Annotated in this window: 77 protein-coding genes and 2 tRNA genes (1 of these 79 running past the window's edge); 60 read left to right on the plus strand and 19 right to left on the minus strand. The window is 59.7% G+C overall.

Annotation, left to right across the window (positions count from 1 at the left end; all coding sequences use genetic code 11):
- Positions 1–211: 211 nt before the first annotated feature.
- Together BTW08_RS03595 and BTW08_RS03600 are read left to right on the plus strand one after the other, a co-directional pair.
- On the plus strand, positions 212–397 hold the full coding sequence (locus BTW08_RS03595; RefSeq protein ID WP_075561163.1) for a hypothetical protein: 186 nt from the start codon (positions 212–214) through the stop codon (positions 395–397).
- Between the two features lie 893 nt (positions 398–1290).
- Positions 1291–2913, plus strand: a complete 1623-nt coding sequence (locus tag BTW08_RS03600) for an isocitrate lyase (RefSeq protein WP_075561164.1) — start codon at positions 1291–1293, stop codon at positions 2911–2913.
- Between the two features lie 135 nt (positions 2914–3048).
- Here the strand turns inward: BTW08_RS03600 and BTW08_RS03605 are convergent, their stop codons facing one another.
- Positions 3049–7605, minus strand: a complete 4557-nt coding sequence (locus BTW08_RS03605; RefSeq protein WP_075561165.1) for a hypothetical protein — start codon at positions 7603–7605, stop codon at positions 3049–3051.
- Positions 7606–7949: 344 nt separating this feature from the next.
- On the opposite strand from BTW08_RS03605, the gene BTW08_RS03610 reads away from it, so the two are divergent.
- From BTW08_RS03610 to BTW08_RS03740, 27 genes are all read left to right on the plus strand, one after another.
- Positions 7950–9359 carry a phosphotransferase gene (locus BTW08_RS03610; protein ID WP_075561166.1) on the plus strand — a complete coding sequence of 470 codons (1410 nt, stop codon included), beginning with the start codon at positions 7950–7952 and terminating at the stop codon, positions 9357–9359.
- Positions 9360–9532: 173 nt separating this feature from the next.
- On the plus strand, positions 9533–11296 hold the full coding sequence (locus BTW08_RS03615) for an SLC13 family permease (protein ID WP_075561167.1): 1764 nt from the start codon (positions 9533–9535) through the stop codon (positions 11294–11296).
- A gap of 47 nt (positions 11297–11343) precedes the next feature.
- Positions 11344–12165 carry a 3'(2'),5'-bisphosphate nucleotidase CysQ gene (cysQ, locus tag BTW08_RS03620; protein ID WP_075561168.1) on the plus strand — a complete coding sequence of 274 codons (822 nt, stop codon included), beginning with the start codon at positions 11344–11346 and terminating at the stop codon, positions 12163–12165.
- Between the two features lie 604 nt (positions 12166–12769).
- Positions 12770–13114, plus strand: coding sequence for a DVU3141 family protein (locus BTW08_RS03625; protein ID WP_246837638.1), 345 nt, complete (start codon positions 12770–12772; stop codon positions 13112–13114).
- 117 nt (positions 13115–13231) lie between these two features.
- Entirely contained in the window at positions 13232–14986 is a 1755-nt protein-coding gene (locus tag BTW08_RS03630; RefSeq protein WP_075561170.1) for a polysaccharide biosynthesis/export family protein, read from the plus strand.
- Positions 14987–15129: 143 nt separating this feature from the next.
- A complete protein-coding gene (locus BTW08_RS03635) occupies positions 15130–15942 on the plus strand; it encodes an ABC transporter permease (protein WP_075561171.1) in 813 nt (270 codons plus the stop codon).
- 15 nt (positions 15943–15957) lie between these two features.
- On the plus strand, positions 15958–16623 hold the full coding sequence (locus BTW08_RS03640) for an ABC transporter ATP-binding protein (protein ID WP_075561172.1): 666 nt from the start codon (positions 15958–15960) through the stop codon (positions 16621–16623).
- A gap of 8 nt (positions 16624–16631) precedes the next feature.
- Positions 16632–17759: a chain-length determining protein gene (locus BTW08_RS03645; protein ID WP_083627659.1), complete on the plus strand. Its 1128-nt coding sequence runs from the start codon at positions 16632–16634 to the stop codon at positions 17757–17759.
- A 14-nt stretch (positions 17760–17773) separates the two neighbouring features.
- Complete coding sequence (locus tag BTW08_RS03650) at positions 17774–20401, plus strand: glycosyltransferase (protein ID WP_083627660.1); 2628 nt, start codon at positions 17774–17776, stop codon at positions 20399–20401.
- A 7-nt stretch (positions 20402–20408) separates the two neighbouring features.
- Positions 20409–21872, plus strand: coding sequence for a glycosyltransferase family 61 protein (locus BTW08_RS03655; protein WP_075561174.1), 1464 nt, complete (start codon positions 20409–20411; stop codon positions 21870–21872).
- A gap of 104 nt (positions 21873–21976) precedes the next feature.
- A complete protein-coding gene (locus tag BTW08_RS03660) occupies positions 21977–22699 on the plus strand; it encodes a DUF6270 domain-containing protein (RefSeq protein WP_139313566.1) in 723 nt (240 codons plus the stop codon).
- Positions 22700–22787: 88 nt separating this feature from the next.
- Complete coding sequence (gene glmM, locus BTW08_RS03665; protein ID WP_075561176.1) at positions 22788–24140, plus strand: phosphoglucosamine mutase; 1353 nt, start codon at positions 22788–22790, stop codon at positions 24138–24140.
- 76 nt (positions 24141–24216) lie between these two features.
- Complete coding sequence (locus BTW08_RS03670) at positions 24217–25383, plus strand: nucleotide sugar dehydrogenase (RefSeq protein ID WP_075561177.1); 1167 nt, start codon at positions 24217–24219, stop codon at positions 25381–25383.
- A gap of 44 nt (positions 25384–25427) precedes the next feature.
- The gene (locus tag BTW08_RS03675) at positions 25428–26294 is read left to right on the plus strand and encodes a class I SAM-dependent methyltransferase (protein ID WP_075561178.1); all 867 of its coding nucleotides are present in this window, start codon (positions 25428–25430) and stop codon (positions 26292–26294) included.
- A gap of 53 nt (positions 26295–26347) precedes the next feature.
- On the plus strand, positions 26348–27484 hold the full coding sequence (gene rfbB / locus BTW08_RS03680) for a dTDP-glucose 4,6-dehydratase (protein ID WP_075561179.1): 1137 nt from the start codon (positions 26348–26350) through the stop codon (positions 27482–27484).
- Positions 27481–28368 (plus strand): dTDP-4-dehydrorhamnose reductase, encoded by an 888-nt coding sequence (gene rfbD, locus BTW08_RS03685; RefSeq protein WP_075561180.1) that lies wholly within the window; start codon positions 27481–27483, stop codon positions 28366–28368. Before rfbB (BTW08_RS03680) ends, rfbD (BTW08_RS03685) begins: the two co-directional genes overlap by 4 nt.
- A 29-nt stretch (positions 28369–28397) precedes the next feature.
- Complete coding sequence (rfbA, locus tag BTW08_RS03690) at positions 28398–29288, plus strand: glucose-1-phosphate thymidylyltransferase RfbA (protein ID WP_075561181.1); 891 nt, start codon at positions 28398–28400, stop codon at positions 29286–29288.
- A complete protein-coding gene (gene rfbC / locus BTW08_RS03695; RefSeq protein ID WP_075561182.1) occupies positions 29285–29836 on the plus strand; it encodes a dTDP-4-dehydrorhamnose 3,5-epimerase in 552 nt (183 codons plus the stop codon). The genes rfbA (BTW08_RS03690) and rfbC (BTW08_RS03695) overlap by 4 nt, the downstream gene beginning before the upstream one ends.
- Positions 29837–30023: 187 nt before the next feature.
- Entirely contained in the window at positions 30024–32621 is a 2598-nt protein-coding gene (locus BTW08_RS03700) for a glycosyltransferase (protein WP_083627661.1), read from the plus strand.
- Between the two features lie 114 nt (positions 32622–32735).
- Complete coding sequence (locus BTW08_RS03705; RefSeq protein WP_075561183.1) at positions 32736–33557, plus strand: glycosyltransferase; 822 nt, start codon at positions 32736–32738, stop codon at positions 33555–33557.
- A 44-nt stretch (positions 33558–33601) separates the two neighbouring features.
- The gene (locus BTW08_RS19095; RefSeq protein WP_168170631.1) at positions 33602–35350 is read left to right on the plus strand and encodes a hypothetical protein; all 1749 of its coding nucleotides are present in this window, start codon (positions 33602–33604) and stop codon (positions 35348–35350) included.
- Between the two features lie 8 nt (positions 35351–35358).
- Entirely contained in the window at positions 35359–38430 is a 3072-nt protein-coding gene (locus tag BTW08_RS03715) for a glycosyltransferase (protein ID WP_075561185.1), read from the plus strand.
- A 12-nt stretch (positions 38431–38442) separates the two neighbouring features.
- On the plus strand, positions 38443–40764 hold the full coding sequence (locus BTW08_RS19100) for a glycosyltransferase family 2 protein (protein WP_075561186.1): 2322 nt from the start codon (positions 38443–38445) through the stop codon (positions 40762–40764).
- Positions 40761–43064 carry a glycosyltransferase family 2 protein gene (locus BTW08_RS03725; RefSeq protein WP_083627665.1) on the plus strand — a complete coding sequence of 768 codons (2304 nt, stop codon included), beginning with the start codon at positions 40761–40763 and terminating at the stop codon, positions 43062–43064. The genes BTW08_RS19100 and BTW08_RS03725 overlap by 4 nt, the downstream gene beginning before the upstream one ends.
- Positions 43065–43100: 36 nt before the next feature.
- The gene (locus BTW08_RS03730; protein WP_075561187.1) at positions 43101–44138 is read left to right on the plus strand and encodes a glycosyltransferase family 1 protein; all 1038 of its coding nucleotides are present in this window, start codon (positions 43101–43103) and stop codon (positions 44136–44138) included.
- A gap of 39 nt (positions 44139–44177) precedes the next feature.
- Complete coding sequence (locus BTW08_RS03735) at positions 44178–45194, plus strand: phytanoyl-CoA dioxygenase family protein (protein ID WP_075561188.1); 1017 nt, start codon at positions 44178–44180, stop codon at positions 45192–45194.
- Between the two features lie 336 nt (positions 45195–45530).
- The gene (locus BTW08_RS03740; protein WP_075561189.1) at positions 45531–46796 is read left to right on the plus strand and encodes a glycosyltransferase family 2 protein; all 1266 of its coding nucleotides are present in this window, start codon (positions 45531–45533) and stop codon (positions 46794–46796) included.
- Positions 46797–46941: 145 nt separating this feature from the next.
- On the opposite strand, the gene BTW08_RS03745 is transcribed toward BTW08_RS03740, so the two are convergent.
- The 6 genes from BTW08_RS03745 to BTW08_RS03770 are packed head-to-tail and all read right to left on the minus strand — an operon-like array spanning position 46942 to position 61651.
- Positions 46942–48264 (minus strand): aminotransferase class I/II-fold pyridoxal phosphate-dependent enzyme, encoded by a 1323-nt coding sequence (locus tag BTW08_RS03745; protein ID WP_075561190.1) that lies wholly within the window; start codon positions 48262–48264, stop codon positions 46942–46944.
- Positions 48261–55904, minus strand: a complete 7644-nt coding sequence (locus BTW08_RS19325) for a type I polyketide synthase (RefSeq protein ID WP_075561191.1) — start codon at positions 55902–55904, stop codon at positions 48261–48263. The genes BTW08_RS03745 and BTW08_RS19325 overlap by 4 nt, the downstream gene beginning before the upstream one ends.
- 39 nt (positions 55905–55943) lie before the next feature.
- Positions 55944–57539 carry an LTA synthase family protein gene (locus BTW08_RS03755; RefSeq protein ID WP_075561192.1) on the minus strand — a complete coding sequence of 532 codons (1596 nt, stop codon included), beginning with the start codon at positions 57537–57539 and terminating at the stop codon, positions 55944–55946.
- Positions 57536–58330: an SDR family NAD(P)-dependent oxidoreductase gene (locus tag BTW08_RS03760; RefSeq protein WP_075561193.1), complete on the minus strand. Its 795-nt coding sequence runs from the start codon at positions 58328–58330 to the stop codon at positions 57536–57538. The genes BTW08_RS03755 and BTW08_RS03760 overlap by 4 nt, the downstream gene beginning before the upstream one ends.
- Positions 58327–59589 (minus strand): capsular biosynthesis protein, encoded by a 1263-nt coding sequence (locus BTW08_RS03765; protein ID WP_246837633.1) that lies wholly within the window; start codon positions 59587–59589, stop codon positions 58327–58329. Before BTW08_RS03765 ends, BTW08_RS03760 begins: the two co-directional genes overlap by 4 nt.
- Before the next feature lies 1 nt (position 59590).
- Positions 59591–61651, minus strand: coding sequence for a capsular polysaccharide biosynthesis protein (locus BTW08_RS03770; protein ID WP_075561195.1), 2061 nt, complete (start codon positions 61649–61651; stop codon positions 59591–59593).
- A gap of 737 nt (positions 61652–62388) precedes the next feature.
- On the opposite strand from BTW08_RS03770, the gene cysD reads away from it, so the two are divergent.
- From cysD to BTW08_RS03865, 19 genes are all read left to right on the plus strand, one after another.
- The gene (gene cysD, locus BTW08_RS03775; RefSeq protein WP_083627667.1) at positions 62389–63306 is read left to right on the plus strand and encodes a sulfate adenylyltransferase subunit CysD; all 918 of its coding nucleotides are present in this window, start codon (positions 62389–62391) and stop codon (positions 63304–63306) included.
- Positions 63306–65219 (plus strand): sulfate adenylyltransferase subunit CysN, encoded by a 1914-nt coding sequence (gene cysN, locus BTW08_RS03780; RefSeq protein ID WP_075561197.1) that lies wholly within the window; start codon positions 63306–63308, stop codon positions 65217–65219. The genes cysD and cysN overlap by 1 nt, the downstream gene beginning before the upstream one ends.
- Before the next feature lie 180 nt (positions 65220–65399).
- The gene (locus tag BTW08_RS03785; protein ID WP_139313567.1) at positions 65400–65804 is read left to right on the plus strand and encodes a DVU3141 family protein; all 405 of its coding nucleotides are present in this window, start codon (positions 65400–65402) and stop codon (positions 65802–65804) included.
- A 180-nt stretch (positions 65805–65984) separates the two neighbouring features.
- Positions 65985–67736: a polysaccharide biosynthesis/export family protein gene (locus BTW08_RS03790; RefSeq protein WP_245392154.1), complete on the plus strand. Its 1752-nt coding sequence runs from the start codon at positions 65985–65987 to the stop codon at positions 67734–67736.
- Positions 67737–67947: 211 nt separating this feature from the next.
- Positions 67948–68685: an ABC transporter permease gene (locus tag BTW08_RS03795; protein ID WP_075561200.1), complete on the plus strand. Its 738-nt coding sequence runs from the start codon at positions 67948–67950 to the stop codon at positions 68683–68685.
- A gap of 13 nt (positions 68686–68698) precedes the next feature.
- Positions 68699–69685, plus strand: a complete 987-nt coding sequence (locus BTW08_RS03800; protein WP_083627668.1) for an ATP-binding cassette domain-containing protein — start codon at positions 68699–68701, stop codon at positions 69683–69685.
- Complete coding sequence (locus tag BTW08_RS03805; RefSeq protein WP_075561201.1) at positions 69682–70797, plus strand: chain-length determining protein; 1116 nt, start codon at positions 69682–69684, stop codon at positions 70795–70797. Before BTW08_RS03800 ends, BTW08_RS03805 begins: the two co-directional genes overlap by 4 nt.
- A gap of 96 nt (positions 70798–70893) precedes the next feature.
- Positions 70894–71967 (plus strand): dTDP-glucose 4,6-dehydratase, encoded by a 1074-nt coding sequence (gene rfbB, locus BTW08_RS03810; protein ID WP_210403190.1) that lies wholly within the window; start codon positions 70894–70896, stop codon positions 71965–71967.
- Positions 71964–72851 (plus strand): dTDP-4-dehydrorhamnose reductase, encoded by an 888-nt coding sequence (rfbD, locus tag BTW08_RS03815; protein ID WP_075561202.1) that lies wholly within the window; start codon positions 71964–71966, stop codon positions 72849–72851. Before rfbB (BTW08_RS03810) ends, rfbD (BTW08_RS03815) begins: the two co-directional genes overlap by 4 nt.
- Before the next feature lie 81 nt (positions 72852–72932).
- Positions 72933–73853 (plus strand): glucose-1-phosphate thymidylyltransferase RfbA, encoded by a 921-nt coding sequence (rfbA, locus tag BTW08_RS03820; protein ID WP_075561203.1) that lies wholly within the window; start codon positions 72933–72935, stop codon positions 73851–73853.
- A gap of 37 nt (positions 73854–73890) precedes the next feature.
- On the plus strand, positions 73891–74436 hold the full coding sequence (rfbC, locus tag BTW08_RS03825) for a dTDP-4-dehydrorhamnose 3,5-epimerase (RefSeq protein ID WP_075561204.1): 546 nt from the start codon (positions 73891–73893) through the stop codon (positions 74434–74436).
- A gap of 165 nt (positions 74437–74601) precedes the next feature.
- Complete coding sequence (locus BTW08_RS03830; RefSeq protein WP_075561205.1) at positions 74602–75957, plus strand: UDP-glucose/GDP-mannose dehydrogenase family protein; 1356 nt, start codon at positions 74602–74604, stop codon at positions 75955–75957.
- 727 nt (positions 75958–76684) lie between these two features.
- Positions 76685–77731, plus strand: a complete 1047-nt coding sequence (locus BTW08_RS03835; RefSeq protein ID WP_075561206.1) for an HAD family hydrolase — start codon at positions 76685–76687, stop codon at positions 77729–77731.
- 41 nt (positions 77732–77772) lie between these two features.
- Positions 77773–80133 (plus strand): rhamnan synthesis F family protein, encoded by a 2361-nt coding sequence (locus BTW08_RS03840; RefSeq protein ID WP_210403185.1) that lies wholly within the window; start codon positions 77773–77775, stop codon positions 80131–80133.
- A gap of 195 nt (positions 80134–80328) precedes the next feature.
- On the plus strand, positions 80329–81321 hold the full coding sequence (locus BTW08_RS03845) for a hypothetical protein (protein ID WP_139313568.1): 993 nt from the start codon (positions 80329–80331) through the stop codon (positions 81319–81321).
- A gap of 33 nt (positions 81322–81354) precedes the next feature.
- Complete coding sequence (locus tag BTW08_RS03850) at positions 81355–83199, plus strand: glycosyltransferase family 2 protein (RefSeq protein ID WP_075561208.1); 1845 nt, start codon at positions 81355–81357, stop codon at positions 83197–83199.
- Positions 83200–83210: 11 nt separating this feature from the next.
- Entirely contained in the window at positions 83211–85523 is a 2313-nt protein-coding gene (locus BTW08_RS03855; RefSeq protein WP_168170632.1) for a glycosyltransferase, read from the plus strand.
- Between the two features lie 45 nt (positions 85524–85568).
- Positions 85569–86597, plus strand: a complete 1029-nt coding sequence (locus tag BTW08_RS03860; protein ID WP_075561209.1) for a glycosyltransferase — start codon at positions 85569–85571, stop codon at positions 86595–86597.
- A gap of 218 nt (positions 86598–86815) precedes the next feature.
- The gene (locus tag BTW08_RS03865; protein ID WP_075561210.1) at positions 86816–87766 is read left to right on the plus strand and encodes a glycosyltransferase family 2 protein; all 951 of its coding nucleotides are present in this window, start codon (positions 86816–86818) and stop codon (positions 87764–87766) included.
- 150 nt (positions 87767–87916) lie between these two features.
- Here the strand turns inward: BTW08_RS03865 and BTW08_RS03870 are convergent, their stop codons facing one another.
- From BTW08_RS03870 to BTW08_RS03880, 3 genes are all read right to left on the minus strand, one after another.
- Positions 87917–89155 (minus strand): hypothetical protein, encoded by a 1239-nt coding sequence (locus BTW08_RS03870; RefSeq protein WP_075561211.1) that lies wholly within the window; start codon positions 89153–89155, stop codon positions 87917–87919.
- A gap of 351 nt (positions 89156–89506) precedes the next feature.
- On the minus strand, positions 89507–91285 hold the full coding sequence (gene ligB, locus BTW08_RS03875) for an NAD-dependent DNA ligase LigB (RefSeq protein WP_210403186.1): 1779 nt from the start codon (positions 91283–91285) through the stop codon (positions 89507–89509).
- A 253-nt stretch (positions 91286–91538) separates the two neighbouring features.
- Complete coding sequence (locus BTW08_RS03880) at positions 91539–93677, minus strand: carboxy terminal-processing peptidase (protein ID WP_075561212.1); 2139 nt, start codon at positions 93675–93677, stop codon at positions 91539–91541.
- 133 nt (positions 93678–93810) lie between these two features.
- Here BTW08_RS03880 and BTW08_RS03885 point away from each other — a divergent pair, with 133 nt between their 5' ends.
- The 11 genes from BTW08_RS03885 (at position 93811) to BTW08_RS03935 (ending at position 106282) form a co-directional block, all read left to right on the plus strand.
- The gene (locus tag BTW08_RS03885; protein WP_075561213.1) at positions 93811–95127 is read left to right on the plus strand and encodes a M18 family aminopeptidase; all 1317 of its coding nucleotides are present in this window, start codon (positions 93811–93813) and stop codon (positions 95125–95127) included.
- Between the two features lie 93 nt (positions 95128–95220).
- Entirely contained in the window at positions 95221–96135 is a 915-nt protein-coding gene (locus BTW08_RS03890) for a LysR substrate-binding domain-containing protein (RefSeq protein WP_075561214.1), read from the plus strand.
- A gap of 102 nt (positions 96136–96237) precedes the next feature.
- Positions 96238–97158, plus strand: a complete 921-nt coding sequence (locus BTW08_RS03895; RefSeq protein WP_075561215.1) for an N-carbamoyl-D-amino-acid hydrolase — start codon at positions 96238–96240, stop codon at positions 97156–97158.
- Between the two features lie 67 nt (positions 97159–97225).
- Positions 97226–98632: an amidohydrolase family protein gene (locus tag BTW08_RS03900; protein WP_075561216.1), complete on the plus strand. Its 1407-nt coding sequence runs from the start codon at positions 97226–97228 to the stop codon at positions 98630–98632.
- Between the two features lie 37 nt (positions 98633–98669).
- Complete coding sequence (locus BTW08_RS03905; RefSeq protein WP_075561217.1) at positions 98670–100109, plus strand: D-aminoacylase; 1440 nt, start codon at positions 98670–98672, stop codon at positions 100107–100109.
- Between the two features lie 90 nt (positions 100110–100199).
- Positions 100200–101345: a TRAP transporter substrate-binding protein DctP gene (gene dctP, locus BTW08_RS03910; RefSeq protein WP_075561218.1), complete on the plus strand. Its 1146-nt coding sequence runs from the start codon at positions 100200–100202 to the stop codon at positions 101343–101345.
- A gap of 92 nt (positions 101346–101437) precedes the next feature.
- Positions 101438–101902 carry a TRAP transporter small permease gene (locus BTW08_RS03915; protein WP_168170633.1) on the plus strand — a complete coding sequence of 155 codons (465 nt, stop codon included), beginning with the start codon at positions 101438–101440 and terminating at the stop codon, positions 101900–101902.
- 57 nt (positions 101903–101959) lie between these two features.
- Complete coding sequence (locus tag BTW08_RS03920) at positions 101960–103276, plus strand: TRAP transporter large permease (protein WP_075561220.1); 1317 nt, start codon at positions 101960–101962, stop codon at positions 103274–103276.
- A gap of 80 nt (positions 103277–103356) precedes the next feature.
- A complete protein-coding gene (gene dgcN / locus BTW08_RS03925) occupies positions 103357–104358 on the plus strand; it encodes an N-acetyltransferase DgcN (RefSeq protein WP_075561221.1) in 1002 nt (333 codons plus the stop codon).
- On the plus strand, positions 104352–105332 hold the full coding sequence (dgcA, locus tag BTW08_RS03930) for an N-acetyl-D-Glu racemase DgcA (protein ID WP_139313570.1): 981 nt from the start codon (positions 104352–104354) through the stop codon (positions 105330–105332). The genes dgcN and dgcA overlap by 7 nt, the downstream gene beginning before the upstream one ends.
- A gap of 86 nt (positions 105333–105418) precedes the next feature.
- Positions 105419–106282, plus strand: a complete 864-nt coding sequence (locus tag BTW08_RS03935) for a D-amino-acid transaminase (RefSeq protein ID WP_075561222.1) — start codon at positions 105419–105421, stop codon at positions 106280–106282.
- Positions 106283–106398: 116 nt separating this feature from the next.
- Here BTW08_RS03935 and BTW08_RS03940 read toward each other — a convergent pair.
- The 9 genes from BTW08_RS03940 to BTW08_RS03980 all read right to left on the minus strand — a co-directional run bounded on the left by BTW08_RS03940 (position 106399) and on the right by BTW08_RS03980 (position 114265).
- A tRNA-Met gene (locus tag BTW08_RS03940) sits at positions 106399–106475 on the minus strand.
- Between the two features lie 159 nt (positions 106476–106634).
- The gene (gene ychF, locus BTW08_RS03945) at positions 106635–107726 is read right to left on the minus strand and encodes a redox-regulated ATPase YchF (protein ID WP_075561223.1); all 1092 of its coding nucleotides are present in this window, start codon (positions 107724–107726) and stop codon (positions 106635–106637) included.
- A 241-nt stretch (positions 107727–107967) separates the two neighbouring features.
- The gene (gene pth / locus BTW08_RS03950; RefSeq protein WP_075561224.1) at positions 107968–108552 is read right to left on the minus strand and encodes an aminoacyl-tRNA hydrolase; all 585 of its coding nucleotides are present in this window, start codon (positions 108550–108552) and stop codon (positions 107968–107970) included.
- Positions 108553–108586: 34 nt separating this feature from the next.
- Positions 108587–109237, minus strand: coding sequence for a 50S ribosomal protein L25/general stress protein Ctc (locus tag BTW08_RS03955; RefSeq protein ID WP_075561225.1), 651 nt, complete (start codon positions 109235–109237; stop codon positions 108587–108589).
- A gap of 203 nt (positions 109238–109440) precedes the next feature.
- Positions 109441–110370: a ribose-phosphate pyrophosphokinase gene (locus BTW08_RS03960; RefSeq protein WP_075561226.1), complete on the minus strand. Its 930-nt coding sequence runs from the start codon at positions 110368–110370 to the stop codon at positions 109441–109443.
- A gap of 275 nt (positions 110371–110645) precedes the next feature.
- Positions 110646–110720: transfer RNA gene (locus tag BTW08_RS03965), tRNA-Gln, on the minus strand.
- Between the two features lie 149 nt (positions 110721–110869).
- Positions 110870–111754, minus strand: coding sequence for a 4-(cytidine 5'-diphospho)-2-C-methyl-D-erythritol kinase (ispE, locus tag BTW08_RS03970; RefSeq protein WP_075561227.1), 885 nt, complete (start codon positions 111752–111754; stop codon positions 110870–110872).
- Positions 111751–112464 carry a lipoprotein insertase outer membrane protein LolB gene (gene lolB / locus BTW08_RS03975; RefSeq protein ID WP_075561228.1) on the minus strand — a complete coding sequence of 238 codons (714 nt, stop codon included), beginning with the start codon at positions 112462–112464 and terminating at the stop codon, positions 111751–111753. Before lolB ends, ispE begins: the two co-directional genes overlap by 4 nt.
- Positions 112465–112552: 88 nt before the next feature.
- Positions 112553–114265: a tetratricopeptide repeat protein gene (locus tag BTW08_RS03980; RefSeq protein WP_075561321.1), complete on the minus strand. Its 1713-nt coding sequence runs from the start codon at positions 114263–114265 to the stop codon at positions 112553–112555.
- Positions 114266–114536: 271 nt separating this feature from the next.
- Here BTW08_RS03980 and hemA point away from each other — a divergent pair, with 271 nt between their 5' ends.
- Positions 114537–115343, plus strand: the 5' portion of a protein-coding gene (gene hemA, locus BTW08_RS03985; protein WP_075561229.1) for a glutamyl-tRNA reductase. 468 nt of this gene lie beyond the right edge of the window; only the first 807 of its 1275 coding nucleotides appear in the window; it begins with the start codon at positions 114537–114539; the stop codon falls past the right edge of the window.

Raw genomic sequence — 115343 nt, forward strand, 5'->3', positions numbered from 1 at the left:
GTTTGTATGACCCTCTGCTCTCGGTAAGGCCCGGATCGACGATTCCTGCATGCTGGCGCTTGCCTGACTTTCTGTCGTGTTCAGGACCCCGGCACGCTCGTCTGAACCGAAATGTTCATCTCGTTATCACGAACCTGTCACGCCGCTGACATAAAGCCCTCGTACACTGACCTCATTCCTGAATAACGGGAACCGACACCAGGAGCGAGTCATGGCTGAAATGATCGAGCAGCAGGAACTCAAGCGCTACAGCATCGAGCTGACCGAGCGTCCGGACGGTTCCTTTGGCGTTGTTGTCGCCAATGAGGAATCCGACGACAACCTGGAACTGCTGGCCGGAGCGCTATGCCAGATTGCGCTGGACCTGTACCAACAGTCCAAGTCAAAGACCCACTGAATCAATATCACTCGTCCTGTCTTGGGGCGAGTGAAATACCTGCCGCCTCGCCTGTCTGAGGCAGCCCATCGAGACAGCCCATCGAGACAGCCCGTCAAAGCAGCCTGTCGAGTACAGTTCGTCGTGACAGCCTATCGCGACAGCCCGCAAGCCATCGCTACGAAGCGCGATCGTTGGCGCCATATCCATCTCGCTCTTTGTTAACCGCTTTTTTATCTAAGTTAACCGATCGTCGTGACACTATTCTGTCAATCTTGGAATTTACCAATTGACTAATAGCATGGCGATATCTTCAGTTCCCTCCCGGAACGCGATTCTGCGCCACGACTGGCAGCGCGACGACGTCCAGGCTCTGCTGGATGCCGCCCTATGTGATCTCGCTGGGGCAGCTCGCCATTGGGCGGAGGTCACCCAATCGGGATGAACTGGCTACCGCAGGTTAATAATTTGAAAACCGGCTAACTTCCTCTCGACGAAAGTCGCAGATAAAGCGGTTGCGCGCAAAGCTCTCGGCAAGGGCGCCGTTATCAGAATAATGTCGGCCAAATTATCCCAAACTGATGAAACTGCAGCAGTTTTGTAAGCCTGCCGAAAATTCGCCGAGCACCGTTGGTTTTCTGGCAAATAATATTCCTGCTTCGGAGCGATCGGCATCATACGTCATACATGACTACAGGATTCATCCATAACCGCCATTTTGGGTAGAAGACCTACCCTGACGGCGGCTAAGTACGAATTGTTGCCATGACACTATCTCTCACATAGTGGGGTCGTCGATGGGTTCATTTATTTCTTGTTGGCAGATTTAAAACGGTCGTTTTTGGCCGTCTGAATCACGACAGGATGAATCTGGATTCTGCGAATATCATCAATCCCTGCAGGTGGAGGTAGTCATGTCGATCTATCAGCGCGATATCGAATCGTTGAGCCGATTGTGTCTGGATCAGGACGGTAAATGGGGCAATATAAATCCCGAGCACGTGGCGCGAATGCGAGCGCAGAATCGATTTCGTACCGGACTCGACATTGCTCGCTACACAGCAGCCATTATGCGTCGGGACATGCGAGCGTACGACCAGGACGCCTCGCGATATACCCAGTCGCTGGGCTGCTGGCACGGCTTCATTGGTCAGCAGAAGATGATTGCGATCAAGAAACACCATGGGACGACACAGGGGCGATATCTCTACCTTTCCGGTTGGATGATCGCCGCCATGCGCTCCGAGTTCGGGCCGCTCCCCGATCAATCGATGCATGAGAAGACCTCGGTTCCCGCGCTGATCGAAGAGCTTTACACCTTTCTGCGTCAGGCCGATGCCAGGGAGCTGACGCCACTGTTTCGCGAACTGGACAGCGCCAGGAAGAGCGGTAACGAAGTGATGGTCAGAGGGGTTCTGGAACGGATCGAAGACTTCGAGACGCACATCGTGCCGATCATCGCTGACATCGACGCCGGGTTCGGCAACGAGGAGGCGACCTACCTGTTGGCGAAAAAGATGATCGAAGCGGGCGCCTGCTGTATCCAGCTGGAAAACCAGGTTTCCGACGCCAAGCAGTGCGGTCATCAGGATGGCAAGGTCACCGTTCCCCACGAGGATTTCGTGGCCAAGATCAATGCCGTCCGCCACGCGTTTCTGGAACTCGGGGTGGAAGAGGGCGTGATCGTCGCCCGGACTGATTCGCTGGGTGCCGGACTGACGCAAAAATTGCCGGTCAGCAAGGAGCCAGGGGATCTCGCCCACCAGTACAACAGCTTTCTGTGTACCGTGCCGATCTGCTCCGCGGATGACGTCAACGAAGGCGATACGATCATCAAACTCGACGGCGATCTGCGCAAACCCCTGCGCCTGGCCAACGGGCTTTATCGGTTTCGCTCCGATACCGGCGAGGACCGCGTCGTACTGGACTGCATCCACGCCCTGCAGAACGGCGCGGACCTGTTGTGGATCGAGACCGAGAAGCCCCACGTCGGCCAGATCGCCGGCATGGTCGATCGCATCCGTGAAGTCGTACCCAACGCCAAGCTGGTCTACAACAACTCGCCATCATTCAACTGGACGCTAAACTTCCGCCAGCAGGTCTTCGACGACTGGGAGCGAGAAGGGCAGACAGAAGGGCAACGAGAACGGCGCTCGCTCTCCGGCATCGAGCGCAGCCAGCTGATGAGCGTGGATTACGATGATTCCGAGCTTGCCCAGGAGGCGGATCGCCGGATCCAGGCATTCCAGCGCGATGCGGCCCGCGAAGCCGGCGTCTTCCACCACCTGATCACCTTGCCGACCTACCACACGGCGGCGCTATCCACCGATGAGCTGGCCGAGGGCTATTTCGGGGAAGCGGGTATGCTGGCCTATGTCGCTGGCGTCCAGCGTCGCGAGATCCGCCGCGGTCTGGCATCGGTCAAGCATCAGGACATGGCCGGATCCAATCTCGGCGACGACCATAAGGAGTACTTCTCCGGCGCAGCCGCACTCAAGGCCGGCGGAGGTCTCAATACCATGAGCCAGTTTGGGTGAGCGTCGTTAGTTAGCCCAATCCGAAACGGCAGCGGGCCATGTCTCGAGGGAAGACATGGCCCGCGTTTTATCGCCCCGGGCTCGTAGCCCTCAGTTTCAGCCCGTAGCCCGCAGCTCGGGGTCGTAGCTCGTGGCCTACAGCTTATAAGATGCCGGGTTGTCCCAGATACTGTCTTCTTCGGCGAAGGCCGGGTTGTCGTCGGTGATCGCACGCTCGCCGATCAACTGCATCCAGGAGTCGATGTCGGCACTGCTGATCTTGCCGTCCGAGCCGTCCTGCTTGTGTAGCGTGTCCAGCAAGGCGAAGAAGTCCTCATTATTGAGCAGGAACTCGGCGGCCGCCTGTTCCTCCTTCGAGTGGCCGTTTTCCGGATCGGCGATCTTTTTCAGATCCTTCTTGCTGACGATATCGTCGCCGCCCGTCCAGTCGTTGCCGCCGTCGCCTTCGTCCCAGTTGAAGAGAATGGTATCGATGGTCTCCTTGTGCTCCTGGTAGAACTCCTGGCCGTGAACGTTGAGCTGCATCTGGTCCTGGTCGAAATCGAAGAAGAAGTCGTCGACGTTGCCATTCTCCTCGATCTCCTGAGTGAACTTGTCGTACTGCTCTGGCTGCGCCTCCCACGCCGCCATGTCTTCGGGGAACCACTCCTTGAACAGGGGGTCGGGTTCCTTGTCGTCGTCTCCGGCGTGCATCATCTCCTTGAAGCCGTAGCTCGAGTTGATCAGGTAGTTGAACTTCTCGCCCCAATCGTCCTCGGTCACGCCATCCTCGGCGAACTGCTCGAACTGATCGCGTATCTTGCCCTCGGTCTCGGCGCCTTTCTTCTGGGCCATCACGGCATTGAGAATCAGGCTGGCGAAGCCGACGCCCAGCCCGATCAGGTTGCCGATAGGGCCGGCGGCACGAAGACCCGCGCCCAGCCCGGTAAGCACGCGCGAAGCCGTCTGCAGTGACGCCCCGATCTCGGCAGCGCCGCCGATGGTGAAGAACGAGCCGGAGACCACGCCCGTCGAACTGGCGGCGAACTCCATCGGGGTGCCGCCGTTCTTGATCAACTGATCCAGCCCGATGCCCGCGACGACGGTATCGAGAATGCCGCCGGCGAAGTCGGTCATGTAGGCCAGGCCCTTGAGCGCAGGGCCGAAGATATTGGTCTTCTTGTTGCTGCTGGTATCACCGCTGGTACCCCCGGGGCCATCGGGTGACGTGCCACCCTGGGTACGTTCTCCGTTGGTCATCACGTCGGCTTCGTCATCCAGCGCCTGGTTAAAGGGCTGCATGGCGACTTTCGACGATTCGCCGTTGGCGGGATCGAAGCGCTGGTGGAGATCGCCGCTGAGACTGTCGAGGTCGTCCAGCGCGTCACCGGCGCCGCTGGGCAGGGCGCCGCCGTCCGTCGGGCGGACGTCGTCCAGGCGGTTGGCGATCTCGTCCAGCCGATCGAGCTGCTGTGCGCGATCGCTGTCGGAGAGCGTCGGGTCGGATTCGATAGAGGAGCGGATGGCACGATGCTTCTCCATGATGTCGTCGAACAGTGCCGGCGCCTGTTCCGGCATCTTGCCTTTGCCCTTGCCATCGGCATCCATTAACTGCCGGTAATCTGCCACGGCCCGATCGAAGTCGTCGATCTGGGCAAAGCGCTGCTCCGATGGCGTCGCCGAGGAGGCGAAAGGCTGGATCTCCTCGAACAGATCGTCGACCAGCCCCCTGAGGTCGTCCGCATTCTGGGGCGCCAGGCCCTCCTTCTTCATTTCGACCTTGTCGAGCCGATCCTCGATCGTGTCCAGGCGCTGCTGGATCTCTTTCTTCCCGTCGTCGCTGAGCGAGTCGGACTCCTTGACGACGCGGTCGACCTCGTCGAGTTGGCCCTGGATATCGTCGACCAGGCCCTGGGCCTTCTGCTCGAAGTCGGGGGCATCCGGGCGGTCGAGGAGAGTATCGAACGATTCGAGCTTGCCGCGAACGTCGTCCAATTTGCCCCGCGCCTGCTCGCCCGGATTGAGAGAGGGCGCTTTATCGCCGTTGAACTTGTCGGGGAAGCGCTCGCGCAGGACGTCGCCCATCTCCTTGTCGAGACCGAGCGCATGGGTGATGTTGGTGGTGCCGAACAATTTGGCCAGCCGGCCGCCCTCGTCGAGTTTGGGGCCCACCGCATCGGTGATGCCCTTGAGCGCGAAAGGCGTGGTGCCGATGAACACCAGCATGCCGCGCGCGACGGTCATGCGCTCTTGCCAGGTGTCGCCGAAATCGTCACCCGAGCGGCGATAGATGGCGTTGGCCAGCGCTGCGGTGCCGCCGATCGCGAACATCGTGTTCGAGTTCATCAGGCTGCGGAACTGGGATTTCAGCGAGCTCTGCACGTTGGTGCGCTGGCTGTCGCTGAGCTCGACGATGGGCGGCTGGCCGTCGCGGCTGGTGGTCATGTTGCGGAACTGCTCGTTCACCTTCTTCATGACATCGCGCATGAGAGACGAATCCTTCAGCGCCGTCTCGACGTTGCTCCCGCTCAACGCCGCCGTCTTGATCACCTCCTTGAGGCCGGCGGCGATCGCCATGATCTTGGTGAACTGCAGTTTCTCGTCTGCCGACAGGTTGGGCGGTACCGTGCCCTTGGGGTCGGTCTTGTCGGCGGAGAGCGCATCCTTCACCGCGTTCCAGACGCCATCGGTGGTCTGGATGCCGAAGGTGCTGTAGGTAATGCCGGTGAGGACGGTCGGCACCATGTCGGCAGCGACCTGCTCCGCGGCTTCCTCACTCTCCGGCGATATGTCGTCGCCGTTCTGAGAAGCATCGTATTCGGCGTCGATGTCGCTGAGCTCTTCCTCGAGACCTCTGGCGGTACTGGCCGCCGTGATGCTGCCTCTCGCCTCGGCCGCGCGGTCGGGGTCGAGCGCTTGCAGCGTGTTCAGATCATTGTTCAAACGCGTGGCGGCTTCGTCACCGAAACCCTTGTCACGGAGGTCCTCGATGGCATCGATGTATTCCGCCCCCTTGTCGCCGGTCAACGAGTCGTAGATCTTATCGGCGAGCCCGTCGCGATCCTTGATCTTGCTCTGGGCCTCCGTCATCGCCTCGTCGGTGAACTTGGCGATTTCCTCGTCCCCGAGCAGTTTCGAGAGCTCCTCGCCGAGCTTCTCTTCATGGATCAGGCCGCGCAGGTCGGCGGGATCCATGCCCTGGGTATCGCTGGCATAGTAGGTCCAGTCGCCGCCGTGATCGACCGTCATGTAGGGCAGGTACTGGAAGCTTCCATCGTCCAGTTGGGACTTGAGTTCGAGCAGGCGGGCATACTTCTTGAAGTTCTCGTTGTCCGAGTTTTCCGCCTTCTCCTCCAGCTTCTCCATGTAGAGTTCGGTGACCGTCTTCGCCTCGCCGTCATCGTTTTCGACGGTGGTCTCCTGACCCATCAGGTTGGTCTCTTCCGACTCGGGCAGATCGTGATCGGAAAAGACATCGTCGATGGCATCCTTGCTCGATGTCTGCTGGAAGCTGGAGGCGGCCTCGAAATGCTCCGGTGTCACCCCCTTCGAGACCACGAACTTCTCGCCATCGACCTCGACCAGTTTGAGCCCTTCGATGACGTCACCGTGCTCGTCGGTTGCGCTCTTTACGCTGTCGCCCTTGCCCAGGACCGGGATGTCCTCGTCCGCGGAGCGTAGCTTGTAACCATCGTCCTCGAGCTCGTGGATCCGGTCCCAGGTTTTCTGTGCGTTTGAAACCGTTTCGAACAACGCTGGCGTCAGGGCCTTCGATACCACCACATTCCTGCCATCGTGGGTGGTGAAGCGAATGACGTCGTCACGCGCGTCGTTCTGCCAACTGAAATTCTTGAAATCGTTGAACTCGGGCGCTTTGGTATCGGCGCCGGCGATGGTGGCGCCATCCTCGACCGCGCCATCGATGGCATCCTGATGCTCGGCGTTACCGCCCAAGGTCGCGTACTGCTCGTTCAAGTAGTCATAAAGCTCCGGGTTGTCGCTGCGCGCGACAACGAACTTCTCGCCGTCATGCTCGTAGCGAATCACCTCCGGCCCCATTTCACCGGGCGCGCCGACCTCGGTGTTGTAGTAGGGCGGCGGGGTGGCGTCGCCACCGATGCGCTTGTAGCCGTCCGATTCGCTTTCATTGATGCCGATCAGGCTTTCGTAATCCTTCTTGATGGCGGCGTAGAGCTCGGGTGCGGCGCGTTCCGCAACCACGACCCGCGTACCATCCTGCATTTCGTAGCGGATGATACCCTTGGCGACTTCGTCGGGCGGGGCGATGAACCGATAGTCGCTCAGCTTGCCGGGCGGCTCGGCATCCAGCGGCAAGACGCCATAGCCGTCCTCCCCGCTCTCGTTGAGTGCGGTCATCTGGGCGGCATCCTGCTTGACCGTTTCGAACAACGTCGGCGTGGAATGTCGGTCGACCTCTACGCTCTTGCCGCCCTTGGTCTCGTAGCGAATGAGATCATCGCCGATCGTCACGATCTGTTTGTAATCGTTGAGATTCCGGGGCGATTTAGTCCCGCCATTTGCCCGTTTCCACGTTCTGGATTCATCGTCATCGGATTCGACGGCCTTCTTGCTCAGATTCAGGGTGTTGGACAATGTCGATACCCAACGCTCAGCGCTTTGCTCGCGAGCGGCCGGATCGCTGGTTTCAGGCACGTTGTTTGAAGCATTCTTCAGCGTGAGTTCCTGGGGCATGACAATGATCTCCCTGTTGTTTATTTAATACTCGTTCAATATCCGCCCGGATTCAGTGCTGATTGGATAAATGCCGTGTTTTTCTGTGGCGAAATCGTCAATGATTGTGGAGGTTGCGTAAGCTGTTGGGCGCCAGTCCGTGTCTACGCCTTTTACTTTTAATCGCCTCCCGCCAATCGACGGCGTTCGACCGTTTCCGAATGTATTAATGAACTTATGTTGCCCAGGCGTTTTCTCGCCGCAGTAAGACGTTACGAACCCGCTCGAACGGCTGACGTACTATTCACCGTGCGCTGAATAACAACAAACTGACGTTAAGGTCGCGACGCGGCCGGGGAGCGTTCATGCCGGGGTTCGTCGACGAAGTCACTCCGCAGTTCGTTAGAGGCTGGTACGTGGCCGATAACCGAGAGCCCGCCGAGCGGGGCGTGATCATTTCGGTTAACGGTGACGTGCGCTACTGCGCGCTGTGTCAGGAGGCGCGGCCCGATGTTGTCGAAGCGGGTATCACGACCCGCCTCGATGTCGGCTTTCGGGCGCCGCTCGCGTTGCAGATCGGCGATCTCGTCCGCGTGCGGGCGTTGGACAGCGGCCGGCTGCTGGGCGGCGGGCTGGCGGTCGTGATGCCCGAAACCGGGCCAAAATCCGCGCCAGACGGCTGGCTTTCGGCGATGTCTTACGGTGATCTTCCAGCGTTCCGCCCGTTTTTGCAGCCGCTGGCGGCCAGTCTCGACGTTCAAGCGTTTAGGCCGTTGTTCGGGCATCGAGGCAATTTGTCGGCGGTGGGTGTTCGAACGCCGAAGACCTGTTATGTCATCCATCGCGCTCGCCCGCGCCACCATGTCGCGTGGCTGGAACGGCTCCATCGTTGCGTGCTCGAGCCCCATGCCGTCGGTGCGCCGTTATTGGAAGCGGTTATCCGACGAGGAGAGTCCGCCAGTCTGATGGTCGAGCACATCGAGGGCCAGCCGCTGGGCCCGTTTGTCGCCTCACCTGTCGCTACGTCCAGCGATGGGGTGGATGACCCAGGCAATCGGGCTGATGTCGCATCGACGACGGGCAACGAGCAGGCGTATCGCGACACCATCGCCTCGGTCATAGCGTTATCGCGCGTCCGTTGGCCCGATGAGATGCGCAGAAGTAGAAGTAATAGCGACGATATGACCAGCGCAGACACGACCAGCCCTGGGAGTGTCGGCGCTGGCCGAAAGGCAGACCGCCGAGGGCGCCATGCCCTGAGAAGAATGGTCAGAGACGTCTGTCTTTCCGCGTTGAACCAAGGGCATTGGCGCGAGTTGGCGCTGCTACTGCGAATGGCAAGAATTCTTTACCGCTTACCCCGCGTCGTCTCCCATGGCGATCTTCATCCTCAGAACGTGCTGATCGAAACGCATACCGGCCGGCCGGTGTTCATCGACTGGGATCACGCCGGCATGTTGCCTCCGGGCCTCGATCTTGCTCGATTGCTGCTGAGTGTGCCGCCCGCGCTGGCGGAGCGCTGGATCGGTGATGATCGGGAACGCCGACTGGGATGGCTGATCATGACCTATGTCGCGCAATCGCAGCGACAGCCTGACTTCCATGCGACCGAAGCCGGCGTCTATCTGCGTCGGCGCTTTCGCGAACTGTCGAAGGACAGATATAAGCAGGTGCGGCTCTTGCCGATTCGATCGGTTTTCTTGCCGTTAATCGCGCTTTACGCCTATGACAACGGCATCGAACCCGCACTGATTTTGACGGGGCTCTCCGGCTAAGTACAAACCAAAACCCATTCCGCTATTTTCTCCTAGAAAAGCCGTGCTGGTACCCGTCGAGGCGGCCAGCGTAAAATGCGCCCTCGTGGCATTCGGCCTGAATGCCGCCGGGTGCTCTCTAACCCGTTGATTCAGCGGTAATTACTGGAACCCAGGCGTGGAGTAGCGGAAGTATGGGTATCGATGCCTGGTTGAGCATCACCACGGTCGTGGCCGTACTCGCCACGCTCGTGTTCACGCGCATCGCGCCGGACGCCATCCTGGTCGGGGCGATGGCGTTTCTGATCTTCGCCGATGTGTTGACGCCGGAAGAAGCACTGGCCGGATTCGCTAACACTGGCGTCATGACCATCGCGGCGCTTTACGTCGTTGCCGCTGCGCTCAAGGAGACCGGCGCGATTAAGTGGATCGCGGCGATGCTGCTGGGCCAGCCCTCGACCCTGCGCCGGGCCCAGTGGCGCGTCATGCTCCCGGCCTCGGTCCTCAGTGCGTTCATGAACAACACCACCGTGGTGGCGATGTTCATTCCCGCCATCCAGGACTGGTCGAACCGCCTGCGTCTGTCGCCTTCCAAGCTGCTGTTGCCGCTCAGCTACATTTCGATTCTCGGCGGGACCTGCACGCTGATCGGCACCAGCACCAACCTGGTCGTCGATGGTCTGTTGCAGAGCCGCCAGGGCGTCTCGCTGGGGATGTTCGAGCTGACCTGGATCGGGCTGCCGATTCTGCTCGTCGGCGGGGGCTTTATCCTGATTTTCGGAAAATGGCTGCTGCCCCAACGTGACGGCACCAGCGCCCAGTTGGACCAGATCCGAGAATACAGCGTCGAAGTGATTGTCGACCCCAAGGGGCCGCTGACGGGCAAATCGATCGCCGACGCCGGCCTGCGCAACCTGCAGTTCGGCTACCTGACCGATATCGAGCGCGACGACCATCTGCTGACGGCGGTACCGCCGGAGACGAAGCTGCTGGGCGGCGATACCCTGGTTTTCATCGGCACGCCGGAGTGCGCCCGGGAGCTGCGCGAAATTCGTGGCCTGAGCCCCGCAACCGGCAACGTTCAGAAGTTGCAGGTGGCGCGGCATCGGCGCTGTCTGGTGGAAGCCGTCGTCAGCCCGGATTTCGTAGGCATCGGCCAGACGGTGCGGGAGTCGCGATTTCGCTCGCACTTCCAGGCCGTAATCCTGTCGATTTCCCGCCACGGGAAGCGGCTGGATGGCAAGGTCGGGGACGTCGAATTTCAGGTCGGCGACACGTTGCTGCTGGAAACCGGGCCGGCGTTCGTCGAGCAGTATCGCTACCGGAAGGATTTCCTGCTGGTCAGCCAGCTCAACGACTCGACGCCGCCTAACTTTCAGAAAGCGCCGCTCTCGCTGGGCATTCTCGGCGTGATGGTCGTGCTTAGCGCCACCAATCTACTGTCAATCCTCGAAGCCGCGTTTCTCGCTGCCGGGGCGTTGTTGATGACCGGCTGTCTGAGCATGGGCAAGGCACGGCGCTACATCGATCTTTCGGTGCTGATCGTGATCGCCGCGTCGTTTTCTCTCGGCACCGCGATGACGCAATCGGGCGCGGCGCAAACCATCGCCGAGCGGGTCGTCGCGCATATCGATTCCCCGTGGCTGGCGCTGGCGTTCGTCTATTTGATGACGGTACTGTTTACCGAGATGATCACCAACAATGCCGCGGCAGTGCTGATGTTCCCGATCGCGATAGCGGTTTCGCAACAGCTGGGCGTGGATTTCATGCCGTTCGTGATCGCTATCACCATCGCGGCCTCGGCCAGCTTCATGACCGCGCTGGGCTACCAGACCAATCTGATGGTGATGGGGCCGGGCGGTTACCGCATGCACGACTATCTCAAGCTGGGCTTCCCCGTGAGCGCTCTGGTCGGCGCCACCGCGATAGGGCTCATCCCGCTGATATGGCCGTTCTAGCGCTCTGCGCAGAAGGGGCGAGCCACATCCACTCCAGGAGATCGCGCATGACAATCGATGAACCGCTCAGGCGAGAACTGATCCGCGGCGTGCTCGACGCTGGCCAACGCGTGCTGCAGATCTACGCTCAGGATTTCAGCGTCGAGACCAAGGCTGACGATAGTCCGCTGACCCAGGCGGACATGGCCTCTCACCACGCGCTGAGCAATCTTCTCCAGCGCCTGACGCCCGAGGTTCCGATTCTCTCGGAAGAGAGCGACCCCATCGCCTACGAGACCCGCCGGCAGTGGTCGTGCTACTGGCTGATCGACCCGCTGGACGGCACCAAGGAATTCGTCAGGAGAAACGGCGAGTTCACGCTCAACGTCGCGCTGATCGACAACGGCGTTCCCGTGTTCGGTATCGTCCACGCCCCGGTTCTCGACGTGACCTGGTGGGGCGATGCCGAGCAGGGCGCCTTCAAGATATCGGCCGAAGGCGAACGGGCGATCCATGTTCGTGAGCTACCGGCAGCCGATGAGCGGCCCTGGCGAATCGTCGGCAGCCGTCTGCATGGCGTCGGCGCGTTCGATATCTTCTGCGACCAGCTACCCAGCCACGAGCGCGTCTCCATGGGCAGCTCGCTCAAACTCTGTCTGGTGGCGGAAGGCGCCGCCGACCTTTATCCGCGGCTCGCGCCAACGTGCGAGTGGGATACCGCCGCCGCCCAGGCCGTGGTCACCGCCGCCGGCGGCTACGTGCTCGACGCCGAAACCCTCCAGCCCCTTCGCTGCAACCAGCAGGACAGCACCCTCAACCCATTTTTCATCGTCTGCGGGCAGAGTAGCGCGCGATGGGAAAAGGCGTTGAACGTCGCGCTGTCGGTTTGAGCGGCGGATCGAGCTTCAGCGAAGACATCACGGCATGTCTCGAGCTTGGTTCCCGCACCCGTAATACATACTCTTCATTCGCCAATCCCGACATTCGCTACCCACGGCGTCGCACTGACAGGCGTACGTGGAGACGCTGGTAAATATCCGTTACCTCCCTTCAGCCAGGATCTTGATGCTTGATTTGTAAGCGATTTGCCATGGATGAATGAATTACCTCATGTTTAAATGGTTACGCAAAGTAACGTTGTCTATACGCCCCTTCCTAGAGATCCACACTTTTGGTTGTAGGCAAGCCTGTGCTGGCACCATACAATCGTAGGGTTATCAGGCGACGGGTTGAGCCTAATTCAAGTTCGCTTCATGAACGCATGGCGGAGGCAGGCGAGATTCCTCGGGTCACTCCGACAAATAGCGTGTCGTGCGGTGATAGATCGATTCCCCGGCAAGGGTTTTTGGGAGAGAGGCTCTTCCAGGATGCCCACGTTGCCGGTTTTCCAGTTTTCGTCCATCAGGTTGAACAGACAACATGCCAAACGTTTTCAACGGGGTGTCCGCCGGTTGCGGTCGGCTAGGACGGTGGTTAGCGGTGGGGGCCTTGGCCGTGACCTTCGCGGGCTGCGCTTCCCAGAGCCACTACGGTGGCGACAATGTCGGCACCATGCAGGGCGGCGCCGCTCTCGGCCCCGAAATATCCAGCTTTCTAGACAACGCCACCCCCGGCAGCATCACGACTTTCCCCAAGAGCCCGTGGGGCTCGAACGTTTCCGTCATCGTTCAGGAACGCTACTTCGCCGCCAGTGGCCGGCTCTGTACGCACCTGGATGTCGCAAGAGACGGTGCGCCTGCGAGCGCCAACCGCGCCCAGGTGGCATGTCTCGTGAAAGACAGTGGCTGGTACGCCCAGCGCTTGGTCACTCAGATGTTGGTCAATCCCAGCACTCCGTAACAAAAATCCCCTGCTTGGGCGCCTGCGCTCGCGTGTATCGTTTTCGAACAGCCAGATCGTTTGTCGAACCGCTGGAAAGCAGGCCTTGAGCCGCGCGAATACAACAGGAAGTTTCGCATGAAACATGCAGCGTCGTTTTTCCGGGCCGGGTGCCTGGTGGCGGTAGCGTGCCTGAACGTCAGTTTGGCCAACGCGCAAACCTTCGGTGCCGACAGCATCGTCCCGCAGGACCAACAGGCCCAGTCGATGACCTCTCAGGTTCAGGGGAGCGACGGGCAGCAGTCCCAACAGCAGCAAGGGCAGAGCGTCGACGATCAGCCGCGAGCGAACTGGAACAGCTCGAATTACGGTCCGGTCGATCCCAACTCAAGCCAGGTCGATCCCAACACCTTGCCGCCGTTCGGTGCCAACCTGTTCACCGGTGGCTTCCGCGGCGTCATGGCTGACGGTCTCAACCCCGGCTACACCATCAAGCCCGGCGACCAGATCAATCTGCGCGTCTGGGGCGGCACCGAAATGCAGAGCGTGCTGACGGTGGATTCCCAAGGCAACATTTTCCTGCCGGGCATCGGGCCGCTCAACGTCCAGGGCACCACCAATAGCGGGCTCAACTCCCGTGTCACCTCGGCTATCAAGTCGGTCTATCCGGAAAACGTTGAGGTCTACACCAATCTACAGGGCGTGCAGCCGGTAGGCGTGTTCGTCACCGGTTACGTCAAGAATCCCGGCCGTTACTCCGGTACGCCCAGCGATTCGATGCTCTACTTCCTCGATCAGGCCGGCGGCATCGACCAGGCGTTGGGCAGCTATCGTCAGATCGTGGTCAAGCGGGGCGGCCGCACGGTCGACACCATCGACCTCTACGACTTTCTGATCAACGGCGAGATGCCGCATCCGCAGTTCCGTGACGGCGATACCATCGTGGTCGAAGAGCGCGGACCGGCCGTGGCGGTAGTCGGCGATGTCGAGCGCCCGTTCCGTTACGAACTGGCGGGTGAAACGTTGACCGGCGGCGACGTGACCAACCTGGCCCGGCTGCGCGCTGGGGTGTCTCACGTCCTGTTGCGTGGCGACCGTCCGGGAGGCCCGGTGGCACGCTATCTGACGCTCAACGAGTTCCGCACCGCCACCATCGAACGCGGCGATGAAGTGCTGTTCAGCGCCGACAAGCGCAGCGAGAGCATCGTTGTGCAGGTCGAAGGCAGCTACTATGGCCCGTCACGTTACGTGCTACCGCGTGACGCGCATCTGGGCGAGTTCCTCAACGCGATCAGCGTGCCCAAGAACATGACCAGCTATCAGGACGTCTCGATCCGTCGCGAGAGTGTCGCCGAGCAGCAGAAGGAATCGCTCAACGAAAGCCTGGACCGGCTCGAGCAGACCTACCTGGGTTACCCGTCGCGCACCGCGAAAGAGGGCGAGATTCAGGTTCGTCAGGCCGAGCTGATCCAGAAGTTCGTGCAGAAGGCCCGCCAGACCGAACCCACCGGCCGTCTTGTCGTCGCTCGCGGCGACAACATCGCCGATATCCGCCTGCAGGACGGCGACGTCGTCACTATTCCGGAAAGCTCGGATTCCGTGCTGCTGAGCGGCGAAGTCACCATCCCGCAGGCGATGGTCTACACGCCCGGCATGAACGCGGAAGACTATATCCGCCAAGCCGGCGGCATGACCCCGCGTGCGGATGACGATCAGGTGCTGGTCGTACATCGCAACGGTGCCGTCATCCACGCCGAGCAGACGGACGTTCGCGCCGGCGACGAAATCCTGGTGCTGCCGGCAGCGCCGACCAGCAATATCGAGCTTGCCACCAGCCTCACGCAGATCCTTTACCAAATCGCTGTGTCAACGAAAATTGCGCTAGATCTATAAACAGCGCGGTTGTCAATCAGCCCCGCTCTAAGCGGGGCTTTCTTTTGGGTTTCTTGCGATGAGAAGTACTTCTCGATTCGATTATCATCGATCGGACTCTTTCTCTGTCTGGTCAAGATTTGTGTCTAAAGTGGGAGGCCCCGATGAATAATGTGGCGCAGCCCATGCCCCATGAACCGCGGAGCGCGATTCGTGTCACCTGGGATGTATGGTCGGCGATGACGCTGCGCGAATTCATCGCCCGCACCACGGCGGATCGTATGGCCTGGTTCTGGATGATCTTCGAGCCGCTGGCCACCATCGGTATCATGATTTTCATCCGTACTTATATTCGCAGCTCCCGTCATATTTCCGGGGCGGAGTTTATCCCTTGGCTAATTGTCGGATTAATGGGTTTTTATCTATTTCGTGCCTGTATGACTCAGCCAATAGGTGCAATTGACGCTAACAAAGGGCTTTTTACCTATCGACAAATATCACCTGTCGATCCGGTGCTGGTACGTTGTTGGGTAGAGGGAGCTCTTCGCAGCTTTATTTTCTTACTTTTCATTTTGATTGCGGCCTTATTCAAAGTCGATATGAGCGCTTATCACGCCGTGGGAGTGCTTATGGACTGGCTTTCACTCTGGGCTTTAGGATCTGGTCTGGGCGTTCTCTTTTCCGTCGTCGCGGGATTGGTGCCGGAAGTAGGGCGAATCATCAAAATGATCTCATTTCCGCTGTTAATTCTCTCCGGTGTTATCTTTCCGGTCACCTACTTCCCTCATCAAGCGCAGGAATACATGCTTTACAACCCCATCCTGCATGGGCTGGAAAGCATGCGAATGAACTATTTCCAGTACTATCATTCGATCCAGGGAATTGATATGACCTATCTCTGGTATTGGGCACTTAGCAGCATGACACTTGGCCTGATGATGCACATTCACTTCGCGCCTCGTCTCAAGATGCGCTGACGGAGCTTAGTGCACATGATCGAAATTCGTAATCTGTATAAACGCTACCACGGGCCGTTTGGCGGTAACTGGGTACTCAAGGATATCAACCTGACGTTCCCGACCAATGTGAGTGTCGGGTTAATTGGTCGTAACGGCGCGGGCAAATCGACCTTGCTGCGCCTGATCGGCGGTATGGACTTCCCCGACAAGGGTGTAATCGACCGCAAGGCACGCGTTTCCTGGCCTATCGGCCTGGCGGGCGGCTTCAAGGGCAGCATGACCGGTCGCCAGAACGTCAAGTTCGTCGCTCGTATTCACGGCGTTAGGAAAGACATTCATCAGTTAATTCAGCGGGTGCAGGATTTCGCTGAGATCGGTAAATCTTTTGATGAGCCAGTCAGTACCTATTCTTCCGGCATGCGCTCGAGGTTGGCATTTGGTCTCTCGCTCGCTTTCGATTTCGATGTCTATCTTTCGGATGAAGCCACCGCTGTGGGGGATAGAGCCTTTAAGCAGAAAGCCAAAGACGCGTTCAACGAACGCGTTAACTCCGCCAGCTTGATTATGGTTTCTCACAGTGAAGGCATTTTGAAGGATCTATGCCAGGCCGGCGTGCTGCTTGAGAAGGGGCATGCGGTCTGGTTCGACGATATCAACGATGCTATCGAGCATTACCACAACACCTCGGGTAAGAAGTAAGCCTTCCTATGACGCAAACAGCTACCACGGCCAGCGCGCCGCATCGATGGTTGGATTTCGCCAAGCGCCAGATCCACTGGACTCTCTGTATCATCCTGATTTTACTCGTCAGCTTTTATTGGGCGATCTGGGCATCTGATCGCTACGTTTCTCATGCCCACGTGATTCTGGAAAGCCCGCAGATATCCACGCCGGAACTCAGCTTCAGCTCGATCCTCTCTGGCGGTGGCGGTAAGAACTCGGCGGATATGCTGTTGCTACGAGACTACATGCTCTCTACCGATATGCTGCACTTCCTAGAGAAGAACGCGGACTTCCGTGAGCACTATGCCAACAATGGCGATTTCTTCAGCCGCCTGGGTGACGAGAACGCGCCGACGGAGAAATTGCTGGATTATTACAAGAGCATGGTTTCCATCGAACTGGACGAGTACGCCGGCGTACTGAGAGTCGACGTGAATGCTTTTACTCCGGAAGAAGCCAACAAGATCGCCAAGCTGATCCTTCAGCAAGGCGAGCGCCATATGAACGAGATGGGCCAGCGCCTCGCCCAGGAGCAGGTCAAATTCCTGGAAGAGCAGGTGGGTGTGCTCGAGAAGCGCTTCGAAGAAACCCGACAGGATCTGCTCGAGTTCGAAAACGAGAATGGCCTGGCGTCGCCAACTTCGACGGTTCAGAGCCTGGGCACCGTCGTCGCCAAGCTGGAAGGCGAGCTAGCCAGCCTGAAAGCGCAGCGCGCTGCGATGGGCAGTTACCAGAGTCAGACTTCTCCCCAAATGACAAACTTGAAAAGCCAGATCAGTGCGCTTCAGAAACAAATCGACGAGCAGAAAGAGCGCCTGGCGGCACAGTCGGGCGGCGCACTCAACGCCGTGTCGTCCAAATACCAGACGCTGCAGCTCCGCGCCCAGTTCGCACAAGAAGCCTACTCGGGTACATTAGCTGCGCTGGAAAATACTCGTGTGGAGGCCGCACGTCAGCTCAAACAGCTTTCTGTACTGCAATCCCCAACGATGCCGGAATACCCGGAAAAGCCTGAACGATTTTATATGATAGCAGTGTTTTCAGTTATTGCTATATTCGTTACGCTGATTATCAACATGTTAATTTTAATTGTCAGAGATCATAGAGACTAAGTGAGTTGAATAAAATGTTTAGTCATGTTGAATTCCTTAAAAAGACTAGTCTGTTTGACTCAAGTTGGTATGCTTCACATTATCGTGATGTTTCGATTCTACGGGCTAATCCGGAGGAGCATTTTCATAAATATGGTGAGAAGTTAAATAGAGTCGGGGCTGAAGATTTCCTGTATAAAGATTCAGCCAGCTATTTCTCTTATTTATACTCACATGCAAAAGAATATAAAGAGGCTTCAAAGCTTGGTATTGAATCTAAAGAATTGGCTGTAAAGTTGCGTTCAGGATATGAAAATCTATCTCTTTTGCTTTTAATGGACATGGTGGAAAATAAGTCGGAGGAAAAAACGGAGCGAGGAAACGCTGCTTGGGAGCTTGCGCGTGTGCTTGCTAGCCAAAAAGATTGGTCTAAAGCGCGATATTACCTTAATAAAGCTCGATATTTTAATCCTTCATTTATGCGCCGGAAAAAGCCTCGGCTTTTAGAAATAGAGGCACTGATTAATGTTGGAGAACTTGACCGTGCCGCGGATAAAATAGAGTATCCTTTAAAAAAAGGCATCGATAGTGATTTTTTATGCTCAAAAACTAATTTGCATATAGCCAAAGGTGAAAGCGACGAAGCTATAATTAGTATCATTAGTGAAATATACACGTCAAATTTTTTGAGCCCGTTAGAGTTCAAAAAAAATAAGTTGGCTGCAAGATTCGATAATATATGTTCACGGCCTGTTTCGCAGATAAATCTAGATGTAAAAGTTAGTGTTCTTATGCCTGTTTATAACGCAGAAGAACATTTGCGCGTGTCTCTTGAAAGCTTGCTAAATCAAACTTATTCAAATCTGGAAGTTGTAGCTGTAGATGATTGCAGCAGCGATGGTTCTTGGGAGATGTTAAAAAGCTATGCTGCAACAGATAGCAGATTAAAAATATACAAAAACGAAAAGAATTTAAGCGCTTATCCAACTCGAAATAGGGCGCTGTCATTGGCGACAGGAGAAGTGATTACTGTCCATGACAGTGACGATTGGTCGCATCCTCAAATGATAGAATGTCAACTTGAAAAGCTTTTGGCAACTAATGAGACCAAGCTTACTTTTAGTTTTATGGCGAGAGTCAGTCCTGAACTCTATTTTTCGCTACGTCCTGAACGTAATAATATGGAGTATGTCCATAGAAGTTACCCCTCTTTAATGATTCGCCGTGGGGACTTAGAGGCATTGGGGGAGTGGGATGGGATCGTTGCAAATGCGGATGACGAGTTTTTGCAACGAGCTAGGAAGTTATTTGGTACAGATGCGATTATAGATGTTTTTCCGAACGTACCAATGTCTTTATTTTTGAAGCACGAAGCATCTTTAACATCTAGCGCAAAGACAAGTCTCAAGTCATTGGATTATGGCGTAAGGAAAGAATACGGGAAACAAGCCGAGTTTTGGAGAAACCGCTGCAAGAATAGGGCTGACTTGAAAATGGAGCGTACGGGGGAAAAATTCCCCTTCCCTATACCAAACGGTCTTTCTCCTCAAAAAAGAGGCGTTGATAACCGCTACGATATTATACTAATTTCCGACCTGAGTTTATTGGGAGGGACCCGCAGGTGCAACGAGGCATATATAGAATCGGCCGTTGATTTAGGCCTAAAAATTGGTATGTTTCATTGGCCTAGATTTGATTTAAGATTCGCTAAAGATATCGCTGCGGAGTATCGTCTGCTGTCTTTCAATCCGGGGGTAGATATTTTAACGTGGGAAGACGAAGTTTCTTGTGAGGCTCTGCTTATACATCATCCACCTATTTTAAAGTATCAGCCGGATTTACTTCCGACTATAAAAACTGACAAGGTTTTTATCTTGGTTAACCAGTCGCCAATGCAGCTTCGCAGTCAGGAGCCTCATTACTATTTTAAAAATGATGTAGAAGAAACCTGTAAACGAAATTTTGGACGGCTACCCGTCTGGATAGCGATTTCCCCATCTGCAAAAGAAGTTCTGCAAAAATGCGGTTATGAATATATACATGACGAGATCTGGTACCCGCCTTTATCCGAAAAAATTATAGAGTCACAAAAAAACAGAACGAGTTTAAAAAGTAATAGAAATGTGCCTGTCGTGGGGAGGCATGCTAGAGACCATTGGACTAAATGGCCTTCTAACCCGCAAGATATAGAGTTGGCTTATATGGCCGACTCGGAAGTTGAAGTAAGATTGATGGGTGGGGTGAGATATCCAAAAAAATTACTAGAAAAAATACCTCAAAACTGGGTTCTGTATGACTTTGACTCTGTTTCAGTTGTCGAGTTTTTGGATGACTTAGATTTTTTCGTTCACTTCGTTCACTGTGACTATATAGAAGAGTTTGGCCGTAACATTGCAGAAGCAATGGCTCGTGGTGTAGTGGTTATTTTACCTTGGCAATTTGAAGCGATTTTTAAAGACGCTGCGTGCTATACAGAGCCAAGCGGTGTCTATGATTTAATCCAAGAGCTCTGGAGCAACCCTGGTAAGTATCTTCAATATAGGCAAAATGGTCTCAAATTCGTCGAAAAAAACGTACATCCTGCTGTTACCAAAATGAGAGTTGAAAGCCTTGTTGATACGAGTAATTTGTTAGTCCAAAAACAATTGAAGGTTATAGGATAAAGTTGCTATGAATTCAAAAGACTGGGCTTATTTTGGCAAATTTTTAGAAGAAAGTAGTGACAGTGAGCTGAAGTTAAAGTTGTTGGATTTATTGGGTGGTTTGGCCGGTGATTATCCTGAAGTAGCGTATTTGAAAAGCCGAAAGATTTTAGTCGAATCAGAAACATTCAGTGATGATCAATTTGTTGATCGTCATTTTTCTATAGATAAAAATGAATGTTTGGCTAATGGTTTTGCGGCCATGGGAATAGTTCGGAGCTTACTTTTTTTTAAAAAAATAAATTTTGCCAAAAGAGTCATGCAGAATTTACTTTTGCGACATCTTGTAGACTCGAATGATATGAGAGTCAAAATCATAGAAGGTTATATCGAAAAAATTGAAGAGATAGATAGTGTGATCGAGAAGACTCTTGAAAGAGAGGTGGGTTTTAAAAGGGTCAGTCTGAACGAGATAGTGGTTGGTGACGACAAGGCTATAGAAAAAAGTCATCTTCAACTAAATGATCAAACGAGTCCTGGTGTCTATAAAATATCTCATGAGAATAAGTTTCAAAACGATTTTAATGTTTATTTTAAATGGGCAAGTGATGAGACTTTAAAAAAACTCAAGCAGAAGAAATTTGACGCTAGAGTTGGTAAAAGGTACGTGGATAGAGTTTTTGTTCTTGAGGGGGCACAGGTAAGCACCGCTTTATATGGTCTCCAAACGGTGTTTGATAAAAATGGAAGGTATCACGAGTCTTTTTCCAGCAGGTTAAGTAAAATATATAGAGAGAATGTTTATACGCCAGCATGCAAGGAGTGGAAGGAAGCATATGTGCTTCCGTTTCCTCATAGTTCTGGTAACTATTATCATGTTTTAGCTGAAATGGTTTACGGCCTTAGATATGTATCTTTATGTAACCTTTCCGTCCCTATTATTTACGACTCTGACAAGTTCAATTTGTTGCCATATGTTTCTGAGTGTCTTGGTTTAGATTTTAACAGATTTTTTAAAGCTTCTTCATGTCAAGACGTTTTAATAGCTAAGGCGTATGTTGTTTCTTCGCCGCAATTTCATTGGAATCAGGAAGTCCACGAATTTTTTAAAGGGTTTTTTGTAAAGCCAGCAAACGAGCCTGGTAAAAAAATATATATTTCTCGTAAAAAAAGCTCTCGATGTTTTGAGAACGAAGATGAGGTTTGCCAATTTTTGTCACAAGCTGGTTTCGAAATTATTTGTGCTGAAGATTTTTCATTTAAAGAGCAGGTGACTATATTTGGCTCTGCAGAGACTGTAATTTCACCTCATGGTGCTGGCTTAGCAAATTTGGCGTTTTGTCCCAGCGGCTTGAACCTTATTGAGCTATTTCATGATAGTTTTATTGAGCCAGCTTTTTATTTTCGTTCTTTGCCAATCCTGTCATCGTATAAATGCCTGTTTGTTGAGAATAACGTTTTAAGCATAGCTGACTTGCAAAAACTGCTTTAGTATTGCCATGATTGATTTTGTGTTTTTTTGATGTGGCTGTATAACAATATCATAAGCGAAGATTTGTTTTTAGAGCAAAAGATTAAATTCACGTGGGGTGAAAAATGAAGGTTTTTATTTTTGGCAGTTGTGTGTCGAGAGATGCTTTTAACTTTGATTTTCCTCGGCTTGAATTAGTGGGATATTTTTCTAGGAGCTCTTTTGCAAGCGCGTTTGGCTCAAGTCCGCAAAAAGACAATTATAGTCAAGAGTTGAATTCAAATTTTCAAAAAAGAATGGTGAAAGCCGATTTTGAAAAAGAAGCGTTACAAAAAATAGTATCCACTGAGTTTGATATTTTGCTCATTGATTTTGTGGATGAGCGGTTTAAACTCTTCAAGTCTACGACCGGCAGTATTGTTACGCTTTCGAACGAATTGTCAAAAACCCCCTTCCTCAGACAAGCAGAAGGCGTAGCTGTTTCCCCCTTTTCAGACGAGCATTTTCAATTGTGGGAGCGGGGATGGAAAAAATTCGTTTCTTCATTGTCGAGCCATAACTTATTGTCAAAGGTTGTTGTAAATTGTGGCTTGTGGGCAAAAACGGATGAACAAGGTAATGCTATTCCGAATGTGGATTTAAATCTAATTGAAAAAGCAAACTCGCACTTGAGAAGACTGTACGATCGCGTTTTTTTGGATATCCCTGCTTCCCAAGCGTTCATGCCCAGCGATAAGATGGTTGTCGGTAAGCTTGAGCATAAATGGGGGGCGGCACCTTTTCATTACGTCGATAATTACTATTATAACTTGGTTGATTTTTTAGTGGCTTTTGATGATAGTCGTTAGATATGTTTTCAACTTCTTGGTTTGTGTGATGACAACATGTGATATCGTGTTGTGCCCATTCTGTAAAATGACAGTTTTGGAGCAATAGTTGAACCGTCAATTATTTGGTACCGATGGCATAAGAGGGCGTGTTGGTAAATTTCCTATGACGCCTGATTTTGCAATGAAATTGGGGTGGGCTGCCGGTCAGGTACTGGGTGCGGAAGGTGTACGCGAGGTGCTGATCGGTAAGGATACCCGCGCTAGTGGCTATCTACTGGAATCTGCACTCGAAGCCGGGTTTTCATCCGCCGGTGTCAATGTCGCGCTAGTGGGCCCGTTACCCACGCCCGCGGTGGCGTATCTGACGTCTACGTTTCGTGCGGACGCAGGCGTCGTTATCAGTGCTTCTCATAACCCGTTCTATGACAACGGCATCAAGATCTTCGCCAAAGGTGGCTTCAAGCTCAATGACGTTCAGGAGCAGGAGATCGAGCGTTACCTGCAAATCGCTCTCGATGGCGGTATGACCTGTGTTGATTCGGAACGGCTGGGGAAGGCTAGACGAGTCGACGACGCTACGGGGCGCTACACCGAATACTGCAAGGCGGCGCTTCCGGGCAATTTGAGCCTCGATAGTTTCAAGATCGTAGTGGATTGCGCCAATGGCGCCGCCTACAAGGTAGCACCGGCTGTCTACCGTGAGCTGGGGGCGAAAGTCATTGCCATTCATGCCACGCCAGATGGTTTCAACATCAACGAGCAGTGTGGCGCCACCTCGATGCAGAGCCTTTGCGAGGCAGTCGTTTCTCATGGAGCGGATCTAGGCATTGCGCTGGATGGCGACGCGGATCGCTTAATGATGGTCGACCACACCGGAACCATCGTCGATGGTGATGAGCTACTGTATCTGCTGACTCGCCAAGCCAAGGCAAACGGCTACGCAGGCGGTGTGGTTGGTACGCAAATGAGCAATCTCGGCCTGGAGCAGGCGCTAGATGCCCTGGGCGTGCCGTTTCTGCGGGCCAAAGTCGGTGACCGCTATGTGATGGAGCAGTTAGAAGCCAATGGCTGGCGCATCGGCGGAGAAACCTCCGGGCATTTGATCAACCTCGACCACGCCTCCACAGGGGACGCCATCGTCGCCTCCATGCAGGTGCTGGCGTGTTTGATCGCGCAGGGCCTGAGTTTGTCCGATGCCAAGCAGGGTATCGAAAAGTTGCCGCAGACGCTGGTCAACGTTAGTTATCAGGCGGGGCAAGGGATTGATCCTCTAATTCAGCCGGCGGTAAAAGAAATGGTCGGTGCGGTGAAGAACGAGCTGGGGCCTGATGGTCGCGTTTTGCTGCGTAAGTCCGGCACCGAGCCTCTCATCCGCGTTATGGTCGAAGCTACCGACGCCGAGACTGCCGAAACCGCAGCCTTGAAAATTGCAGAGCAGATTCGCCACTCAGTAGGCTAGGCGATTATTCGACGCCATTGCTACGGGTGAATGAGCTAGCTGACATATCGTGATTAGTATCAATAAGGATATTGAGATGAAAGTCGCCGTCGCAGGCACAGGCTACGTAGGCCTATCCAACGCTGTACTACTTGCCCAACATCAGGAAGTCGTGGCGGTCGATGTCGTCGCCGAGAAGGTCGAGCAGATCAATGCGCGCCAGTCGCCCATCGAAGACGCTGAGATCGAATCGTTTTTTCGAGACAAGACGCTCAATCTCACCGCGACGCTGAATGGTCAGGAGGCGTATCAGAACGCCGATTTCGTGATCATTGCCACACCGACGAACTATGACCCGGTCAATAACTACTTCGATACCTCCAGTGTTGAGTCGGTCATTCAGAGCGTGATGGCAGTCAACCCCGAGGCGGTGATGGTGATCAAGTCTACCGTGCCGGTGGGTTACACCAAGGAAGCCTGCGAGCGCTTTGGCACCAACAACCTGATCTTCTCGCCGGAATTCCTACGGGAAGGTAAGGCGCTTTATGACAACCTGCACCCGTCACGCATCGTCGTGGGGGAACGTTCCGAACGTGCCGAGCGCTTCGCGAGCCTGCTGAAGCAGGGGGCGGTCAAGCAGGACATCCCCACGCTGTTCGTGGATAGCACCGAGGCCGAGGCGATCAAGCTGTTCGCCAATACGTATCTCGCTATGCGCGTTGCCTATTTCAATGAGCTGGATACCTACGCCGAAACCCATGGTCTGAACACCAAGCAGATCATCGAAGGGGTGGGGCTGGACCCGCGCATCGGCACGCATTACCACAACCCGAGTTTCGGTTACGGGGGTTATTGCCTGCCCAAGGATACCAAGCAGCTGCTCGCCAACTACGAAGACGTGCCCAACAACCTGATCGGCGCCATCGTCGAAGCGAACCGTACCCGAAAGGATTTCATCGCCCAGGCGGTGTTGAAGCGCAACCCCCAGGTCGTGGGTGTCTATCGCCTGATTATGAAGTCCGGCTCTGACAACTTCCGCGCCAGCGCCATGCAGGGCGTGATGAAACGCATCAAGGCCAAGGGCGTGGAAGTGGTCGTGTACGAGCCGGTACTGGAAGAAGATGAGTTCTACGGTTCGAAGGTGATGAGAGATCTCGAGGCGTTCAAGCAGCGCTGTGACGTTATCATCGCCAACCGCCTGATGGATGACATCGCTGACGTGCGAGATAAAGTCTATACGCGCGACCTGTTCGGTAACGACTGACTCGACTAGCATCGAGACTCTTCAACGGTTACTGGGTATGCAGCATGAGCCAGGATAAAGCCAAAGAGACTCGGGCTGCGGAACTCTCTCCGGCCGAAGCGCTGGAAGCGTCGCGTCTCGAGGCGTTCGATAAGGTCTTGGATGCCCGCCTGCACAAGCTGCAATCCGCCATGCTGGCCAAGCAGCAGGAGATGGATCGGCATCTCTACCGGCAGTTCGAGGCGTTTCACTGGCTCACTCAACGGCTCAAGATTCAGGGCCGCTTGCCGCCGCTGCGTGGCTGGCCGCTGTCGCCGGATGTGCTGCTGGAACTCCACGAATGGGTCATGGCGACACGGCCATCGCTCATCGTGGAGTTCGGTAGCGGTTCTTCCACGCTGGTGATTGCGGATGCTTTGTCCCAGGTCGGTGCCGGTCGGTTGGTTTCGATCGAACATTCCGCGCATTACGGCCGGCAGACGCAGGCCAATCTCGAACGAGAAGGGCTGAGTGAATGGGTCGACTTGCGCATCGGCGAGCTGGAACCGTGGCAGGGTGAGCATCTCAACAACCGAAAAGACCAGACCGTCAGCTGGTATCCGGTGGCGCTGCTCGAGGATCTGCAAGACATCGATTTCGTGCTCATCGATGGCCCGCCGGCCAAGACGTGCGAGTTCGCCCGCTACCCAGCGGTGCCGGCGTTGATCGATAAGCTTTCCCCCAACGCGGCGGTCTGGCTGGACGACGCCGCGCGTGGTGAGGAAAAGCGGATCTGTGAGGGTTGGAATGAAGCTTTTGGTGGCACCTTCGAGATGGTGCCGATGGAGAAGGGGCTTGGCGTGTTTACTTTCGAGCGTAAGCCTTCTGTCGATACCGATACCGATACCGATACCGATACCCGCACCGAAACGCCTGGCGATGCCGAGCGATGAACTTTCCTTCCTTGTGAACCCTGGCCGATCCGGCCAGGGCAGATGATTCCTCTATGAGTCTTACTTTTCTGGTGACCGGTGGCGCGGGCTTCATCGGTTCCGCCGTCGTTCGCGAGCTGATCGGCAATACCGAGCATCGTGTCGTCAACGTCGACAAGCTCACTTACGCGGGCAACCTGGAATCGCTGCCCGCGTTCGTGACCGATAGCGCGCGTTATCGTTTTCATCGGGCCGATATCGGCGACCGAGAGGCGATGGCGCGCATCCTCGAAGAGGCGCAGCCAGATGTAATCATGCATCTAGCGGCGGAAAGCCATGTCGATCGCTCCATCGACGGCCCGGCGGCCTTCATCGAAACCAATGTGGTCGGTACCTACCAGCTGCTCGAGTCGGTGCGCGGTTATTGGCAGGCGCTGAACGAACAGGACGCTGCACGCGGGCGCCGCTTTCGTTTTCACCATATCTCGACGGACGAGGTCTACGGCGATCTCACGCCCGAAGATGTGCCCTTTGCGGAAACCCACGCTTACGCGCCGAGTTCTCCTTACGCGGCCAGCAAGGCCAGTTCGGATCATCTGGTTCGTGCCTGGCGGCGCACTTATGGTTTGCCGACGCTCGTTACCAACTGCTCCAACAACTACGGCCCGTATCACTTCCCGGAGAAGCTGATTCCGCTGATGATTCTCAACGCGATCGCCGGCAAACCGTTACCGGTCTATGGGGATGGTCTCCAGGTACGGGACTGGCTCTACGTCGAAGATCATGCGCGGGCGCTCGTCCACGTCGCGACCCAGGGCGAAGTCGGGGAGACGTACAACATCGGTGGCTGCAACGAGGTACGCAATATCGATGTCGTTCGAACCGTCTGCCAGTTGCTGGAAACGTTGAAGCCCGAAAAGCCGGCTGGGGTGGCGCGTTACGCGGACCTGATCACCCACGTGACCGATCGCCCGGGTCACGATACCCGCTACGCCATCGATGCCAGCAAGCTGGAACGCGAGCTGGGTTGGCGGCCGCGGGAGTCGTTCGAAAGCGGCCTGCGCAAGACCGTGGCATGGTATCTGGAAAACCCGCAGTGGTGGCAGCGAATTCAGGATCAGCACTACCAGGGCGAGCGTCTGGGGCTGGCTGCTCCCGGGGATGACTCCGCCGAGACGCCAAGCGGGTACGACGGGGCGAATGACGCATGAAGATTCTGATTACGGGCGGCACCGGCCAGGTCGGGTTCGAACTGTGCCGAACGCTTGCTCCCTTGGGGCTGATTCTGGCTCCGAACCGTCAGGCGCTGAATCTGGATCGCACTGACGACGTTGCGGCTTATCTCGAGCGTCATCGGCCTGAATTGATCGTCAACGCTGCCGCCTTCACCGCGGTGGACGCAGCGGAAAGCCAACGGGAAGCCGCCGGGCGGCTCAATGCCGGTTTGCCCTTGCAGCTGGCGGCCTACGCCCGTGAGCAGGGTATCCCGCTGGTTCATTACTCTTCCGACTACGTCTATCCCGGTAACGGCGACATGGCCTGGAAAGAAGGCGACGCTACCGGGCCGTTGTCTCATTACGGGGCAACCAAGCTGCAGGGTGACGAGGCGATCCAGCGCAGCGGCGCGGCGCATCTCATTCTGCGCACGAGCTGGGTCTATAGCGCGCGCGGCAAGAACTTTCTCGATACCATGCTGCGCCTGGGCCGGGAGCGCGAACGTCTGTCTATCGTCGATGACCAGATCGGGGCGCCTACACCGGCTCGGCTGATCGCCACGGTGACGCTGCTGGCGTTGCGCGAATGGCAGCGCGGTGCGATGGAAGGCGGTCTCTATCACCTGGTGTCGCGAGGGGAAGCCAGCTGGCATGAGTTCGCGTGCGAGATATTCCGCCAGGCCATCGCGGCGGGGGAGGCGCTGGCGATCTCGCCTGAGGCGGTCTCCGCGATCCCGACCCGCGATTACCCGACGCCGGCGGCGCGCCCGCTCAATTCGCGCCTGGCGGTCGACAAGCTGGAAACCGCGTTGGGGATCACCCTGCCGGATTGGCAAACGCAATTGGCCTTGACGCTGGCCGAACGGCTGACGCCGCGCTAGAACGTGCGCTCGATGAATAAGGATTCAACATGACACGCAAAGGAATCGTGCTGGCCGGGGGCACCGGCTCGCGTCTCTTTCCGATGACGCTAGGCACGTCCAAGCAGTTGCTACCGGTTTACGACAAACCGATGATCTACTATCCGATCTCGGTGCTTATGCTGGCGGGTATTCGCGAGATTTTGATTATTTCTTCACCGGATGCACTGCCGCAGTATCGCCAGTTGCTGGGCAGCGGTGAGCAGTTCGGCGTGAGCTTCGAGTATGCCGAGCAACCGGCGCCGGAAGGGCTTGCCCAGGCATTTCTGATCGGGGAGTCGTTCATCGGCCAGGATTCGGTGTGCCTGGTGCTGGGCGATAACGTCTTCCATGGCCAGCACTTCTCCGAGCAGCTCCGCATTGCCGCGCAAAAGCCGCATGGCGCGACGATCTTCGGCCAGTGGGTGAAGGACCCGGAGCGCTTCGGTGTGGTGTCGTTCGATCACTCAGGCCAGGTTAAAAACATCGAGGAGAAGCCCGCGCAGCCGCAATCTCCCTATGCCGTTACCGGGCTCTATTTCTACGACAACGACGTGGTCGAAATCGCTCGCGGCGTGACGCCCTCGGCGCGGGGCGAGCTGGAAATCACCTCGGTCAACAATGCCTATCTCGAACGGGGCGATCTGTACGTCGAACGCCTGGGCCGGGGCTTCGCCTGGCTGGATACCGGGACGCCGGAAAGTCTGATGGAAGCCAGCCAGTACGTACAGAGCGTGGAGCACTGCCAGGGATTGAAAGTCGCCTGCCTCGAGGAGATCGCCTGGAACAGCGGCTGGCTGGATGACGAGGCACTGCTGGCACGCGCCGCGATGTTCGAGAAGACCGGCTACGGCGAGTATCTGGCACGTCTGATTTCTCAGCAGAAGGCGGGTTTCGCATGAACTATGAACCGCAAGCGATACTTGAAGTTGTCCTGCTGAAGCCGCGCCGTTTCGAAGACGAGCGCGGCTTCTTCATGGAAACGTTTCGTCAAAGTACCTTTCAGGAACACTGTGGCGAGCACACCTTCGTGCAGGACAACCACTCCCGCTCCGCTCGCGGCGTGCTGCGAGGGTTGCACTATCAGATTCGCCAGCCCCAAGGAAAGCTGGTTCGCGCCGTAGTGGGTGAGATCCTGGACGTCGCGGTCGACCTGCGAGGACAGTCCAAGACCTGCGGCCAGTGGGTCAGCGCGCGCTTGAGCGCCAGCACCGGCCAGCAATTGTGGGTGCCGCCGGGCTTCGGTCACGGGTTTCTGGTGCTCAGCGAGGTGGCTGAGGTCGTTTACAAAGCCACTGACTACTATGCGCCTGAGTGCGAACGGTCGGTGCGCTGGGACGATCCCGATCTGGCGATCGACTGGCAGCGAGAGGCGTGGTCCTGGGGCGGCGAGCCGGAACTCTCGGCCAAGGATCTGGCGGCTCCTGCCTTTCGCGATGAGCGCCGCTAGGCTTTCAAAGGCCGTTGGCGAGTCGTAACGATCATCGTGCCGATAAGTGTTTTATCGGTCGTGGTGCGACTCATGGATTCACGACATCGGGCAACAGGGAAAAGCCTTCGTGTATTTAAAAACGATCGAATTCGTCAGAAGCTCAGGTTTTTTCGACGAGAATTGGTACACGAAACAGTACCCGGATGTGAAGAAGTCCGGCCTCGAGCCGGCTCTGCATTATCTGAAGTATGGGGAAAAATGGGGGCGGCGGCCGTCGCGGTTCTTCGATCCCGTCTTCTATCTCCAGACCTACCCGGACGTTCAGGCTTCGGATACGGGGCCGCTGCTGCACTACCTGATGCATGGCATGCGCGAGAGCCGCCGCCCGGCGCGCAAAGTCTCCGCACGCTCTGTCGAGGCCGCGAGACAGCAGAGCCGGCGCTCGAAGAAGAAACAGGCCCAGCGCATCAAGGATATCGTCGCTCGGATCTACGACCTCGAATTCTCGAACGTGGCGGTGCCGGAACTCGAAGCCATCGTTCGAGACGAAATTGGATCTTCGCGCCAGCTCGCGCTGTGGGAACTCGGGCTGTGGTACTCCGCGCAATCGACCTCGGCCAGCTTGAGCAAGGCCGCCGCCTTCCTAGAGGCCTTCATCGATTCCACCAGGGATGAAGCCTCGCAGGCGCTGGCCAGGAAGCTGCTTTCGCAGGTTCATGCCAAGTCCGATCGACCTGTGCAAGCGCTCGCCGTATTGGCGGAAGTGCCGGCAAGCCTGAGAGACGACGATTGGCGCCTTTGCCATATCAATGCCGAGCCGGATTTGCCGGCACGGCTGGCCGTCGTCAACGAGCTGTATCAAAGCCATGGGCTCGAGCCGATTCATCTGTCGGAAAATGAAACGATGGGTTTCTACGAGCGTGTTCAGGCCCAAGCCACTACTGCCAGTCCATCGAACTCGCTGGTAAGTGTCATCATTCCCGCTTACAACGCGGCCCAGACGCTGCCGACGGCGATCGAATCACTGCTGGCGCAATCTCATCGCGAGTTGGAGATCATCGTCAGCGATGATGCCAGCACCGACGACACGGTACAGGTCGCCGAACGTTACGCGGCGAAGGACGCTCGCGTCCGCGTACTGCAAAGCGAGATCAACCAGGGGCCTTACGCCGCGCGTAACCACGCTCTGGATCACTGCGCCGGCGATTACGTCACCACGCACGATGCCGACGATTGGTCACACCCACGCAAGCTCGAAATTCAGGTGGCACATCTGGATGCCAACCCGCAGATCGTCGCCAACTGCTCGCGCCAGATTCGCCTGGAAGAAGATGGCCGTATCTATCTCCGGCCCAAGTCACGCACGTTTGTGCTGATGAACCTCTCGTCGCTCATGTTCCGCCGGCAGCCGGTGGTCGAACGGCTCGGCTACTGGGATAAGGTGCGTTTCGCGGCGGACTCGGAATTCCTGGCGCGCATGCGCGAAGCCTTTGGGCGGGAAGCGGTGGAAACGCTCGACGGCGCGCCACTGTGCTTTCAGCGTCAGGCCGAGGGTTCGCTCACGGCAGACAGCGCGTTCGGCTATCTCGGCTTCAAGACCGGGGCCAGGAAGGAGTACGACGAATCGGCCGCTTATGCGCGCAAGCAGAGCCACTCGCTTCGTTATGGCGCGGAAGGGGCGGCGAAGCACTTCGCCAGACCCAGCCCGATGTTGCCGGACAAGGGCATCAGCCGAACGCACTACGATGTCATCATCGCGTCCGATTTTCGTCTGCCAGGTGGCACGAGTCACTCCAATATCGAAGAGATCAAGGCGCAGCGCTATTTCGGCTTGAAGACCGGGCTGCTCAACCTGCCGCGCTACGATCTCAATCCGGGCCGCAAGATCAACGAGAGCATTCGCTATCTCGTCGACGGCGAATCTGTGTCGTTCGTCGTGCAGGGGGAATCGGTCACCTGTGATCATCTGGTGATTCGTCATCCGCCGGTCGTGCAGCACCTGCAGGATCGCATTCCGCAGGTCTCGGCCAAGCGCGTTTCGGTCATCGTCAATCAGCCGCCGAAGCGGGAATATAGCGAAACCGGTGCGACGCTCTACGATATTCCCACGTGCCATCGCAATATCGTCAAAGCCTTCGGTGTTGAAGCAAGCTGGCACCCGATCGGCCCGCTCGTTCGGGCATCGCTGTTCGACCATCACGCGGATGAATTGGCCAACATCACCCTGGGTGACGAGGACTGGGTCAATATCATCAACGTTGCCGAGTGGCAGCGGGCGCCTCATACACCGGGCGACGGCCCGATCCGCATCGGTCGGCATTCTCGCGATCAGTACGTCAAATGGCCGGAATCCGCCGAGGTACTACGCGAGCTATACCCGGCTGACGAGCGTTTCAGCATTCACGTACTCGGTGGCGCAAAAGCCCCGGCAGAAGTGCTGGGGCATCTTCCGGGCAACTGGGTCGTGCATGAATTCGGCTCGGTTCATCCCGCCGAATTCCTCAAGGATCTGGACTTCTACGTCTACTACACCCACTCGGACTGGATCGAAGCCTTTGGCCGCGTGATGTTCGAAGCCATGGCGGTTGGCGTGCCGGTGATCATCGATCCCAAGTACAAGCCTCTGTTCAAGGAAGCCGCTATTTATGCGCAGGCCGATGAGGTAAAGGCAATTACCGAGCGATTGCATAATGATCCGGACGCTTACACAGAACAGGTTAGAATAGCGCGCGAGTTCGTGACCGCGACATTCGGTTATACGGCACATCAAAAAAGGGTCAAACGATTTGAAATCGGCCAGTGAGCTAAACAGTCAAGTGAGGACCATCGTCCATTCCGCTTACGCTGTGTCACTAGTGGCAGGCAACGATGTAGCCGTGACCACGTCCGACCGGGTCGACATGCGAGGTAAGACAGCGTGAAGACGCATATTTATTTCATCATTCGATACAGCGCTTACACGCGAACTAAAGGGCTTTGGCAGATAGGGAAAGGCGTTTCGAGTGAGGACTACAAAGCCAAGCTCTTTTCAGAAGATCGACTCCAATTGCACGAAAAGCTTTTTTTTGCCGTTACGCTGCCCTCGCTCGCGGCCATTAGCGAAAGCGTCGAGATGACAGCTTTGGTCTTTATTTCGGACGAACTTCCCGAGCCATATAAAAAGTCATTAAGACAAGCAGAAGACAGTTACGAGTGGTTGGAAGTCGCTCGTGCCAAAAGCCATAAGGCGCTAAACCAGCAGGTCGAGCAAAGGGTTCAGAAGAAGTTGGATCGAGTGAGCGAGGAAACATGCTTTGCCACGGTGCGCCTTGACGACGACGATGCATTGGCTCCGGATTTCGGCGTGAAATTGGCTCGATACCTCCAGCCGGCATTCGTGGGAATGGGGCTGACCTTTCCGAAGGGTGTTTTGGGTGTTTTCAATGGTGAGCGCTATACCGATTTTTATCATCATACCAAGTCCAACAACGCCCAGGGTCTGGCATTCATCGGCTCGACGAATTCGAGTTTGAACCAGGGGTTGCCCGTGACAGTCCTTTCAGCAGGCAGTCATGTGTCGTTGGATGAGCGATATCCTACCGTGAATGACTCCCGCGATATCATGTTTATTCGGACTGAACATGAAGGTAGTGATCTTATTGCGACGGGGCGTGTTCGTGAAAAGGATAAGATGAAAGCGCTGTCTGAAGATGAACTTTCAGCTCTAAAAACACGGTTCAGTAGCATACGATGTTTTTAAATTAAAGTCTCATTTATTCTAATGGGTTGTTAAGGGTTTTAAGCATGAAATTGAGCAAGCAAAGTAACAACGCCCCGACTGCCGCACCTCTTCAGTCATTGGCGCAAGGCTCGATGTTTTGGCGCCCTGAACATATCGAGCAGTCCGCTTGGCTTGACCATCTGCCCTGGATTTTTTGGTTAATGGAAGCCGTGCATCCTCAGCGTTGCGTAACGCTTGGGGCGAGGCGCGGTAGTCCTCATCTTGCGTTATGCCAGGGCGTAAGTCGTTTGGGTCTGGATTCCGAGTGTTTGCTAGTTGCCGAAGATAACGATACGGCTGCCGAAATTCATGCCCTTGCCGACCGCCGCTATGGCCCGCTGGCCGGCAGGCTCAACGTTTCACCACGGCGCAGTGTCAAGAAGCTTGACGTGGGCGGCATCGATATTCTGGCACTGGATCTTGCCCCCGATGATGAAGATATGGAGGACGTGCTCGAGCGATGGCTCTCACAAATGTCCGACCGCGGTGTTGTCTTGATTCCCGGAATCAATCGGCGCGAACCGGGCTGTGTTACGCATGAGCATTTTGCAGCGCTACAGGTCATCTATCGTTCGATCACTTTCCATCAGGGGGATGGTCTCGGTGTCGTGATGGTCGGCGAGCGGCCTCCGGAATTGCTGGAGACGTTGATCTCCCGCTGGAATGCGCCGACGGCGGCGCGAACCGTGCGTGAAGTGTTCGCCCGTTTGGGGCGCGCCTGTGTGGATCAGGCCTTGGCCGATGCGCAGACGGCGCGCCTGCATAGTGTGAAAGAGAGGTTGGAAACCGTCGAGCAGGAACGTGCCGAGCGCATCGCCTCTTTGGAGCAGCTCCAGAACCAGCTCAAGGAGCGCGACAAGGACCTGGCCGGGCTGGAAGCGGACAAGCTCCATCTCGCGGAAGAAAACGCCGATGCGCAGCGTTTGGTTCAGTCGCTTCAGACTGAGCTGGCTCAAGTAAGAGCGCAACTGACGGATACTGAAGCCTCACTGAGAGAGGCTGAGCAACGTAGCCAGTCATTGGAAGCCGTCGTCGCCGAGAAAGAGGCCAATATCCAGACTCGATTCCGCGAACTGGCCACAATGACGAATATTGCGGAAGAGGCGGATCAACAGAAAGACTATTTCAAACAGAGAGCCGAAACATACAACCAGCGGAATGAAGAAAAGAAGGCGGAATTGAAGCAGTTCCGCAAAGCCTTTGGCGTCGTGCAGCAACAGCTCAATGCTCGTTCCGAGGAAGTCACGACGTTGAAAGCGGGCATGGAAAAACTCGAGCGAGAACTCGAAAAGCGAGACCGATCTCTGGCCGACCGCTTCGATGAACTGGGCTCGCTGACGGCAGCACTCGAAGAAAAGGAACGAGAACTGGTGAATCTACGAGGCGACGGGGCTTCTCACTCACTCACTAAAGGCGCCGGACTTCTCAGCGCAAAGTCGCATGGATTGGGAATCAAATCGTCCAATCGAAAAGATCAGGAACGCAAGCGCCGTAAACAGCAGGAGGCGCTCGCGGAACTCGAAGCCAGCGAATGGTTCGATTCTCAGTGGTATCTCAAGCAGTATCCGGATATCGCCAGCGACTCCCGCTACAGCGCGACTCCGGCCCTGCACTATTTGAAGTTCGGCGGTTTCGAAGGCCGCGATCCTTCGCCGCATTTCGACAGCGCGGGTTATCTGGAAGCCTATCCGGATGTGGCGTTCACCGAAATCAATCCGCTGCTGCATTTCATCCGAGACGGCATTGGAGAGGGGCGCTCCCCGCGACCGTGACCCATCCCATGATCGGACATCTCAAACGATGGTTCGGCACCGGCAGTCAGCGACCCGACCCTGACGCCACGCTCGTGGCGAACTCCGGCTGGTTCGATGCCGATTGGTACTGCCTGCAGGCCCAGTCGGCGGGCATGACGGTCCGCGCCGACGATGCCGTACGTCATTACCTGCGCGAGGGCGGCAACCATAGGTTGGCGCCATGCTCGCTGTTCGATGGCGCGTGGTATCTGAGCGCGTACCCGGACGTCGCAAACGCCGGGCTCAATCCGTTGGTTCATTTCCTGAAGTTCGGTCAGCTGGAGGGGCGGTTGCCGCGACGTAACCGCGCGCTCGCCCGTGATTTTCATCTCTGGCGTGGCGCCGGCCCGGTCATGGTCGAGCGGCTTCAGCGGCTGAGCGAAGCCGACGATGCCCCGGAAGAGGAGCGCCACCACGCACGTTGGGCGCTGGCGCGCTGGTGGGCGTGGCAGGGCGAGCCAGGCAAGGCGATCGATTATCTTCTTCGTGACGGGGAATTGATTGCCTGGCCCAGAAATCCGGCGCCGGCGTTGCTCGCGCTGGAGTGTCTGGCTCACGTGGGTGCGGATGCCGAGCGGATGGCCGTGCCCCTGGCCGTCCTCGATCGAGATTGGCCGCAAAGCGCAAACACGGCGCTGGCGCATGCCAACGTCTCGGCGGTGTCAGGAGAGGCGCTGGAAAAACGTCTCGAGTGGATCAATGCGCCCTGGCGGCTTCGGGCGTTGCCGACGGTCGGCATTTCGCCCGGAGATGAGGTGCTGATCGATCGGCTTGTCAGCGATACGTCGATGTTCGAGCCGATCCGCACCGAACGCGGGCCGTTGGTCAGCGTGATCTTGCCGATCTTCAATGCGTCCAGAACGATCTCCACGGCGGTCCGCAGTTTATTCGCCCAGCGCTGGCAGCGGTTGGAGATCATCGCGGTCAACGATGCGAGCACGGATGACACCTCGGAGGTGCTCGCGCGCTTACAACAGGCGTGCCCGCCGGGCATGTCGTTCCGGATCGTCGATCAACCGGAAAATCGCGGTGCCTATGCTGCGCGCAACGCGGGCCTGGCGGTGGCGCAAGGTGAGCTGATCACGACCCACGACAGTGATGATTGGTCTCATCCCGATAAGCTGGCACTTCAGGTGGCCGCGCTCGTTCGGGGCGCTGCCCCGGCGAACATCAGTTTCTGGTCGCGGGCGACGCCTGCGTTGATGTTCCATCGTTGGCGTCTCGAGGACGAAGGCTGGGTGCACCGCAACCTTTCGTCACTGATGTTTCGCCGCGAGGTGTTCGAACGGCTGGGGTTCTGGGACGAGGTTCGCGTCAACGCGGATTCCGAATACCTGGCCAGGATCGAGGCGGCCTATGGAGCGGATTCAGTCGCAGAGGTGGAGCCGGATCTGGCGGTGGCATTCGGCCGTGCTTGCGAGCTTTCGTTGAGTCAGAGTGGCGACACTCATCTCAGTACGCAGTTCGAGGGCGTGCGGGCGCAATATATGGCCGCCGCCCGGCGCTGGCATGAACGCGCCAGGACGAGCGGTGATTTCTATCTGGTGGCGGGCGCCGAGTCGCGGCCGTTCCCGGCCCCACTGGCGTTTTTGCGTGGCGAACCGAGTATGGCAAGCGATGACGATCGGGATCTCATCGAGGCCTCCGGTTATTTCGATGCCGGCTGGTATCTGCGGCGCTATCCGCAGCTGCAGGACACCCGCATCGAGGCGTTCGATAATTACTGGCGGGAGGGGCGGTTTACCGGTCACGATCCGGGGCCTGATTTCAGCCAGTCCGGCTATGCCAGCCAGCTGAGCGGAGCGATTGCCCTCGAAGATGCGCTGGTGCATTTCCTGCGCAACGAGCGCTCGGCAGGGTTGAATCCGCTGCCGGTGATCGAAGGTCAACAGACTCGCCCTGGCGATGCCACAGATGCCACGACCGTGCTGCTGTGCGGGCATCAGGCTGGAACCGAGCTCTATGGCGCCGAGCGGAGCCTGATCGACGTTGCCAGCGGTCTCGATGAGTTGGGGTATCGCGTTCTCGTCGTGCTGCCCACGGCCGTCAATGCGTCCTACATCGAGACCCTGCGCCAAAGCTGCAGCGCGATTGCGATACTGCCGTTCGGCTGGTGGCAAAAGGGGCGCCCGCCGGAGCCTGCCACGGTCGGGCATTTCGAGCGTTTGATCGAGCACTTCGCGGTTGACCTGGTAGCCATCAACAGTCTGGTTCTGGACGAGCCGCTGGTGGCGGCCCGGCGCCGTAGCCTGCCGGTTGCCGTTCATCTGCGGGAACTGCCGCGGCAGGACCTGGCGCTCTGCGACACGCTTAATGGCGATGCGCAATGGATCATCGAGACCGTGCGACAACGCGCGGATCTGTTGATCGCCAACTCTCGGTTCACGGCGTCCCAGTTCGTGCCGGAGGGCGAGCCGGCAATTCGGATCGCGACCGTCCCCAATACGATCGAAATGGCGCCATTGCTGGCGCTGCCGTCTCCCGACATGACCGAGGCGGGTGAGCTGGTGGTCGGCATTCTTTCCAGCGGCCACGCCAACAAGGGGCTTGCCGATCTCGAGGCACTAATGGCAGCGCTCGACGAAAGAGAGTTGGCGGTACGAATCATCGTGTTCGGACCCGTCACGCCGGCGCTGGAGGCGCTCTGCCAGCGCCGCGGAGACGAGGCTTGTGCGAAGGTCGAACTGGCCGGTTACGTGACGTCTCCGGCGGCAGCATTAGCTCGCGTCCAATTAGTATTGAGCCTCGCACGTTTTCAGGAATCTTTTGGTCGGACGGCACTGGAAGCAATGGCGGCCGGACGGCCGTTCATCGGGTATCATCGTGGCGCGCTGCCCGAGGTGGTGGGAGAGAACGCCGGCGTACTGGTGCCGTTTGGCGACATCCCGGCCCTCGCCGATGCGCTCGCCGGTTTTATCGAATCGCCTGCTCGGCTCGTGTCGATGGGGCAACAAGGCCGGGAGCGCGCCGTGGCACAGTTTGGATGGAAATCGTTCGTGGCTTCATTGGAAGAAGCCTATTCAGCAGTCTCCCGCAAGCCGGGAGCGCGACAGATGTGATTGGAGTCATTGGTGAAGCTGGCTATCGCTGCAATTGTCAAAGATGAGATCGATTCGCTGGCCGAATGGATTGCTTTTCACCGGGTCATCGGTGCCGACTATTTTTTGATCGCCGACAATGGCAGTACGGACGGTACCAGGGAGTATCTCGAATCGCTGAGCGGCGGCGACTGGTTGCAGACCATCAGTGTGGCGACGCCGCCGGATCGGGCACCACAGCTCGTCGCCTACCGCGAACTCACGGCGCTTTGCCCGGAAGACGTGGACCTCATCGCCTTCATCGATGCCGACGAATATATCCTGCCGGTACCGGCAGCGGGTGAAGAGACTTTTGACCCGCGTGCCAGGATGCATCGTTGGCTCGAGGCGCGGTTCGGTGACGGCGAGGTCGGCGCCATCGCGCTCAACTGGTGCTGTTTCGGCTCGTCCGGGCATCGATTCCGCAAGGAAGGGCTGGTAATCGAACGTTTCCAGCAGCGCGCCAGACAGGGCTTCGGCCCCAACCATCACTACAAATCCATCGTGCGGCGCACGGCGCTCGACAGGATGCAGAACCCGCACCACCCCGGATTGACCGCCGGCACGATGCTCAATGCCAAGGGCAAGCCGTTCGAGTACCGTCTTTCGCGCGAAGGCGTGCTACGCCGGGGCCTGTCGGAAGAGATCGTGTGGGACGAAGTTCGCCTCAACCATTATCTGGTGAAGTCGGTCGAGGAGTTCGTGCTCAAGAAGGCGCGTCGGGGCAGCGCGGCGACCGTCGGCTACACCAAGACGGCGGTCTATTTCGAACGTCACGACAAGAACGACGAGCCGTGCGGGATGGCCGCCGCCCTGGCGCCGCGGGTTCACGACGAATTACGGCGGTTGGAAACGATCGTCGAGCTCGATCGTCGTCTGGCGGGTGTCGAAGCGCCCGCCGAACCCAGGAAGGATCGCCCGTTCTTTCAGCGCAAGCGTGCCGAACCGTCGTCGCCGGTTCGGCGTCTCGTCGTGGATTATCCGCAGGAGGACGGGTTGGCTCGGATCGAAGGCGGCCAGACGCTGGTGCAGGGCTGGCTGTTTCTGACCGATGAGTTCGCTGATTTCAACCCGGATGCGCGTCTGATCGCGCGCTGGTCGCCGGAATTCGAATTGCGGCAATCGCTATCCAAAAAGCGTGCCGATGTGGTCGCGCACTTTGGCTACGAGAACCCGGAGGATCACCCGCAACTGCAGTGCGGTTTTCAATTCTTTCTGCCGTTGGGTATCAACCACTGTGAACTCGAGCTAGAGCTCGGGCACCAGCGATGGCCGTTGCAGACGCTGAAAATCCGAACGGAAGCGCAGGCGCCGCAGGAATCCGAAAAGGTGCTGATCGGCAAGAACGACTGGCTGTTTCTGCGGGCGGATACCAACCTCAGCCTGGAGCAGCACCGCGGCAACCTGCTGTTGACGCCAGCCGGCCTGCAGAGCTGGAGAGCCTATTTCCATGCGCTGGAGGCGATTGCCAGGACCCACGAGGCGGAGTGTCGGGTTCTGGTCACGCCTTCCAAGGAGACGGTGCTGGAAGAGGCCTACGGGACGCCCCGGGCAAGCCGTACCGCGATCGACCAGATCCTGCAGCTAGCGTCTGGCACGACGCTGTATCCGGTCGACGTCTTGAAAGCGCTCGGCGATGAAAGCTTCTATCGAACCGATACCCATTGGACTCACAAGGCGGCGATGAAGACATCGGTCGAGCTGGCGGTATCGTTGGGTATCGATCGCAAGGCGCTCGAAAAGCGGTTCGAAAAAGACCGCTACCGCGAGGTCTCGCACAAGGGGGATCTCGGCGGCAAGCTCGAGCCGCCCGTTCTACAGCCGGTGGAGATTCTCAAGTCGTTCTCGAATCAGCGCCTCAAAGTCTACGATAACGCCATACCCAATTTTGGCCGTCTCGCCATTTTCGACAACGACGACCCGCTCGACGACGGCGTTTTGCTGCTTTGCGGGGCGTCTTCCAGTGCCGGGCTGTTCAATTATCTTTCGCGAATCTTTGCCCGAGTGATCTTCGTACACACCGCCGGCAATCTGGATGTAACGCTGATCGAAGAGTTCAAGCCGGACTTCCTCATCATGCAGACGACGGCCAGGTTCGCGATTCGTCCGCCGACCACCGACTTCTCGTTCGAAACGTCGTTGAGACAGAAAATCGCGTCACTGGATTCTGAAGCACTGCAAAAGATCGAAAAGAAACGCGTCGTCGCCGATGCTGCGACGGCCAATCCGCCTTGGGAACGCTGGGAAAATCTCTATCAACGCTATGCCACCGAGCGACATGCTCAGCAACATCGGCACGGAGGTGATGCCCCATGAAACCCGATCGTCGTATGGCTATCCGATCGCGCCAGTTCAGACTGCGCTATCCCCGTTTCAGGACCCGCCCCGGGCTGATGCCTATGGGGCAGATGCGTCCGGTCGTCGATAAAGATAATCCCGAAAATGCCGACTACGATTGGCGCGTCGGCGAAGGCGAGGGCAATTTCATTCTGCTTGGGGATCGGCCGACTGCAGGCTGGAACATGATCGAGCTGGGGATCACTCATGATCAGAGATCGGCCGCGGCTTGCATCACATTTGACCTGGGGCGCGGTTTCGAACGGCGCCACAGTATTTTTCTGGTCATTCGGCGCGGCAAGGTCTCCAAGCGTGTCTGCTTCGTGCCTTACGGGACGAAGCGCATTCGGCTCGAACCACTCGTCGGCCAGCAGGGCCAGTTCCGAATCGATCATTTCAACTTCGTCTGGCTGACGCCGCGGTTCGCCTATGGCCGCATGATCAATCGGTTGGCGTACGCCGATAAGCGTTTCCAGGAAGTCGACGAGAAAGCGATCGTCCGCTCGCTCAAACAGGAAGGCAAGGAAGAGGGCATCAGCTGGAAAAAGCTGATGGGCGCCTACTACGAAGCGACTTTCATCCATTGCGCGCCGGAAACCAGCTACGAGTACTGGCAGGAACATATTGAAATCCTGCGGGAGCCTTCGGCGAACAAGGTCGCCCGGCAACAGGCGCAGTTTCAGAACCCGATCGAGCTTGCCGTCGTCCTGATACCCAGCGGTAAAGAAGCCCAGGCGGCGGGGGACCATCATCAGTTGCTCGAGTCGGTTCGCGCGATAACCGAGCAGCGTTATCCCCACTGGCATCTTTACCTCGCGGAGTCTCTACTCGAGGCGCACGATGGTCAGACATGGGCAGACCGCGTGGTGGCTCGAGACGGCAGAATCCGCCGAGTCACCGGTGGTGTGGGCGAGGCAGTCAAGATGGCCTGCGATCCGAACGGCGAGTCCTGTCACTACGTCATGTTCGTGCGCGTTGGCGATCGATTGGGGCTGAACTCGCTTTTCCATATTGCCAACCACTGCCAGATAACACCGGATGCGGCGCTCATCTACGGCGATGAAGATATCATCGACGCCAGCGGTCAACGGACGGCGCCCAACTTCAAACCGCACTGGAATCTCGATTTTCTGCTGGCCACGAATTACATCGGCCATGCCGCCGCCTTTGCGAAGGATCAGCTCGAATCACGCTTGCAGGTATTCTCGCGCGAAGGCGGTCTCGAGCTGCATCGACTGCTGCTGGAGCTGATCGTTGGCGTGGACGAGACCAGAATTCATCACGTGCCGTTCGTGATCTACCACAACGCCGAAGCCAACCGGGTTTCGCCGGAGCGGCGCATCGACGAGAGCCGTGAAGCCATTTCGGCCTACGTGGAAAGCGTCGATCCCCAGGCGGTGGTCAGCCCGGCCGGGGACAAGGGCTGTCGAATCGCCTGGTCGGTCCCTGAACCCGCGCCGCTGGTTAGCCTGCTGGTGCCGACGCGAGACCGTGTCGAGATTCTCAAGCCGTGCGTGGATACGCTGCTGGCCCTGACGAGTTATCCCCACTACGAGGTAATTATTCTCGATAACGGCTCCACCTGCGTGGAAACGCTGGCCTACATGGAGGCCATCGAGAACGACCCGCGTGTTCGCGTATTACGCTACGACAAGCCGTTCAATTACTCCGCCATCAACAACTTCGGCGTTCGGCATGCCAAGGGATCGATCATCGGGCTGGTCAACAACGACATCGAACCCATCAACCCCGACTGGCTGACCGAGATGGTCGGCCATGTCTGCCGACCGGATATCGGCTGCGTGGGTGCCAAGCTCTATTACCCCAACGACAGCGTGCAGCATGGCGGCGTGATCCTCGGTTTGGGGGGTATCGCCGGCCACGCTCATCGGTTTTTCCCGAGAGCGCATCCTGGCTATCAGAACCGGTTGAGCCTGGTCCAGAACCTGTCGGCGGTGACGGCGGCCTGTCTACTGGTGCGGCGGGAGGTCTACGACGAGGTCGATGGACTCAACGAACGCGATCTCACGGTCGCCTACAATGATGTCGATTTCTGTTTGAAAGTCCGAGAGAAGGGCTATCGCAATCTGTGGACGCCGTTCGCCGAGCTTTATCATCACGAATCGATCTCTCGCGGGGCCGACGACAATCCGGTCAAGCAGGCGCGCGCCAAGCGCGAGGTGGATTACATGCGCCGCCATTGGCGCGAGGCACTTCAGCAGGACCCGGCTTATAATCCCAATCTCACGATGAGCTATGAAGATTTCTCGCTGCGCTGATCTCGATCAGGCCGTTGCGTCGCGCGAGGGCCTGGTTTGAAGCCGTATTTACCGTGTCGGTGGTTGGTGTTGAGCGATGGCGCGCATCCGACGGAAGACATCTACTTCAGCGATGTTGCGAAGTGGTTGTCGTCTCGTGGATATCGAAGCGCCTACGTCGATACTCGTGAAATCTCGCCGTGGCGCTACTGGCCCTGGCAAGGATATGCCTGGCACCGTGCGAACGTGCTGGTCACGCGCTCGCTCAAGGAGCCGTGGCTGGGCTGGCTGGAGCGGCATCGCGAGTGGTTTGGCGAGATCTATTATCTGCTCGATGACGATCTGCTAGCCGCGGCTCGGGATCTTTCCGTACCCGAAGAGTACCGCCTACGCATGCGCGATCTGGTCTGTAATATTCAGCCCAGGCTCTTTGCGCTGGCGGACGAGGTGGTCGTCTGTAGCGAGGCGTTGGCAACCGTGACGCGACACCACCATTCCCGCGTATCGGTGCTGACGCCGTCGTTGATTTCCGAGTTGCCGGACCACGACCATCACAGGCGCATTCGCCGCGATATCGGGTTTCATGGCACGCGTGCGCATATCGGCGATCTGGAGGCGATCACATCCGCGATCCAGGCCGTCCATGAACACTATCCACAGAGCGATTTCGAGATCATGCTGGGCGACAATACGCCCGATTCGCTCAAGGCGTTGGAGCGAGTCGAGTGCCCGACGGCGCTGAAATGGCGCGAGTTCCTCGACTATCAGCGAGGGCGGCGATTGCATATCGGCCTCGCGCCTTTGTGGCCCTCGGCTTTCAATCGGGGCAAGTCCTGGATCAAGGTGTTGGATATCGCGGTCATGGGTGGGGTAGGTATCTACAGTGCCCGTTCCCCATACTCCGACGTCGTGACTGATGGGCAAGATGGCCTGCTGGTCGAAGATGACCCGCTGGCCTGGCAGTCGGCGCTGGAGCGCCTGTTGGACTACCCGAGCGATACCGAGCGTATGGCGAAAGCCGCAGGCAAGACGGCCGCCGATATCGGCAATGCGGTGCAGGCGCAGGAATTCTGGTGGCAACGGACCAAAGGGTAGCTTGGCGATCCTGGCTTCAACAGTGAGAGGCTACATGGCATGAAATTCTGGACTCGATATCCGCTCTGGCTCGGTGAACTTTTCACCGGGGCAAAATCGTTCAAGGCCAACCCCATCATCGGTAGTGAGCGGTTGAACCGCTACGGTCTGCACGCCGGTCGGGTATGGTCGGCGTATTGGCTTTCCCGCCTTCGTATGGCGTGGTTCGCACCTGGCGTACCCAAAGCCGATCGCGCGCATTTCCGGCAATACGGCTACGTGCTCAAGGAAAACTATCTGCCCGAGCAGCAGTTTCAGGCTCTGATCCAGGAAATTGGCGCTTTCGAGGGCGAAATTCGCGAGTGCTGCCAGGGCGATACCAACACGCATCGGATTCTGCTGGCGCCAGAAGTGGTCGATCAACTACCGACGGTCAAGGCAGTACTGGAAGATTCCAAATTGAAGCGGCTGTTCCGCTACTGTGCCGGACATGCGCGGCTACCGATCTGCCACATCGAGAACGTGCACAACGGCAGCCGGGATAGTGTGACGGAGCGCGATCCGCAGAAGAATCTGCACGTCGACACCTTTCAGCCGACGATGAAGTTCTGGCTCTATCTCGAAGATGTCACGGACGAGAATGGTCCGTTCGTTTTCGTGCCTGGCTCCAATCACCCGCATCGTGAGCGGTTGAAGTGGGAATACCAGATGAGCCTGCGGGCCAAGGAACACGCGGACCGTTATACGGCGCGCGGCTCATTCCGGGTGAGCCAGGAGGAAGCCGAACGGCTGGGGGTTTCCGGGCCGCAGCCGTTCCGGGTCAAAGCCAATACTCTGTTGATCGCCAACACCTTCGGTGTTCACGCCAGAGGCAATGCCGAGCCAGGAAGCTCGAGACTGGCGCTTTGGGGCATGAGCCGGACCAATCCGTTCCTGCCGTTGCCGGGACTAGGGTTCGGTTATTTCAATCGCCTGCAGTATCGCGTGCTTCAGCGTATGCGTCGTCAGGAAGACGCCAGGGCTGCCGCCAAGGGGGGGCAGTCCTCCTGGCACGTGATCGAGCAAAGACGGATTTAGATTTCGCACAAATTTCATTCGTTTTAAAACAAAGCCACCTTCGGGTGGCTTTTTTGTTTCCGGGCCAGGTGTTGGGGCAAGCGCAGGTCGGGAAACAGTCGAGCTGATTCAGGCGCGAAAAATATTACAAGACGATTAATCAACGAGCTTATTTTGAGCCGGAGAATAAGTGCTAGAGAAACCATCTTGCTGGTTATTTGATGTTCCGCGATGCTGCTTTGCGCTTTTCCCGAATCTAAAGCTGTTTCGGCCCCCCGATTCCGGCTCATGTTAATCGTTGATATTCGGCATCGTTTTAATAACAGCCAAGCGCCGTGGCGCTTGAGGGATCCATTCATGAAACCGCTTTTCAAAGTCTGCGCCGTTGCCAAGGATGAAGGCCCATATCTGGCGGAATGGGTCTTCCATCACCTCCATTTCGGGTTCGATTTTATCCATATCTATATCAATCGAACTTCGGATGCTTCGGCCGCGGTACTTGAAAAAATCAATCAGTCACATCCTCAGGTGACGTTCGAGTTCATCGATTGGGTCGATCTCTGCGATCCCGCCGTCAGTAGCAAATTGCAGACCATTGCCTACGCCAGGGAGCTCGACCGGTCCCGGCAGCAGGGTATGGATTGGCTGCTGTTTCTGGATATCGATGAATTCTGGACGCCCGACGACTTCGCCACGCCCGTTGATCGCTTTGTGGCTCGAACGTCTCGTGATCAGAAGCCGGCGCCTATCTGCCACCTGTGGCACTGTGAACTGGGACAGCACGCGCCGTTTACGCCCCTTCAACGAGGCGCAGGCTACGAGTTGTCTTCGCATTTGAAGACGCTGATTCCGCTCGACGGTGTCGAGATAAAGCACGTGCGGGTTCATCATCCGATTTTTGGAAAATCGGTGGTACCGGTTGGCGCGGATGGCGAGCCGATGGTTTTCGACGAAAAGCAGCCTGAGCTGGCAAATCGCGCCGCCATTCGCCCCATGAGTGCCTATGTCATTCATCGAATGTATCGTTCAGAAGACGAATACATGGCGATGATGCTGCGTGGCAGACCCTCCCAGAGAAAGCAGTTGAAGCTGAATCGACCGGGTTACCGATCGCACCGGAACGTGACCGTGCGCCACCGTTTCTTCTGGCCCGAACATCCATTTCAGGATTACGATCTGGCCCGTCGTAGCTTCCTGGAAGCGAACGATATCGACAGTATCATCCGCGAGGATCGGCGCGCGATTCTCAACAGGGCGAAACTCGCCGTATCGATGATCAAGGAGCTGCTGGAAACGCCGGATCGCGACCGCGCCGTCGCCTTCCTGAGAGGCACCCGCCATGCTATCGCAGCTAACGACGAAGCGCCGGGTCCCGCACCGGCGGTGATTCAGCCTCTCGCCTTCGAAGGGCAACTCCCGCCCCCGTCAGTCCAGGCCGCGCCGGATCATCCCGGATCGATTCAGCCAGAGCCAGTTCAGCTAGATTTGACGCAATCAAAGCCGACGCTTTCCGAGTCGATTCGTCCAGAGCCTATTCAGGCCGAGCGCGAGGCCGAGATGTTACCCGTCGGTGAAACGAGGAGACGGCGTTCCTGGTTTGCAGCGCTGGTAGGGAGGTCTTAAATGAGCGGATATCAAGCAGAACGATTGCAGGACAAGCGGTAGCTGGCGCGTCGAGTTTTCAGGCGCGACTTCAGCAACAAAACGGCCTTGTCATCCATTCGGATGACAAGGCCGTTTTCGTTCTCGCTCTGCCGGTAGCTTGGCGTCAGCCAGTTCGCGCTTTCCACTCAGTCTCCAGCACGTCGAGCGTCTGGTCGATCTGCTCGCGAGTGTGGTCGCAGTTGAGGAAGAAGCGCAGGCGCGCGCTTTTCTCGGGTACGGCGGGGTGAAGGATCGGCTGGACGTTGATGTCGTGCTTGAGCAGGGCGTCCGACAGCCCGGCGGCGAGCACGGAGCTACCGACGATCACCGGCACCACCGCGACACCAATACTCTCGCCGATGTCGAACCCTTTGACCTTGGCCTGCTGCAGGAAGTAGCGCGAGATATCGTGCAGCCGCCTCAGGCGCTCGGGTTCATCCTTCATGACCTGCAGGGCGGCGAGCGACGGTCCGGCGACCTGGGCGGGCATGCCCACGCTGTAGAGGAAGCCCGGGGCGAAGTAGCGCAGCATTTCCACGAGTTCCCGGCAGCCGGCAATGTAGCCGCCGCAGCCGGAAAGTGTCTTCGAGAGCGTACCCATCCAGATATCGACGTCCGTCGATGGCACGCCGCAGTATTCCCGGAGTCCCAGGCCCTGATCGCCCATCACGGCAAAGGAGTGGGCTTCATCCACCATCAGCCACGCCTGGTGGCGCTGCTTGATCTCAACGAAGCGCTTCAGGTCAGGGGCGTCGCCGTCCATGCTGTAGAGCCCCTCGATCACCACCAGCACGCGCTCGAACTGGCGGCGATGGCGCGCCAGCAGGTTCTCGAGCGCGGCCGGGTCGTTGTGCGCGAAGCTCATGCGGCGGGCGCCGGATAGCTGCGCGCCGACCACGGTGCTGTTGTGGATGTATTCGTCGTGAAGCAACAGGTCCTTGGGACCGAGCAGGTAACCCAGCGTCGACACGTTGGTGGCGTGGCCGCTAACGAAGACCACCGACGCCTCGACCTCGTAGGTCTCGGCGATGGCCTGTTCCAGCTCGTGGTGGATCGGGCGCTCACCGGACACCGGCCTGCTAGCGGATACCGAACTGCCGTAGCGCTGCAGGGCATCGATGCCGGCCTGGATCACCGCCGGGTGGTGGGCCAGGCCGAGATAGTTGTAGCTGGCGAAATTGATGCATTCGCGTCCGCCGATCACCGTGGTCGCACCGGCGGTACTTTCGTGGACCTTGAAGAACGGGTCGGGAATGCCGAGCCGCTGGCCGCCTTCGCGCATCATCTTGAGCTGCTGATAGCCCGGATGCCGATCGAAGCGAGTGAAGCGCTCGTCAACGCCAGCGGTCGCCGATTTGGGGGCGGTGTCGCCTTCGGGGCGCTGCTGGCGGCGCTGGCGCGCCTCCTGCAGCAGGCGCTGTTTCAGCGCGTCGCGGGACTGGCTCACGATTTTGCCCCGCCGTCTTCCTGTGATCCATTGCCGTTCTGAAGCACTTCGACGCCGTGCTGAGCGGCCAGACCGCTGAGCGCATCCTCGTCGCTGTCGGATTCCGTATCATCGCCGCGCAGCTTGCCCATCAGGTAATCGCACAGCTTGGCCAGCGTACCGGCTTCACTGAGCACCATCACCGGAACCTGGATGCCCAGGCGGGCTTCCAGTGCGGTGACGAGTTCGACCCCCATCAGCGAGTCGAAGCCCATGTCATAGACGGATTTGTGGATATCGATCTTCTCCTCGTCGATCAGCAGAATCTTGGCGAGTTCCTTGCTGAGCACATCGATCAGGGTGGCGTAGAGCGCTTCCGGCGCCAGACTGGCCAGCAGCTGCTGCAGGTCGTCGTCGCCTTCCTGACTGCCATCGTCCTTGGCCGTGCGGGCGATCTCGCGATAGCGCGGTGCTTCCGCCGTGGGCAGGAAGCGCGCCAGGGCGTGCCAGTCGAGCTCGAGAACACCGAGAGAGGCCACGTCGGCCACCAGCATACGCTCGAGAACGCCCAGCGCGTCGGCGGAGGTCAGCGCCTGACCGCCAAGACGCTCTTGCAGGCTGTCGCGGGTCTGGGTATTGCGGGCCAGGAAGCCGACGTCCTCGATCGCGCCCCAGCGGACCACCGTTGCCGGTCGGCCTCGGGCGCGACGATTGGCGGTGAACGCTTCCAGCCAGTGGTTGGCGGCCACGTAGCTCGCCTGGCCAGGATTGCCGAACAGGGTAGTGGCGGAGGAGTAGACGACGAAGAATTCGAGCGCATCGCTTGCCGTCAGCGTATCCAGATGACGCGCGCCTTCGAGCTTGGGTGCCATGGCGTGACGAATGCGCGATTCGTCGAGATTGCGGATCAGGCCGTCGTCGATGACGGTCGCCGCATGCACGATGCCACGAATCGGCCCAAGGGACTGACGCGCTTCTTCCAGCACATGCTCGAGCGCCTGGGCATCGGTCACGTCGCAGGCGCGGGCCGCGACCGTGACGCCGAGCGCTTCGAGCCGCGCTACGCCGCTTTCGGCTTCCTCGGTGGTCGCACCACGGCGGCTCAGCAGCAGCAGTTGACGTGCGCCCTTGGCGGCCAGCCATTCGGCAGTCGCCAGCCCGAATCCGCCGAGGCCGCCGGTCACCACGTAGGTGCCCGCAGCGTCCAGCGTCAGCGGAATGTCTTTAGGCGCGGCAGCGGCCATCTGCGGCGGGCGTTCGTAGGTGACGACGACCTTACCGATCTGGCGGGCCTGCTGCATGTAGCGGAATGCCTCGACTACCCGGTCGCTGCCAAAGGCGATGTACGGCAGCGGCGACAGGGTGCCGTCGGCGAACAGCGCCATCATCTCGGCGAACAGCTCACCGGTCAGCTCGGGCAGCTCGCTCATCAGCTGGTCGGAGTCGACGCCGAAGTAGCTCAGGTTGTTGCGGAACGGGCGCAGGCCGACCTTGGTGTTCTCGTAGAAGTCACGCTTGCCGAGCTCGATGAAACGACCGAACGGCTTGAGCACCCGCAGGTTCTGGTTGATCGCTTCGCCTGCCAGTGAGTTCAGCACGACGTCCACGCCATCAACGCCGGTACCTCGGCCGTTGCCGCCGTTCTTCAGGGCCTGTCGTTCAATGGCGTTATCGTGAAGAATCTCTTCGGCGAACGTCAGGCTGCGCGAGTCGTAGATGCGCTCGACGCCCAGCAGGCGCAGGAAGTCCTGTTTTTCCGGCGAGCCGACGGTGGCGTAGATCTCGGCGCCCAGCCAGCGGCCGACTTGAATCGCGGCCAGACCGACACCGCCGGCGGCGCCATGAATCAGCAGCCGTTCGCCGGGCTGCACGCGGGCCAGATGCTTGAGCGAGTAATAGACGGTGAAGAAGGTCGTCGGGATCGTCGCTGCGGCGGCGTAGCCGATCTCGGCGGGGATCGGCGCGACGGCGTTGACGTCGGCGATCAGCCGGTCGCTGAAGCTGGCCGGGCCGAAGCCGACCACCGCATCGCCGGGGCGCAGCGAGCCGTTCGGGTCGCCGACGCTGATCACTTCACCGGCGAACTCCAGACCCAGGGTGGGCCCGGCGAAGCCGTTCTCGATCGCTTCGTCGGAGAGCAGACCGAGCGCGTACATTACGTCGCGGAAGTTGAGCCCGGTGGCCTTGACCGCGATCTCGACCTGCCCGGGCTGCGGGGCGGGTAGATCATGCGGCTGCCAGCGCAGATGGCGCAGCTGGCCCGGCAGTTCGAAGCCGAGGCTGACGGCGCGGTCGCTGGCGGGTTCTTCGGTGCCGACCGGCGTGCCGGGCGCCGCCGCCAGACCCAGCCTGGGTACCCAGCGCTGACCGTCGGTATCCAGCACGATCTCTGTTTCGGCGTCGGGTACGCTGAGCTCGAACAGCAGCGCATCCAGCACCTCGTGGGGAAGTGAATCCCGGCTCGAAAAGGGCAGATCCAACAGCCGTACCTGACGATTGCCCGCCTCGTTCTGTAGCGAACGACCGAAGCCCCATAGCGCTGCATCTTCGGGGAGCATGGAAAGTGCTGCATCTTCGGGCAGTGTAGAGAGCGCAGCATCCGCAGTGGCGTCGGACTGCTTGGAGAGCTCGGGCAGGGTAAGCGAATCGACTGCGGCCCCGGGCAGTGTAGAGAAATGCGCCCCAACACCCAGGGTGATCCACCACAGCGCGGCTTCACTTCCTGCCGATTCCAGCGTCTGCAGCCACTGGGCTGCCAGCACGCAGCGATCTTCCGCTGCGGTTGCCAGCCCCCGTAGGTCGACGATCTGGCTCGGGCTGATGCTCTCCAGCGCCAACGGCAACAGATCCCCGGGGGCCAGTTCACTACCGGCAAGGTGCAGTACCGGTTCGTCCAGCGAGCCGAAACGTGTCACCAGTGAGGCGGCGAGCCACGCCGAGGCATCGTCGCTGATCACCAGCCACTGTTCGGAGGGCTGGGCATCGGCATGCCCGGCAGCGCCAGTGTCGGACCGTGTTTCGTCAGTCGCCAGCGGCGCCTGGGCGGTCAGCAGCTGCAGGCCGCCCTGTTCGTTTTCCAGCGTATGCCGCTCGACCTGACGATAGCCGAGCACGTTCAGCTGCTGGACGACGCTTTCGAGATCTGCCGGACGCGACTGGGGTTCCATCGGCAGCGACAGGAACGACTGCCAGTCGGTGTCCCCCAGCGCCAGAATCGCGATCTGGGCGTCTTCGGCCAGCTGTGACGGTAGCCACTGCAGCATGGTGTCGATCTCGCCCTGGGTGCCATCCAGCGTCACCAGCGCGACGTTGGCGCCGATCTCTGGCGCGGCGGCACCGGGCGTCAGCAGGTCGACGCGCGGATCGTGTTCGGCCAGAGACTCCGCATCGCTCAGCGCGCTGTCTCGCAGCGCGACGAAACGATACTGGGCACGATCGCCTGGAAGACCGCTCATCAGTCGTTCGCCGAGCTGCGGACGCAGCGCCGAGGCTTCGAGCATAATCAGACGCTGATGGGGCGGCAGCAGCTCGAGCGACATGGCGTATTGCGCCAGCCAGGTCTCGGCCAGCGCGTGCCAGCCGCGCTCGCCGACGGCGGTTTGCACCAGTCGGGTCAGGCGCGGCGCGTCCAGCGCCAGCGTGGCCCAGCTATCAAGATGATCTTCGAGACGCTCTTCGAGCCAGTCCGTCAGATGGAGGCCGAAGCGGCCGATGCTGTGGGTCAGCGCGACGTAGTCCGGGTAGTCCCGGATCAGCAGATTCCAGACCGTCGCCGCGTCGATATCCGGGCTTTCCTGCAGCTGCCAGCCGGCCGGCGTTTCCGACACGATACCGGTGGCCAGCGCCAGCTCGATCAGCGCATGACGGCGCTGGCGGGTTTCGGTCGCTCCGGCATCGAAACGCCCGGCGAGCAGTTGCCCGTCGCTATCGGCGTAGCCCCGCAGCGCCTCGTCGAGAAATGCGGAAACCAGCGTTTCCAGTAGCGGTTCGACTTCATCGCCATAGCGGCTTTCGGTCACGCGACGATAGTTGTCGACCAGTTGCGCCAGCGCCAGCTCGGCGGTGGCCTCGTCCAGCGGCAGCACGGCGGCTTCGCGCGGTGCCGGCACCAGGCGATGATCGAGGTAGCTCAAGCGATGCTGAACGGCGTGACGCAGTCGGGCGGCCTTGAAACGCGCGCCTTCGACCACCGCCACGGCATTGCCGGCGGCGTCGAACAGCGCCACGTCGGCGCACAACGAGTGCGGGGCGCGGCTGGTGAGGCGGACTTCCATCGACGCCGGCGGCGCGGCATCGACCTGGAGCTGCAGGCGTTCCAGACGCACCGGCACGAAAGCCAGGCCGCCGGCTTTGGCGAGTTCATCGGCCAGCAGCGGGATGAAAAGCTGAAAGGCGCTGTCGAGGATACCCGGCGCTAGCAGGCAGTCGCGCTGATCCTCGGCTATCGCCGAAGGGAGATCGATGCGAGCCATGGCACGATCTCGTTCGATCCAGACTTCGCTGATCGCCTGGAAACCGGGGCCGTATTCCAGCCCGACATGGGCGGCCATTGCCAGATGCTGCTCTCGCGTGACATCCGCCGGCCGGCTCGGCAACGGCGTGCCGCGACGTGTCAGCAGCAGGCCACGGGTCTGCGCGGCAATGCGGGCGCGGGCGTTGAGCGTCCAGGCGTCGTCGCTCGCCGGCTCGCGGGTCTTCATGGTAAGGGTGCCGTCGGCGTCCTGAATTTCCACCTGCATCTTCTTGCCATGGGTGGCATCCAGCAGCAGCGGGCTGAGGATTTCCAGCGCTTCGATATCCAGCAGCGGTGACGCCTTGGCGGCCGCTGCCGCGGCGAGGGCGAGTTCGGCGAAGCCGGCCCCCGGAAACACCGTGGCGTCACCGACGCGGTGATCGGCAAGCCACGGGAGGCGGCGAGTATCGAGCTGGCTTTCCCACGCCATGCCTTGACGCGGTAGCCGATAGCCCAGCAACGGATGTTCGTAGTGCCGCGCCATCAGGCCCTGAGAGTCGCCAGTCGTCTTGACCCAGTAACGCTCGCGCTGCCATGGGTAGTGCGGCAGGTCGACGAAGCGCCCGGTGACCGGGAACCACGCCCCGGGAGAAACGGCGCCGCTGACCAGCAAACTGGCCAGGCTGGACTCCATGGCGCTGGCGCCGTCGTTGTCGCGGCTTAGCGTGGCGATGACCTTGCCGGTAACGGATTGCGCGGTGAGGGCATCGGTCAGGTAACGCCGCAGGATCGGCTGGGCGCCGATCTCGACGAAGGCGCGGGCACCGGACGCGATCAATGAATCGATCGCCGGCGCGAACTGGACCGGCTCGCGGATATTGAGCCACCAGTATTCCGCACCCAGTTCGCTGCCCGCCAGCGCCTTGCCGTCCACGGTAGAAAGGAACGGAATGCGGGCGTCACGGGGCGAAAGATGCGCCAGCGCGTCGATGACGTCCTGGCGGATCGAATCCATGGCGGGGCTGTGGAAGGCGTAATCCAGCGCCAGGCGCTTGGCGAAGATACGCTCACCGGAAAGCGCCGATTCCAGACGCTCCAGCGCTTTCGTGGGCCCGGCCAGAGTCACGCCCTTGGGGCCATTGACGCCGGCGATCACGACCTCGGCATGCGCGGGGTCTTTCAGCCATGCCTGCATCGCTTCGGCACCGAGGCCGACGGCGGTCATTTCGCCACTGCCACGTGTACGCCCCTGACACGCGCTGCGGTGATAGATGACGCTGACCGCTTCGGCGAGTGTCAGCGCGCCACAGGCCCAAGCCGCCGCAACTTCACCCACGCTGTGGCCGGTCACGGCGGCGGGATGCACGCCTTCGGCTTCGAGCACACGGGTCACGCCGACCTGAAGCGCGAACAATGCCGGTTGGGCGATCTCGGTGCGAGCCAGCCGCTCGTCATCGTCGGTCGAATTCTGTTGATTGGAACCGTCCAGCTCGGCACGCAGCGAGAAGTCGGCATATCTGGCGAACAGCGCGTCGACTTCGTCGACGGCGGCGGCGAACACCGCCGATTCACTCAGCAGCGTGCGGCCCATCGCTTCCCACTGGCAGCCGTTGCCGTCATAGACGAATACCGGGCCGTAGCCGATATCGACCCGCTCGCCGACGGCGGAACCGGGCACGCTCTCGGCGGCAGCCAGGGCGTCCAGCCGGGTAATCGCATCGGCGGCGTTGTCGCTCAACAGCACTGCGGCGTGGGGATGGCTCTCGCGACGGAAAGCCAGGCTGTAGGCGGTGTCGTAGAGGGACACGCCGCCCGCGGTCAGGTTGTCGCTGAGGCGTGCCGCGAACTCGCGCAGGGCTTCCGGACTGCGCGCGCTCAGGCACAGCGGCAGTCGACGCACGGGTGTATCGACGGCCTCGGATGCCGGCGTTTCGAGCGCAGACTGCAGGATGACGTGCGCATTGGCGCCGCCGAAACCGAACGAGTTGATGCCGATGGTCAGCTGGCCTTCGGCCTTCAGCTTGCGCGGCTTGTCGACGATGTCGAGATTCCAGCCTTCGAGGTCGATCCTCGGATTGACCTTGCGAATGCCGATGGTGGCCGGGACTTCGCGCTCGCGCAGGGCGTACAGCGCCTTGGCCAGGCCGGCAACGCCGGAGGCGGTTTCCAGGTGACCGAGGTTGCTCTTCACCGAACCGATCGGCAGCGGCGTCTTGCGCTTCTGGCCGATCGCCGCGCCAATGGCGCGGGTTTCCAGCGGATCACCGACCGCGGTGCCGGTGCCGTGGGCTTCCAGATAGTCGATATCGTCCGGCGTCAGCCCGGCGCGCTCCAGGGTCTGGTTCATCAGCTCGACCTGGGCGTCGGGGTTGGGAACCGTCAATCCCTTCTTGTAGCCGTCGGTGTTGACGCCGCTACCGGCGACCACGGCCAGTATGCGATCGCCATCGGCGACGGCCGTGTCGTAATCCTTGAGCAGGAAGATCCCGCCGCCTTCGGAACGCACGTAGCCGTCACCGGCTTCGTCGAAGACCTGACAGCGCCCGGTGGGCGAGAGCATGCTGGCCTTGGCGAAGATGATGAAGCCGAACGGGTGCAGGTGCAGGCTGATGCCGCCGGCTAGCGCCATTGTCGTTTCGCCGCTGCGGATCGACTGGCAAGCCTGGTGAAAGGCGACCAGCGACGAGGAGCAGGCGGTATCCATCGACATGCTCGGACCGTGCAGGTCGAACAGGTAGGAAATCCGGTTCGAGGCGATGCTCGAGGTATTGCCGGTCGCCGTCGAGGTGTCGATCGCCGACATGTCGTCGGCCATGCGATACGAATAGTCGAGACTGGCAATGCCCAGGAACACGCCGCACTGGCTGCCGCGCAGCGCCTGCGGCGGGATGCCGGCGTCTTCCATCGCTTCCCAGGTCATTTCCAGCAGGATGCGCTGCTGCGGATCCATCTGGGCGGCTTCACGCGGCGAAATACCGAAAAAGCCGGCATCGAAACCGGAAATGTCGCCGAGGCTGCCGGCGGCAAAAGTATAGCTGGTGCCCGGATGTTGCTTGTCCGGGTGACGATAGGCTTCCAGGCCCCAGCGGTCTTCGGCGACCGTGGTGACGAGGTCTTCGCCGGTCTTGAGCGCTTGCCAGAAACGTTGGGATGTCGGGGCGCTCGGAAAACGGTGAGCCGCGCCGATGATGGCAACGCGTTTGGTCATTGGGACTCCTTGCTTCGTAGCGCGCGGGCTACGCCTTTCTCAATTCGCACCAAGCTTGCCTGCGTGGTCGATAATTCTGTCGTAGATTGTGGTTCCCAGCTTATCGGCTGGGAGCGTCATCCGCACGTTATCCCCCGAACGGGGCGCTGTCTGCCAGATGAAATAGTTCGTGAAACCATCCGGCTCGCCATGCTGTGCGTAGACTTTCGGCATGATCGGCACATGGTCGCCGTAGAAACCCAGAATGCCGTGCCGGCTGCTTTTATGAAGCTCGTTGTTATCCTGCAGCTCGCTGTTCTGTTGCAGAGAGTCCCTGAGTCGTTCCAGCATACTATCGGTATTGCGTAGATGCCTCAGATAAACCGTTAGCTCTTCGCAACCGGGAGTAACGCCACCTTCGACCCATCGCTCGGCAATGGCCGGGTCCGGCGTTTCGAGATGGAGCGGGCCGTGATTCTCCATGCTGATCACGAAGATGAACAGCGGTTTTTCGTCCGCCGTTGCCAGCTGTTTCTGAACCCGCTCTGCCAGCGCCAGATCGCCGGTGTACTGACCGTCGCGCTCGCTGAGATCGAAATCGGCGATATCGATGAAGGTGTCGAACCCGAGATTAGGGTAGACCCGATCGCGCAGGTAGAAACTGACGGGATACGGATGGATACAAACCGTGCGATAGCCCAGACGTTTGAGGGCGCCGGCGAGATTGTTGACCGGCAGCTTCGAGAGCTGGTGGTAAGGATTGAAACGATGCACGCCGAGCCGTGACGGGGTGAATCCGGTCAGGACCGCGCATTCGGTGCGCACGGTATTGGCGCCCCAGGCGGGCACGTCGAAACGCCCCGACTGCAGAGATTCGGCCATCAGCGCATCGTATTCACCCAGCAGTTCGCGCCGAATGTCCGGGTGCCAGTCGCGGGGATCGAAGAAGGATTCGCTTTGAACCAGCACGACGTTGGGCAGCGTAGCGGGATCGACGGGTTCGGATTCCAGATCCCAGGGGGCGGCGAAGGCGCTGTCGTTATCGTCGCGGTCGATGGGCAAGCGGGTCATTCGTCCATAGGCCCAGAGATAGGGATAGAGGCCGAGTCGCACGAGATCATCGTTGGGTTCCAGCGTGCATTCGGGCAGCCGGGGCAGTTGCCAGCTCAGCACGGCGACGGCAGCCGCGGTCAGCGCCAGCGTTCCCGCCAGCGACCAGGGCGCATCGGCATGACCGAAGAGCGATGGCTCGAGCCAGAAACCGATGCCGATGGCGATGGCGCCGGCCAGGCTGGCGCCAATCGTCAAGCCGACACCAAAAAACGGGATATAGAGCCGTGGATGACGAATGGCGTCGATGAAGTATTCGAAATCCTGGCACAGGAAGGGCTCGCGCAGCGATGTCGACTTGGTGTTGTTGACCTGGATCACCACCATCTGCAATGACGCGGCGATGACCAGCGCAAACCACGGCCGCTGGACGATCAGAAGCCAGAATGTAAAGTGCAGGGCGGCCGTTGCCAGGTGCACGGCAATCGCGGCTGGCGGGCGTTGCCACAGCGGCTGCGGGCGCGGTTTCAATATCATTTCGCACAGGCTGGTCACCACCAGCGTGGCAATCGCCGCCCAGAACCCGTTCCAGAATCCGTGAATCATCGATGCGCTCCGTCGCCGTGGTCGTGGTCATGGTCGTGGTCATAACCGAACAGCGTCAGCAGTCGCTGCGAGATCGCCGCCGGTAATACGGCCAGCCACCAGCAGCCGAAATTGAGCGGAAAGGGGAAGCTGATCCTGGCGCGATTCCTTTCGATGCCCTGGGCGATGAACCGGGCGGCGCGCTCGGGCTGCCAAAGAAACGGCTTGGGGCCGGGCATCTCATCGCACATCTTCGAGCTGACGTAGCCCGGCATCACCACGCTGACGCCCACACCGTGCGGCGCCAGCCAGCCGCGCAGCGCTTCGCCGTAGGCCTTGACGCCGGCCTTGCTGGCGCTGTAGCTCGGCGTCACCGGCAAGCCGTGATAGGCGGCCAGCGAGCTCATCAGCACCAGCTGGCCGTGACCGGCGGCGCGCATGCGTTTGCCGAGGTGGTTGCCCATTGCCATCGGCACACGCAGATTGATTTCGAGCAGGCGGCTGGCGTCGTCCCAGTCTTCGCCGCTGGCATCTTCTCCGATATTGATGTTCATGCCGGCATTGACGATCACGATATCCGGCACCGTCGGCGTGCATAGCGCTTCCAGCCAGGCGAACAGGACATCGTCGTCTTCCAGTGCGACCTGATCCAGCTCGACCTCGGCACCGGCGTGACGACACGTGGCCGCCAGGGTCTCGAGCACGTCGAGCTGGCGGCCATGCAGGATCAGTTGGTTACCCGGCTTCGCGTAGACGGCGGCCAGTGCCTGACCGATGGCGCCGGTGGCACCGGTAATGACGACTCGGGTCATGACGCGATCTCATCCATGAGTTGTTGTAAGGGGGAGCGTTCCCGCTGTAACGCCTGAAGGGCGTTTTTCGCCGCCAGGTCGATTCCCGGACGGCAGTAAAACCCGCCGTTGATCTGAACCGTCTGGGCAACGGTCCGGCGGTAGGCCCGGAACAGTTCCGCGTCCGGTTTGGGGACATTGTGCCAGAATTCGTCCAGCGTGCCCTGATGGGTCAGGCCGGCCATGTCATAGACCGGCGAGGCCAGCGTGTGGGTCGGGCAGTCGAAACCGAGCGAGACGTTGCCGGCGGTGCTGTTGACCGTCACCAGTCCGCTGGCGTGCTTGAGCAGTGCCTCGAGATTGCCGCCTTCGAGATAGACGAGGCGGTCGCCCAGATCGTATTCGTGCGTCAGTACCTCGATCAGGCTCGCGTACTGGGCCAGCCCCATGTCGAGGGGATGGTTCTTGATTACCAGGAAGGCATCGCGCGGGGCGTGGTAGGCGAACGATGCGGCCACCTTGCCGATCACTTCCTGCATGTTCTTGTAATCGGAATGGTAGCGAATCTGGGCATCGCTCTTCAGCTGCAGGGGCAGCAGGTAAAACGGCCGTTTGGCGTCCAATAGCGCTTTCACGCGCTCGTTGTCGCGCCGTTTCAGGTACGGCATGCGCATCTTGCGCAGCAGAAAGCCGGCGTATTCCACCGGCGCGGTGACCAAAGCGTGGTTGCGGTAATGCGGGTGGAGAAACGGATTGGCGATCCCCGCCAGATGATAGATCACATCGTGGCGCGCCCGGGTGTGGAACTGGTTGGGAAACGCCATGGGTCGCCCGGCGCTGGGCAGCCGCCTGCCGGCTTCGCGGTACCAGTCCGGATCCCGCGGCAGCAGCGAATGGGCGTTGACGCCTTCGCGCTCCAGCGTCACCCAGTAAGGCCGGAAATAACCTTCCTCGAAGACGTGATTGCGGATACCCCGGCGCCGCGCGGCCAGAATGGCGCGTCGATGCACCGGGCGGCGGTCTCCGAAGACGACCTGATCGGTGATCTCGTGGCGATCCCATATCTGCGAAAGATATTCGGGTATGTCCTTGGCCTGACCGCGGTAGGCGTAGGTATTGCCCTGACGCCAGAAAGCGCTGTCGCCGACGGTGAAATTGATCTTGATCACTTCGTGTCCCGCGGCCAACAGCTGTTCGCCCAGCCGGTCGAAAAACGGCGAGCAGACACCTTGCAGCAACAGAAAGCGTTTGTGCGCGCTGCTCAAAGTCGAAGCACTCAATTCATTGCCTTTGGGAGAACAGGTTGCGGTACAGACGATACAGACGCACACGAAAGGGCAGGCCCGAGCGCTGATCGCGTTGCTGTTGCATCAGCTCGACGGCGGTGTCGGCATTGCAGAATTCGCCGCTCAGAGGATCGACATAGGTCGGATAGATCAGCAGCGCGCCGGCGATCAGGGCATCCAGTGTCAGCTGTCGTTGGCGACGCGGGGAGGATAGCCGATCCTGCGTCAGACCCCAACCGGCATAGAAGGGGAGGCCGTAGGTATGCACATCCACCTCGCGCATCAAGCCTTCGAAGCCCGTCAGCGAACACATGGTATGGATCTCGTCGGCCAACTCGATCAGATCGATGATGTCGTAGTGAACCAGCTCGAGGTCATAGAGTTCGCTGGCACGCTTGTCGAGCAGGCCGACCCGCGCGCCGGAGACCACATCCGGGTGGGGCTTGTAGATGATGAACGCGTCGGGTCGGTTGTGCCTGACGGCTTCGAGCAGCGCCTGGTTGGTCTTGATTTCGGGGGAGCCATGCGCGATCGAGGCGTCGCTTTCGACCTGGCCCGGGACCAGCACGATGGGTCGCGAACCCGCTACGCCTTCGGGCAGCGTGGGTAGCGTCTTGCCGCGCACGTTGTATTTCGACAGCTTGAGCTCGGTCAGGCGTCGGCGCAGGCGCTCGGCGCGCGCCAGTAGCGCCGGCTCGAACTCCGTCTCCGTCAGCAGCCGTTCGAGTTCGCTTTCATGATTGGCGTCGTAATAGAGCCCGCGTGAATCGAATGCCAGCGACAGCGGCCGGGTCAGGTCGACCCCGAGCCCGACCGAGCGCACGAACCCATCCTCCATTCGCCATAGTTTGAGTCCGTGCTGACGGCATAGCGCCTTGAGCTCGTCGGTGGCCTTCTGGCCCCACACCACCAGACTGTCGCGACCCTCGAATTCATGGGGCTGCGGCCGGTCGCTCTGAAGGAAGCGCACGCTCGACGCCGGACCGAGAAAATCGGTAATGAAAGCCCGCTTCCAGCTGGAAAAGCCGACTGCCAGCCAGCGTCCGGCGAGGCGATCACGCTGGCGCTTCTGATCGGCGATCAGGTCGATGGTGGCCTCGAGCGTCGATGGCAGCCCGGTGTAGGGGTTGGCATAGCGGCAGTAGCGCAGGTAGGCCGCGGCGAAGAGTTCCGGCAGCGAGCGTTGTCGCTGGCGGCGTTCGCAGTGGAGCTCATCGAAGGTCAGTCCCCAGCCGGCATAGAACGGCATGCCGAAACAGTGCACCGGCTTTTCCGCCATCAAGGCTTCGAATCCCAGCTGACTGGTGACCACGTAGACCGCGTCGACAGCGTCGATCAGCGCCCACGGGTTGATGTCGTCGCCGATCAATCGGCAGCGAGGGTGTGTCGAGGCCTGAGTCAGATAGCCCTGCTTACGCCCGGCGATGACGTCGGGGTGGGTCTTGATCAGGATTTCGGCGTCCGGATGATCGGCGATCGCGCTCTCCAGCATGCGCTTGAACGAGCTGGCATCGGCCATGCCATGGGTAATCGAGGCGTCGTCGCGGGTCTGGTCGATGACCAAAACCCGCGGCCGATCAGAGGTCGGCAGGGGCCGATCCGGCGCATGGTTGTACTTCGACAGACGACACCGGCGCAGACGCTGCATGGCCTGGCTGGCGCGTGCCAGTTCCTCGGTCTCGAAGACGGCCTCGGCCAGCAGTGTTTCCAGATCGGACGGCCGGGTCGCATCGTAATAGATACCGCTGTAGTCCACGACCAGGCTGTGGGGCTGGGAGTAATGGACGCCCAGCCCCAGCGAGCGCAGAAAGCCATCCTCGATCGCGACATAGGGCAAGCCGCGGCGGGCCGCCATGCGTCTTGCCCGGGTCGATGTGGGCTTCAGTCCCCAACCGAGAATGGCATCCACGGGCTGGCGGCTGCCCGGCTTGAGGCGAACCTGACGCGAATATTCCGGTAGCAGGCAGCGGATGATGTGCCAGCGGGCCAGGCCCTTGGAGAGGTAGCCGGCCACACGCGGGGAGGACGGTCGCAGAACTGTCGAATCGTTATGCATGGGTCACGAAAAGCCAATGCGGTCCGTCGTCGAAGAGAATTGCGGCATCGCTATTCCTGGGGCGAAGGCCCGACGCGCCGTGAATGTGAAAAGGTGCCAAAGCTACTCAAGTCTGCCGCTTTAGGCAATCGAATGCGCAGTGTACCGCATACCAGGGTGGGCGAGCGCTTTTGCGCTGTAGCGAAATGATAAGAGCAGACATGTCGTGATCACATTCGCAATTGTTAGGTGAGTAGTGAATGCGGCAAATGTAAGCAAACTTTTCTCATAGAAAAATCGATGTTTACGGTATTAACAAATTCACACTTTTCCCGGTACGTGCGATGTATTTATTTCCTCGACTTTGTCTCTAAAAACAGGAGTAGGGGCGCTTTTATACGCTTAACATTTCCCTTTGATGGTTTTATTGAACGTCGCTAATGAGACCGTGTCAGCATTTTATCGATAGGGATAATGTCTTGAAAATCATTTAAAAACAATGCCATATCTAAAGTATTAGCTCGCCGTTTTTTAGCATGATTCCTTCCCGTGTAATGTTTTATTCAATGCGCCACAAAAATGAATTTTGACATTTACATGGGCTTACTTTCGGCGATTTTAATATTTGACTCGAGGGTATCGTTTGACCGAAAAGGAGTCTCGAAACAACAAATCAAGGCAACGATCGTTGATGTCTGGTCCGTTTCAGGGCCAAGGACTCGGGTTTCGTTACTCTCGATCGGCTGCACGGGAACGTTATGCGCGAACTCACACACAGGGCTCACATGCACCTTCGGCAACTCGAGGCGGAGTCGATCCAGATTATCCGGGAGGTGGTTGCGGAGTTCCGCAACCCGGTAATGCTCTATTCGATCGGCAAGGACTCTTCGGTGATGCTGCATCTGGCGCGTAAGGCGTTCTATCCGGGAACGCCGCCGTTCCCGCTTCTGCATGTCAACACCACCTGGAAGTTCCGCGAGATGATCGAGTTCCGAGATCGGACGGCGGCTCAGGTCGGAATGGAACTGATCGAGCATGTCAACGAGGAAGGACGCGCCGCGGGGATCAATCCGTTCGATCACGGCAGTGCCAAATACACCGACGTGATGAAGACCCAGGCACTCAAGCAGGCGTTGAACCAGTACGGCTTCGACGCCGCTTTCGGTGGTGCCCGCCGCGACGAAGAGGCTTCTCGGGCCAAGGAGAGAGTCTATTCGTTCCGGGATAGAAACCATCGCTGGGATCCCAAGCAGCAGCGTCCGGAACTGTGGAATCTCTACAACGGCAAGGTAAGCCAGGGCGAATCGATCCGGGTGTTTCCGCTCTCCAACTGGACCGAGCTGGATATCTGGCAGTACATCCGTCTCGAGTCGATCTCGATCGTTCCGCTCTACTACGCCGCGCCGCGTCCCACCGTGGTTCGTGGCGGCATGTTGCTCATGGTCGACGATGGTCGATTGCCGCTCGCGGCCGGGGAAGTGCCTGAGGAGCGCTGGGTACGCTTTCGCACGCTGGGCTGTTATCCGTTGACCGGCGCGATCGAATCACGGGCAACCACCTTGCCCTCGATCATTCAGGAAATGCTGCTCACCCGGACCAGCGAGCGCTCCGGGCGTGCCATCGATCACGACGGCGCCGGGTCGATGGAGAAGAAAAAGCGTGAGGGGTATTTCTGATGATCCCTCATTCCGCACGGTTCACCCCCAACCTCGAAGGGCATCTCGCCGCGCATCCGGAGAGTGAGACTCACGAGGGCAAGGATCTGCTGCGCTTCATGACCTGCGGCAGCGTCGATGACGGCAAGTCCACTCTGATCGGGCGGCTGCTGCATGACTCCAGGATGATCTTCGATGATCAGCTGGCGGCCCTGACCCGTGATTCGAAGTCGCGAGGCCACCTCGGCGGCGAGCTGGACCTCGCTTTGCTGGTCGATGGACTGCAGGCAGAAAGAGAGCAGGGCATCACCATCGATGTCGCCTATCGGTTTTTTTCCACCGACAAGCGCAAGTTCATCATCGCCGATACGCCTGGCCATGAGCAGTACACCCGCAACATGGCAACCGGGGCGTCTACCGCCGATCTGGCCGTCATTCTGATCGATGCCCGCTTCGGGGTGCAGGTGCAGACGCGCCGACACAGCTTCATCTGCGACCTGCTCGGTATCCGGCATTTCGTGATCGCGATCAACAAGATGGATCTGGTCGGCTACTCCCAGGCACGATTCCAGGAGATCGTTGCTGACTACCGCGGCTTCGTCAGTCAGCTGGGCGTTTCCGACGTTCGCTATCTGCCGATATCGGCACTGGATGGCGACAACGTGGTCAACTCGAGCCCGCATATGAGCTGGTTCGACGAGCCGCCGTTACTGGCCCAGCTCGAGCAGATCGAGGTGTTGTCGGCGCGCAGCCTGCACGAGCTGCGCTTTCCGGTGCAGTACGTCAACCGGCCCAATCCCAACTTCCGCGGCTACTGCGGGACGGTGGCCGCCGGTGCCGTCGAGGTGGGTGCCGACATTCGAGTCGAGCCTTCCGGCAAGCGCTCTAGCGTCGCTCGAATCGTCACCAATGACGGCGATCTGGACGTGGCGTATGCGGGGCAGTCGGTCACGCTCACGCTGCAAGATGAGATCGATGTCTCGCGCGGGGACGTTCTGGTCGCGGCCAACAGCGACATCGAGCCCTGTACCGCTTTCGTCGCCGACGTGGTGTGGATGCACGAGACGCCACTGGCAGTGGGTCACGAGTACGAATTCAAGGCCGGCGCCCGCGTCGTGCCGGGACGCGTCGTTCGTTTTCTCTATCAGGTCGACGTCAACACCCTCGAGCACCACGCGACCGAGACGTTGCCGCTCAACGCCATCGCCCGCTGTCAGATCGAGGTTGCCGAGCCGCTGGTGCTGGATCGCTATCAGCACTCGCCCGAGACCGGAAACTTCATCTTTATCGACAAGCTGAGCAACCTGACCGTGGGTGCCGGCATGGTGGCCGACGTACTGAATTCGGGCCATGTGGTCTGGCACGACATGGCCGTCACCAAGCACCGGCGCGCAGAGCGCAATCGTCAGAAGCCGAGCATCATCTGGTTCACCGGGCTCTCCGGCGCAGGCAAATCCACCGTTGCGGATGCGCTGGAGCGGCAGCTCTTCGGCATGGGCCACAACACCTACCTGCTGGACGGCGACAACGTTCGCCACGGTCTTTGCCGTGACCTCGGTTTCAGCAATGCGGATCGTCAGGAGAACATTCGGCGCATCGGCGAGGTGGCCAAGCTGATGGTCGACTCGGGGATGCTCACGCTGGTCTCGTTCATCTCTCCGTTTCGTGAAGATCGTCTCGAGGTTCGCCGCATGGTCGAAGCCGGCGAGTTCATCGAGGTCTTCGTCAACACCCCGCTTTCGGTTTGCGAGCGCCGGGATCCCAAAGGGCTCTATCGGAAGGCCCGCCGCGGCGAGATTCAGCAGTTCACCGGTATCAGCTCACCTTACGAAGCTCCCGAGTCACCGGAAATCGAAATCGATACCTCCGCCTGTGATCTCGAGGAAACCGTCAGACGTCTCATCGTGGCGCTGCGTCGCCACAGAATTATCTAGCGGTCATCAATATCCGGAATTCGACATTTCAGAAAGAGAAGTTCACGTCAGGAAGAGAAGTTCACGTCAGAAAGAGAAGTTTACGTGGAAAAGGCGGCAACGACGTTGGGCGCTACAGACACATATCAGGCTAGGTTCTCGGCGATAACGCGCGAGAAATCGAGGGGAAGGGTGGTCGCGATGAGACAGGAAAAAGAGCAGGTCATCAGCAGGAAGTCCGTAACCCGGTGGATGGCTTTGACGTTGGCACTCGCCGCCGTTTCGGGGTGTGCCACGTCACAGCAACACGGTGACTCGATGGCGGCGATGCCCATGGATGGCGCAACGCCGGTAAGCGGACCGCTGTCGAGTTTTCTCGATAGTGCCGCCCCCGGCAGCGTAACCACGCTGGCCAGTACCCCTTGGGGCGCGAACGTTTCGATACACGCCCGGGAGCGCTATTTCTCGGCAAGCGGTCGGCGCTGCCTGCTCCTCGACGTGACACGCAACACGGCACCGGCCGGTCTGCCGGTAGGCGAAGTGACCTGCCTGGTGCCGGAAAAGGGATGGTATGCGCAGCGATTGGTGACGGAAATCATTCGCTGAGGATAGATGCCGACGCGCAGTCGGATATGTCCTCGACGAAGCCGTCGAAAGCCGTCGTTCCCGATGCCGGAACGACCTATCTGCCAACGAATCACTGAGTGCCATTAAAGGCATTCAAGCGGATCTCAGTTACCGAAATCCGACGTTCGATGGCCTGAAAACGTGAGAAAGGGAAACATCATGAAGCGGGCAGCAATGATTTTCCGGGCCGTGTGCCTGGTGGCGGTAGCGTGCTTGAGCGCCAACTTTGCTCACGCGCAGGCGATCGGGCTGAGCAGTAGCTCGTTGCTTGGCGGCGACCAGGAGGCCCAGGCGTTGACCTCGCAGTCCGACGATGCCCAGGGTGCCGAGGCCTCGCCGAGAGCGGATTGGAACAGCGGAACCTATGGCCCCGTCGATCCGAATGGATCAGTCGATCCGAGGTCGCAAGCCGTAGTCGACCCCGAGAATCTGCCCCCGTTCGGCGAGAATCTTTTCAGCGGCGGCTTCCGCGGCATGATGGCCGATGGCCTCAATGCCGACTATCTGATCAAGCCCGGCGACCAGATCACGATTCGGGTCTGGGGCGGGGTCGAGATCGATCGCGTGCTGGCCGTGGATGCTCAGGGCAACATCTTCCTGCCACGAATCGGGCCGTTGCAGGTTCAGGGAATATCCAACGCCCAGCTCAATGCCAAGGTGCGCGGAGCGATCAAGTCGGTCTACCCGGAAAACGTCAGCGTCTACACCAACCTTCAGGGCGTGCAGCCGGTGGGGGTCTTCGTCACGGGTTACGTCTTGAATCCCGGGCGCTACTCCGGAACGCCCAATGATTCGGTGCTCTACTTCCTCGATCAGGCGGGCGGTATCGATCAGGCCCTGGGCAGCTATCGTCAGGTCGTGATCAAGCGGGGAAGCCAGGTCGTCGATTCCGTCGATCTCTATGACTTTCTGATCAACGGCGATATCGCTCGGCCCCAGTTTCGCGACGGCGACACCATCGTCGTCGAGGAGCGCGGTCCTGCCATCAGCGTCGTCGGCGCTGTACAGAAAAGCTATCGCTACGAACTGCTTGGCGATGCGCTGACCGGGCAGGACGTGATCAATCTGGCTCGCTTGAAATCCGGCGTCTCGCACGTGCTGCTGCGTGGCAGTCGTTCCTCGGGGCCGATCTCCCGTTATCTGCCACTGGCCGACTTTCGAAGTGCCGAAGTTCGTCGTGGCGATGAAGTGATGTTCAGCGCCGATCAGCGTGACGAGACCATCGTGGTTCAGGTGGAAGGAAGTTACTACGGGCCGTCGCGATACGCGTTGCCCCGCGACGCCAAGCTGGGTGAATTCCTCGACGCGGTCAGCGTGCCGCAGGGCATGACCAGCTACCAGGATGTTTCCATCCGCCGCATCAGCGTGGCGGAGCAGCAGGCGCAATCGCTGAAGGACAGTCTGCGGCGCCTCGAAACCACCTATCTCGGCTATCCGGCGCGTACTGCCAAGGAAGGGGAGATCCAGGTTCGTCAGGCCGAACTGATCCAGCGATTCGTGCAGAAGGCCTCTCAGGTCAAACCGACCGGCCGTCTGGTCGTCGCTCGCGACGGCAATGTCGCCAATATTCGGCTGCAGGATGGCGACGTCATCACGATCCCCGAGAGTTCGGACTCTGTGCTGCTGAGCGGCGAAGTCATCATTCCTCAGGCGATGGTCTATACGGCGGGCATGAGCGCCGAGGACTACATCCAGCAGGCTGGCGGATTCACGCCCCGCGCCGACGAGGGGCAGGTGCTGGTCGTTCACCGCAATGGTGCCGTCATCAAGGCCGATCAGACCCGCATGCGTGCCGGCGACGAAATCATCGTTCTGCCCGCGGCGCCGACCAGCAACATCGAACTGGCCACCAGCATTACCCAGATCCTCTATCAGGTCGCCGTGGCCACCAAAATAGCGCTGGATCTATGAGCGCGCTCGATCCGCGGTCCTGCCGCGCCCTTGCTGCGGGACAGAGTTTCCGCGGCACCTTCGGGGGGACTCCGTCATGGCTATAGATTCTTCACGATCGGGGCTTTTACCACCGGGCTTCCCGCCGGGGTTTCCCGGGCCGGGTTTCGCAGGACCTCCAGGGGGGCCTTCGCGGTCGCCTTGGCGAGTCGCCCGAAGCGTCTGGTTCGCCATGTTCATGCGTGAGGCGATTTCTCGGACCATGGCCGACCGCATGGGCTGGTTCTGGATGATCTTCGAGCCGCTGGCGATCATCGGCGTGATGGTATCGGTACGCGGGCTGTTCATGTCCGGCCGGCATATCGCCGGCGCCGACTACGTCGCCTGGATGGTGGTCGGGCTGATGGGCTTCATGTTGTTTCGCGAGAACATGATGCGTTCGATCGGCGCGGTCGAGGCCAATCGCGGGCTATTCGCCTATCGCCAGGTCAAGCCGATCGATCCGGTGCTGGTCCGCTGCTTCCTCGAAGGCATGCTCAAGTCGCTGATCTTCATTCTGTTCATCACCATCGGCAGCCTGCTCAAGTTCGAGCTGATGCCGGACTACCCGGTCGGCGCGATGATGGACTGGATGTCTCTATGGGCGCTGGGCTGGGGATTCGGGCTGACGCTGTCAGTGCTGGGCGATCTGGTGCCGGAAATCGGCAAGATCGCGCGCATTCTCAACCTGCCGTTGCTGTTGCTCTCCGGGGTCATTCTGCCGGTGCTCTACGTGCCCCATCAGTATCGGGAATATCTATTGCTGAACCCGATCGTGCACGGCCTGGAGAGCATGCGGCTGAACTTCTTCGCCGGCTACCACACGATCGGCGGCATCGATATGACTTACCTGTGGCTCTGGGCGCTTGCGTCGATTTCGCTGGGGCTGGTCCTTCACCTGCGTTTTCGCGATCAGCTGAAAGCGCACTAGGAGATCTGCCCACATGATCGAGATCCGCAATCTCTACAAGCGCTACCACAATCATCACGGCAGCCAATGGGTGCTCAAGGACATCAACCTGACCATCCCCTCCGGTGTCAGCGTAGGGCTTCTGGGCCGCAACGGCGCCGGCAAGTCGACCCTGCTGCGACTGATCGGCGGGATGGACTCGCCGGATCGTGGCGACATCATCCGCAACAGTCGGGTTTCCTGGCCGATCGGTCTGGCCGGCGGTTTTCAGGGATCGATGACCGGTCGCCAGAACGTCAAGTTCGTGGCCCGTATCCACGGGGCGGAGGAAGAAATCGAACGGGTGATCGAGGAGGTCGAGGCCTTTGCCGAGATCGGCAGTGCCTTCGACGAGCCGGTCAAGACCTACTCGTCGGGGATGCGTTCGCGCCTGGCATTCGGCCTGTCGCTGGCCTTCGATTTCGATGTCTACCTCTCGGATGAGGCGACCGCGGTCGGTGATCGCGCGTTCAAGGCCAAGGCTCAGAAGGCGTTCAAGGATCGTATCGGCAAGGCCAGTCTGATCATGGTCTCCCACGGCGAGGGGGTCCTGCGGGAGTTCTGCGAGGCCGGCATCGTGCTGGAGAAAGGGCAGGCGCAATGGTTCGACGATATCGAGGATGCGATCGGCGCTTATCACGAAGCGACTGATGGCAAGAAGACCGCGCCGCCGATCGTGCCCCAATCGCTCTCCGAAGCGAAGCAGGCGCTGATGCAGGCCAATCGCGAATTCGAGCAGGTGCGTCTCGACTATCAGATCGCCAGCGACGATCCCGCTCGCAACGATCCGGATGACACCCTGCGCTGGCGCATGGAAGAAGCCCGCGAGCGCATGCATGAAGCGCGCCGCTACGTACAGCAATTCCAGGCGCAAGCGAAGCCCAGGCCCACGCCCAAACCTCGTAATCGAACGACAGCGCCTACGACACAGACGACGAACAAGACCCCGAAAAAGACTCCGAAAAAGACAGGTCGGCCATGAACAAGTCAGCTCATACCCATAAGTCATCCCGGTTACGCAAGTCATTCCACTGGATCGTGTGCTTCATCGCGATCGTCGTCGTCTCACTCTACTGGGCGCTATGGGCCAGCGACCGTTATGTCTCTCATACCAACGTGGTACTGGAAAGCCCCCAGCTCGCTTCGCCGACCTTGAGCGTGAGTTCGCTGTTGAGCGGCGGCTCTTCCAGCAATCTCGCGGACATGCTGCTGCTGCGCGATTACATGCGCTCCGTCGACATGCTGAAACTGCTCGTCGACGAGGCGGATTTCCGCAATCACTACGCCAACTCCGGTGCCGATATCTTCAGCGCGCTTAGCGACGAGAACGCACCGCTGGAGGAGCTGCACGACTACTTCCTTTCGCGGATATCGGTGGAGCTGGACGACTACGCCGGCGTATTGCGGATCGACGTCGAAGCCTTTACCCCGCAGGAAGCCAACAAGATTGCGCAGCTGCTGCTGGAAGAGGGCGAGAGCCACATGAACCTGATGGGGCAGCGGCTGGCGGAAGAGCAGGTGCGTTTTCTCGAACAGCAGGTTTCGCTGTTGGAAGACAAGTTCCAGCAGACCCGAGACGCGCTGGTCGATTACCAGAACTCCAACGGCCTGGTCTCGCCGACGGGCACGGTGGAGAGCCTGAGCTCGGTGGTTTCGACCCTGGAAGGACAGCTCGCGGTCGCCAAGGCGCGCAAGAGTGCCCTGGCAAGCTTCCAGAGCGTTCGTTCTCCGGAAATCGTGCGCGTCAGCAGCGAGATCAAGGCGCTCAACGATCAGATCGTGCAGGAGCAGGAGCGGCTGGCCCGCCAGTCCGGTGACGCGCTCAACAGCATTTCCTCGAAATACCAGACCTTGATGCTGCGCGCCCAGTTCGCTCAGGAGAGCTACTCCGGGGCGCTGGGGGCACTCGAAACCACCCGTATCGAGGCTGCCCGCAAGTTGAAGCAGGTTTCCGTGCTGCAGACGCCGACGATGCCGGAATATGCCGAGCAGCCGGAGCGCGTCTACAACTCGGTGGTTTTCGCGGTGATCGCGCTATTCATCACGCTGATCATCAACATGCTGATTCTGATCGTGAAAGACCATCGCGACTGACGTTCGCCATCGATCCAGCAATGAGCGTTGCACGACAAACCCACTATGGGTCGTGGCGCTATCAACAGTAGTTTCGACGGGGGAAATACCATGAGCATGACATTTCTAGTGACAGGGGGGGCCGGATTCATCGGTTCGGCAGTGGTGCGCGAATTGATCGAAAAAACGCCACATCGCGTAGTCAACGTCGACAACCTGACCTATGCGGGCAACCCGGAATCGCTGGCTCGCGTCGATAGCGACGAGCGCTACGAGTTTCGTCTGGCCGACATCTGCGATGCGGCGGCGATGGCCAGAATCTTTCGCGAGTATCAGCCGGATGTGGTCATGCACCTGGCGGCTGAGAGCCATGTCGATCGCTCCATCGATGGGCCTTCGGCGTTCATCGAGACCAACATCGTCGGCACCTATACCTTGCTGGAGGCGGCGCGCGTCTACTGGAAAGGGCTTCAGGACAGCGCGCCGCAGAAAGCGGCGAATTTCCGGTTTCATCATATCTCCACCGATGAGGTCTACGGCGATCTGCACGGCGTCGACGATCTGTTCACCGAGACGACACCGTACGCGCCGAGCTCGCCCTATTCGGCCAGCAAGGCCAGCTCCGATCATCTGGTGCGCGCCTGGAATCGGACCTTTGGTCTGCCGACCCTGGTGACCAACTGCTCCAACAATTACGGGCCGTTCCATTTTCCGGAAAAGCTGATTCCGCTGATGATCCTCAGCGCGCTGGCGGGGCAGTCGTTGCCGGTCTACGGCGACGGCAAGCAGGTTCGCGACTGGCTGTTCGTCGAGGACCACGCGCGGGCGCTGGTTCAGGTCGCCTGTGAAGGCAAGATCGGCGAGACCTACAACATTGGCGGCCATAACGAGAAGCAGAATCTCGAGGTCGTCGAGACGATCTGCGACCTGCTCGAGGAACTCGCGCCGCGCAAGCCCCCCGGCGTCGAAAACTACCGGGATCTGATCACCTTCGTTGCCGATCGGCCGGGACACGATCAACGCTATGCGATCGATGCGTCCAAGATTCAGCGGGAGCTGGCCTGGACCCCCCGGGAAACCTTCGAAAGCGGCATGCGCAAGACCGTGTGCTGGTTTCTCGAGAACGACGTCTGGTGGCGGCGCGTGCAGAACGGCAGCTATCAGGGCGAGCGATTGGGGGTGACCGCATGACCATCCTGATTCTGGGCGGCAACGGTCAGGTCGGTCACGAGCTGCAGCGGACGCTGGCCCCACTCGGGAAGTGTGTCTCTCCCAATCGGCGGTCGCTGGACCTGCAGGATGCTAGTGCCGTCGCTCGGTTGCTGGACTCGCTACAGCCCAGCCTCATCGCCAATGCCGCTGCCTGGACTGCCGTGGATGCGGCCGAAAGTTCGCGTGAAGAGGCCTTCCGGTTGAATGCGGCGCTGCCGGCGCAACTGGCCGATTACTGCGCGTCGACCTCGGCGCGGCTCGTGCATTACTCGTCTGACTACGTCTACCCCGGCGATGGAGAAAAGCCGTGGCTCGAGAGCAGCGAGACGGGGCCGCTCTCCATTTATGGCCAGAGCAAGCTGGCGGGTGACGAGGCGATACTGGCCAGCGGTGCCGACGCGCTGATCTTTCGCACCAGCTGGGTCTACAGCGCCCGCGGCCACAACTTTCTGAAAACCATGCTGCGCCTGGCCCGGGAACGCGAGGCGCTGCAGATCGTCGGCGATCAGATCGGCGCGCCGACGCCAGCGCGGCTGATCGCGGAGGTCTCGCTGCTGTCGGTGAGGGCACGGATGGAAGGCCGCCTGGCCTCCGGTCTTTACCACCTGGCGCCGCGTGGTGAAACCAGCTGGCACGGCTTCGCTCAGACGATCTTTCGCCAGGCCGAAGCCTTCGGGGAGACGTTGCGGGTACAGCCGGATCAGGTGGTTTCGATCCCGACCGCGAATTACCCCACACCGGCGCAACGGCCGCTCAATTCGCGCCTGGCGCTGGAGAAACTCGAACAGGCGCTCTGCATCACGCTGCCGGATTGGGAGTCTCAGCTGGAGCTGACGCTGACGGAGCTGCTCGAAGCCGAGTAGAGGCCTCTCGTGCGGGAAATTCTCTAATTATACCGTTATCTAAAATCTGAATCGATCCTGGCATCGAATAGGAGCTTAACCATGGCACGTAAGGGCATCATTCTAGCCGGCGGTTCCGGCACACGGCTTCACCCGATCACGCAGGGCATCTCCAAGCAGCTGCTGCCGGTCTACGATAAGCCGATGATCTACTATCCGATTTCGGTGCTGATGCTGGCCGGAATCCGCGAGATTCTGATCATCTCGACACCGTCCGATCTGCCGCAGTATCGGTATCTGCTGGGTGATGGCACCCAATTCGGCGTGCGCTTCGAATATGCCGAGCAGCCATCGCCCGATGGTCTGGCCCAGGCGTTTCTGATCGGCGAGTCGTTCATCGGCAGCGACTCCGTGTGCCTGGTACTGGGAGATAATCTCTTCCATGGACAGCACTTCACCGAGCAGTTGACCCGGGCCTCGGAAGCGAAAAAAGGGGCGACGGTGTTCGGCTATCTGGTCAAGGATCCAGAGCGCTTCGGGGTGGTGGATTTCGACGCCTCGGGCAAGGCGCTATCGATCGAAGAGAAGCCGATCAAGCCGAAATCGCCCTATGCGGTCACCGGTCTCTACTTCTACGACAACGATGTGGTCGAGATCGCCCATCGGGTCAAACCATCCGAGCGCGGCGAGCTGGAGATCACCAGTATCAATAACGCCTACCTCGAGCGTGGCGATCTGCGCGTCGAGCGGCTGGGCCGCGGCTTCGCCTGGCTCGATACCGGGACCCACGACAGTCTGCTGGAGGCGGGTCAGTACGTGCAGACGATCGAGCACCGTCAGGGACTCAAGGTTGCCTGTCTGGAAGAGATTGCCTGGAATCAGGGCTGGATCGATGACGCGACGCTGGCCGAACGCGGCAACGCGCTCAAGAAAACCGGGTACGGCCAGTATCTGCTGGAGCGCCTGGAGGACTCGCGACGTGGAGCGACGGTAGCGAAAGCGGCAGCCGTTGGCGGCCAGTAACCCGACGCGCCCCATCGTAGGCTGAGGAACGAATGAAATGAATTACGAAAAATTGGCCATCCCTGACGTCGTGCTGATGACGCCCCGAACCTTTGGCGACGAGCGCGGATTCTTCCTCGAAACGTTTCGTCACAGCGAGTTCATCGAGCACTGCGGCGACTACACCTTCGTACAGGACAACCACAGCAAGTCCGGTCAGGGCATTCTGCGGGGGCTTCATTATCAGCTGCAACAGCCCCAAGGGAAGCTCGTGCGGGTCACGCGAGGCGAGGTCTACGACGTCGCCGTCGACATGAGGCGCAGCTCAGCCACTTTCGGGCAATGGGTCGGAGCGCTGCTGAATGAAGACAATCGCCAGATGTTATGGGTGCCGCCAGGGTTCGCTCATGGCTTCTATGTGACCAGCGACGTCGCCGAGTTCCAGTACAAATGCACGGACTACTATGCGCCGGGCGACGAATACAGCCTGCACTGGAACGATCCGCAGCTGGCCATCGACTGGCCACTGGTTGGCGACAGACCGATGACGTCCGACAAGGACGAGCAGGGGAGTTCGCTGGTTGACGCGGCGACGTTTGCCTAGGCGTCAGTCAGCCTGGATCTCTATCAAGCGCTCACCTGAGCGTTCGTCTCGACGGGATTCGGGCTATTGGGTGCTCGCTATCAGGCGTCAGGCCATTCGGTCTTGCCATCTCGACTTTCTGAGCTGCCCCGCAGGCAGCATCGCACACTCTTGGGAGTTTCTCGGATGAAGATCACCGTTTTCGGTACCGGCTATGTGGGCCTGGTTACCGGCGCCTGTCTGGCGGATGTTGGCCACGACGTGGTCTGTGTCGATATCGATCAGAACAAGATCGATCGCTTGGTTCAGGGAGAGATCCCGATCTACGAACCCGGCCTCGAGTCGATGGTGCTTCGCAACGTGGAAGCCCAGCGACTGCGATTCACGGTCGACGCTGAAATGGCAGTCGCGCATGGGGCCCTCCAGTTCATTGCCGTTGGGACCCCGCCGGATGAGGACGGCAGCGCCGATCTGCAATATGTGCTCGCGGTGGCCGCCACCATTGGCCAGTACATGAATGCTTATAAGGTCGTCATCGACAAGTCGACCGTCCCGGTCGGTACCGCCGACAAGGTCCACGACCGTATTGCAGGCATCCTTGCGGAACGCGCTGTCGAACTCTCGTTCGATGTCTGTTCCAACCCCGAGTTCCTCAAGGAGGGCTCGGCTCTGGAGGACTTCACTCGAGGCGCTCGTATCGTTGTCGGCACCGACTCGGATCGCGTCAGCGACCTGATGCGTGAATGTTACGCGCCCTACAACCGCAACCGCGAGAAGCTGATGTTCATGAGCGTCAGGGCGGCGGAGCTGACCAAGTACGCCGCCAACGCCATGCTGGCGACCAAGATCAGCTTCATGAACGAAATTGCCAACCTGGCGGAGCGTCTGGGGGCAGATATCGAGGACGTTCGTCGCGGCATCGGCTCGGATCCACGAATCGGCTACCACTTCATCTACCCTGGCTGCGGCTATGGCGGCTCCTGCTTCCCGAAGGACGTTCAGGCGCTGGCTCGTACTGCCAGCAAGGTCGGTTACGAAGCCGAGCTGCTCCAGGCGGTCGAAGCGGTCAACAAACGTCAGAAGTCGACGCTGTTCGAGAAGCTTTCCCATGCCCTGGGCGGGGCGCTGGAAGGCAAGACGATTGCGGTCTGGGGGCTGGCGTTCAAGCCGGAAACCGATGACATGCGCGACGCGCCGAGTCGGACGCTGATGGAAGCGCTGTGGGCGCACGGTGCCACGGTACAAGCCTACGATCCCGAGGCGATGAAAGAGTGTCGTCGGATCTACGGTGAGCGTGACGACCTGGTGCTGGTGGCAGACCGCATTCAGGCCGTCAAGCGAGCCGATGCGCTGGTGGTCTGCACGGAATGGAAAGAGTTTCGCACACTCGATGCCGCATGGATTCGCGCGCAGTTGACCTTTCCGATCGTGGTTGACGGCCGAAATCTGTTCGATCCGGAAGCGATGTCCGCCGCCGGTGTCGACTACTACGCCGTCGGCCGTGGCAAGACGCTCGTTTCCTCGGCTGAAACTCGTCGCTGAGTGACTCTTCGCTGACGCACGTTCCGACTCGCCGCTGGAAAACGCATCGTCGATTTTCTACGGCGCTTTATTATCGGAATATCTCTATTTACTGTTTTTAATACTGTCGATTATGAGATATCTGATATTGATCGTCGGTTTTTAATGAGTGGGTTGCTGGATGGTGAATATCGATGAGTAAATTCATCTTCACCAAAAGCCGGGTCGCGATTAACCTGACTAAAGTCTAGCAATAAACTGCGATCGTCGATTGGAAGGTGTTGAAAGTCGAAAGTATTTGACACGCTGAAGTTAACGGCGGGGAACGTGTGGGCTGTCATGGTTCCGCAACATTGTAGCGATGTCATGTCGTTATTATGCGACACTTCAAACCTCAGTTTTCATTTGTTGGTCAGTTTTTCGATTGATTGATACTGGGTTTTTGTAGACACGCATATCGTTAGCCACGCCGTTAGCAAGATCGACTGTCATGCTGAAGATTATGACGGGAATGGTGTTTATAAAATTTTTAGTTTAAACGCGACTTGATTCAAGAGCTCAGCGATTGAACGGTATTTAAGAGCCCAGCGATTGAACGGCCGATAGGAATGTCGTCGTTTTAGTCAACCGCTGGTCGTCGTATCAACACCATGAAAAAGATGAAATCTTCGGCTCCCCGTCAGACGCGCCGAAATGAATAAAGAAACGTCACGATTCGTGGCCAATAACATATCGACGAGGCGTCATCATGCAAGCCAAGAATCGAGCACTACATGAGTTCGGGGCAACCTTTCTTGGGCCCGCGCTGCACGTGTATGCCGAATCCATTGAAGCGGAATCCGACGGCCACCTGCCTGTCTGTCTGGCGCGTGAGGGGTGGTGCTTCCATCGTCTGCTGACCCGCTTGCAGCGTGAATCGTCGATCGAGCTACAGCATGACCCTGTCTATCTACGGGTGTCCAGGACGCTGCTTTTCCGCGCCATGCTGGGGTCGGAGACGATCATGCCGATGGCGCTGAGCAATGATTTTGCGGGCAGCATACTGGACCTCATGCGAAAACGGTTCGGTCTCCAGCTGCATGAAATCTTTTCGGCATTGCCGTTCGAGCTTCTTCGCTTCAACTGCGAGCTACCCAAGGACCGGGACCTGGTTCTGCAATGGCTGACGCCACACTTCAATGCCTTGAAAAGCGTCGTTTCTCCGACATATCGGTCATTGATAGCCTATTTGAGCCGAAGTGGCTTGATGGACCCCGACAAGCGGCCCCTGATGCTGGATCTGGGTTACTCCGGCACGATTCAGAAAATTCTGACCCATATTCTGAAACGGGATACGACCGGGCTCTATTTCATCGCGACCAAGCCGGGTGACTCGGCGATCGGCGATCACCATGCACTGTTGAAGGGTGTTTTTCATGAGGGAGTCGGATGGCGCGACGGCTGTACCATGCTCGACCGCTCTCTGCTCTTCGAATGTCTGTTGACTGCGCCTCACGGACAGATGGTCGATATTCGCCAGAAAAGCAATCGGGAATTCGAATATTTCTATGGGCGTGAAGCGGCAACACAGCGCCACTTTCAGGATCTGAAAACGGTCTTCGATGGCGCAATCGACCATGTCCTGATGTGTCGACGTCATGGTGTGAATTACACGAGCGAAGATGTGCAGGATCTCTACGAGGTCTTTGCCACTCGTCCCAACTGCATTCCTCATGATGTACGGCACCTTTTTAACGTCGATGACGATATCGCCGGTAACGGTATGGTCAGCCCGATGCAAATGTTCGCAATATAAATCAAGAGGCGGGGGCCCACATGAAACCAACGGGAAAAATGATGTCGCTACTACCGTGGCTATTTCAGACCCAGATCGCCAGTGAAGCCCGCAGGAAAAGGCTGGCGGCCGAAGAAGTCGTGGGGATGGATGAAAACATTGTCGTGCCCGAGGCTCGGTCAGAAAAGGCGCGAGTAGAAAAGATTCGGTCGGAGGAAGCTAAATCGGAAAAGGCTTTTACCGGGAAAGGTCAGGAAGAAAAGCATCTCGAGGATCAGCCTCGAGAAGAATCCGTCGTCGATGACAAGAAAATGGTCACTGTGACCGAAACCTATATCGTCGCCGATGGAGATGCCATCAATGATGATGTTGCCCCTGCAAGCCTCATCGCTGGAAAGGAAATCATCGGAAAGGAACAGTCACCTTCGTTTCCTGACGCTGTTGCCCTGTCGGATGCCGCGTCGATCCTCGAAGCGAGTAATGACGAGAGCGAAGCCAGCGAGCTGCCGTTGGGCGTTACTACCGGCAGCGGCGGAGCTCACGCGTCGCTGATGGGCCAGGCGTTCATGGACGCGCTCGGCACGGGGTTGTTCGATCCCAAGTGGTACCAGGCTACCTACGGTCTACGCTTCTCCACGCAACGCGAAGCCTTCGATGACTATATTCGTAAGTCCCGCTTTGCCCCGGTGAACCCGTCACCGCGGTTCGATAGCGAGACCTATCATCGGATGTATATCGATGTCTTCCATGCCCAGCAGAGCCCGCTACAGCATTATCTGCTGCATGGACGCAGCGAAGGGCGCCAGCACTTGCCGGCCACCGTGCGCTGGTATCCCCGGGAGATCATCGAGTCCGGCAACACGCTGACCCAGGCGGCTAGCGAGCTGAAAGTCGCGCTCTGTCTACATGTTTTCTATGTCGACTTCCTCGATCGGTTTGCCAAGGCGATCGAGCAGTTCCCGGTGGTCGTGGATGTCTATCTGACGCTGGCGGACGCCAGCTTCGAAACACATGCTCAGGAAGTGTTCGGCAAGCATGCACGTGTTGGCAAGCTGGAGACTCGTGTCGTGCCTAACCGCGGGCGAAATTTCGGTCCGGCTCTGGTGGAGTATGGTCAGGCGCTACAGGGCTACGACCTGTTCTGTCATCTGCACTCCAAGAAGTCGCTCTATTCGGGCAAGGAACAGACCCAGTGGGCGGAGTATTTGATCGAATATCTGCTGCGCGACACTTCCGTCATTACGCGCCTGCTGAATGCCTACGCGGCTGATGAATCTTTGGGGCTCTACTACCCGACCACGTTCTGGATGATGCCTTCCTGGGTCAATCATCAGACCATGAACAAGGGCTTCATGCGCGAATGGCAGCAGAAGCTGGGGCTGAAACACGTCCCCGAGTTCCTGAGCTACCCCGCCGGGGGGATGTTCTGGTCTCGCCCCGGAGCCATGAAGGGGGTGCTGGATCAGACATGGTCCTATGAGGACTTCCCGGAAGAGCCGTTGCCCAACGACAATTCGATGCTCCACGCGCTCGAGCGAATTCTCGGCCCGTTGGCCGAGCATCTCGGCTACAAGCAGCTGTTTTATTACCCGCCTACCGGCCAGTTTACGACGGATAACGGCTACATCACCGCGAGCTATCACGGTCGGCTGGAGCAACACATCGCCAGTATCCAGGCGCATGCCTGCATCAGTTTCGATGTCTTCGATACGCTGGTTCGCCGTGAGTTTACCGTGCCTGATTACGCCAAGCTGAAGCTGGGCAAAATGCTGGCCGAGCAGGGATTCGTCAGCTCCGCCCAGGCATTCGTCAAGCTGCGCAACGATGCCGAGTCGACGCTGCGCCAGCGGGCCAATTATCAGGGTGACGTTCGCATCGAGGCCATCTACGACGAGCTGGCAGATCAGCTGAATGTGGATTCCGAAGCGGCTCAGGAATGGATGGAACTCGAGTACGAACTCGATCTCGAGATGATTCAGCCCAAGGACGAAATGGTCGAGCTGTTCAACCATCTCGCCGCACACGGCCACATTCTCTGGGTCATCTCCGACACCTACTACAACCGCGAACAGGTTGGACTGATGCTGCGCAAGGCCGGTATTGCGGCGGCCTACCGGTTGATGGTGTCGAGCGAAGAGCAGCTGCGCAAGGACAACGGATCGATGTGGCGCAAGGTGAAGCAGGATCTCGCCAACGAAGGTATCGATCGCCATCTGCACATCGGCGACAACGTGGTGGCTGACGCCCAGATGCCCGGCGATCTCGGGCTGACGACGTTCCATATCCTGCATCCGATGGATAAGTGGGCGGCGTTGGGATTCCCGGCAGTACTGCACGGCGCGGATGCGCTGGATGAAATGGAAATTCTCAAGTGGGGCCGCTTGATCAACGAAGTGGGCCGAAATCCATTCATTGGCGAGTGATGGCACTGACTGATTCGAGCGCCTGGCCGACACCTGGTGTCGGGTTGGCAACGAGAAATCTCGCAGTTGATCTGTCTTCGACGGGCCGAGTCATCCGCTACCGATGGCCGGCGCCGCGCGACGACAGAAGCCGTGGTAAAGGGCGCCGGGAATCCTGGACGTGATGGTTATCAATTTAGTGGTCGAGGGGGATGCGTGACAGCCGATCCAATGCGCGCGGATATCCGCGCCACGATGAACATCTGTTTTACCGCCCTCACCATGGTGCGTGGCGAGAGTGACATCGTCTGGTCATCGCTGCTGCATCATGCCCGCCTGGGTTTCCAGCGTTTGATCGTCATCAGCTATCTGGAACACGACTTTCTGCGCCAGTGCGTCGATAAGCTACGCCAGGATTTTCCTGGCCTGGAAGTCAATCTGGTCGAGCTGGAGAGCCGTGGCCATTTCGGCAGGCGCAAGGCGTTTTACGTCAACCGGGCGTTGTCATTGTTCGTCGATCCCAAGATGGAAAACTTCGTCTACTGCTTTGATGCCGACGAGTTTCTTTCGTTGGGGCCGTACCCGTCGATAGGCGCGTTCTTCTCCGCGTTCGCCGCCGAGTTGCCAGACAGGGTGATCCACGGGACGACAGGTGAGTGCTTTCCGCTGCCCTGGCTCAACCTGATACCCAAGCGTCGCCAATACGAGGAACGGGATCTGAGCGGTCAGTTTCTCGAAGGAGAGTATCTCTGCGTCGACAGCCGTCAGAACAGTCGTCACAAGGTGCTGTTTCGCAAGCGCCCCGGCACGCGCGTACACATGGCCTATCACCAGGCGTTCGCGGGGGAGAAGGATGTCCCCATTCTGCCGGAGCCCGAGGCCGTGGCGTTCGTCGAAAAGAGCGGGGCCTGCGTCTATCACGTTCCGTTACGCAGCCCCGGCCAGTTTCGGGATCGGCTGGAAGGACCGATGCGACGCGTCATGATCCATTCCGTCAGCGGTCAACCGGCCACGCCTGCCGAGGCGTCTTTCGATATCGCCGCCGAGCTCTACTCGGCGTGTACCGCCAGTCAGCCTCGATTCACGAGTCTTGCCGAAGCCGCAGATGTCTTCGGGGAAGCCATTACCGATAGAAAGATCCGGGCCATCACTCGATTCATCTACCGTCATCGAGTGGACGTCGGCCCGGTTTTGGGATCGGCGAAGTAGTCGCCGCCCCGAGTTGCCTGGGAACTTACGCCAATGATTTCACGCACCGCCAATCAACCCCGTTATCGATTTGCGATGGTCGCCATCGTCAAGAATGAACGTCAGTACCTCCCTGAGTGGATTGCTTACCACCGGCTGATCGGCTTCGAACACTTTTATATCGCCGATCACGGCAGCAGCGACGATACCGAGCTGTTATTGGCGAAATGGCAAAGCCAGGGATTGGTCACCGCTTGCCAGTGGGAGCCTGAAGAACGAGCACAGATCCTGTGGTATCAGCACGTACTCGAGCACCACGGGCACGAATCGACCTACATGGCCTTTATGGATGTCGACGAATTTCTGGTGCATCCACACTGTGACAGACCGTTGGAATGGCTAGCACCGACACTCGCGTCGGAAGAAGTGGGCGCGGTGGCGATCAACTGGCGAATTTTCGGGTCTTCCGGAATGCGGTTTCGCCAGCCGGGGGGCGTATTGGAGCGATTCAGCATGGCCAGCGATTGTGCGCGAGTCGTCAACTGCCACGTGAAATCGATCGTCAAACCTTCGCGGGTACTGTCGATGACGCCACATACGGCACAGCTGAAACCGGGTTATCGCTATCTCTCGGCGGATGGCCAGACGGTGGATTTCATCGAGGGCAAGGCGCAGTCCGGGCGCACCCAGAGCGTGATCGACACGCCGATGAAGATTTACCACTACAACATTAAATCGCAGGAGGAGTTCGTCGATACCAAGATGTCCCGCGGACGCGCCAACATGGGGCCGATGCACTCCCGCGATCTGGATTATTTTCACCGCCACGACATGAACGACGAGCCGGTCCAGTTTTCGCCGGAGCTTTTGAGTCGCGTTCGCAAGGCCAGTCAGGATCTCGCTCCCGAAGCTTTCCCGGCCCGGCGCCAGCCGTGTTTCTTCGTGCATATCCCCAAGACGGCGGGGACGAGCTTTCGCCTGGGAGCCAAAGCCCATCTCGGTGAAGACCGGGTATGGCACGATTACGGCGAAAAGCAGCGTGAAACCGCTCCCGAAGTGGTGCGCTGGGGTTACGAGCGCCGCGATGTGTGGCGGCTGTGGCAGATCCTTTCCGCCCGGGACGTGCAACTGCTGGGCGGCCACGTCAAGTTGGAGAAGTACGCACACCTGGCGGGGCTGCGCCACTGCTTCTCCTTCGTGCGGAACCCCTTGCAGCGCCTAGCCTCCGAATATCACCACTTCGTTCGCCACCATGGCTACCAGGACACGTTCTCGGCGTTCTACCGCCGCCACGACATGATCAATCGGCAGAGCCGTTTCCTGGAATCGACTCGGATCGAAGCTCTGGGATTCATCGGGCTGACGGAGCGCTATCCCGAATCGCTGGCGATGCTGAATGCGCTGTATGGCTGGGAAATCCCGGGCATGTCCGAAAATCTGGGGCACGCGACGGTGGATCATACCTACGATATCAGCGCAGACGACGAAACCGCCTTGCGGGCGCTGAATGCCGAAGATTTTCAGCTCTATCAGCAGTGTCAGCGGCTGTTCGATTCCCGGCTGGCGATGTTCGAGCAGGGTCGACCCTTCGTCCATGGCGCGATTCAGCAGTGCGTCGCCGACAAGGTGGTGGGCTGGGCCTGGTGGGCCGGCGACGATAGCCCCGTCGAGATCGATGTCTGGGTCAACGATCGCAAGGTCGGTCGTACGCTGGCCAATGCGCTGCGTCCCGGGATGCTGCGATGGGGCGCACCGCGCGGCGCTTTCGTGGGTTTCCATCTGCCGCTCGAGGCCGGTCAGGGGGACATCGTCGATTGCCGCGTCACCCTGACCCAGCAGTCATTGGGTCGCCATCGCGTGCAGCGAACCGTCACTCTCCAGCCCGTGCTGGAACCATGAGGGGCGTACCGATGCAGACTTCGCTGTCGCCGACCTCAGCTTCCAGGGACTGGATGTTCTGGCGCGGGCTCAAACGCTCCACGCGAGTGGTCTGTTACCCCCGTCTGAAGCCCATTCATCAGCTCGAGGCCCTGACGGTCGATGACGGTGTGGCTGGCCTTTATAACTGGCGTTCGCTGGGCAACGATCCGCAATTCGCCTGGCGTCGCCAGCTACCCCTGCCGGGCTGGAACATGCTCGAAATCGGTATCCGCCATGATCAGCCGAGCGGCTCGGCGCGGCTATATGTCGATACCGGACAGGGATTCAACGAGGCGGAAAGTTTTTACCTGACGCTACGGCCGGGGCGGATCGCCAAACGGTTGTGTTTCATCGGGGCCGGTATCCGAGGAATTCGCTTCGATCCGCTGGAAGCGGAAGGGTGCTTCGTCGTCGATCATCTGCGGCTGGTGTGGCTAACCCCATGGTTCGCCCACGATCGTCTGGCTCAGCGGCTGGCCAACCTGCACGGTCAGTGGCTCGAGACGCCCAAGGCCAGGGTGCTTGCCCAACTGAAGTTGAGCGCACAGGCGCAGAAGCTTCATTGGCGCGCGCTGGCGTTGAAGCAGTACGAGGAGACTTTCGTTCGCCTCTGTCCGCGCAAGAGCTATCGGCAATGGCTGGTACAGCAGCCGGTGCTCTCCATCGAGCAGATATCTCGGCGGCTGACCACTTTTTCCTATCGTCCGCTGATCTCGATCCTGCTGCCGACCTATAACCCCGTCATCAAGGATCTCGATCACTGCATCGAGTCGGTGCTGGCCCAGCATTATCCGAACTGGCAGCTATGTATCGCCGACGACGCCTCGACCGATCCTCGTGTGCATGAACGGCTTTCCCACTATGCCGAGCGGGATTCTCGCATCGAGGTGGTCTTTCGCCCGACCAACGGCCATATCTGCGCGGCCAGCAACACCGCGCTGGCACGTGCCCGCGGTGACTATGTAGCGTTGCTCGATCACGACGACCGTCTGGTGCCGGAAGCGCTCTACCACGTGATCGAGACCTTGCAGCGACAGCCGCAGGCGGCGCTTCTGTACAGCGACGAGGACAAGATCGATGACTTCGACGAGCGCTTCGACCCGCACTTCAAGCCGGCGTGGAATCCCGACCTGCTGCTGGGACAGAACTATGTCTCGCATCTCGGCGTTTATCGCACCGAGCGCGTCAACTCTCTTGGCGGGTTCCGCCAGGGCTTCGAAGGCAGTCAGGATCATGATCTGACATTGCGTTTCTGTGCCGGACTCGATCCGGACCAGATCGTCAGAATTCCGCATGTGCTCTATCACTGGCACGCCGGTCAGGGCTCGACGGCGTCGGCCGCCGTGGAGAAGGCGTACACCGCAGATGCCGGTCTGCAGGCGGTGCAGGACTACCTGACTCGGCACGCCGCAGGCGCGAGTGTCGAGCCGGGAAAATTCCCCAATACCTACCGTGTCCGTTGGCCGATCCCGGATCCCGCTCCGCTGGTGAGCCTGCTGATACCGACCCGCGATCAGGTATCGATCCTGCGCCCCTGCGTCGAGGCGATACTCGAGCGGACGCGCTATCCGCATCTGGAACTTCTGATCCTCGACAACGGTTCGACCTGCCCGCAGACGCTGGCCTTTCTCGATGACATCGCGACGGACGCGCGGGTGCGCGTGCTGCGTTGGCCGCAGCCGTTCAACTACTCGGCCATCAACAACTTCGGGGCGCGTCACGCCAACGGGCACATTCTCGGCCTGATCAACAACGATATCGAACCGATCAACGAGGACTGGCTGGAAGAGATGGTCGGTCAGGCCTGTCGGGACGAGATCGGCTGTGTCGGTGCCAAGCTCTACTACCCCGACGGCACGGTCCAGCACGCCGGCGTCCTACTCGGGGTTGGCGGTGTCGCCGGCCACGCGCACAAGTACTTTTCGCGTCACGAACCGGGATATTTCAGCCGTCTGCATCTGGCGCAGAATTATTCCGCCGTTACCGCCGCCTGTCTGGTGGTGCGCAAGTCACTGTTCGATGCCGTGGGCGGTCTCGACGAAGAGAACCTGGCGGTGGCGTTCAACGATGTCGATTTCTGTCTCAAGGTCCGCGAGGCGGGCTACCGCAACCTGTGGACGCCGTTTGCCGAACTCTATCACCACGAGTCCGTTTCTCGAGGCGCCGACGACACCAACGCCAAGCGGCAACGGGCGAGCCGGGAAGCGGATTACATGCGCCGGCGCTGGCGGCATCGACTGTTCGATGATCCGGCCTATCACCCCAGCCTGACACTGACTTACGAGGACTTTTCGCTGCGTTGAGTCGCAGCGGGAAGAATGAATTTCCAGCCTACGAGGGGACTGATCATGAACTATCCGCGCTGGGTGGTTTTGAGTGATGGAACCTGTCCGACCGAAGATATCTACTTTCTGAAATCGGTGGCTCCGTGGCTGCAATCACGTGGCATCGAAGTCAAGCGGATCGACACCAGCTACTGGCGGCTGCCGGTCATGTGCATGCCCTGGCTGGTGGGCGAACTGCGCGATGCCCACATCCTCGTCTGCCGGTCGCTCAACGGCGCCTGGATTTCCTGGCTGGAAGACAACCGTCACCGTTTGTCCACCATTCGCTATCTGATCGACGACGATGTCGATGCCGCTGCGCAAGACGAAGAGCTGCCGGAAACCTACCGGCGGCGAATGGCGCATGTGGCCTCTCACTTGCAGCCACGCTTGCTGGCGATCGCCGACGAAGTGATCGCCTGCTGTGAACCGTTGGCGAGACACTTCAGTCGTCGTCACGATTCGGTTGCGCTCCTGGCCCCGTCATTGATTGCGGCGATGCCGAGTCACGACCATTTTTCGATGCTGGCACCCTGTGTGGGGTTTCACGGTTCTCGGGCTCACCTGGCCGATCTCGAGAACATCACGCCGGCGCTGGTCGATATCCACGAGCGCAACAAGGCGTTGACGTTCGAGATCATGCTGGGAGGATTTTCGCCGGTCTCGCTACGCGGGTTGCAGCGGGTCCGTACGCCCAAGCCTCTAGGCTGGCGGGCCTTTCAGCGCTACCGCGGTCGTCAGCGAATGCATATCAGCCTGACGCCGATGCGCGACACGCCGTTCAACGCCGGCAAGACCTATATCAAGTTTCTGGACAACGCGGCGATGGGGAGCGTCGGCCTTTACAGTGCGCGTTCTCCCTACCGGGAGATCGTCTCGCACGGCGAGGACGGTTTGCTGGTCGAGGACACGCCCGAAGCCTGGCGTTCGGCGATGCAACAGTTGATCGACGATCCGGCGGGCGCACGTCTGATGGCGCAGAACGCCGCTCGCAAGGCGATGGATATCGGTAATCCGGAGAAGGCTCGAGCTTTCTGGTGGGTGCGCCGGTGAGACTGAACGGACGATGCGGAAATCGACATTATTGTGCTGAGGTCAGAATAGTGGCGTTGAGGTCAAAATGATGGCGTTGAGGTCAAGAGAATCGCGTTGAGGTCAAGAGGATCGCGCTGATCCCGAGCGTCGATCCTGTGTGAGCACGCCGGCTCTGTTTCCCACTTTGTGTCGCCGCCACGGCGGCAAGTATCTTTAACATGACAGGAAGCTCAATCATGAATATCGAATTTACCGCCATCACGATGGTGAGGGGTGAAGAAGACGTGGTCTTCGCGTCTTTCCTGCATCACCTGCGGTTGGGATTCGACCGGCTCATCGTACTCAGCCATATCGAGCACGATTTCCTCAGAGAGTGCGTCGCCGAGCTGCGTGACCGCTACCCGGAAAAGGAGATCGCCTTTGTCGAGATCGAGGACGAACAGGGCTTTTCCAGGCGCAAAGCCGACTATATCAACGGGGCGCTGGATATCTACCTGAAAAAGGACTGCTTCAACGTCGTCTACGGCTTCGACGCCGATGAGTTCCTGACTTTCAAGAACAGGCTCACGGTCAAGGACTTCTACGCGGCATTCGCACAGCGATTCCCGGGGGAAGAGAATCTGAAGCGATTCTACTTCCGGCTGCCGTGGATCAACGTGATCTGCAAGGAGCGAATCGCCTATCAGCAGGATCTGGAAGGCAAGCTGCTGGAGGCCGAATACTGGTCGCTGGGGGAGCAGGCCTCCGATACCAAGGCGCTGTTCATCCATCGCCAGTCCCATCGTCTGCATATGGGGTATCACTGGCTGATGGCCAAGCAGGATGGCACGGTGCTGGAGCCTGAGGCCGAGATCATGAATTTCGCCCGGGAGTGGGAAGCCTGCATCTATCACTTGCCGCTGCGGAGCGTGGAACAGTTCTTCGCGCGGATGGGCAACTACGTTTCCAGTGCGGCGAAACAGGAAAAGCACAACCGCTTGAGCCAGTTCTTCATCGACAATCCGCACATCAATCGCCAGCACTTCTTCGAGATGTGCATCGCGCCGACGCCGAGTTATCCGAGTTACGAAGCGCTCAAGGCGGATATGGGGCCGGCGATCGAAGAAATGGTCTTGATGGCGTTCACCAAGTTGATGGTGAAACCTCGCATCGACATTGGAAGGGCACTCTCTCCGGCCAATTCGTAGGCGGATTCGACGACCGAGCGGGTAGCCAAAAGAGCGGCCGGGTGACAATCACCTGGCCGCTTTTCTTTGTAAGGATAGGGACGGTTCCGTTAGCAGAAGGGACTGCTCGAAATACTGCCGAGAATCGAACCTAGGGTCTGTACGAAAAGTCTACGAGGCGACCGGTAGGCGAGAGTCCCACAGCAGCCGTTCGATAGGGGAGATGTCCTGGGTCAGGTGCGCCACGGCATTGATCACGGCCAGGTCGATACCTTCGCGATCGTAGAAGCCGCCGTTGATCTGAGTGGCATGAATGACGACTTTGGCGAAGCTTCGAAACAGGCGCCTCTCGGGACCGATCGGATAGCGCCAGAAGTCATCCAGAGTACTGGCGGATGTCAATCCAGGCAGGCGGTAGATCGACTCCCCCAGTGCCAGGGTCGGGCACCCGCTCTCCAGCGCTGCAAACCCTTCGCGGCCATTGATCGTTACCAGCCCCGAAGCATGATCGATCAGCGTTTTCAGATCGATGCCGGACAGGAACACCATTCGCTCGCCCAGGTCGGTTTCTCGCGCCAGATCCCGTAGTCGGCGAACGTAGCCCGTAGAAGCCGTTCCCTTTGGATCGAGAACGACCAGCCGTGTATGTCCCGGTGCGAAACGGGCAAACGAGCCGACGACCCGCGTCACGCCTTCGGCCATATCGGCATAGGGCGAGTGGCAACGAATTTGGCTATCGCCATCGTGCTGGAGCGGAAACAGAAAGAACGGCTGCCTCTCGTCGAGCAGTCGCCGACAGCGGATGGCAGATCGGCGTCGACCTCGGCCGATGAGTCGTCGATAGTCGATATCGCCGCAGGATCGGGTGTGACGGCGCGTGTGGCGAAATCGCAGCAAATCGGTTATATCGGCCAGCTGGTAGCCGATATTCCGCACCAGATGTGGTGTGAGGCGCTGCTGGAAAGGTCGGGGAGGCAGCGCGTGAGGGATGGTCGGGCCAACGCTGTGATACCACTCGGGATCCCGCGGAAGCAGCGAGTAGCCGTCGACGCCTTCACGCTCGAGTGTGGCCCAGTAGGGTTGAAAGTACCCGGGCGCCAGAATGTGGTTACGGATGCCGCGTCGTCGCGCTGCGCCCAGCACTCCCTTGTGGACGGGCCGACGGTCATCGAAGGCAACCTGGTCGGTGATGCCATGACGTCGCCACAGGTCGGTGACGAACTCGCCCAGCATGGGCAGGGGATCACGAAAGGTTTCCGCCGATTTCCCATGCCATCCCAGCTGATCTCCAACGGTGAAGTTGACCTTGACGACTTTGTGGCCGTCGTCGCTGAGTCGCTGCCCCAGCTGGTCGAAGAAGCGTGAGCGGGGACCTTGCAGGAACAGGAAGGATCGTCTTGCGGGGAACATCGTGTCGATCCCTCTCTCTGGTTATGGACCTTCGGGTATGAGCCTCTGAGCGTGGCCATTTGGAGCTGGACGACCGGATAGAGGCATTGCCTGCCGGCGATAGGTCGTTCGGACATATCGATGAGATACGCCACGGAAGGCCGCCGGTACGCAGACACGAGGTGACTGTAACGCGACCTGGCAGCCGCGCCATGCCGCGTTTTCTTGAATCGGACGGTGGTTTAAATGGTTCTGCAGAGATGAGTCCTGTCAGACCGACTTGCCGTCACCGGCAAGTGGCCTGACAGGCGGTCGACCAGATTTCGACGAATGCTGGCGGTAGGGCGGGGTGCTGAAGACGGGACTGGCGATTCACAAGGTCGTCGTCGACGTTTGGAAAATCGTGTCGAGCAGGGCATCGATGGCGGGGTGGTGGAAGAAGGCCGCCAGTCGTTCGCTACGGACGACGCCGATGCCATCGAAGGTTTGCCAGGATGTCGCCGAACGTTCGCGCAGACGGTTCAATGAGGGCGCGAGTGCCGCCTGCTCGACGGCTGCCGGTATCGGTGGCATGCCCAGCGCGACGAGCCACTGTCTTTGGCTCGCGTTCTCGGCCTCGTGGAACGCGCCGATCCACTGCCGAGCGCGCGTCTCCCCGACGCCAGGCAGGGCTTGAAGCTGGGCGACATCCAGTTGTTGCCAGGACAATAGATCGTCGACCAGGCCGGCGTCGACCAGCGCGGCCCAGGTGGCGGGGCCAATGCCGGTCATGTCCAGGCCGTGAGCGCTGCCCAGCCATTCCAGCCGGGCCAGGAACTGTTCCCGGCAGCCGGGTGTCAGGCGCAGACAGGACAGCGCGTCGTAGCGTCGAGTGTCGGGCAGCACCAGCGGCTGTCGTGGCGTGGCCGGTATCACTACCCGGTCGATCTGGGCAATGGTGGCGCCGGCGAGAGAGATCGAAACCTGATCCCCGGGGTGAACATCCAGCGTTTGCCAATGATCCAGCGAGCCCAGGCTGACCGAACTGACTTCGCGGTCGTCGAGCAGGACCGGATCCAGTCGGGCGATCGGGGTGAGGCGGCCTGTGCGCCCGACCGAGACGTCGACGGATTCGACCACGGCCAGCGTTTGCGCCGCCGGATATTTCCAGGCGATGGCCCAGCTCGGCGGCTGCGGCTGCCAGCGTTGCCCCGGCGGACGTTCGCTCCGCTTGATCACCACGCCATCGGAGGCGAACGGCAGTCCGGTGCGATACCAGCGATCGCGCCAGTGTTCGACCTGCGCCAAGCGGTCGGCGGGGGACGAGCCCTCCACGCGCCGGGTGTAATCGGCGGTATCGACGAATCCCAGCTGCGTCAGCTGTTCGAGCCGGCTGTCCCCGGTCACAGGTCCATCCGGCCAGGCCCAGGCGAAGAAGCCGATCGCCTCGGCATCCTGCGCCGATAATATCTTCCGGTTCATCAGTCCGGCGACCTTGGAGCGTGCCGAGACACCGCCATCCCGGGCCTGAACGTGGTCGGGCAGTCGCAGGAAGAGCTCGCCTTGAAGCGTTATCGGTGCCTCGCTGCCCAGCTGTTGCGGGATGCCGGTGATCCGTCGAACCTGGGCGGTCCAGTCCTGTCCATACTCTCCGTCGCCGCGACTGATGGCGGAAGCGAGCTTGCCACCGCGATAGACCAGGGTGACCGCGACACCATCGACCTTGGGCTGGATCCACAGCGCCCGTGCCGATTGCCGCGATAACCACTCACCGACGGCCTTTCGATCGGGCAGTTTGTCGAGTCCGGTCTGGGCGAAAGGGTGCTTGAGATCATCATTAGCCGACGAAGGTGTAGCCTGGCGGGTTGCCGCGGCGGCTGGCTCGAGACAGTGACGCCAGCGCTGCCAGCGACGTTTGGCTTCGTCGTAGACCCCGTCGTCGACCAGGCGTTCGTGACGCTGATAATAGGCCTCGTCCCACCGCTCGAGTCGTCGGGTCAGTGCCTCGTAAGCGCTCTGCTGTTGTGCCCTAGCCGCGCCAGGTGGGCATGAGGCCTCCAGCGTGCCGGGGTGAACCGCAGGAGTGGAGCTGGGATGGATCGTGTCCGCCTGGACAATTCCTGATAGGCCCAGCCAGAGGAGCACCGTTGCTCGGATCAATATCGCCATCATGATGTCGCTCTCGAGTCTTCCAAACGTTCAACGACCGATGAGCGATTTTCTGAACCCAAACCCTTATTTTCTAAACCCAGGCAGGCCGGGTTCGACGTTGCGACTGCCATCAAACTTTAAACGAAAAAAGGGCCTTGCGAGTTCGCGAGGCCCTTGGCTGATGCTAAATTCGACTGGCTAATTCTGGATTCGACACGTCGGAGCTTACTGGTTCGTACCCGGCGCCGGATGACCCCACGCCGGGCGCGATAGATTATCCGTTGGACTTCAACTGCACGTAATCCAGCAATATCTGCGAGGTTTCCTGCAGTTCGGCGCGATCGATCGGTTTGGCATCGTCGGAATCGGCTGCATCTTCATCGCTGCTGTCGTTGGCGGCCGCGCCTTTGTCGTCCTTGCTGTCGGAACCTTCGCTCGCCTTGTCTTCCTCGCCCGACGTGCTCCCATCTTCGCGGGCGTCGGTCCAGTGCTCGAGCGGTTCCATTCCCAGCGCTCGGCGTCGTTGGTTCTCCAAAGCCAGCTGTTCGCTCTCCTGGGCGTCCATTTCGCGCTGACGCTGATCCTTGTTGAGACTGATGCTGGTCTGCTGATCGCGTAGACGCTTACTCAGCTGGGCCTGCTTCTCGAGATAGACGAAATCGGGATCGTTGGCGATGCGTCGCTCGTGACGGTCCTGCAGTCCCTCGATATACCGCCACGGCTCTCCATAGAGGCGGTACTGCACCGGACGTACTCGATCCCAGGGCAGGGCGTTGTCGAGGGCGCTTTCACCGATCTCGTCGGGGTCGATCAAGCTGGGATAGAGAATGTCCGGTTCGACGCCGCGATGCTGGGTGCTCTCGCCGGAAATCCGATAGAACTTGGCACGTGTCAGCTTGATCTGTCCATGGCTGAGATCGGTCAGGGTCTGCACCGTGCCCTTGCCGAAGGTTCGACTGCCGACCACCAGACCTCGACCGTAATCCTGAATCGCTCCGGCGAAGATCTCGGAAGCGGAAGCGGATAGGCGGTTGACCAGCACGGCGAGAGGGCCGTCGTAGGCGACACCGGCGTCGGTATCACCGTAGAGATTGATGCGTCCCTGAGCGTCGCGAACCTGTACCGTGGGCCCGCGATCGATGAACAGGCCGATCATGGAATTGGCTTCCTGCAGCGCGCCGCCGCCGTCATTGCGCAGATCAAGCACGATACCTTCGACGTCTTGCGCCTTGAGCTTGGCGATCTCCTTGGCGACATCGCGGGTGGTGCTGCGATAATCGGATTCACCGGCTTGCCAGGCGTCGAAGTCGACATAGAACGCCGGCACCGTGATGACCCCGATCTTGTGCGTCTCGCCATCACGCTGGACCTGCTCGATCCGGCTATGAGCGGCCTGGTCCTCTAGCTTGACGGTATCGCGAGTGATTCTGACGGTGTGTGTGCGCGTCACGTCGACGGCCTTGGCGGGAATGACGTCCAGACGTACCGTCGAGCCCTTTTTCCCACGAATCAGATCCACCACTTCATCGAGGCGCATGCCGACCACGTTGACCATGTCGCCATCTTCATCCTGACCCACCGCGACGATACGGTCCGCCGGTTGCAGCACGCCGGCCTTGTCCGCGGGTCCGCCGGGTACCAGGCTCGATACCTTGACGTACTCACCGTCGCTCTGCAGCAGTGCGCCGATGCCTTCCAGCGACAGCCGCATCTGAATATCGAACGATTCGCTTTGCTGCGGCGAGAAATACTCGGTATGAGGGTCGACGGTGCCGGTGACTGCCGCCATCAGCAGCACCAGTACATCTTCGGCGTTGGTCTGGCGTACACGGTTGAGCTGGTTGGTGTAGCGATCATGCAGCGTCTTCTGGATCTCCTGCGGCGACTGGTCGCTCAGCGACAGCGTCAGCGCGGCATTCTCCAGACGTTTGTTCCATAGATCGTCCAGCGAACTCTCGCTTCCCGCCCAGGAGGAATCTTCCCGATCGAGCGCCAAGCGTTCGTTGCTGGCGTAGTCGTAGTCGATCCCCTGATCGACTCTTTTCACCAGCCACTGCAGTCGGGCTTCGAGTCGATCCTGATAATGTGAATAGAATGCATAGACACGATCGAGATCGCCTGACTTGAGCGCATCATCGAGTGTCGTTTCCAGATCGCTGAAGTTGTCGACGTCTCGCTGCAGGAGGTAGGCGCGCTGATCGTCGAGGACGTCGAGCAGGCGCTTGAACGCGCGCTTCGACCAGGCGTCGTTGATCTCGACCTCGGCGTAATGCCCATACTCCAGCGATTCGGCGACTTCGCTTGCCGCCTGACGTTGGTCATCCGTTGGGGTGGGACCGGCTAGCGCCGTGACGCTCCATGCCAGCAGTAGCAAACACATGGCCGCGTACCGAGCGGCGACAATCAGGGTCATCAATGAAGCACTCCCGGTTTCCTGTACACTCTCTATTCCCTAGAAGACCACCGGATCCATGAATCTTTTTCAGGTCCGGGATTCATTGTAGCAGTCAGTTTGCGTGACTACAGACCGACATCCGAGGAAACCCATGTCAGACCATGCCGCCGACAAGGCTCTCGAAGATCGCTTGATCGATTTCCTTCAGCATTCGCCCTCTCCCTGGCACGCCACCACCAATCTGGCGGCAAGGCTGGAGGCGGCAGGATATCGGCCGCTCAAGGAAACTGACAGCTGGAAGTTGTCGCTAGGCAAAAAATATTACGTGACGCGCAACGATAGTGCCTTGATTGCGTTTCAACTACCTGACTCTTCGCTCGAAGCGATGCGTATGGTCGGCGCTCACACGGATAGTCCAGCGTTGCGAATCAAACCGCAACCGGCGATCGTCAATAAAGGCTGGCTGCAGTTGGGCGTGCAGGTGTACGGGGGGGCGTTGCTGGCGCCGTGGTTCGATCGTGATCTCGGCATTGCCGGCCGGGTTCACGTGCGCCGGGCCGATGGGACCCTGCAGGGTGTGCTGCTCAACGTGGCGGAACCGGTGGCGATCATTCCCAGTCTGGCGATTCACATGGATCGCGAAGCCAACAATGGCCGTGCGTTGAATGCGCAGACGCAGATGGCGCCGTTGATGATGCAGGGCGGGGACGCGCCGGATTTCGACCGTCTACTCAAGCAGTGGATCGAGCGCGAGCACGCCATCGAGGTGGCGGATATCGTCGATTTCGAACTGGGCTTCTATGATGTACAGCCGCCGGCGCGGGTGGGTGTCAATGGCGAGATGATCGCCAGTGCCCGGCTCGACAACCTGCTTTCCTGCTTCATCGGTGTCGAAGCACTGTTGGCGGCCGACGGTCGGCAGGGCGCGCTGTTCGTCGCCAACGATCACGAGGAAGTCGGCAGCGCCAGTGCCTGTGGCGCCCAGGGCCCGTTTCTCGCCGACGTGCTGCGGCGCGTGAACTCGGCACTCGGCGAGGCGGGCGACGAGGGCTTCGTGCGGCTGATCCAGCGCTCGCTGATGATCTCCTGCGATAACGCTCACGCCGTTCACCCCAACTTCACCGACAAGCACGACCCGAACCACGGACCGTCACTCAACGCGGGGCCGGTGATCAAGGTCAATGCCAGCCAGCGCTACGCCACCAACAGCGCCACCGGGGCGCTGTTCCATGAAATCTGCCGTGAAGCCGGCGTGCCCGTTCAACAGTTCGTGACCCGTGCGGACATGGGCTGCGGCAGCACCATCGGACCGATCACCGCCACCGAACTTGGCGTGCCGACCATCGATGTTGGCGTGCCGCAGTTCGGCATGCATTCGATTCGCGAAACGGCAGGCAGTCGTGACCCGGCGTATCTGATCCGCGCGTTGAAGGTATTTTTTGACCGGCCCGAGCTGGCGATCGATTGAGCATCTGATTCTCGCGTCACGGATGTCGAGCTGGACCGAGAATGGGTATTGATTGTGGTGATGTAACGGCGGACTTTGGTTAGCGAGGCGGCAATGGCGCTGAATTTGCGGCAGATCGAGGTTTTCCGGGCAATCATGACGACCGGCAGCATTAGTGGCGCGTCGCGCGTCCTGATGATTTCTCAGCCGGCGGTGAGTCGGATGCTCGCCCACACCGAGCAGCGCATCGGTTTTACGCTGTTCGAGCGCATCAAGGGGCGGCTCTACCCATCGCCGGAAGCACGACGGTTATTTCGTGATGTGGAGAACGTCTATCGTGATGTGCAGCGAGTCAACAACACGCTCCACGATCTGACCCAGCGGCGTCATGGCGTCGTTCGCGTCGCGGCCAGTTCGAGTCTCGGCCATCAGGTAGTGCCGTGGGCGATCACCAGCTTTCGGGCAGAACAGGATGTTCGTGTCAGTCTCGATTGCCAGCGGCATACGCAGCTGCGCGACCAACTGCTCGATCGTCAGGCTGATCTGGGCATTTCGTTGTTCCCGGTCAATCATCCCAACCTGGAAGCCAGCCCGCTGCATCGAGCGGGCATGGTTTGCGTTTGCCCGAGCGATCACCCGCTGGCGGAGCGCGACATGGTGCAATTGCCCGAGCTCCGCCACTACGATCTGATCGGTTATGGCGCAGAAACACCGTTCGGGCAACATATCCGTTCGGCATTCGAGAGTGCCGGTGAGCCGTGGCGGCCAGCTACTGAGGTCGATTCCCCGCACTATGCCTGTGCCCTGGCCAATGCGGGTGCGGGCATCGCGCTGATCGATGAATTCACCTGGCAGGGGTTTCACAGTGACCATTTGACGGCGGTGCCTCTGCCCGTCGAACAGCGGCTGATCGTCAGCCTGGTCTATCCGCGTACGGAGCCGCTGTCGCAGCTGGCCCACGTGTTCATTTCACACCTCAAGGCGGCATTCGTCCGCTTCAGCGCTAGCGATACCTGCGTGCACCCGTAGGTTAACTAAAAGTTATGGGCTGCCGATAAATCGGTATACGACACTTCGGCGCAATATTCAGACACTGATTCGACCAAATCAAATTCGATAGGCGGACAGGTCATGCGTGAACGGGTAATCGGCGCGGCTCAGATGGGGCCCATTCAGAAAAGCGACAGTCGTGAAGTGGTCGTGTCGCGAATGCTGTCATTACTGGACCAGGCTGCCGACCAGGGCTGCGATCTGGTGGTTTACCCGGAATTGGCGCTGACGACCTTTTTCCCGCGCTGGTACATGGAGGACCAGTCCGAGATCGACGGCTGGTTCGAGCGCGAGATGCCCAATGCGGCAACCCAGCCTCTGTTCGATCGGGCTCGCGCGCATGGCGTCGCCATCTCTTTCGGGTATGCCGAGTTGACGCCGGAAGGACACCATTTCAACGCGTCCATCCTCACCGACCGTCAGGGTCATATCGTCGGTAAGTATCGCAAGGTTCATCTACCGGGACATGTGGAGTATGACGCCGCGCGTGACTTCCAGCATCTCGAGAAGAGGTACTTCGAACCCGGCGACCTTGGCTTCGAGACTTTCGACAACGAAGGCACGCTGATGGGCATGTGCATCTGTAACGATCGTCGCTGGCCGGAAACTTGGCGCGTCATGGGCCTGCAGGGCGTCGAACTGGTCATGCTGGGTTACAACACGCCGTCAGTGAACTCGCAGAATCGTGGCGAGGGCCTGAGCGAGCGGCTCTATCATTCAGAACTGTCGGTCACGGCGGGCGCCTACCAGAACGCGACCTGGGCCGTGGCCGTTGCCAAGGCCGGATTAGAGGACGGCTTTCCGTTGATGGGTGGCACGATCATCGTCGATCCGGACGGATTCGTGGTTGCGCGTACCACCGGAGAGGGGGATGAGCTAATTACCGCGCATTGCGATATGGACCGCTGTCAGTTCGGCAAAACGACCATCTTCGATTTCGCGCGTCACCGGCGCGTCGAGCACTACGGACGAATTACGTCGCAGACGGGTGTCGAGCGCTAGCGGTTACCGCGAGGAAAGCCGCTCTTCTGATGACAACCACAATAACGACAATCGCCGAGGTACGAACATGATCGAGCGTTATGACGTTCTGCTACGCAATGGCACCGTCGTCGATCCTGCCAACGGATTGCACGAAATCCGGGATATTGCGCTCCGCAACGGAACAATCGCCGAAGTGGCGCCGACCATTGCCGGTGAGGCGCGACGCGAGCATGACCTGGCGGGACTCGTGGTGATGCCGGGTATCGTCGACATGCACGTGCATCTATCACCCTTTCTGGGTGGTGGCTGCGGCCATCGAATGTTGGCAAGGGCTGGCGTGACCACAGCGCTGGACACGGCGGGGCCCATCGAAGGCGTGGTCGATCTGGCGGTGCGCCACGGCTGTGGACTGAGCGTCGCCTGCGTCAATTACTTGCGGCCGGAACACACCATCGCTTCCGCCGACCCCGGCCGCGACGATATCGACGAAGCCCTGAGTCACGCCCTGGGCCAGGGCGCAATCGGGCTGAAGCTGCTGGGTGGCCATTATCCGTTGACCGCCGAGGCTACAGCGCGTGCCATCGAGGCGGCTGCCGGATGTGGCGCTTACGTCGCCTTTCATGCCGGCACGCAGTCTGCGGGTTCCAATATCGAAGGCATGCGCGAGGCATGCGAATTGAGTGCGGGCCATCCGCTACATCTGGCGCATATCAATAGCTACTGCCGAGGGCAGATCCGTGATGCCGTGTCAGAGGGCGAGGAGGCGTTGGCGCTGCTGGCCGCACATCCGCACATCCGCTCGGAGTCCTATCTCGCACCCTTCAACGGTGTCAGTGGCGAGTGTATCGACGGCGTACCGGGGAGTCGGCTGGCGGCTTTCGGGCTCGAGCGTGGCGGGTATCCGGCCACCAGCGAGGGGATGGCCGAAGCGATTCTAGCCGGCTGGGCGCTAGTCAATCTCGAGCGCGGGGGTATCGTCGACCTGGTGGGCGGCCCCGAGGGCCTGGCCGCCTGGCGTACCTGTGGTTCCAACATCGGCATCAGCTTTCGGGCCAATCCTCCCGAGCCGCGTCTGCGGCTGGTCACGGCTACGCGGGACGACGGGCGTTATGCGGTGGATGCCCTGGCCACCGACGGTGGCGGGATCCCGCGCAACGATATCGTGGCGCGAGGTCTCGCTCTGGTGCATCTGGATGCCTTGAGTCTCGAGGGTTTCGTGCGCAAGGCAAGTCTCCATCCTGCGAAAATCCTCGGGTTGCATGACAAGGGGCATCTGGGGGTTGGTGCCGATGCGGATATCACCGTGCTCGATCTCGAACGCCGGCGCCCGGTCCTGACCTACGCGCACGGGCAACGGCTGCTCGATGGCGACGATGTCGTCGGCAGCGGTGGCCGTCTGATTACTACGCCGATGGGCGAGGCTGCGGTGCGTGCTGCCGGGCTCGACACGCTGGTCATCCAGCCGGGCACGATGCTGAAAACCCCGCAATGACACGACGTTGGCCGTTCCACATCATCAGGAGAACAATATGACATTCGATGTGATCATCCGTCGGGCTCACGTTCTGGATGGTACCGGTCGCAAGCCGTTCGTTGCCGACGTTGGCGTGAGCGGAGATCGAATCGTGGCAATTGGCGATCTGGATGCAACTGATGCCGCGCAGGTGGTCGAAGCAGAAGGGCGGTATCTTTCCCCGGGATTCATCGACGTTCATACCCATGACGATAGCTGCGCCATCCGCGAGCCGGAGATGCTGCCCAAGATCACTCAGGGCATTACCACGGTGATCGTCGGCAACTGCGGTATCAGCGCTTCGCCGGTCAAGATCGTCGGTGAGGTGCCGGACCCGATGAATCTGCTCGGCGAGAGCGATGCGTTCTTTGCGCAGTTCGATGCCTTTGCCGCGGCAGTGGAAGCCGCGACGCCTGCCGTCAACGTGGCGGCATTGATCGGGCATACTACGTTGCGCGCCGGGGTGATGGATCGCTTTGACCGGGCCGCCAGCGACGAGGAAATACTGGCCATGCGCCAATCGTTGCGCACGGCGCTGCGGGCCGGCGCGATCGGCCTCAGTTCCGGTCTGGCCTATACCAATGCGCGTCAGGCGCCGGCCGGTGAGGTAAAGGCGCTGGTCGAGATAGTCGGCGAAGAGGGAGGAATCTACACCACCCATATGCGCAACGAGCGCGAGCTGCTGTTCGAGGCGATGGATGAGGCGTTCGACACGGCCCGGCATGGCGGGGTGCCGCTGGTGATATCGCACTTGAAGTGCGCCGACGTCGACAACTGGGGCAAGAGCGAACACGCCATCGAGAAGCTCGAGGCGGCGGCGGCCGAGCAGCCTTGCAACTGCGACTGTTATCCCTATTCGGCCTGCTCGACGACGCTCGATCTGTGGCGGGTCTCGGACGAGTTCGAGATCCTGATTACCTGGTCGAAGCCGCATCCTGAGCAAGGGCGGCGTCTGCTGAGCGATATCGCTGCCGAGTGGGAGGTCGATCTGACCGAAGCGGCACGCCGCCTGATGCCGGCCGGAGCGATTTATCACAACATGAATGAGGAGGATGTGCGCCGCGTGCTGGCGCATCCTCTAACCATGATCGGCTCCGACGGGCTACCCAGCGACCCGAATCCCCATCCGCGGCTGTGGGGGAGCTTTCCGCGCGTCATCGGCCACTATTGCCGTGACGAGGGGCTGCTCGACCTGCCGGAGGCAATCCGCAAGATGACCTCGATGTCGGCGGCGCGTTTCGGGCTGACCGATCGTGGCTCGATCCGCGAGGGCGCGTTTGCCGATCTGACCCTGTTCGATTTCGACACGATCCGCGAAGGCGCCAGCTTCGTCGCGCCGACGACGCCTGCGGTCGGTATCGACTGGGTAATGGTCAACGGGCAACCAACCTGGGTCGATGGCGATGTCCGCACCCGCGCAGGGCGTCTCCTGCGGCGAGAAGGAATGATCGAGTAACCTTGCATCATTAACGTCAGGTTATGGCCCGTCGACAAAAAGGTATGAGACAGGCGCGTGTGACATCGATGATTATTTTCTGACAGCTCGATGACGACGAGCTGTGACGGCAACGACGACGACAACGACAACGATAAAGAGGTTTTCCCCATGCCTTTGATGAACCCGCAATCTCTCCCGTGGCGCCCTTTCATGTCGGCGGCCGCCTTCACCCTGACCCTGGGAGCCGGCCTGGCTGCCACGCCTGGTGCGGTTGCCGCTGCGGAAACGCTGACCTATGCGACCAATACTGCACCGAATGGCCTGCGCGGTGCTGCCGAAAAGGGCTTTCTGGATGCCTTGAGCGAGGTTTCCAACGGCGAGATCGAAGTGGTGCCTTACTGGGGTGCCTCGGTCATGCAGGGCGATGAAATCCTCGGCGGTGTCAGCAATGGTGTTGCTGACATGGGTTATATCAACATCAATTACTATCCCAATCAGTTGCTGCTGAATGGGGCTTTCCAGCTGTTTCCCGCCGGGCCAGAGAACTACGCCGACATCATGTCGGTCTACCATGCCGTCTACGACCAGGTGCCGGAGCTAAGCGAGGAATTCGCCAAGCAGGACCAGCACATCATTTATATCTACCCCTATCTTCCCTATGCCGGCGTCTTTCGCGAACCCGTGACGTCGTTTGATGACTTCCAAGGTAAACGGGTGCGCGCATCCAGCCAATGGATGCTCAATCTGCTGGGCGATCTGGGCGCAACGCCGGTATCGGTGCCCTGGAGCGACACCTATCAGTCGCTGCAGTCGGGTGCCATCGACGGCGTCTTCACTAATTACGACAGCCTCAACCGTACCGGCATGGACGAGGTTGCACCGAATATCCTGACGTCACGCCGCTTATGGTTGGCGGTGCCCATGATCCTCACCGTCAATCAGCGCAAGTGGGACGCGATGTCTACGGAGATGCAGGGCTGGTTCGAGCAGGCCGCGGCGCAGGCGGAGAAGACCTTCGGCAAGTATTACGCCAACGAGTTCGATCGCATCGTCAAGGTGCAGGAAGCCGCCGGTTATACCGTCACTGCAGCCTCCGCCGACGATATCGACAAGTTCGTCTCGCTACCGGCAGTGGAAACCAATCGCCAGACCTGGATCCAGAGCGCCGAGGATGCCGGCGCCGAGGACCCCGCGCGAATCATCGAGAAGATGAAAAAGATCATAGATGACGGTTCGGCGGCCGGCGACTCATGAATAGCGACTCGAACGTCGGTTCTCGGGCGCCTACCGAGGTCACGCCGTCCAGTTTGAGATCGGCCAATCATCAGGCGCGTAGGCCGCGCCTGATGACCCGGCTGAATCAGAGCCTGGCTGAGCTGTGTGGCTGGCTGTTGATCCTGGTGGTGCTGTTCATGATCGTCGATCTGGTGGCGCGGGGATTTTCGCGTCCTCTCTACGGCGTCTCCGAACTGGCCATGTTCACGATGATTGCGGTGGTGTATCTCGGCCTGTCGCATGCGGAAGAACGGGACGCGCATATTCGTGTCGAGTTCCTGACGGACAAACTCAGCGGCACCACGGGGCGTCTATTGACGGGCTTCATCACGCTGGTTTCGCTCGTGACGGTGATCATCGTGGCGTGGGCAGTATGGACCAACGCGGTCAATGCCTGGGAGAGCCGCCAGGCGATTGCCGGGCCACGCCCGATCCTGGTTTATCCGGTCAAGTTCGTGATGTTCGCCGCACTGGCGCTTTACGGGCTGCAGCTGTGTCGCCGACTGGTGGCCCAGTTCCGGTTCAAGAGTCCGTGAAGACCGAGAAGCTTGCGCCTCCGGGGTTTCTGACTTTCTACTACTACGGATATCATCATGGACTTCACGCTAGTCGGCGTCGTCGGTGTCGCGGCATTGCTGATACTTCTCGTGCTTGGCGTTCCTTTGGCCATCAATTTCCTGCTGGTCGCTTTCATTGGGATCGCCACGCTTCTGACCCCGTACAGCGCCACCTCGCTGCTCGGGGATACCATGTATACGGCGATCGCTTCGCCGACCTTTACCGTGCTGCCTTTGTTCGTCTTGATGGGGGCGCTGGCGGCGGCCAGCGGCTTCGCCGAGCTGGCCTACAAGGGACTACATCGCGTGACCGCGAGGATTCCCGGCTCGCTGGCGGTTGCGACGGCTTTCGGTAGCGCCGCGTTCTCGACCGTGTGCGGCTCTTCTCTGGCAACGGCTAGTGTGTTCGGGCGAATTGCCTATCCGGAGATGCGTCGTTATCAGTATGACAAGCGCTTCGCGCTGGGCAGTATCGCCTGTGCGGGCTCGTTTGCGGCAATGATTCCGCCCAGCGGCATGTTCATCCTGTTCTCTATCTTCACCGGCGTGCCGGTAGGTCAGCTCTTCATTGCCGGCATCGTACCCGGCGTGCTGACCGCGCTGGTCTACGCGATCTCGATCGTCTGGCGCGCCAAGCGCAACCCCGAGCTCGCGCCGATGCTGGAGGAGGAGCACCGGATCATGCTGCGGGATCGTGTACGCGGACTTCTCGATCTGTGGCAAATCCTGCTGCTGGGCGGCGTGGTTATCGGCGGCCTTTATGGTGGTCTGTTCACGGCGACCGAAGCCGGTGCGGTCGGGGCGCTGGGCGCGATCATCCTGGGCGTGGCGACCGGGCCCCTACGCTCGCTCGACAAGCTGCGCGGGGCGCTGCGGGAGTCGGCCGGAATCACGACTACGCTGTTCTTCATCATTGTGGCGGCACTGTTCTTCAGTCGATTTCTGGGGCTCACGCGGATTCCCTTCGAGATCACGAATTTCATGACCTCCTGGGATGTGCCTTCATGGATGGTCCTGGGGCTGATTCTGGTCATCTGGTTCCTGATGGGCATGGTCGTGGTGCCGGCAGCGGCATTCGCGTTGACGCTGCCGATCGTGTTCCCCATCGTCGTGGAACTTGGCTACGAGCCGATCTGGTTCTGTATCATTGCGATGAAGATGTGCGAGATTGCGGGGGTGACGCCACCCGTCGGGCTCAACGCCTTTGCCCTGGCCGGCGCCGCGGGAAAGGACGTCAAGATCAGCGAGGTCTTCGCTGGCGTCTGGCCATTCGTGGCGTGCGATCTGTTCATCCTGGCACTGCTGCTGGCGTTTCCCGCCATTTCGCTGTGGCTGCCGCAGAGTATGATGTAGCGGACCAGAATGTCGCGTCGTGGCGCATCGCCATGGCGGAGTAGGCTCCGTCGGTATCTATTCATCAGAGACAAGACAACATGCTCAAGACTCCTTATCTGTTGTTCCTGGGCGATGTGCCCGATCCGTTATCTGCCAAGGTCGCTCAGGGCATTCGTGACTGGCGCCCGGAGTATGCGTTGGGGCAGTACCGGCTACCCGGCTGCCAGGCGGATATGAAGCTTCCGGATCTCGACATCGATGCGGCGGTGGCCCAGGGGGCCAGAACGCTGGTGATCGGCGCGGCGAATCGTGGTGGCGTGATTTCCCGCAGTTGGATCGCCGTGCTCAAGGAGGCCTTGGCGGCCGGCATGGATATCGCTTCCGGCCTGCACAATCTGCTGCGTAATGAGCCGGAGCTGGTGGCGGCGGCGGAGAAGTACGGCGGGCGCCTCATCGATGTGCGCGTACCCCAGGTTCAGTATCCGATCGGCGACGGCAAGAAGCGTAGTGGCAAGCGCTGCCTGGCCGTGGGTACCGACTGTTCGATCGGCAAGATGTACACCGCCCTGGCGCTGGATATCGCCCTGCGCGAGCGGGGCGCGAAGTCGAGCTTCCGTGCCACTGGTCAGACCGGCATCCTGATCACCGGTGAAGGCGTGCCGCTGGATGCCGTCATCGCCGACTTCATGGCCGGTTCGATCGAATGGCTGACGCCGGACAACGATGACGATCATTGGGACATCATCGAAGGGCAGGGCAGTCTGTTCCATCCTTCCTACTCCGGCGTCACCCTGGCGCTGATTCACGGCGGCCAGCCGGATGCGCTGATTCTGTGCCACGAACCCACTCGCACACATATGCGCGGCTTGCCGCATTACTCGTTGCCGACGCTCGAACAGCTGCGCGATACGGCGCTGCCGCTGGCGCAGGTAGTGAATCCCGCTTGCCGGGTCGTCGGCGTTTCGGTCAACACCGCCGCCATGCCGGTCGACGAAGCGGATCGCTATCTGGCCGAGCTGGAAACCCGATTGAGCCTGCCCTGCGTGGACCCTTACCGCCAGGGCGCCGGGCGTCTGGCGGAAGCGGTGCTGTCATGCTGAGTCTCAGCGTCGAGGAGCAGGTCTTCCCGCTTGCCGAAGTCTTCACCATCTCCCGTGGTTCCCGAACCGAAGCGCGTGTGGTGGTCGCGACGTTGAACGACGGAACACATGCCGGGCGCGGCGAGTGCGTGCCCTACGCGCATTACGGCGAGTCGGTCGATAGCGTCATCGCCGAGATCGAGTCGATGGGCGATGCCTTGGCAAACGGTATGGATCGCCTCGAGCTGCAGACGCGACTGCCGGCCGGCGCTGCGCGCAACGCGCTCGACTGTGCGTTCTGGGATCTGGAAGCCAAGATTGCCGGCAAGCCGGTCTGGGCGCTTGCCGGCATCGATGAGCCCAGAGCCGAGATCACGGCCTTTACGCTATCCCTGGACACGCCGGACGTCATGCGCGATAAGGCCAGGCGTCACGCCGATCGGCCGTTGCTCAAGCTGAAACTGGGTGGCGAGGGGGATATCGAACGCCTCGAGGCGGTTCGTGAGGGCGCGCCGGAAGCGCGGATCATCGTCGACGCCAACGAGGGATGGGACCGAGAAGCTTACCAACGCCTGGCACCGACCCTGCTGGCGCTCGGCATCCGCATGGTCGAGCAGCCGCTGCCGGCCGGAGACGACGCGCCGCTGGCGGAGATCGAACGACCGCTCCCGGTCTGCGCCGACGAGTCTTGTCACGATCGCCGCTCGCTGCCGAACCTGGTGGGTCGCTACGACATGATCAATATCAAGCTCGACAAGACCGGTGGCCTGACCGAGGCGTTGGCGCTCAAGCAGGAGGCGCTGGCCCAGGGTTTCGAGATCATGGTGGGTTGCATGGTGGGATCGTCGCTGTCGATGGCGCCGGCGTTGCTGGTCGCGCAGGGGGCGGCGGTGGTGGATCTTGACGGACCGCTGTTGCTGGCGCGGGATCGTGAGCACGGCATGCGTTTCGACGTCGAGGGTGTGCACCCGGCAATGCCCGCTCTGTGGGGATGAGCAGTCGTCATGGAGCTACACTCCGCGTCGCGAGGTTCAGCGACAATCGGCCTGAACATGAAGACAGATATTAGAGACGGCATGAGATGACACAGCGCACGGTATACGTGAATGGCGATTACGTCGCGGAACGGGACGCCAAGGTATCGGTCTTCGACCGGGGTTTTTTGCTCGCCGACGGGGTCTACGAAGTGTCGTCGGTGCTGGATGGCAAGCTGATCGATTTTTCCGGGCATATGCAGCGGCTAAAGCGCTCGGCCGGTGAACTCGAGATGTCGTTGCCGTGGAGCGACGAGACGTTGTTGGAGATCCACCGCGAGCTGATCCGACGCAACGCGCTGGAGGAGGGAATGGTCTACCTGCAACTGACGCGAGGCAGCGCCGGCGATCGTGATTTCGCCTACCCGGATGCTTCAACGCCGCCGACGCTGGTGCTGTTCACCCAGGCCAAGGCCCTCGTCGATAGCCGCAGTGGCAGCGAAGGTATCCGCGTCGCGACACAACCCGATTGGCGCTGGACACGGCGTGACATCAAGACGGTACAGCTGCTCTATCCGGCGATGGCCAAGATGGCGGCGAAAGCGGCCGGCGCCGATGACGCCTGGCTGGTCGAAAATGGCATGGTGACGGAAGGGGCCTCCAACAATGCGTGGATACTGACGCACGACGGCGTGCTGGTGACGCGCGAGCTATCGCACGCCATCCTGCCCGGGATTACGCGGGCCGTCGTTCTGGAGATCGCCGCAGCGTTATCGTTGGATGTCGAGGCGCGCGCTTTCAGTGTCGCGGAAGCACAGAGTGCCAGAGAGTGCTTCGTGACGTCGGCGTCCTCGTTCGTCACCCCGGTCATCGCGATCGATGAGGTAATGATCGGTGACGGCCGGCCCGGCGATGTCTCTCGCCGATTACGGTCAGCCTATATCGAGGAAAGTCGCCGCCGCGCTATCTGAGTCGCATTCGAAGGTCGTGGACGGTCATTCGATAATCCGCGAGCCAACTGAACCTCCAGCAGACGAAAACGACGAAGCCCGCCGATCGTGAGAACGGCGGGCTTCGTCGTGATATCTGGTGGCTACGCCCTGATTCGAACAGGGGACCCCATCATTATGAGTGATGTGCTCTAACCAGCTGAGCTACGTAGCCTTTGAGGTAGCCATGTCGAGGCAACCGTGTCTAGGTGACCATGTCGAGGTGGACAAAGTCGTCTGACAACGGTTGCGAATACTACCATAACCCGATGAAACGTCAACGCTTTCCCGGGTTCATACCGCATGCTTTCGACGTCCTGCGCCGTGGTCGGTCTCAGACGTTGAAACGGAAGTGCATGATGTCGCCATCCTTGAGCACGTAAGTCTTGCCCTCGAGACGCCACTTGCCGGCTTCCTTGGCACCGTTCTCGCCGCCCAGCGCCACGAAGTCCTCGTAGCCAACGACTTCCGCGCGGATGAAACCTTTCTCGAAATCGGTATGAATCACGCCGGCCGCCTGCGGTGCGGTAGCGCCGATCTTGACCGTCCAGGCACGCACTTCCTTCACGCCCGCGGTGAAGTAGGTCTGCAGGCCCAGCAGGCCGTAGCCGGCACGGATGACACGATCGAGACCGGGTTCTTCCATGCCCATCTCTTCGAGGAACATGGCGCGCTCTTCGTCTTCGAGCTCGGCGATCTCGGCCTCCAGCTTGTTGCAGACCGGTACCACCACGGCGTTTTCCTGAGCCGCGATCTCGCGCACGGTATCGAGATGGGGATTGTTCTCGAAACCGTCTTCGTTGACGTTGGCGATGTACATCGTCGGCTTGAGGGTCAGAAAACCGAAGCTGCGCAGCTGATACTGCTCGTCGGCGTCGAGCCCGAAGCTGCGCAACGGCTGGCCTTCGGCCAGATGCGGTTGGATCCGGTCGAGGATCGCCTTGGTCGCGATCGCGTCCTTGTCGCCGCCCTTGACCACGCGAGTCAAACGCTGGATCGAGCGTTCGACGGCATCCAGATCGGCCAGTGCCAGCTCGAGATTGATGGTCTCGATGTCAGCGGTCGGATCGACCTGGTTAGCGACGTGGATCACGTTGTCGTCGTCGAAGCAGCGCACGACATGGGCGATGGCGTCGGTTTCGCGGATGTTGGCCAGGAACTGGTTGCCCAGTCCTTCGCCCTTGGACGCGCCCTCGACCAGCCCGGCGATGTCGACGAACTCCATCGTGGTCGGTACCACTTTCTGCGGCTTGACGATCTCGGCGAGCTTGTCGAGACGCGGATCGGGCATTGGCACGATCCCGGTATTGGGTTCGATGGTGCAGAACGGGAAGTTTTCCGCATCGATACCGGAGCGTGTCAGCGCATTGAAAAGAGTCGATTTACCGACGTTGGGCAAACCGACGATGCCGCAATTGAAGCCCATAATGTGATCCTGAGAACGGTATGATCCTGAAGCCAGCATGCTTTTGGGGACGTTCGGGTCGCGAGACACGAACGACAGCACGACAAACGAATGGCGGGCATTCTACGGGACGCGGCCGACAGGGGCCAGACTCTTGCGAGCTACGAGCTACGAGCTACGAGCTACGAGCTACGAGCTACGAGCTACGAGCTACCGAGCTACCGAGCTACCGAGCTACCGAGCTACCGAGCTACCGAGCGAATCAGTCAGGCTTGAAACTGTGCAGCCGGTTCATGGCCTTGGCCCAGTTGCCAGCGAGAGCATCGGGGAGGGTATGGACAGTCTCGGTCAGGACGTCGTCGATCACCTCGCGTTCCCGCTTGCCAGGGCGGCCGAGAACATAGTGGGTGACCAGTTTGGCGCTGCCGGGATGACCGATGCCGACGCGGAGCCGGTGGAAGCCGTTGGCATTGGCCGACGCGCTGATGATATCTCGCAGACCGTTATGCCCACCGTGTCCGCCGCCCGACTTGTAGCGGGCGCAGCCAGGGGCGATATCGAGCTCGTCATGGGCGACGAGAAGCTCGTCCGGTGCGATCTTGAAGAACTGGCACAGCGCGGCCACCGAGGCACCGCTGCGATTCATGAAGGTGGTGGGGTTGAGCAGGTGAATATCGTGCTCGCCCAGGCGGACCTTGGCATAGAGGCCCAGAAACTTGCGTTCGGGGCGCAGCGTTTCCGCTGCGTCCCGAGCGATTTGCTCGACCAGCCAGGCGCCGGCATTGTGGCGGGTGTCTTCGTATTCCGGCCCGGGATTACCCAGGCCGATGATCGCTTTCACTGCCATGCCGACTACCTGTTGTCCGGTCTATGACGGAAGATTACTCGCCGTCTTTCGGTTCGCCATCTTCGTCGACGCCTTCACCGGCGATCTCGTCGTCGCTGGCGACGGTCGGGTGCGTGACGCTGACGACGCCGGCATCGTGCTCTTCACCATGGCTGAGCTCGACCAGAGTCACGCCTTCCGGCAGCTTGATGTCAGACAGGTGAATGGTCTCGCCAAGTGCCAGGTCAGCCACATCGACTTCGATGTATTCCGGCAGCTTGGACGGCAGACAGCTGATCTGAACGTCGTTGTTCTGGACGTGGAGTACGCCGCCCTCGTCCTTGACACCTTTGCACGACTCTTCGTTCAGGAAGTGCAGCGGTACGTTCAGGGTCAGTTCGTGAGTCGCATCGACGCGCATGAAGTCAGCGTGAGTGATCAGGGCCTTATAGGGATGGCGCTGCAGATCACGGATGACGACCTGCTCGCTCTTGCCGTCGATACTGATGTCGATGATCGAGGAGAAGAAAGCTTCGTCTTCGATCGCCTTGTAGAAGGCCGGCTTGTCGATGGTGATCGGCTGCGGTTCAGTGGAACCACCGTAGATGATGGCAGCGACCTGTTCGTTCTTGCGGCGCAGGCGGCGGCTCGCACCTTTCCCCAGCTCCTGACGAACATTGGCGGTCAGAGTGTAATGATGGGACATTGATTGTCACCTCTAATAGTCAAGTAATGGAAAGCGGCATCGCCCGCGACCAGACGATGCCGTTCCAGTAGGGGCCACTGCCGTCACGGCAGTAGCCCGCGTATCCGCGCGTGATTCCCTGTCGCTATGAACAACCGCTATGAACAACCTATCGTCATGAAACAACCGAGAAGGTCATTACGAGAGGGTCGTTACACGTGCGATCAGTGGAACATCGCGCTGACGGATTCCTCGTTGCTGACACGGCGAATGGCTTCGGCGATCAGGCCGGCGACCGTCAACTGACGGATCTTGCCACTACGACGTGCAGGTTCGGAGAGCGGTATGGTATCGGCAACGACGAGTTCGTCAAGCACCGAACCACTAATATTGTCCACGGCCGGCCCCGAAAGGATCGGGTGGGTGGCGTAAGCGACCACGCGACGGGCGCCGCGCACCTTCAATGCTTCGGCAGCCTTGCACAGCGTGCCGGCGGTATCGACCATGTCGTCGACCACGACGCAGGTTCGATTCTCGATTTCGCCGATGATGTGCATTACCTGGGCCTGGTTGGCCTGAGGGCGACGCTTATCGATGATCGCGAGGTCGACATTGAGCTGCTTGGCGATGGCGCGGGCACGGACCACGCCACCGACGTCGGGGGAAACCACGACCAGATCGTCGTAATTCTGGCGCTCGATATCGTCGAGCAGAATCGGCGAGCCGTAGACGTTGTCCACGGGAACGTCGAAGAAGCCCTGAATCTGATCGGCGTGAAGATCCATGGTCATGACTCGATCGACCCCAGCCTTGACCATCATGTCGGCAACGACCTTGGCCGAGATCGGCACGCGGGCCGAACGCACACGGCGATCCTGACGGGCGTAACCGAAGTAGGGCACCACGGCAGTGATGCGGGTCGCCGAAGCACGCCGCAGGGCGTCGACCATCAGGATCAGTTCCATCAGGTTGTCGTTGGTCGGGGCGCAGGTCGACTGCAGGATGAAGACATCCTTGCCGCGGACGTTTTCGTTGATCTCGACGGCTATCTCGCCATCGCTGAACTGGCCTACCGTGGCATGGCCGAGTCGGTTATCCAGACTCTCGGCTACCTTGGTGGCGAGGCCGACGTTGGCGTTACCGGTGAAAACCATCAATTTAGACACGCGCGGCCACCTTATGAGAGCGGTTGAAGGTCGGTGAGGACATTCGTTTCGAACCAGGATGGGTGACAAGGCGACAGAGGGAAGACGAGACAAGAGGCAGGATGTCTAAGACACCACGCGTGCCCGCCGACGATACCCGGGAGGATCGTCGAGCTACGTCGAGACGGCAGGAAAAAAAACCGCAGCGCCGGTGGGGAAATCGTGTGGGCTGAATGGCCATCGCGTCCCGGTTTCCGTATGCAGGCTTATCGAAATTCAGGAAGTGGCTGGGGTACCAGGATTCGAACCTGGGAATGCTGGTATCAGAAACCAGTGCCTTACCACTTGGCGATACCCCAGCAATTCAATCGCGCTCATTATGCGCAAAAGCGTCAACCGTTGGCTAGGTCTTGACGGAAAACCAGCCGTGGGATCATCAACAGTCTGAGAAGTCTGACAAAAACCGCGTAATCGAAGCGGTCCTGGCAGCACCGACGGTATGGTGACATCACGTCTGTATTCTGTCCAAACCCTTGGCTGCTTTCAGGGCATGGTGCAGCGAAGAAACATCGCTGCTGCGTGCCTTGAAGGCGTGCCATTCGTCCGGAAGCTCGAGCAGGACCTGCTCGGCGTGCGCTTCGTCCTTCAACGGGCAGAAGACGCAGGCTCCGGTCCCTGTCAGCATCGCCTGACCCTGTCGGCCAAGCCAGGTCAGTGCGCGATCGACCTCGGGATATTGCGCTCGCACGGTGCGCTCGCAATCGTTGCGCCACACGGTGTCCGGGGAGGCCCGGTCGAGTGCGCGTCGCATACTAATGACCGGGCTGTCGCGTGTCAAACCGGGGTCGCCGAAAATCGCTGCGGTGGAAATCTCGATGCCGGGATGGATGACGACGAACCAGCAGGGCGGCAGTTCGACGGGGACCAGACGCTCGCCGACGCCCTCGGCCCAGGCGGTATGGCCGCGCACGAAGACGGGGACATCGGCGCCCAGTTCCAGCCCCAGTGCCGCCAGCCGTTCGATCCCCAGGTTCAGCTCCCACAGATGATCGAGCGCCAGCAGCGTGGTTGCGGCATTGGAGCTGCCGCCGCCCAGACCGCCGCCGATCGGCAGGCGTTTCTCCAGTTCAATGATCGCGCCCTGGCGGCAGCCGGTTTCGCGCTGAAGGCGGCGAGCCGCGCGCACGATCAGGTTGTCCTCGTGGGCGACACCGGTCAGTGCCGAGCCCAGTTCGATGTCATGGCTATCGGGCGTCGCGGTGAAACGCAGGATGTCACCATGGTCGAGAATCTGAAACAGCGTCTGCAGCGAGTGATAGCCGTCCGGACGACGGCCGGTGATGTGCAGCAGACGGTTGAGCTTGGCCGGCGCGGGCAAAGTCAGCGTTGTCATGGGGCCGCGCCTGATGACGTTGGGCTGGGTGTGTCGTTCGAGGCCCCGTCCGGCATCGCTTCAGGCTGCCACTGATTGACCACCAGCGTGGCGCGAATGTCGTCGTAGGTCATGACCAGCCGGCTCGGCAGCCACAGCGACCCGGCGTAGGTCCAGTCGCGATAGCGGATGTTCCAGCCATCCTGCTGCAGTGTCTTGGGAAACCCCAGCTCGTCCTGGGTCTGATCGTGGGCACGATGAGGCGCCGGCAGGCCGCGAACCCAGTAATCCAGCGACGAGATCGGCAGCGACCACCCCAGCTGCTGCTGCATCAGGGCCTCCGGAGACGAGGCTTCGAAGCGGCCGTCACCCGTGGTCAGACTGACGCGGCCTTGCTTGCCTTCGAGCACGCTGCGTCCGGCGCCAAAGGGTCCGCTGATCAACATGCGATAGTGATCGGGGGCCTGGGACCAGTCGAGGTTGGCGCTGCGACTGTCTTCGGCGGTTCTCAGACCCACCTTGCCGGCCACTTGCCAGGTATCGAGCGCGACGAGATCGTCCTGCTGGCGCTGCCAGTCATCGGGCTGGCGCGGTACGTCCGGCGCTGGCGCCTGTCCGGCGCAGCCGGCCAGCCAGGCGACCACCAGCAATGTGCCAAGCGGCTGCCACCACCGAGTGCGCGGCGTCGCGGCGCGATATGGGCTTTCGGTGGCCGGGAAAGAGTATGGCATCGGGTTATCCTGTAAGTGCAAGAAGAGATGCGAAGCGATCGACGACGGCAACCATCGACGTCCAGCTCGAGAAGGGGAGCGACCTCGGCTAGGGGGCCAATTGCGGATAGCGTTTCAGGAGGTCGTCGATATCCGGGTGAGAGTCACTGCCCGCCAATGCCGACTCGACCAGTGCGCGGGCCTCGGACTGCTGCTCCAGCGTGACCAGGACCTCGGCCAGGTGCGCGGCCACCTCCTGATCCGGTTGACCGGCGTAGGCGCGGCGCAGGTAGCCCAGCGCTTTCTGCGGTTCACCGCGTTTGACATGGACCCAGCCCAGGCTGTCGAGAATAGCCGGGCTCTGCGGCTCGAGAGCATGCGCCCGTTCGATGAGATCCAAGGCTTCGTCGAAGTGCTCGGTGTTTGTCGCCAGGGTATAGCCGAGCGCGTTGAGGGCTGCGGCATTGTCGGGATCGCGAGCGATGACATCGCGCATCTGGGTCATCATCGTCTCGACGTTGCCACGCTCGAACTCTCTCATCGCCCGGGTGTAGAGCAGATCGGTATCATTCGGTGACTGCTTGAGGCTGTCTGCAAGCAGGGCATCGGCGGCACGAGTCTGTCCGTCGTGGTCGAAGGCCTGAAGGCCGATCTGCGTCAGCGATCCGCGCTGCCCGGGATGACGCAGCATTTCGATGCGCAGGAATTGCTGGGCGTCTTCGGCACGGTCGTTGGCGATCAGCATCTGCGTCGCCACGGCGCGGGATTCGAGGAATCCGGGCCCCGCCGGCACCTGTCGATAGTAGAGCAGAGCGTTATCGATCTCGCCCTGAGTCTCGGCAATGCTGCCCAGTACCAGGTAGGTCGCCGGCGGCGTGTCGTCGCGATCCAACAGGGGTAGCAGCAGACGGCGTGCTGGATCCAGCGCCCCGGCATCCAGGTAGAGCTGCGCGAAGCCGATGCGCAGCGACGGCGTATCGTTGTACTGCGCCAGCAGCTGATCGATCTGGCGTTCAGCGGCCGCGACGTCGCCACTGGCAATTTCGGCCTGGGCCAGCGCCAGCAGGAATCGGCTGTCGTCGGGGGCGAACTCGCGCCCACGGCGTGCCGTCGAAGTCGCCTCGGCATAATCGCCGGCATCCAGGGCAATCTGCGATCGGGTGAGCCACAGCTCCGGCAGCTCGGGGTGACGGTGGGTCAGTTGCACCAGCCGTTGTCGTGCGTCGTCGAGTTGACCATTGGCCGCCTCGAGCCGGGCGGTCGCCATCTGGGCGTCGGCATGATCCGGGTTGGCCGCGGTAAAATCGCGTAGCTGGGCGATCAGCGGCGGCAGATCCGCCTGTGACTCCACCATCAGGTCGGAGAGTTCGAGAAGCTGGGCATCCTGTTCGGCGCGAGCGAGCTTGAGCCTGTGACGTAGTGCCGCAGGCCAATCGCCGCGGTCCACTGCGATACCCGATAGCAGCTTCTCAGGGGCCGGGTCCTGCGGTGCCAGCTGTTGCCAGCGGGCGGCGGCCGATTTCAGCAGTGACGTATCGTCGGTGTAGCGAGCCGCCAGGGTGGCGCGCTCGGCCAGATCGGCGGAGCGATAACGGTTGGCGGCTGCCAGATAGCCCTGGGTGGCACGGTGGAAGTCGCCGCGCTGACCGGCCATTTCCGCCAGCAGCACCTGCGACAGGCCCGAGGCATCGAACCCCTGGGTGATCGGCGGCGCCGTGGCCATGGGGTCGTCCAGAGACGTGGACGCGTTGTCAGCCGACATGCTTTGACAGCCAGCCAGCAGGGCCGCACAGCTGGCGGCGTAGAACAGACTTTTGGGCATGCCGTCCTCGAGATCGATCAATCGCTCCAGCATAACGGTTGGCGGCCGGGGGTCAATCTCCCGGCACGCGCCATCGGCGTGATTCATTGCCTGCTAAGCGTCTTTTGGCTGTGCTAAAATGGCGCCGCCTGGCTGAGCGGACCACAATGGGCTGTGCTTCTGACCAGTACCGTGCTTCATCCCGATTTCCATGCCGATGTATGGCGCGCGGCTTCGACGGCCTTCGCAGACGCAAAGGTCGGGTCCACGCAAGACAATTGACCGTGATTTCATGACGCTGCTAGCTCTGGGTATCAATCATAGAACGGCTGCGGTCGACATGCGCGAGCGTGTTGCCTTTTCGCCGGCACAGCTCGAGTCGGCGCTGAGCCAGCTGCGGGCGTTGCCCGACGTGCGTGAGGCGGCAGTGCTTTCGACCTGTAACCGCACCGAGCTCTACTGCATCACCGTGGCCGACGGCGAGAGCCAGCTGCTCGAGTGGCTGGGCGCGTTTCACGGCATGCCGGCGCAGGAGCTTCTGAGTTGCGCCTATCACTACCATGAGGGCGAGGCGGCGAAACACCTGATGCGGGTGGCGGCCGGGCTGGATTCCATGGTGCTGGGTGAGCCGCAGATTCTGGGCCAGCTCAAGGATGCCTACCAGATCGCGCGCCAGCATGCGGGTCTCGGCAGCGAGCTCGAGCGTCTGTTCCAGCAGACGTTCTCCGTTGCCAAGCAGGTTCGCAGCGAAACCTCGATCGGCGAAAATCCGGTCTCGGTCGCCTATGCCGCCGTCAGCCTGGCCAGTCGAATCTTCGACGATTTCAGTCGTGCCCGCGCGCTGTTGATCGGTGCCGGTGAAACGGTCGAGCTGGTGGCCCGTCACTTGCGTGAAGCGGGCATCATGGGGTTGACCGTCGCCAACCGCACGCTGGCGCGCGCCCAGGCGCTGGCGGAGACCTGCGACGCCAGGGCAATCGAACTCAGCGCGATTCCCCAGGCGCTGGAACAGGCTGACATCGTCATCGCATCCACCGCCAGCGAACTGCCGATTCTCGGCAAGGGCATGGTCGAACGCGCGCTCAAGGTGCGCCGCCAT

It is taken from the genome of Salinicola sp. MH3R3-1, from assembly GCF_001937155.1.
Taxonomy (GTDB): Bacteria; Pseudomonadota; Gammaproteobacteria; order Pseudomonadales; family Halomonadaceae; genus Salinicola; species Salinicola halophyticus.

Excerpts from the sequence above, each read along its gene's own strand:
- BTW08_RS03595 (WP_075561163.1), top strand. The coding sequence starts at position 212 with ATGGCTGAAATGATCGAGCAGCAGGAACTCAAGCGCTACAGCATCGAG.
- BTW08_RS03600 (WP_075561164.1), top strand. The coding sequence starts at position 1,291 with ATGTCGATCTATCAGCGCGATATCGAATCGTTGAGCCGATTGTGTCTG.
- BTW08_RS03605 (WP_075561165.1), bottom strand. The coding sequence starts at position 7,605 with ATGCCCCAGGAACTCACGCTGAAGAATGCTTCAAACAACGTGCCTGAA.
- BTW08_RS03610 (WP_075561166.1), top strand. The coding sequence starts at position 7,950 with ATGCCGGGGTTCGTCGACGAAGTCACTCCGCAGTTCGTTAGAGGCTGG.
- BTW08_RS03615 (WP_075561167.1), top strand. The coding sequence starts at position 9,533 with ATGGGTATCGATGCCTGGTTGAGCATCACCACGGTCGTGGCCGTACTC.
- cysQ (WP_075561168.1), top strand. The coding sequence starts at position 11,344 with ATGACAATCGATGAACCGCTCAGGCGAGAACTGATCCGCGGCGTGCTC.
- BTW08_RS03630 (WP_075561170.1), top strand. The coding sequence starts at position 13,232 with ATGAAACATGCAGCGTCGTTTTTCCGGGCCGGGTGCCTGGTGGCGGTA.
- BTW08_RS03635 (WP_075561171.1), top strand. The coding sequence starts at position 15,130 with ATGAATAATGTGGCGCAGCCCATGCCCCATGAACCGCGGAGCGCGATT.
- BTW08_RS03640 (WP_075561172.1), top strand. The coding sequence starts at position 15,958 with ATGATCGAAATTCGTAATCTGTATAAACGCTACCACGGGCCGTTTGGC.
- BTW08_RS03645 (WP_083627659.1), top strand. The coding sequence starts at position 16,632 with ATGACGCAAACAGCTACCACGGCCAGCGCGCCGCATCGATGGTTGGAT.
- BTW08_RS03650 (WP_083627660.1), top strand. The coding sequence starts at position 17,774 with ATGTTTAGTCATGTTGAATTCCTTAAAAAGACTAGTCTGTTTGACTCA.
- BTW08_RS03655 (WP_075561174.1), top strand. The coding sequence starts at position 20,409 with ATGAATTCAAAAGACTGGGCTTATTTTGGCAAATTTTTAGAAGAAAGT.
- BTW08_RS03660 (WP_139313566.1), top strand. The coding sequence starts at position 21,977 with ATGAAGGTTTTTATTTTTGGCAGTTGTGTGTCGAGAGATGCTTTTAAC.
- BTW08_RS03670 (WP_075561177.1), top strand. The coding sequence starts at position 24,217 with ATGAAAGTCGCCGTCGCAGGCACAGGCTACGTAGGCCTATCCAACGCT.
- BTW08_RS03675 (WP_075561178.1), top strand. The coding sequence starts at position 25,428 with ATGAGCCAGGATAAAGCCAAAGAGACTCGGGCTGCGGAACTCTCTCCG.
- rfbB (WP_075561179.1), top strand. The coding sequence starts at position 26,348 with ATGAGTCTTACTTTTCTGGTGACCGGTGGCGCGGGCTTCATCGGTTCC.
- rfbD (WP_075561180.1), top strand. The coding sequence starts at position 27,481 with ATGAAGATTCTGATTACGGGCGGCACCGGCCAGGTCGGGTTCGAACTG.
- rfbA (WP_075561181.1), top strand. The coding sequence starts at position 28,398 with ATGACACGCAAAGGAATCGTGCTGGCCGGGGGCACCGGCTCGCGTCTC.
- rfbC (WP_075561182.1), top strand. The coding sequence starts at position 29,285 with ATGAACTATGAACCGCAAGCGATACTTGAAGTTGTCCTGCTGAAGCCG.
- BTW08_RS19095 (WP_168170631.1), top strand. The coding sequence starts at position 33,602 with ATGAAATTGAGCAAGCAAAGTAACAACGCCCCGACTGCCGCACCTCTT.
- BTW08_RS03715 (WP_075561185.1), top strand. The coding sequence starts at position 35,359 with ATGATCGGACATCTCAAACGATGGTTCGGCACCGGCAGTCAGCGACCC.
- BTW08_RS03725 (WP_083627665.1), top strand. The coding sequence starts at position 40,761 with ATGAAACCCGATCGTCGTATGGCTATCCGATCGCGCCAGTTCAGACTG.
- BTW08_RS03735 (WP_075561188.1), top strand. The coding sequence starts at position 44,178 with ATGAAATTCTGGACTCGATATCCGCTCTGGCTCGGTGAACTTTTCACC.
- BTW08_RS03740 (WP_075561189.1), top strand. The coding sequence starts at position 45,531 with ATGAAACCGCTTTTCAAAGTCTGCGCCGTTGCCAAGGATGAAGGCCCA.
- BTW08_RS19325 (WP_075561191.1), bottom strand. The coding sequence starts at position 55,904 with ATGACCAAACGCGTTGCCATCATCGGCGCGGCTCACCGTTTTCCGAGC.
- BTW08_RS03755 (WP_075561192.1), bottom strand. The coding sequence starts at position 57,539 with ATGATTCACGGATTCTGGAACGGGTTCTGGGCGGCGATTGCCACGCTG.
- BTW08_RS03760 (WP_075561193.1), bottom strand. The coding sequence starts at position 58,330 with ATGACCCGAGTCGTCATTACCGGTGCCACCGGCGCCATCGGTCAGGCA.
- BTW08_RS03770 (WP_075561195.1), bottom strand. The coding sequence starts at position 61,651 with ATGCATAACGATTCGACAGTTCTGCGACCGTCCTCCCCGCGTGTGGCC.
- cysD (WP_083627667.1), top strand. The coding sequence starts at position 62,389 with ATGCGCGAACTCACACACAGGGCTCACATGCACCTTCGGCAACTCGAG.
- cysN (WP_075561197.1), top strand. The coding sequence starts at position 63,306 with ATGATCCCTCATTCCGCACGGTTCACCCCCAACCTCGAAGGGCATCTC.
- BTW08_RS03785 (WP_139313567.1), top strand. The coding sequence starts at position 65,400 with ATGAGACAGGAAAAAGAGCAGGTCATCAGCAGGAAGTCCGTAACCCGG.
- BTW08_RS03790 (WP_245392154.1), top strand. The coding sequence starts at position 65,985 with ATGAAGCGGGCAGCAATGATTTTCCGGGCCGTGTGCCTGGTGGCGGTA.
- BTW08_RS03795 (WP_075561200.1), top strand. The coding sequence starts at position 67,948 with ATGTTCATGCGTGAGGCGATTTCTCGGACCATGGCCGACCGCATGGGC.
- BTW08_RS03800 (WP_083627668.1), top strand. The coding sequence starts at position 68,699 with ATGATCGAGATCCGCAATCTCTACAAGCGCTACCACAATCATCACGGC.
- BTW08_RS03805 (WP_075561201.1), top strand. The coding sequence starts at position 69,682 with ATGAACAAGTCAGCTCATACCCATAAGTCATCCCGGTTACGCAAGTCA.
- rfbB (WP_210403190.1), top strand. The coding sequence starts at position 70,894 with ATGACATTTCTAGTGACAGGGGGGGCCGGATTCATCGGTTCGGCAGTG.
- rfbD (WP_075561202.1), top strand. The coding sequence starts at position 71,964 with ATGACCATCCTGATTCTGGGCGGCAACGGTCAGGTCGGTCACGAGCTG.
- rfbA (WP_075561203.1), top strand. The coding sequence starts at position 72,933 with ATGGCACGTAAGGGCATCATTCTAGCCGGCGGTTCCGGCACACGGCTT.
- rfbC (WP_075561204.1), top strand. The coding sequence starts at position 73,891 with ATGAATTACGAAAAATTGGCCATCCCTGACGTCGTGCTGATGACGCCC.
- BTW08_RS03830 (WP_075561205.1), top strand. The coding sequence starts at position 74,602 with ATGAAGATCACCGTTTTCGGTACCGGCTATGTGGGCCTGGTTACCGGC.
- BTW08_RS03835 (WP_075561206.1), top strand. The coding sequence starts at position 76,685 with ATGCAAGCCAAGAATCGAGCACTACATGAGTTCGGGGCAACCTTTCTT.
- BTW08_RS03840 (WP_210403185.1), top strand. The coding sequence starts at position 77,773 with ATGTCGCTACTACCGTGGCTATTTCAGACCCAGATCGCCAGTGAAGCC.
- BTW08_RS03850 (WP_075561208.1), top strand. The coding sequence starts at position 81,355 with ATGATTTCACGCACCGCCAATCAACCCCGTTATCGATTTGCGATGGTC.
- BTW08_RS03855 (WP_168170632.1), top strand. The coding sequence starts at position 83,211 with ATGCAGACTTCGCTGTCGCCGACCTCAGCTTCCAGGGACTGGATGTTC.
- BTW08_RS03860 (WP_075561209.1), top strand. The coding sequence starts at position 85,569 with ATGAACTATCCGCGCTGGGTGGTTTTGAGTGATGGAACCTGTCCGACC.
- BTW08_RS03865 (WP_075561210.1), top strand. The coding sequence starts at position 86,816 with ATGAATATCGAATTTACCGCCATCACGATGGTGAGGGGTGAAGAAGAC.
- BTW08_RS03870 (WP_075561211.1), bottom strand. The coding sequence starts at position 89,155 with ATGTTCCCCGCAAGACGATCCTTCCTGTTCCTGCAAGGTCCCCGCTCA.
- ligB (WP_210403186.1), bottom strand. The coding sequence starts at position 91,285 with ATGATGGCGATATTGATCCGAGCAACGGTGCTCCTCTGGCTGGGCCTA.
- BTW08_RS03880 (WP_075561212.1), bottom strand. The coding sequence starts at position 93,677 with ATGACCCTGATTGTCGCCGCTCGGTACGCGGCCATGTGTTTGCTACTG.
- BTW08_RS03885 (WP_075561213.1), top strand. The coding sequence starts at position 93,811 with ATGTCAGACCATGCCGCCGACAAGGCTCTCGAAGATCGCTTGATCGAT.
- BTW08_RS03890 (WP_075561214.1), top strand. The coding sequence starts at position 95,221 with ATGGCGCTGAATTTGCGGCAGATCGAGGTTTTCCGGGCAATCATGACG.
- BTW08_RS03895 (WP_075561215.1), top strand. The coding sequence starts at position 96,238 with ATGCGTGAACGGGTAATCGGCGCGGCTCAGATGGGGCCCATTCAGAAA.
- BTW08_RS03900 (WP_075561216.1), top strand. The coding sequence starts at position 97,226 with ATGATCGAGCGTTATGACGTTCTGCTACGCAATGGCACCGTCGTCGAT.
- BTW08_RS03905 (WP_075561217.1), top strand. The coding sequence starts at position 98,670 with ATGACATTCGATGTGATCATCCGTCGGGCTCACGTTCTGGATGGTACC.
- dctP (WP_075561218.1), top strand. The coding sequence starts at position 100,200 with ATGACGACGAGCTGTGACGGCAACGACGACGACAACGACAACGATAAA.
- BTW08_RS03915 (WP_168170633.1), top strand. The coding sequence starts at position 101,438 with ATGACCCGGCTGAATCAGAGCCTGGCTGAGCTGTGTGGCTGGCTGTTG.
- BTW08_RS03920 (WP_075561220.1), top strand. The coding sequence starts at position 101,960 with ATGGACTTCACGCTAGTCGGCGTCGTCGGTGTCGCGGCATTGCTGATA.
- dgcN (WP_075561221.1), top strand. The coding sequence starts at position 103,357 with ATGCTCAAGACTCCTTATCTGTTGTTCCTGGGCGATGTGCCCGATCCG.
- dgcA (WP_139313570.1), top strand. The coding sequence starts at position 104,352 with ATGCTGAGTCTCAGCGTCGAGGAGCAGGTCTTCCCGCTTGCCGAAGTC.
- BTW08_RS03935 (WP_075561222.1), top strand. The coding sequence starts at position 105,419 with ATGACACAGCGCACGGTATACGTGAATGGCGATTACGTCGCGGAACGG.
- ychF (WP_075561223.1), bottom strand. The coding sequence starts at position 107,726 with ATGGGCTTCAATTGCGGCATCGTCGGTTTGCCCAACGTCGGTAAATCG.
- pth (WP_075561224.1), bottom strand. The coding sequence starts at position 108,552 with ATGGCAGTGAAAGCGATCATCGGCCTGGGTAATCCCGGGCCGGAATAC.
- BTW08_RS03955 (WP_075561225.1), bottom strand. The coding sequence starts at position 109,237 with ATGTCCCATCATTACACTCTGACCGCCAATGTTCGTCAGGAGCTGGGG.
- BTW08_RS03960 (WP_075561226.1), bottom strand. The coding sequence starts at position 110,370 with ATGGTTTTCACCGGTAACGCCAACGTCGGCCTCGCCACCAAGGTAGCC.
- ispE (WP_075561227.1), bottom strand. The coding sequence starts at position 111,754 with ATGACAACGCTGACTTTGCCCGCGCCGGCCAAGCTCAACCGTCTGCTG.
- lolB (WP_075561228.1), bottom strand. The coding sequence starts at position 112,464 with ATGCCATACTCTTTCCCGGCCACCGAAAGCCCATATCGCGCCGCGACG.
- BTW08_RS03980 (WP_075561321.1), bottom strand. The coding sequence starts at position 114,265 with ATGCCCAAAAGTCTGTTCTACGCCGCCAGCTGTGCGGCCCTGCTGGCT.